Raw genomic sequence first — 111,360 nt, forward strand, 5'->3', positions numbered from 1 at the left:
GAGGTCCTCGCCGATCAAGATCCGTCAGGTCGTGTCGTCACACAACCTCAACCAACGTGCCTGGGCAGTACAGCTAGGACGAACCCACGCCGGACTCGCGCCGCGTCACGACCGTCCGTGGACTCTGGCGGATGCGCTGGGTCGCCACGACGCATCCCAGCACCGCCAGCGCCGCCACGATCGAGGCGGGAGAGACCACCTCGCCGAGCAGCAGCGCCGACCATCCCAGGGTCAGCACCGGCTGGGCGAGTTGGACCTGGCCCACCTGCGCTACACCGCCCCGGGCCAGGCCCGCGTACCAGGCGAAGAAGCCCAGGAACATCGAGACCCCGGTGAGATAGCCGAACGCCGACCAGCCGAGAGCGTCGGCCCGCGGCGGACTGACGGCGGCGGCAACGGCCGTGACCGGAACGGTGATGGGCAGCGAGAGCAGCAACGCCCAGCAGATCGTCCGAGCGCCGCCCAACTCGCGGGCGAGCGCGCCGCCCTCGGCGTAGCCAAGGCCGCAGAGCACGACCGCCGCGAGCAGGAACAGGTCGGGCAGGGTGAGGGCACCGCGTACCGCGCCACTGGCGCCGAGAAAGGCGAGAACCGCCAGCAGCCCGCCGGCGCTCACGATCCAGAACAGCGGCGGTGGGCGTTCGCCGGCCCGCAGCACCGCGAACACGGCCGTCATCGCGGGCAGCGCGGCGATGACGACCGCGCTGTGCGCGGAGGTCTGGGTGAGAAGCGCCATCGAGGTGAACAGGGGAAAGCCGACGACGACTCCGAGAGCGACGATCGGCAGCCGTCGCCACTGACCGTGGGTGGGCCGCGGTGCGCCGGTGAGACGCAGGTACGCCCATGCCAGTAGGCCCGCGCCGACTGCCCGGCCAAAGGCGACGAACCACGGGTCGAGTTGCTGCACGGCCATGCGGGTGACCGGAAGTGACAGGCTGAAGCCGAGCACGCCCAGGGCGCCGAGACCTAGCCCGGAGAGCCGGTCCGCTGTTACCGTGTTTACCGCAGTAGCGCTACTCTTGTCCCTCATGGAGAACGGTAACGCAGCCCAACGCGTTATCCAAGATCTGCGGACCCTCGCGGCCGCCGCAGGCCCCGGCGCCCGGCTGCCCTCGGTACGAGAGCTGACCGCCCGACACCAGGCCTCGCCGGTCACCGTCGCCGAGGCCATCCGACAGTTGGCGGCCGAAGGGCTGATCGAGGCGCGACCCGGCCGAGGCACCTTTGTGGCCACTGCACCGGACGAGCCGGGCGTACCCGACCTGTCCTGGCAGACCGTCGCGCTCGGGCCCCGCCGGTTCGGTCAGGATGAGATGCAGGCGCTGTTGGCGCTGACGCCCGCCGGAACGATCCCGCTGTCCGGTGGCTACCTCGACGCGGACCTACAGCCTGCCGCTGCGCTCGGAGCCGCCCTCACCCGAGCCGCCCGCCAGCCCGCGAGCTGGCAGCGGGGGCCGGTCGAGGGCCGCGCGGACCTGCGCGCGTGGTTCGCCCGCGAGGCCGGGGCGGGGCTGCATGCCGAGGACATGGTGATCTGCCCCGGCGGGCAGGCCGCCCTGTCGTCCGCGATGCGGGCGCTCACCGCGCCCGGCGACGCCCTGCTCGTCGAGTCGCCGACCTACCTGGGTGCGTTGGCCGCCGCCCGCGCGGCCGGGCTGCGGGTGGTACCCGTGCCCGCTGACGCCGACGGGGTACGGCCCGACCAACTGGCCGCCGCGTTCGCCCGCACCGACGCCCGGCTCTTCTACTGCCAGCCCCTGTACGCCAACCCGCACGGCGCGACGCTGGCGGAGCACCGCCGGGCGCAGGTCGCCGCTGTCGTCCGCGACGCCGGGGCGTTCCTGATCGAGGACGACTACGCCCGTGACCTCACCATCGACGATCCGGCTCCGCCACCACTGGCCAGCGATGATCCCGACGGTCACGTCATCTACCTTCGTTCGCTGACCAAGTCGACCGCCCCCGGGCTGCGCGTCGCCGCCATCGGAGCCCGCGGCCCGGCCGGAGCGCGACTGCGCGCTGCCCGGCTGCTCGACGACTTCTTCGTCGCCGGATCACTGCAACAGGCGGCGATCGACTTCCTCACCTCTCCGTCGTGGTCGCGGCATCGCCGGGCACTGCGCACAGCCCTCCGGATACGCCGCGACGCGTTGCTGACAGCCCTACGCCGGCACCTGCCCGGCATTGCCCCCCCATCGATCCCACGTGGCGGCATGCACCTCTGGGTGCGCCTCGCCGCCGGCAGCGACGAGGCGGCACTGGCCGCTGCCGCGGCGGCCGAGGGGGTCGCCGTCTTCCCGGGCCGGCCGTGGTACGCGGCCGACCCCCCGGCCCCGCACCTACGCCTCACCTACGCGGCAGCCGCACCCGAACTCATGGACGAGGCCGTTCGACGCCTCGCCCGCGTCCTCGGTTGAACACCGGTCGCCTGGCTGGTTGACGTCCGGTGCGTGGGTCTCAGGCATTCAGCGTCTCGCGCGGCGGCACACCGAAGCTGGCGTGGTATCGCGCGGTGAACCTGCTGTGGCTGGCGAATCCCCACCGACTGGCGATCGCCGAGACCGTCTCCTGGCGCGGGTCGGCGCGTACCAGGTCGTGGTGTGCCCGGACGAGCCGGACCCGACGCAGGTAGGCCATCGGGGTGGTGCCGAGGTGACGGCGGAAGGCGAGTTGCACCGCCCGGAGGGAGACACCGGCGGCGCCGGCGATGTCGGCCGCGCTGATGTCCCGGTCGGCGTGCTCCTCCAGAAACGTGATCGCCCGTCGCAACGTGGCGGTGGTGGCGTCGTTCCGGTCCGCGGCGGTCGGTTCGGTGAACGCGGTGTTGGGGAAGACCGCCAGCGCCGCCGCGGCCAGCATCCGGGCGGCGTTGCCGATCACCAGCGACTGTGCCCCGTCGGCCGGGCTGTTCAACACGATGTCGCGGACGAAGCTGGTGGTGTTGCGCCACTGCCGGGCAAGGGCAGCGCTGGCGGCACCGAGCTCGGTGAACTCGATCCGACCGGGCCGGCGGGCCGGCGCGGTGGTGGCCACCTGCTCCAGCACCGACAGGTCCAGTACGCAGAGCTCCACCTCGCCGGGATGCCAGTGCACGGTGCATGGCTCCTGCGGCCTGGTGACGAGGAAGACGTCGCCGGGGCCGAACCGGTGGTCCGATCCGGCGCAGGAGCGATCGCCGTGCGCGGTGCGGTTGCGACCGATGGCCAGCCTGCCGAGGGCGCTGACGTCGATCTCAAGGTGCCCGTTCTGGCGCGTGGTCGCGATGGCGAAGGGGCCGGTGTCGACGCGGTGATGGGTGAGCCGATAGGCGTTCCTGCTCTGAATGCGCAGCTTCGGGTCGTATGTGGCGGACAGGAATTCCTGGATGGCCGTTGGATCACGGCTGTCGAACTGGTGGGTCTGCACATGCGATGACGTCATCCGCTGTCTCCGTCCGGTGGAGGTGCCGCCGGGTGCTGGAACGGTTGCCAGCGGCAGGTTCGGGACGTGCCGGGGTGCTCGGCGGTGACCCGGCACATCGTTGGCCGGCGGTGCGGTGAAGAGACGCAATATCCGTCGATGGGAATGTCACCATACGACAATCGCCGACGTGTCGTGCTGTGAATCACGGCGATGTGTCAGCAGCTCGACTTCGTTTTCCGGCTAGCGCGCCACGTGGTTCTGCGTCCGCTGTCCTAGCCATCCGCGCGGCCGACAGCGAAATCTTGTTCATGATTCGTCGGAGGATGACCGAACGGCTCACTGCCGCGAGGCCGACCCACGGAGGGGGAAGCGTTGGACAGTACCGATCCTGACCGCGTCGTTCGGCTGGCCGTCGCCGAGGCGCTGGCCCGGGTGGCGGACGAGGACAGCCTGGGTCTGGGCGAGGGGGACGCGCTGGAGAGGCTCGGGCGTGGGCTCCGGGAGGTCCTGCGGCGCGCACTCGACGACCGGGTGCCGCTGACCACGCCGGAGTTCGTCGACCTCTGCCGGGACCTGCGTCTGCACCGTGACGCCTTCGACCTGCTCGGGCACTACCTGATGACCGCGTTGCTGGCCCAGCACGTCGGACCGGACGCCCTGATCCGCGTCGGCGTGCTCTTCGGCACGGTCGGGCGTTACCTGCCCGGCGCCCGTCCGGTGGCCCACCGCAACGAAGGTCCCGCCGCACGGCGCCGCGACGTGCGCTCGGACAACAGCGTCGTCGGTCGGTACCGGCGCGCCAAGCTGCCGGAGCACCTCCCCAACCCGCCGAGCTGGACCTGCACCGGATGCGGCCGCGAGTGGCCCTGCGCCACCAAGCAGAGCCAACTGCTCGCCGAGTTCGGTGGAGCGCGCGCCTCACTCGCGGTCTATCTCGGCTCCTGCCTCGTCGCCGCCGCTCAGGACCTGCCCACGATGCCGTTGCCCCGGGTCCGGCTCCGCTTCCTGGGCTGGCTGCCGCGTGCCCGGATCTGACCGGGCCGTCGGCGGGAGACCGGTCGGTGCACGCCCTGACCCGGCCCTGCCGGGGCCGGGCCGGACTGGACAGCGCGCGATCACGGGGTGACCCGCTGCTGACCAATTCGGCGCTTCGGCCAGGTCGGGGCAGGGTGTTCATCGCGCGCACCCGCTGCGTACGGCGGCTGTTCACCGCCTTCTCCGAGGCTCCTTGATCGAAAGAGCATTCGCTTGATCGAGGAGAGGCTCTCAGGTGAGAGACAAGCATCCCGAAGAGACCGAGCACGCGCAGCTGTCCCGGCGCAAGCTGGTCAAGTACGCGGGCGTCGGCGCGACGCTGGCCGCGGCCAGCCCACTGGTCGGCGCCGGCGCGGCCTGGGCCGCTGAGGACCGCCGACCGGGTGACGACGACAAGACCGACCGGGGTAATTCCAAGAACCGGGCGTGGCGTGCGGGCGACCACCACATCCACTCCGAGTACAGCGGCGAGTTCGACACCACGAAGTCCCCGATCGTCTTCCACAAGGGCGCGGACGCGGTCTACCCGATCGTCACCAACGCCATCATGGCGAAGAACTTCGGCCTGACCTGGGCGATGTGCACCGACCACGGTGGACCGACCCACTCGAAGGTGAACATCGAGCAGGCGTACCCCGACCTGCTGCGGTCCCGCAAGCTGGTCCCCGAGGTGCTCCAGTTCTGGGGCATGGAGTTCGACGCGCCCTCGCTGGACCACCACACGCTGATGATCCCGCGCCATGAGGACGAGGCGAAGCAGCTCTTCGAGCTGGAGAGCCGATTCGCCAAGTACGACGCGTTCCCCACCGACCCGGCCCGCGACACCGAGGCCAAGATGGTGGAGTTCCTCAAGGTGGCCCGGGGCATGCCGCACAAGCCGCTGGTGATCGCCCACCACGCGTCCCGTTCGGCGCCCGGTCTCGGCGTCTACGGTCAGGACACCCCGCGCGAGTTCCGCAACGGCAACAACGCCGCGCCGGACGTCTACATCGGCTTCGAGGGCGCGCCCGGTCACCAGGCCGGCCCGCTCAACGGCGGCAAGCGGGGCGGCTACGGCAACCACCCCACCTACGGCGGCTTCGACCAGATGACCGCCCGGGTCGGCGGCCTGTGGGACTCACTGCTCGGCGAGGGCCGGCGCTGGTGGATCACCGCGACCTCGGACTCGCACGTGCACTGGACCAGGGGCGGCTCCGACTTCTGGCCCGGCGAGTACAGCAAGACGTACGTGCACGCCCGCCAGGACTACGGCGACATCATGGACGGCCTGCGCAACGGCCGGATCTGGGTCACCACCGGTGACCTGATCCGCAGCCTCGACGTCACCGCCACGTCCCAGGGCAGGACCGCCGAGGTCGGCGAGACGATCACGGTGAGCCGTCGTAGCCGTACCGATGTCGAGATAGAGATCACCTTCCGCCCGCTGGGTGGGGTGAACGCGAACGGCGACCGACCCGAGGTCCGCCGGGTCGACCTGATCGTCGGCCAGATCACCGGCCCGAGCGCCAGCCTGGACGCCGACACCAATCCCACCACCACCGTGGCGGCCCGGTTCGGCCCGCGGGACTGGCGTCGGCGGGGCGACAGCTACGTCATCCGGCACACCCTGCGCAATGTCGAGGCGGACACCTACGCACGGGTGCGCGGCACCAGCACCGACGAGGCCGAGCCGCTCGCCGACGGGCTGGAGAGCCCGTGGGACGACCTGTGGTTCTACTCGAACCCGGTCTTCGTGCACGTGCGCTGACCGATGCGGTAGCGACATCGCGGGCCTGTCCGGCACCGCTCGACGGACGACGTCCGGTGGTGCGGGGCAGGCCCGTCGCGCTGTGGTCGCAGGTCAGTCGGGCCTGCTGCGGCCGGCTCGGGGAGTGGCGGTTCGCCCACCCCGCGCCGCCGCGGCACCGCTGCGACGTGTAGCGGGCGCGGCAGGCTCCGGGTCGGCCTGCACCTGTGTCACCACCTCGCAGAGGTCACGCAGCGGGTCCGCCGCCTGGGCCGAGCAGGCGACCTTCTGGAGCAGTGACCGCAGCGTCGCCGACTCGGCCGGGGTGAGCGCCCCCAGCAGATGCGACTCGACCTGCCGCAGTGCGACCCGCCGCTTTTCCCAGGCGGCACGGCCGGCGTCGGTGACCTCGATGAGCCGGTTGCGCCGGTCGGCCGGGTCCGCGCGCCGGGCGACGAACCCGGGCCGCTCCAGGTCGTCGATCAGGTACGTGAGGACGGTGCGGTCGATGCCGATCTCCTCGGCGATCGCGCCCTGGTTTCGGGCCGGCCCGTTGCTGGCCGCGGTGAGTAGTTGGTAGCCGCGCGGGCCACCGGGGAAGTCGGTGAGCGCGTGCTCGGCCGCCCGGACGTAGCCGCGGAAGACGATGCCGAGCATCCAGCCCAGGTCGTCGTCGAGCGGATCGGGCCGGTCCGGCCGGTGAGAGGCACCCGTCATCCCCCGACAATACCGCAGCGAGGCAGACCTTGTTGGCAGAAGATGTTCTGTCTGGCATAAGGTTATGGTCACGGCGCATCGACCGAGGCGTCGGGGAAATGGGGAGGCTCGCAGATGAGCGACTACGGCCACGACCTGGTCTTCGGCTCCTTCGTCACGCCCAGCGCTGACAATCCGGACCGTACGGTCGGTGTCGCCGTCCTGGCCGAGCAGGTCGGGTTGGACCTGGTCACCTTTCAGGATCACCCGTACCAGCCGGCGTTCCTCGACACCTGGACGCTGCTGAGCTTCGTGGCGGCCCGCACCAGCCGGGTGCACCTGGCGGCGAACGTGACGAACCTGCCGCTGCGCCCGCCGGCGGTGCTCGCCCGCAGTGTGGCCAGCCTGGATCTGCTCAGCGGTGGCCGGGTCGGCCTCGGCCTCGGGGCAGGGGCGTTCTGGGACGCCATCGAGGCGATGGGCGGTCGGCGGCTGACCCCCGGCCAGGGCGTACGGGCACTGGAGGAGGCCATCGAGGTCGTCCGTCAGCTCTGGGACGTCGAGACGCGCGGCGGAGTGCGGGTCGACGGCGAGTTCTATCGGGTGGTGGGTGCCAAGCGCGGTCCGGCTCCGGCCCACGCGGTGCCGATCTGGCTGGGCGCGTACAAACCCCGGATGCTCCAGCTCACCGGTCGTCGGGCCGACGGTTGGCTGCCCTCGCTGGGCTACCTCCAGCCCGGTGATCTGACCAGGGGCAACGCGATCATCGACGACGCCGCGCAGCAGGCTGGCCGGTCCCCGCAGGACGTGCGTCGGTTGCTCAACATCGCCGGGGAGTTCTCTGCCGTCGGGCGCGGCCCGCTGAACGGACCCGCCGAGCAGTGGGCCGAGGAGCTGGCTGAGCTGGCGCTGGAAGAGGGCGTCGGCACCTTCATCCTGGGCAGCGACGACCCCGACGACCTGCGCCGCTTCGCCGGCGAGGTGGCGCCCGCCGTCCGCGAGCTCGTCGCCGCCGAACGTGACCGGGGCGCGGCTCCGGCACGTACGCCGGAACCGGAGCCGGAGCCGGTCGCTGCGCCGCCGGTCCGGGCGAGCCGCGCCACCGCGACCGGTGGTGCGTTCGCCGTGGTGCCGACCCCCGACGACGGCGTACGGCGAAGCGAGCGGCAGGTGTGGGACGAGGCGGCCCGGCCGACCGGGCCCGCGCCCGACCCGGAGCGCACCTACACCCCGCAGGAGCAGGCCACCGGCGCGCACCTCGTGCAGGTCCACGACGGGCTGCGCGCCGAGCTGACCCAAATTCACGACCTGATCGAGCAGGTGGCGGCCGGCGAGATCGACGCCGGTGCGGCCCGGTCCCACATCAACACGATGACCATGCGGCAGAACCGGTGGACCCTCGGCGTCTACTGCGAGTCCTACTGCCGCATCGTCACCACCCACCACACGATCGAGGACCAGTCGCTCTTTCCCCGGTTGCGGGCTCGTGACCCGCGACTCGCCCCGGTGGTCGACCGGCTGGAGCAGGAGCATCACGTCATCCACGACGTGCTGGAGGGTGTCGATCGGGCCCTGGTCGCGTACGTCGGGTCTCCGGATGGGCTCGCCGAGCTGCGGGCCGCGGTGGACCTGCTGACCGACGCCCTCCTGTCGCACCTCAGCTACGAGGAGCGGGAACTGGTCGAGCCGTTGGCGCGTCTGGGTATCGCCTGATCTGCGTGCCGCTGCGGCGGCTCGGGGTTGCCCCGATCTAATCTGAGAGACTACTCTCGAAACATGTCTCTCAAGAATCCGTACGGGGATTTCGAGATCACCGAGCCGCAGGCGCTGCGGGCGCTGGCCCACCCGGTGCGGCTGGCCATCCTCGAACACCTTCAGCGGCACGGCCCGGCGACGGCGACCGGGCTCTCGCCGCACGTCGGCGCCACACCGTCGGTGGTCAGCTGGCACCTGCGGCACCTCGCGACCTTCGGACTGGTCAACGACTGGGACGGCGCCACCAGCAAGCGGGAACGCTGGTGGCAGGCCGTCGCCCGGGGCTTCCGCTTCACCGCGCCCGACAGCGCCGAAGGGCAGTCCGCCAGCCAGCAGTTGCGCGGCGAGATGTTTGCCCGCAACGCCGACGCGCCCCAGCAGTGGCTGCTGCGCGAGGAGCCCCGGCTGGACCCCGAGTGGCGAGCGCTGGCCGGCATGGCCGACACCCGGTTCGTGGCCACGGCCGATGAGCTCCGCCAGCTGGAGGAGTCGATCGAAGAGCTGATCGCCCCGTACGTGCGGCGCAAGGAGGAGTCGGCCCCGGACGGCGCGCGGATCGTCCGGATGCTGCGCTACCTCCTGCCCGAGCCCGGCGACGACGACGCGGCCACGTCATGACCGCCACCGGCGCCGGCTCCCTGAGCGCCACCGGCGCCGTGCCCCCGCCGGCCCTGCACCGCGACCGACGGTTCCGCACCTTCTGGATCAGCGAAACGATCTCCCAGTTCGGTGACCGGATCAGCGAACTGGCTCTGCCGCTGATCGCCGTCACCCTGCTCACCGCGACGCCCATTCAGGTGAGCGTCCTCACCGCGCTGATCTGGCTGCCCAACCTCCTGGGTCTGTTCCTCGGTGCCTGGGTCGACCAGCGCACCCACAAGCGGCGACTCCTGATCATCGCGGACCTGGTCCGCGCCGCGGTGCTGCTCAGCCTGCCGGTGGCCTACCTGTTCGACGCGATCACCCTCACCCAGCTCTACCTGGTGGCACTGCTCACCGGCCTCGGAGCGGTCCTGTTCGCCATGGCGCGTCAGGCGTTCTTCGTCGCGCTGGTGCCGCGATCGGCGTACGTGGACGCGAACAGCAAGCTGAGCATGAGCCGGTCGCTGTCGTTCATCGCCGGCCCGGCCGTCGGCGGCGGGCTCGTCCAGGCCCTCAGCGCGCCGGTCGCGATCCTCGTCGACGGTGTGTCGTTCCTCGGCTCCGCGCTGCTGCTCCGCCGCATCCCGGTGACCGAGACGCCGCCACCGCCGCGTCGAACGTCCACGCTGGGCCTGGTCCGCGAAGGGCTCACGCTGGTGCTGCGGCACCCGGTGCTGCGGGCCGCCCTCGGCTGCACCAGCACTGTCAACTTCTTCACCTTCATCGCCGGCGCGCTGCTGGTGCTCTACGCCAGCCGCGAACTCAACCTGTCGGCCGGCGCGATCGGGATCGCCCTCGGGTTCGGAGCGCTCGGCGGCTTCGCGGGAGCGGCGCTCGCACCACGGGTCTCCCGCGCCATCGGCCTGGGCCGTACCGCCATGATCGGGGCGGTGCTCTTCCCCGCGCCGCTGGCGCTGACCGCGCTGGTCTCCGGACCTACCTGGACGAAGGTGGCCATGCTGGCGGCCATCGAGCTCGTCTCCAGCATCGGCGTGATGCTCATGGACGTGAACCTCAACGCCCTGCTCACCGCCGTGACACCCGACGACGCGCGGGGACGCCGGGCCGGCGCCTACAGCGCCGTCAACTACGGCATCCGACCGCTCGGCGCGCTGGTCGGCGGCACCTTGGGCACCACCATCGGGCTGCGGCCCACCCTGGCCATCGCCGGCCTCGGCGGCGTGCTCGCCGTGCTGTGGTTGTTCGCGTCACCGGTGCGCCACATCCACACCCTCGACGAAACGGCGACCTGACCGACGAGGCGGCGCGGTGTCCTGGGCCGCGGCCCAGGACACCGCCCGTCAGGCGGCCTGCGCCAGCAGGATCCTGGCCATCTCGGTGGGCTGGGAGAACATCGGCCAGTGGCCCGTGTCCATGGTGACCAGTCGCCACTGGTCACTGGTCAGCAGCTTGGCCACCGTGTCGTTGGGCTCGGGCCCGTCGAGCAGGCACTTGACGTACGTCGCCGGCAGCTCACCCAGCGGGCGACCCACCACGGCCGGCTCGGTCAGCGTCGCGCCCGGATGCGGCGTGGAACCCTCGATCAGCCGGGCGACCTGCTCGTCGGTGAGACCCTGACCATCGAAGTCGGCCGCGCCGAGCGGCGCCCAGTCGCCGCCGTTGTCGGCGAGCTGCGCCTCGAACGCCGCCTGGCCCTGCCACCAGCCGGAGGCGAACGACCCACCGTCGACCGGCACCTCGGAGTCCACGAAAACCACCCGGCTCAACCGGTCGCCGATCCGCTCGGCCGCCTGACCCGCGGGAATGCCCGAGTAGCTGTGCCCGACCAGCACCACATCGTGCAGGTCGCCGCTCTCGATCTCGTCGACGATGTCCTGCACGTGGGTCTGCTGCCCGGCCGGGACACCCCGCTTGTCGGCGAGGCCGGAGAGGGTCAGCGGGTGGGTGCCGTGCCCGGCCGCCCGCAGGGGCGGCACCACCTCGTCCCACGCCCACGCCCCTAGCCACGCCCCTGCCACCAACACGAAATCAGCCATGGCCGGGACCCTAGCGGCACCCTGCGACAGCGCCGACACGTCAGGACAGGCGCGTGCCTGGCCGATGACCGCGAACGGTCAGCCGGTGGCCAGGACGGGGGAAACCCGGTGCGGATCGGCGGCTGCCGGACTCAGCACTCAGACGTGGTCCCGGGCGGGCGGCCCGATCTCGACGGGCATCCGGTAGATCTGGGCCGGGTAGTCGACGGCCGCAACACCGCCGTTGAGCCCGGCGGTCAGGTGCAGTTGAGCCGCCGGCATCCAGAGCCGGGCATCGGCGTCGAGCCACATCGCGTCCACCCAGGCCAGTCGGGGGTCGACGACGAGCGTCCGTACGCTGCGGTCGGGTGCGAGGACGAGGACCCGCCGCCGTTCCAGGTCGCTGAGATAGATGGTGCCGGTGGCATCGATGGCCGTGCCACCGGTGCTGGGTGTGTCACACCAGCGTTCGACAGCCCGGGCCAGCTCGTCGGGGGACACCGACGGGTCGTCCAACCACCGGGTGGCGATCCTGGACATTCCGCCGGAGGCCGGCTGGTAGAAGAGCCAGCGACCGTCCGGCGACACCTCCAACTGGTCCAGGTGCAGGCGTACCTCGGTGCCGTCCGGGTCACGCAGCACGCGACCGTCGGCGACCACCGGGCCGCCCGCCGTGCTCGGATGCCCGTCCAGCACCCGTCTCGACCGACCCGAGTCGAGATCGAGCACGATGAGGCCCGCCGCCCCGGCGTCGCTGAGATACGCCACCCGGCCGTTGAAGCGGACGTCGTCGACGTAGCTGCCCGGGTGCACCGCCTCGTCGAGGTGGTAGACCCGCTCCACGCGGTCGTCGTCCGGGTCGACAACGATCAGCCGAGCGCCGCCCGGCACCTGCGCGCCGCCGATCCGCGGCGAACCCGAGTCGACGATCCACAACCGGCCGTCCGGGCCGGCGCGCAACCCGTTGACGTGCACGAACGCCCCGTCCGGCGGCTGGTCGGCACGGTTCCAGGCGACATCGGGGTACGGGACACGACGACCGTCCGGCAGTGCCTCCACCACCTGCACGCCGGGCCGATCCGCCGACGGGTAGCTCAGGAACACCCGCCCCCGCACAGTGGTCACGCCCGTGCACACCCGGTCTTCCTGGAGCACCGGCGTCAAACGGTGATCCTCCTCGGTGGGCAGCGACGACATCGCGCGGTATCCCCGGAGCGTGCCGGCCGAAACCGCCGGTTGAAGGCGCCGCCGTGCTCAGCGCATCTGCGGTGCCGAGGGGCCGACCCGGGCGGCGAGCCGCTTCGGAGCCATGACGCAGTAGCTCTCGGTGAGCAACTCACCCACCTCCTCCCAGTCGGTGTTGTCGTCCAGGACCATGCCCATCACGGTCGGGCTCCAGTCCGGTTTGTAGAAGGGGTGCCCGCTGGCGAGGAGCCCGGCGATCTCGTCGAGTGGCGACCGGAAGGTCAGCAGGCAGGCGGGCTGGTCGAGTGCGGCGGCCCGGGCGTGCACCGGCTGGCGATCGGGGTCGACGGTGAGCACGTGGGCGATGGTCCGCTTGCGAATCCGCCAGCGGGTGCCCACCCAGGCAGGCTCCTCGTAGGTCTCCGGCAGGCCGAGGCAGATCGGCCGCAGCCGGTCGAGGACCTCGGGCGGGACGTCTGCGGGTGCGGTCACGGGCAACGACACTAGCCGTACGGTGTGACAAGTTCCGCTCGTCGGACCCCACCCCGCCCGGTGGTGCGCGCCCTGCCGATCCGCCAGGATGGGCCGGGGCGACAGTGGGCCGTCGCCTTGGCCCGACCAGCCGCCCGTGCCCGCTGAGGAGTGCCGTGCCGTCCACCCTGCTCTCCCGCCGTGACCTCGACTTCCTGCTGCACGAGTGGCTACGGGTGTCCGAGCTCGTCGAGCGCCCCCGCTACGCCGAGCACTCCCGGGAGACCTTCGACGACGCCCTGGATCTCGCCGAGCGGGTGGCCACCGAGCAGTTCGCCCCGCACAACCGCGCCGCCGACCTGGCCGAGCCCACCTTCGACGGGCAGCGGGTGCGGCTGATCCCGCAGATCCGTGCCGCGTTGGACAGCTTCGCCGAGACGGGCCTGCTCACCGCCGGGCTGGACGCCAGTGTCGGCGGCCTGCAACTGCCGCACGCCGTCGCGGCGGCGTGCTTCACCTGGTTCCAGGCCGCCAACGTGGCCACCTCGGCGTACCCGTTCCTCACCCTGGGCAACGCCAACCTGCTGCTGGCCCACGGCAGCCCCGAGCAGGTGGACACCTACGTCCGGCCGATGCTGGACGGCCGATTCTTCGGCACCATGTGCCTGTCCGAGCCGCACGCCGGCAGCTCGCTGGCCGACATCACCACCCGCGCCGAGCCGCAGGCGGACGGCACGTACCGGCTGCACGGCACCAAGATGTGGATCTCCGGTGGTGACCACGAGTTGGCCGAGAACATCGTCCACCTGGTGCTGGCGCGCATCCCGGGCGCGCCGCCCGGGGTCAAGGGCATCTCGCTGTTCATCGTGCCGAAGGTGCTGGTCGGCCCGGACGGGACGCTCGGTGAGCGCAACGACGTGGCCCTGGCCGGGCTCAACCACAAGATGGGGTTCCGGGGCACCACCAACGCCCTGCTCAGCTTCGGCGACGGCGCGCACACCCCGGCCGGCCGCGTCGGCGCGGTGGGCCACCTGGTCGGCGCGCCGCACCAGGGTCTGGCGCAGATGTTCCACATGATGAACGAGGCCCGGATCGGGGTCGGGGCGGGCGCCACCGCGCTGGGTTACACCGGCTATCTCAAGAGCCTGGCGTACGCGAAGGAGAGGCCGCAGGGCCGGCCGGTCGGCGCGAAGGACCCGGCCGCCGCGCAGGTGCCGATCATCGACCACCCTGACGTACGACGGATGCTGCTGGCCCAGAAGAGCTACGTGGAGGGGGCGCTGGCGCTGGTGCTCTACTGCGCCCGGTTGCTCGACGAGCAGAGGACCGCACCGGCCGAGGCCGACCGCGAGCGCGCGCACCTGCTGCTGGACGTGCTCACCCCGATCACCAAGAGTTGGCCGTCGCAGTGGTGCCTTGCGGCCAACGACCTGGCGATCCAGGTGCTCGGGGGCGCCGGCTACACCCGCGACCACGACGTGGAGCAGCACTACCGGGACAACCGGCTCAACCCGATCCACGAGGGCACCCACGGCATCCAGGCACTGGATCTGCTGGGGCGCAAAATGGTCATGCAGGGCGGCGCAGGTCTCACCCTGCTGACCACGACGATCGGTGACACGGTCGAGCGGGCCCGCAAGGTCGGGGGAGAGGCGTCCAAGCTGGCCGAGCGGCTGGCCGCCGCGGTGGACCGGGTCACCGCTGTCACCCGTCGACTGTGGGCTGACGGTGACCCGGTGCTCGCGCTGGCCAACGCCAGCGCCTACCTGGAGGCCGTCGGGCACGTGGTGATCGCGTGGATGTGGCTGGAGCAGGTGCTGGTGCTGCCGCCGGAAGGCGCCGGCGACGCGTTCCACGCCGGCAAGCGGCAGGCCGCTCGCTACTTCTTCACCGTCGAGCTGCCCCGGACCGGCCCGCAGTTCGACCTGCTGGACAGCCGGGACCGGACCACGCTCGACATGCGCCCGGACTGGTTCTGACCCTCAGCGTCGTCGGCCCTGATGCTGCACCGCCTGCCGCCCCTTGACGACGCCCCAGACGATCACGATCACCAGCGCGATCAGACCGATGATGATCAGCCAGCGGACCGCCTCGAGGATCAGGCCGAGCAGGATCAGCACGCCGGCGACCACGCCGACGACCCAGAGCAGTGCACGCATGTCGACCTCCAGTGACCGGCCGTGCCTGGTGCGGCCGGCCCCGGCTTCTCATTCCCCGTCCGGCCGACACCATGCGCGGGCGGCACACCCGACGTCGATCAGGGGCCGGTACGCGCCACGTAGACGGTGTTCGCCGACTCCCCGCCGGTCAGCGGGTTGGCGAACGGCACGACGTGCGCGCGTACGCTCACGAATACCTCGCTGAGCGCGGCGGTGAACTCGGCGTCCGGCGGGTCATCCGACCAGAGCGCGAAGACTCCCTCGGGGCGTAGCAGGGCGGCCAGGCGACGCAACCCGGCAGGCGGGTAGAACGCCGCGTGGCTCGGGTGCAGGACGTTGCGCGGGGAGTGGTCGACGTCGAGCAGGACCGCGTCGAACCGCCGGCCGGGCACCTCGGCGTCGAAGCCGGTGTCACCGGCCACCGCCGCGAAGAAGTCGGCCTGCACGAAGCGGGTCCGAGGGTCCTCGGCGAGCCCCGCCGCGAACGGCAGCAGCCCTCGTTGGTGCCAGTCGATCACGTCCTCGATCGCCTCCACCACGAACAGTGAGCGCACCCGGGGGTCGCCCAGCGCCGCGCAGGCGGTGTAGCCCAGCCCGAGGCCGCCCACCACCACGTCGAGCGAATCACCGGCCACCTCGGCGAGACCGAGCCGGGCCAGCTCGATCTCCGCGACCGGGAAGAGGCTGGACATCAGGTACTCGTCGTCGAGCTTGACCTCGTACACCTCGACCTGGAGTGCCGGGTCCCGGCGTCGGCGCAGGCTGATCGCGCCGATCGGCGTCTCCCGCCAGGCCAGCTCTTCGAAACGCGCGCCCACGGGTGCCCTCTCGCCGCCGGATTCGTCCACGGATGGTACCGGTTGCCCCGCGACGGGCGGCCACGCAGGGTCCACGGGACATTGACGCAGCGCATATCCTGTGCCCGGCCGATCCACCGGAGGGGACTCATGCCGTCGCGGCAGGACCAGCTGCACTCCTACCAGTTCAGCGTCCAGCGTGCGGTCGCCGCCCTGGTCATGCGGGAGACCGACCCCGCGCAGTCGCCGTTTCGGCGGCTGGCCGGCGCCGGCCTGGCCAGCGTCCTGGTCGCGGCGATCGGGCTCGGTGGCTTCGCCCTCTACGGCCTGTTCGCCGGCGGCGGCAAGGGCTGGCGGGACCCGGGTGCGGTGATCGTGGAGAAGGAGTCCGGCGCCCGGTTCGTCTACCGCGAGCAGAAGCTGCACCCGGTGCTCAACTACGCCTCGGCGCTGCTCATCGTCGGTGCGGACCGCTCGAAGACCGTCCTGGTGTCCCGACGCACGATCGACGGAGTGCCGCGCGGGCTGCCGTTGGGCATCGCCGACGCACCCGACTCGCTGCCCGCCCCGGGCCGGCTGGCCGCCACGGCGTGGACGGTCTGCTCGACTGTCCCGGCCGGCACGGGCGTCGAGGCGCCCCGCTCCGCGTTGCTGATCGGCACCGAGCCCGACGGCGGTCGGCCGTTGGGCGACGACGCGCTGCTCCTGCGCCACCCCGACGGCGGGCTGCACCTCGTCTGGCATCAGCGCCGTTACCTCGTCCGTGATCCGAGCCGGGTGCTGGCGGCGCTCGCCACCACCCGAGCCCAGGCGGTCGGGGTCGCGCCGGCGCTGCTCAACTCGCTGCCCGCCGGCACCGACCTCGCCCCACTCGATCTGCCCGCGTTGGGTCGGCCCGCCACCCGGGTGCCGGGTGCCGCGATCGGCACTGTCTACCTGGTGAGCAACTCCGGCGGCGGTCGGCAGTACGCGGTGGCGCTCGACGCCGGCCTGGCCGGCATCACCGAGTTGCAGGCGGGGTTGCTGCTGGCCCGCACCGGGCAGGTCGAGCCGGTGCCGATGACGTTGGGTCGGTTCGCCGCGCTGCCCACGGTGCCTGATCTCGCGCCGACCGGCCCGAACGCCCCGCCATCGACCCCGCCCCGGCTCGCGGCCGGCGACGGCGGGGCGCTCTGCACACGCATCGGTGACGATGGCGGGGTTGGTGAGGTGCGGTGGGGCGTACCGCTGCGGGACCTGACGGCCGTGCCCCGTACGGCGCGGACCGGCGGCGCGGTGCTGGCCGACCACGTCGTGGTGGAGCCGGGCCGCGGCGCGGTGGTCGAGGCCGCCGCGGCGCCCGGCGCGACCGGCGGCGCGGTCTCCGTGGTCACTGACCTGGGCCGACGGTACGCGCTGGCCGACCGGGAGGTGCTCCCGATGCTCGGCTACCGCGACGTGCGGCCGATGCGGTTACCGTCCGGACTGGTCAGCCTGGTACCTGCCGGCGCCACCCTCGACCCGGTCGCCGCCCGCGCCGTCGCCGCCCCGGACTAAACCGTCAGTCGGCTGGGCGGCGTAGGACGGTGACCGCGAACGGGGCGTCGTCGCGCCACGGGCGCAGGTCCCAGGTGGCGAAGCGCTGCTCCACGCGCAGCCCGGCGGCCACCGCGTCGGCGTCGAACGCGGTCAGCGGGTAGCCGCGCTCCGTGCCGAAGCCCACTGTCAGCACACCATCGGGTCGCAGGTGCTGGGCCACCCGGCGCAGCACCTCCGGTTCGGTGCCGACGGCGACGAAGGCGAGCACGTTGCCGGCCAGCACCGCCGCGTCGAACGGCTCGGCCTCACCGAGCGCCGGTAGATCCAGCTCGGCGAGGTCGGCGACGAGCCACGTCGGGCCGGGATAGTCGGCGCGGGCGGCCTCCACCAGCGCGGGGTCGGCGTCCACCCCGACCACCGTGTGGCCCCGCTCGGCCAGCGCGGCACCGACGCGGCCGGTGCCGCTGCCGGCGTCGAGAATGCGGGAGCCGGGAGCGACGAGGGCGTCCACCAGTCGGGCCTCGCCGGCCAGGTCCGCGCCCTCGGCCATGAGCTTGCGGAACCGGTCGATGTACCACTGTGAGTGCTCGGGACCGGTGTCGGTCGCCCAGCGGGTCGGGTTGGCCATGAGGCCACCGTATCCGGGCCGGCGGGGGTCGGGCGGGCGACCCGAACGAGACGATCATCCCTTCTCCGCGCCGCTGGTCAGCCCCTCGGTGAGCAGCCGTTCGCTGGCGAAGAAGAGGATCACGATGGGCAGGGTGAGCACGACCGACCCGGCCATCAGCACCGTCTTGGGGACCTCCACCCCGTCGGCGAGCAGGGACAACCCGAGCGACACCGTCCACCTGTCGGGTTTGTCGACCAGGAACAGCAGGGCGAAGAGAAACTCGTTCCAGGCGATCATGAAGTCGTAGAGCGCGACCGCCATGATCGACGGCATCGCCAGGGGCAGGCTGACACGGCGGATGATGCCGAGCCGGCCGGCGCCGTCGATGGCGGCGGACTCCTCCAGGCTGACCGGAATGGTCTCGAAGTAGTTCTTCAGCATGTAGACCGACACCGGCAACGTCTGCGAGATGTAGACCAGCACCAGGCCGAACAGTGAGCCGCGCAGCCCGGCCCGGGTGAAGACCACGAACAACGGGATCGCGATGACGATCGACGGAAACAGGTAGACCGCCAGGAAGAGGAAGTCCACCTGCCGCCGGCCGAAGAACCGCAGCCGGGCCACCGCGTACGCGCCGGGGATCGCCACCAGGAGAGTGAGCACTGTCGCCGCGACCGCGACCAGCCCGCTGTTGCGGATGAAGGTGAGGAAACCCTGGCCGCCGTCGTCGGTGGCCTTGAGCACCTCGGCGTACGTGGCCACGGTCAGCTCACCGAGGCCGACCACCAGCGCCCCGGGGTCGAGCAGGAGTCGCTCGATGGGTCGCACCGAGAGCACCAGCATGTAGTAGAAGGGGAAGGCCGTGATCACCAGGAACACGGCTATCACCAGGCGGCGCAGCCAACGCAGGCTCACCGTCTCGACCACGTCCCGGTCCATCAACCCACCCTCCGTCCGAAGAAGCGCAGATAGATCAGCACGAACACGATGAGCACAACGGCCAGCACGACCGCCTGCGCGGCCGCGGCTCCGATGTCGGTACGGGCGGTCAGGAACTCGTACACCCGGACGCTGACCACCTCGGTGCCGGCCGCACCGCCGGTGAGCAGGTAGACGTCGTCGAACTTGTTGAACGTCATGATGAAGCGCAGCACGCCCAGCAGGGCGATCACCGGCAGCAGTTGCGGCAGCAGGATGTGCCGGAACCGCTGGGTGGGGGTGGCGCCGTCGACCCGGGCGGCCTCCTCCAACTCGCCGGGCACCGCCTGGAGCCGGGCCAGCAGGAACAGGAACGCGAACGGGAAGTACCGCCACGCCTCGAAGACGATTACGGTGGCCAGCGCGGTCGACTCCTGGGTGAGGAACGGCACCGGGGCGTCCCAGCCGAGCAGGCGTTGGCCCCACGCGTTGACGATGCCGAGCTGCGGGTCGAGCATCACCTGCCAGACGAACGTGACGGCGACCACCGGCGCCACGTACGGCAGCAGCATGGACGCCCGGACCAGGGTGCGACCCCGGAACGGGCGGCGGACGACCAGTGCGGCCACCAGGCCGAGCAGTATCGACCCGACGGTGCCGCCGATGCTGTAGATCAGGGTGACCCACAGCGTCTCGGCGAAGCCGGGGGTGTGCAGCACCCGGTCGATGTTGTCCATGGTGAACTCGCCGAACAGACCGGTCTTGCGCAGCGTGGCCAGCCGGACCCGCTGGAAGGCGAGCACCACTGTCCACACGATCGGGATGCCGATGACCGCGATGGTGACGAGCAGGGTCGGTGCGACCAGCGCGAGCCCGGCCCGGGATTCGCGGCGGCGCAGGGTCAGCGGTCGCCGCCCGGGTGACGCCGGCTGCTCCCTGGTGGGGGAGCGGCCGGGGCCGGGCGCGGTGGTGGTCAATTGACGCCCGCCTTGATGGCGTCCACGTCCTTCGTGGCGCGCTTGGCGGTGCCCGCCGCGTCGGACTTGCCGGAGACGAGGTCGCCCAGTACCTTGGGCACCGGCAGCTCGCCGAGCATGGCGCCGACGAGTTTGCCCTGCCCCTGGCTGAGGCCCCAGCGCCCGAATGTGTCCGGGCTGCGGCGCAGTGTGGCCAGCACCTCGTCGCCGTACACGTCGGTGAGGGGCTTCTTCGCGTCCACGCCGGCCTGGCTGGTGTTCCAGGCGGTCAGGTACGCCTCCGGCTCGGCGGGGGTGCCCTTGCGCACCGGGAAGCGGCCCTCCGGCGACATGCCGAACCAGCGCGGGTAGCCGTCACCGAGCATGTACTCCACGAAGGACTTCGCCGGGTCGGTCACCGCGCCGTCGAGGACCGCCCACGAGCTGATCTCGCCGTACTGGGCTGGTTCGGTGCCGTTCGGGCCCTTGATCGCGGTGACGAACCCGCTGTTCTTCGCGAGGAACGCCGGGTCCGCCTGGCACTGCGGGCAGGTCGGCTTGGCGTCGTTGCGCAGCCCGGCCAGCTCGTCGAGGATGAACGGTGACCAGATCACCATCGCGGCCTTGCCCGCGAAGTAGGTGGCCCGGGTGGTGTCCACGTCCTGCGCGCCCTTCACCGAGCTGGTGCGGATCAGGTCACCGTAGAACCGGAACGCCTCGACGCACTGGGGCGAATCCAGTGTCACCTTTCCCGAGTCGTCGGTGAGCTGGCAGCCGTTGGCCAACGCCAGGTGCTCGAAGGTCTGTTGGGTGAACACGTCACTGGGGGCGGTCGCCGCGGTGATGCCGGCGACGCCGCCGGTGTTCAGTCTCGCCGCGGCGGTGGTGATCCGCTCGTACGTGTCGGGGGCGGGCAGGCCGGCCGCGGCGAACAGGTCCTTGCGGTAGACGAGCAGCTGCCCCCAGCCGTCGCTGGGCACGGAGAGCTGTGTGCCGTCGTCGGAGGTGAGCTCCAGCGCTCGGGGGGAGAACGTCTGCCTGCCCAGCTTGTCGACGACCTCCGCGTTCGCCGAGGCGTGCAGCAGCTCGTTGCCGGCGAGCGTACGGATGCCGGCGAGCGAGACCGACCCGACCACGTCGGGCAGGTCGCCGGCGGCGGCGTTTGCGGCGATCAAGGAGGGGAACTGGTCCTCGTTGACGGTCACGAGATCGACCTGGATCCCGGTCTTGGCGGTGAGGTCGGCGATGATCGCCTTGGTGGCGGTGACCCGGTCGGCTACGTCCTCCAGGCTCCAGACGGTGATCTTCTTGCTGTTGCTGTCGGATGCGTCGTCGCCGCAGGCCAGCAGGGTGGACGCGGTCAGTGCCAGGATCACTGTGGTGGCGAGTATCCGCCTCGGAGGTGCTGACATCGGTGGCACTCCTCTCGAAGGGTACATGAAGGATCCAACACCTTCGATTGATCAATAGCAAGACATATGGCGATTTTTTGCTATCCTGGAGCCCAGTGCTACCGGGATGTGACACATGGGCAACTGGGTGGTCTCTCTCGCCGGGCCTCGACGCATCAGCCTCGAGCCCTGCCCGCCGGATCCGCTCGGCCCCGGCCAGGTCCGAGTCCGCACCTGCTACTCGGGCATCTCCGCCGGCACCGAGCTGACCCTCTACCGGGGCAGCAATCCCCGGCTCAGCAAGGACTGGGACGACGCCGCCCGGATGTTCGTCCCCCGACAGACCCCGGTGCCCTACCCGTTGATCGGCTTCGGCTACGAAGAGGTCGGCGAAGTCGTCGAGGTCGCGCCGGACGTCACCGACCGACACCCGGGGCAGCTCGTCTGGGGCATCTGGGGGCACCGGGCCGAGGCCGTGCTCGCCTCCGACGCGGTCCGCGTGCTCCCCGCCGGGCTGGATCCGCTCGCCGCGGTCTTCGCCCGCCCCGGCGCCATCGCGCTGACCGCCGTGCTCGCCGGTGACCTGCACCTCGGCGACTGGGTGGGCGTCTTCGGCCAGGGCGTCATCGGGCTGCTCGCCACCCGGCTCGCCGTGCTCTCCGGGGCCCGGGTGGTGGCCGTCGACCCGGTACCCGACCGGTTGGAGCACGCCGCCCGGTACGGTGCACAGTCGACTGTGGACGTCAGTGTCACCTCCGCCGCCGCCGTGCTGCGCCAGGCCACCGCCGGCCGGGGGGCCGACGTCTGCCTGGAGTTGTCCGGCGCGTACCCGGCGCTGCACGAGGCGATCCGCTCCACCACCCACGCCGGCCGGGTCGTGGCCGCCGGCTTCTACCAGGGCCAGGCCGACGCGCTCGGCCTCGGCGAGGAGTTCCACCACAACCGCATCCAGTTGGTGGCCGCCCAGGTCTCCGGGCCCACCCCCGCGCCGAGCATGGCCGGCCGGTGGACCGGAGACCGGGTCGCGCAGACCTTCATGGACCTGGTGGCCGACCGCAGCGTCGACCCGCTGCCGCTGGTCAGCCACATCGTCGACGCCAGCGCGGTCGCCGACGCCCTCGCGCTGCTCGACCGCGGCGCCGGTGACGTCCTCCAAGTCGTGCTGAGGTTCTCATGACCACCATCGCGCTGGCCTGTCAGGAACAACTCCTGCCGGGCACCAACCTGATCCAGAAGTACGCCCTCGCGGCCGCCCTCGGCTACCAGGGCATCGAGCTACGCGGCCGCGGCGACCTGGCGTTCGCCCGCCGGTTGCCCGAGCTGCGCCGGGCCCGCGCCGCCGGGGTGGTGATGCCCACCGTCTGCGTCGAGATGGACCACTTCATCGGCGACTTCGACCCCGCCCGGTCCGCCGATGCCGTCCGCAACCTGCGCTCCCAACTCACGGTGATCGCCGAGCTGGGTGGCGTCGGGGTGATGACCCCGGCCGCCTGGGGGATGTTCTCCCGACGACTGCCGCCGTTCGATCCGCCCCGCCGGCCGGACGGCGACCGGCAGGTACTCCTCGACGCCCTCGGCGAGCTGGGCGAACACGCCCGGGCCGAGGGGGTCACCCTTTTCCTGGAACCCCTCAACCGGTACGAGGACCACATGGTCAACCGTCTCGACGAGGCGGTGGCGCTCTGCGCCGCGCTCGGGTTGCCGTCGGTCCGGGTGGTCGCCGACACGTTCCACATGAACATCGAGGAGGACGACGTGCACCGCGCGCTGCGCGCCGCCGCGCCGTACCTCGGGCACGTCCAGGTCAGCGACTCCAACCGGTACCAGCCCGGCGCCGGGCACCTGGACTGGCCGGCGCTGGTGCGCACCCTGCTGGAGCTGGACTACCAGGGCTGGCTGGCGCTGGAGTGCCGGCTCCGCGGTGACCCGGTCCGGGCCCTGCAACAGGCGGCCACGGTGCTGCGACACGCGCTGCCCCGGCGGGCCGCCGCGTGACCGCCGACGCCGGGCCGACAAGCGTCGACGCGACCGCCGGTGTCGGCCTGCCCGCTGACGCCGGGCCGACGCGCGCCGACACTGCCGGCACGGGTGGCCCGGCCGACGCGGCCGGGCTGCGTCGGCTCGCGATCGACACGCTCGACGCGAACTGGGAGCACGACCACACGGTGCCCTCACGCACGCTCTACCCGCACCAGTGGAGCTGGGACTCCGCGTTCATCGCGATCGGGTTGGCCCAGGTCCGTCCCGACCGCGCCTGGCGGGAGCTGGCCAGCCTGTTCGGGGCGCAGTGGGCCGACGGACGGGTGCCACACATCGTGTTCAACCCGGCGCTGCCGGTCGGCGCGTACTTCCCGGGGCCGGAGATGTGGCGATCGGCCGACGTGCCGGGAGCACCGACGGTCGCCACCTCCGGCCTGGTCCAGCCCCCGGTGCACGCGCTCGCCGCGTTGTTGGCGTACCGGCGGACGCCCGACCCCACCGCCCTGGCCGCGCTGCGCGTGCTCTACCCCGCGCTGGTCGCCCAACAGCGCTACCTGGCCGACCGGCGGGACGTGGCCGGTGACGGACTGGTCTGCATCGTGCACCCGTGGGAGTCCGGGTTGGACAACAGCCCGGCGTGGGACGAGCCGATGGCCGCGGTGCCGGCCGAGGCGGCAGTCATGCGGGCGTACCGTCGGCACGACACCACGCACGCCGACGCCGCGCACCGCCCCACAGACCTCGACTACGCGCGTTACCTGGCGATCGTCGCCGCCTACCGCGACCACTGCTACTCCGACCGGGACCTGGCCGGCGGGCACCCGTTCCTGGTGGAGTGCCCGCTGTTCAACGCGGCGTTCGGGGCCGCCGAACACGCCCTCGCCGAGATCGCCGCGCTCGTCGGTGGCGACCCCGGGCCGCACCGGGCCCGCGCGGCCCGCATCACCGAAGCATTGGTACGCCGGCTGCACGACCCGGACACCGGCACGTTCCAGCCCCGTGACCTGCGCACCAACCGTCTGCTGAGCGCCCGTACCGTGCTCGGGCTGACCCCGCTGATCCTGCCCGACCTGCCGACCCGGCATGTCGACGCGCTGGTCGTCGAGGCCCGGTCGGCGCGCTTCGGGGTGGCCCGTCGGATGGACCGGCCGCTGCCCACCCACGACCGCACCGCACCCGACTTCGAGCCGCTGCGGTACTGGCGTGGGCCGAGCTGGCTCAACATCGGCTGGCTGGTCCGGCGTGGGCTGCTCGGTCACGGGCACCCGGAGTTGGCCGCCGGGCTGCGCGGCTCGATGATCGGTCTGGTCGCCAGGGCCGGCTGCCACGAGTACTTCCACCCGGATACCGGTGCCGGGCTGGGCTCACCGGCGTTCAGTTGGAGCGCCGCGCTGCTGCTCGACCTGCTCGCCGACTGAGCGCGGTGCCGGGTGGTAGCGTCCCCGATCCCGGCGGCAGCAAGGAGCATCGTGCGCGAGATCGACAAGGTGGCCTGGATCCTCGTCGAGGACGGTCGGGTGCTGAGCACCCGGTCGGTGGGCAAGGACGTCTGGTACCTGCCGGGCGGAAAGCGCGAGCCGGGCGAAACCGACCTGGAGACCCTGCGTCGGGAGATCGACGAGGAGTTGAGCGTCGAGGTCGACGTGCCAGGTGCCGTGCACCTGGGCACCTTCACCGCTCAGGCGCACGGCCACACGACCGGCATCACAGTGCGGATGACCTGCTATCGGGCGGGCTATCGGGGGCAGTTGCGGCCGGCCAGCGAGATCGCCGAGATGGCCTGGCTCGGGTACGCGGACCGACACCGCACCTCACCGGTCGACCAGATCATCTTCGACCACCTGCTGGCCGAGGGTCTGCTGGCCTAGCGGCAGTTTGTCGCGGCCGGCCAGGGGTAACCGGCCGAGCGTGACCGACGGCGACGGGTTCCCGTACTTCATCGACGCGGTGTCCCAACGGTCCGGCCTGCCTGCCGAGGAGGCCGCCGTTCTCGCCCGCGCCGTGCTCCAGACGTTGGCCGAGCGGGTGACCGACGACGCCCCCGGCGACCTCGTCGGGCACCTTCCGAACGAGGTCGACGGCTACCTGACCGGCCCGGCCCCGGATCCGGCCGGGACGGCCCTTCCGGCCCCGGCCGGGATGGCCCTCCCAGCGCCGGATCCGGCGGGGACCCTCGGCCCGGACGCCGCGGCCGACGGGTTGACCAGCGGGGTGGGCCTGGAGGTCGGCGGTGCCGGCACGACCCCGATGGAGGCCGGCCCGACGGAGTTCCTTCGGCGGGTGGAACAGCGTGCCGGGGTCGACCCGGCCACCGCCAGGGCCGGAACCGGGGCCGTCTTCGCCACGTTGCGCACGGCGATGACGGTAGGGGAGTTCCAAAAGATGGTGGCGCGACTGCCGCGCGACGGCGGTCTCTGACCTGGCCGGCGGGGTCAGCAGGAGTGCCGTGGGGGACGTCGGCCCGCTTGAGGGCCGCCACGCACCAGGCCAGGCGGCCGTCCTGATCCGTCGGGTCGTTATGCCTCGGGAACGTCCTCGGGCTCGGCGACCCAGGCAGAGAAGACCGGCACCCCGTGCCACGGGCCGGTGACGCCGCCGGCCCGGGTGTCGGTGGCGACGGCCACCACCGCGTACGGGTGGCCGAAGCGCAGCTCGGCGGCGCGGGCTACACCCTCCGGCGGCATGCTGGTAATTCCGGCCATGCCGGTCACCGCCGCCGCCTCGAAGCCGTACCTGTCGAACCGGGCCACCGCCGTCTGCCGTGCCTCGAAGTCGTTTATCCGTAGCGCCAGCGCCGCCGCGAGCGTGCTCGCCGCGGCGGGGAAGCCGAGCGCCGGGGCGGTCAGGTCGTGGTCGTTCCGAGCGGACCAGCAGGGGAGGACGGCGTTGTGCCGCTCTTCGCGGCCGTCGCGGGCCCAGGTGTGTACCCGCTCCTCGGTCAGCGTCCAGAGCGGAGTCTCGCCGAGCGGCAGGTCGAACAGCGAGCGTCTGCCCGCCGGTGGCGCGCCGTCGGCCACGCCGGCGCTGAGGCCGTACACGATGGCCAGCACCTCGGCCGGTGGCACCTGCGGCGCGGCGGCCACCGAGAGGACGACCAGCCCCGCGCCGTCGGTCGTCTGGGCCGGTGCGGCGTGCACGATCACGTCACCGGCCCGCGCGGTGGACACGATGGCGCAGCGGTGGCCGCCGCTCGGGCTGCGCAGTGCCCGCCGTAGTTGGCCGGCCCACGGGCTGTTGGCGCCGAGCGCGCGTGCGTCGGCGACGTCGAACGGGGTCGCCCAGGACACCCGGGTGGCCAACGCGCTGGCCAGGATGAACACCACCTCCGACTCGACCGTCAGGGGGAACGTCTCGATCAGGCCGAGGGTGTGCTCGCGCGCCCAGGCGTCCAACCCGGCCTGATCGGGCAGCGCGCCGACCTCGGTCGTGCGGGGCAGCGCGGCACGCCACGCCGTCGATCCGCCGTCGCCCTGCCCCGCTATGTGCCAGAGCGCGGTGGCGGACCCGACCAGCGGGTGCGGCGCGTCCAACAGTGTTCGGGCCACCTCGGCCGCGCTCGGGAGGTCGGTGCCCAGCGCCCGTGCCAGCTCCACGGCGGCTTCGTCCGCTGCGGCCGGATCACTGTCGGCCGTCGTGGCGGTGACCGCGAGCAGCAGCCAGGCGCCGAGCGGGGAGGCGACGTGGTGCCCGTCGCCGACCGTCGCGTGCAGTCGCGCGGCGTACGCGGACAACGGGCCGTGCAGATCGCTCCTCATGCCCACACTCTGCCCGCCGACCCGGCTCACGACCACAGTTCGAACGGCTCGTCGATCTGCGTGCCGGCGAGAAAGGGGGTGATCAGCCGGGGGAGCTGCCCGGGGTAGAAGCGTTCCCGACTGGCCACCACCTCCGGCAACGGCCACCAGCGGAAGCCGAAGTAGTCCTCCCGCTCGTAGTCGAGCCGGTGCGCCTCGTCCACGTCCGGGCCAGGGCCGGCCAGCCGTACGGCGACGACAACCTCGTCCTGGACGTGCCGCAACTGGCGGTGCAGGAAGCTCGCCCGCCGCCGCCAGTTCGGCGTACCAACCTGGTCGGTGATGATCACGATGCCGGTCTCTTCCCGCAGCTCCCGTACCGCGGTGTCGCGATAGGTCTCGCTGGGATCCATGCCACCGCCGGGCAACTCCCACCAGGTGCCCAGCCCAGGGTGGTCCGGGTCGCGGGTGTGGAACAGCAGCACCCGGTCGGAGTCGTCGGTGACGACCACACGCACCGCGCGCCGCTCGAGGATCGGCAGGTCGTCGGGCAACTCGTCCATCGGTCCAGTCTGCCGCAGCGCTCCGGCTCGGGGAGTCCGCAGGAGGGCCGGTAGGCTGCCCGCCGTGGCTGGTCTGTTGAGGAACGTGGCGCAACGCATCTCCCGGGTGGGCGCGGCAATTCCGTCGCCCCGGCGTACCGGGCCGTCTCCGGCGCGGGTGGCCCGGCCCCGCCAGGTGAACGCGTTGCAGCGGCGCGAGCTGAGCTACGCGCCGGAGGTCGACGGCCAGGCCGACCCGGGCGAGATCGTCTGGACGTGGGTGCCGTACGAGGACGATCCCCGCCAGGGCAAGGACCGCCCGGTGCTGGTGGTCGGGCGGCACAGCCGGACGCTGTTCGGGCTGATGCTGTCCAGTCAGAGCGAGCGGGACGGGCAGCGGCACTGGTTCGCGCTCGGGCCGGGTGAGTGGGACCGCGACAATCGGCCGAGCTGGGTCCGGTTGGACCGGGTGCTCACCATGCGCGAGGACAGCATCCGCCGGGAGGGCGCCGTGTTGGACCGGCCCCGGTTCGACCGGGTCGGGCAGGCGCTGCGCGCCGGCTACGGCTGGCGCTGACCGCGCCGGGGGCGGAGCCGCGCGCGTAAGCTGTCCGGGCAGTAGGGCGGCCCGGGGCGGTGACGTCCCTGGCGGTGAGGTCTATTCGCGGCTCGGACCGACGGCCGCGCCCTTCGCGTCCGGCGGCGGGTACGGCTGGTCGGCGAGCAGCCGGGCCAGGTGGGCGCTGTTGAGCGCGAGGGCCTTGGTGGTGCGGCCGGTGGTGTCCGGCTTGGGGCCGGCGTCGCGGTAGTCCACCGTGTGCAGCGCCTCGCCGACCCAGTAGGTCGCGCCGGCGGCGGCGACGGTGAAGCCCACCTCGTTGAGCGCCCCCTGCACCTCGGCGATGCTGTGGTGCGCGCCGTCCTCGTTGCCGACGACCGCGACACCGGCCACCTTGCCGTAGGTGAGCAGCCTTCCCTCGTCGTCGGTCTCGGACAGCTCGGCGTCGAGGCGTTCGAGGACCATCTTGGTGACGCTCGCGGGCTGGCCGAGCCAGATCGGGGTGGCGATGATGAGGATCTGGGCGGCGAGCAGCTTGGCGCGGATGGCGGGCCAACCGTCGCCGTGGCCCTCGTCGGTCGACACCCCGAAGCGCACGTCGTGGTCGACCACCCGGACGATCTCGCCGTCCACGCCCTGACGGGCCAGTTCGGCCAACACCTCCCGGCCCAGTTGCTCGGAGCTGGAGGGGGCAGGCGAGGGCTTGAGGGTGCAGTTGAGTACGAGGGCACGGATGCTCGGCACGAGGGGTTTCCTTCCGTCGGTCGGCTGGGCCACCCCTCCGCGTACCCGAATCATCTCCGCCCACGCCCCTCACCAGGCACACGTGATCAAGAGGTTTGCGTCAGAATCCGGGCCGACAGTGACGCGAACTTCTTGATCACCGCCAGCAGGCGGGGTGGGGTGGGGTGGGTCGGTGGACGTGGTGGGGTGGGTTTGGGGGGAGTTTGGGCTTTGGCTGTCCACCGTGGACGAGGTTTCGCACGGGGCTGATCTGCGGGCTCGGCTCTGGCGGGGTGAGGCGGGCGACGGCGCGCGGTATGCCGTCAAGGTCAGCGGTGGCGGTACGCCGGCCGGCCTGATCGTGACCGCGCACCTGGCCGAGCGGGGCGTGCCAGGTGTCGCGGCGCCGGTCCGCACCTGCGACGGACGCCTGTACGCCGAGCGTGACGGGCACCGCCTGTCCGTGGTCCCGTGGGTGTCCGACCTGCGGGCGCTGGACGGCCCAATGAGCGAGGCGCACTGGCGTGCCTACGGCGAACTGCTGGCCGCCGTGCACGCGGTGCCGGTGACCGACGAGTTGGAACGGCTGCTGCCAGGCGGCGGTGACGCGTACCCCTCGATCGTGGCCGCGACCCGGGACGTGGCCGGACGGCTCCGCGACCAGGCCGACTCCGGTGATCCGCTGGTTGCCGAACTGGCCGCCGTCTGGGCGGCGAACGCCGACCGGGTGTCCACGCTGCTCCGTGGGGTCGAGCGACTCGCCGTCGACCGGTCGGGGCCGGCGGTGGTCTGCCACGGCGACCCGCACCTGGGCAACCTCCTGCTCGGCCCGGACGGGCAGGTCTGGTTGATCGACTGGGACGACGCGGTGCTCGCCCCACCCGAGTGCGACCTCATGTTCGTCCTCGGCGGGGTGCTCGCCTTCGCGCCGATCACTGCCGAGCAGCAGCAGGCGGTGCTCGCCGGCTACGGCAGGACCGACGTCGACCCGCTGCGCCTGGCCTGGTTTCTCGCGGTCCGCGCTCTCGACGACCTCAGCGACTGGACCCGCCAGGCGTGGGACCTCGACGTCGAGCCGGCCGACCGGGACCGGGCCGCGCGGATCGTGCGGGGGCTGGTGTCATCGGTGGGTCTGGTCACCCTCGCCGACGCGGCAGTGCGCGACCTCGACCGGCGGCTCTGAGCGGCGACCACGTCGCCGTCTACGCCGGACAAAAAGTAAGGCAAAGAGCGAATGCGCTCTCTGCCACCTCCAACATATATCGCACCGGGGGCCTTGCGGCAAGACCCGGGTGATGCCGCAGAATCTCCAGCCGACGCCCAAATCTGGGAAAATCGGGGGATTACATGATCGATGTCATCATTGCCGGCGGCGGGCCGACCGGCTTGATGTTGGCCACCGAGTTGCGGCTGCACGGACTGCACGCGCTCGTGCTCGAGAAGGAGACCGAGCCGACCAGCTACGTCCGCGCGCTCGGCCTGCACGCGCGAAGCATCGAGGTGCTGGACCAGCGAGGTCTGCTGGAGCGGTTCCTCGCGCTCGGAACGCAGTACCCGGTCGGGGGCTTCTTCGCCGCGATCCCCAAGCCGTCGCCGGGCGGGCTGGACACCGCACACGCGTACGTCCTCGGCATTCCGCAGACCATCACCGACCGTCTCCTGGGCGAGCACGCCAGCGAGGTCGGCGTCGAGATCCGGCGCGGCAGCGAACTCGTCGGGCTCAGCCAGGACGACGACGGGGTGACCGTGCGGCTGGCCGACGGCACGCAGGTGCGTTCCCGCTACCTCGTCGGCTGCGACGGCGGTCGCAGCACCGTCCGCGGGCTGCTCGGCGTCGGCTTTCCCGGCGAGCCCAGCAGCGTCGAGACGTTGCTGGGGGAGATGGAGGTGGGCGTGCCACCGGAGAAGGTGGCCGACGTGGTGGCCGAGGTCCGCAAGACCCATCTCCGATTCGGTCTCGGGCCCCTCGGAGACGGGGTGTACCGCGTCCTCGTCCCGGCCGAAGGGGTGGTCGAGGACCGCACTGTCCCACCGACCATCGAGGACTTCAAACACCAACTGCGGGTGTACGCGGGCACCGACTTCGGCGTTCACTCACCGCGCTGGCTCTCCCGCTTCGGTGACGCCACCCGGCTGGCCGAGCGTTATCGGGTCGGCCGGGTGCTGTTGGCCGGCGACGCGGCGCACATCCACCCGCCGACCGGTGGGCAGGGGCTCAACCTCGGCATCCAGGACGCGTTCAACCTCGGGTGGAAACTGGCCGCCGAGCTCAACGGCTGGGCGCCGGAGGGGCTGCTGGACAGCTACCACAGCGAACGGCATCCGGTGGCCGCGGACGTGCTGAACAACACCCGGGCGCAGATGGTGCTGCTCTCACCCGAGCCGGGTCCGCGGTCGGTGCGCCAACTGTTGTCGGAGCTGTTGGACTTCGAGGACGTCAACCGGTACCTGATCGAGAAGATCACCGCGATCGGGGTCCGCTACGACCTCGGCGCGGGGCACGAACTGCTCGGGCGTCACATGCGTGACGTACGGCTGGGGCGGGGGCGCCTCTACGAGCTGATGCGCGGCGGCCGGGGCCTGCTGCTCGACCAGACCGGCCAGCTCTCGGTCGCCGGTTGGGCGGAGCGGGTCGACCATGTCGTCGACGTCAGCGATGAGGTGGAGGTGCCCGCCGTGCTGTTACGGCCCGACGGTCACGTGGCGTGGGTGGGCGACGATCAGACCGACCTGCTCAGCCATCTGCCCAGGTGGTTCGGCGCGCCCGTCAGCTGAACGGTCAGCGCTCGCCGAGGAACGCGCTGTCGACCAGTTGGCGGGGCGATCGGGCGCCACCGAGGCTCTTCGCCTGGTACATGGCAGCGTCGGCGCGGCTGAGCGCGTCGGTGAGCTGGGCCGGGCCGGTCACCGGGGCGAGCCCGACGGACGCGGTGACCCGGACGCTGCACCCGCTCAGCCGGATCGGCGCGGCGACGGTCTCGCTGAGCCGGCGGGTCGAGTGCTCGATCCAGCGCCGGTCGACGGTGGGGCTGGAGAGCAACCCGGCGAACTCGTCGCCGCCGAGGCGTGCCACGAGATTGTCCCCGGCGAAGCCGGCCAGCCGTTCGGCGACGCTGATCAGCACCTGGTCGCCGGCGGCGTGCCCGTACCGGTCGTTGATCTGCTTGAAGTCGTCCAGATCGAGCACCACGGCGATCAGCGGCTGGCCGGCGGCGTCGGTGAGCAGTGCGGCTGCCAGACGGTAGAAAGCGCGGCGATTGGGCAGCCCGGTCAGCGGGTCGTGACTGGCGGCGTGCCGTTCGGCGGCCAGTTCTGCCTGGAGGTGACCGATCTCGGCCTCGGCGCGCACCGCCCGTCGGCGTAGTTGCCAGGAGGAGAGCAGCGCGCCCGCCGCGCAGACGCCGGAGGCGATACTCATCGGATCCGGCACGAACCCTCCCATCGCCGCGACCGCCTCCAGCCTTCGGTTGACGCGGTACACCGCGTCGGGCCCAGTTTTGCCTGATCGTTGCCCGTCTGGGGGTAACACAAAGTGAACGGATGGGCACCGATCATGTGCGTTATCATGCTCGCCGTCGGGTGCAGATGCAATAGCAGATGCACGTGCAGAACCGTCCAATGTCGATACCGCACCCCCTCGCCGTCACCGCTCCTCCCACGGCCACCGGCGGGCTCGTAACAGAAAGACGCCCCCATGCAGCAGCCACCCAATGGCGTACCGATCCACCAGTTGCCTCCGCTGAGCTGGCAGAAGAGTCGCCGCAGCAACCCCAGCGGCAACTGCGTCGAACTGGCCGAACTGCCCGAGGGAGCGGGCATCGCGGTCCGCAACTCACGACACCCGGAAGGGCCGGCGCTCATCTACACGGTGGATGAGATCGCCGCCTTCGTTCTCGGTGCGCGGGACGGAGATTTCGACCACCTGATCAACTGACCGTCCGGGGGCGGGTCGTCCCGGCGACGAGCCTGATTCACCGGCGCGGAGGAGTTCACCTCACTGTCGGTCCATGGCATGCTTACACGTCGGCCGGGCCGGGGCGCCCGGCCGTCGTGGGTCGGTGTCCGGAGGTCCGCACGTGACGATGGTTCCCGCCGAGGGTGGCCCGACAACCGGGCCGACCGTGCTGCGCATGCTGCTCGGCGCCCAACTGCGCCGTCTCCGGGAGTCCAGCGGGGTGACCCGGGAGGGCGCCGGCTGGGAGATCCGCTCCTCCGAATCCAAGATCAGTCGGATGGAGCTCGGCCGGGTCGGCTTCAAGGAGCGCGACGTCGCCGACCTGTTGACCCTCTACGGCGTCACCGAGGACCACGAGCGTGACGCGCTGCTCAAGCTCGCGCGGGACGCGAACAGCCCCGGCTGGTGGCACCGCTACGGCGACGTGTTGCCGTCCTGGTTCCAGTCGTACCTCGGCCTGGAGGCCGCCGCCGCGCTGATTCGCAGCTACGAGGTGCAGTTCGTGCCCGGCCTCCTCCAGACCCGGGAGTACGCCCGCGCGGTTGTGCTGCTCGGGCACGGCACTGCCGGTCCGGGCGAGATCGACAGGCGTGTCGCGCTGCGGATGCAGCGTCAGCAGTTGCTCCAGCGGCAGAACCCGCCGCAGCTCTGGGCCGTGGTGGACGAGGCGGCCCTGCGCCGGCCCATCGGCGGCACGGAGGTCATGCGCGGCCAGCTCACCGCGCTCATCGAGGCGACCAAGTCGCCCCACATCCGGTTGCAGGTCATCCCGTTCGCCGCCGGTGGCCACGCCGCCGCCGGGGGTGCCTTCACCATCCTGCGCTTCGGCGACCAGGAGCTTCCGGACATCGTCTACATCGAACAGCTCACCAGCGCCATCTACCTGGACAAGCGCGACGATCTGGATTACTACGCGGTGGCCATGGAGCGGCTCTGCGTCGAGGCCGAGCCGCCCGAGCGTACGGCGGAGATCCTCGGCGGCCTGCTGAACGACCTCTACGCGGCCTGACCCTCGGCCGCGCTCCCACTCTCCGTTCACGTATTGACCGACGCCGACCGGTCGGGCTAGTCTCTGTATCGATACAGACTGGATCGATACAGAGAGGTGCCGGTGAAGCCAACACTGCAAGCCGTGGCCGACGCCGTCGGCGTCTCGCGCAGCACCGTGTCAAACGCCTACAGCCGCCCCGACCAGCTCTCCGCCGCCCTGCGCGAGCGGATCCTGGACGCCGCCCGGCAACTCGGGTACCCCGGCCCCAACCCCACCGCGCGCTCCCTGCGCCGAGGTTTCGTCGGGTCGATCGGGGTGCTGTTCACCTCGCAACTGTCGTACGCCTTCACCGACCCGTTCGCGGTCCGCTTCCTCGCCGGTGTCGGAGCGGCGGCCGAGCGGCACGGCACCAGCATGCTGCTGGTGCCGCTGCCACCGGCGGTGACCGACGCCCGGCAGGCGGTGGAGAACGCCGCCGTCGACGGGTTCTGCGTCTACTGCGTCGCCGACGAAGAGTGGGCCCTCGACGTGATCCGCCAACGCGGGCTGCCGTTCGTCAGCACCGCCGCACGCGACGACGCCGGCGCCGACGAACGGTTCGTCGGCATCGACGAGCGGGCCGCCGCACACAGCGCCGCCGCGCACGTAGCGGGGCTCGGGCACCGTCGGGTGGCGCTGCTCGCCGACTCCGTGCTGCCCGACGCGCCAGCCGGCCCGCTCACAGTGGCCGGGGTCGACCAGGTGCCGCATCCGACCACCCGAGGTCGGCTCAGCGGGTTCGCCGACGCCTTCGCCGAGGTCGGCGTCGGCTGGGCCGAGCTGACACTTGTCAACGTCCCCGGCAACAGCCGCCCGGCGGCAGCCGCAGCCGTCGCCGGGCTGTTCGACCAACCCGCACCGCCTACCGCCGTGCTGGCCGGCTCCGACGTCCTCGCGCTCGGCGTGCTGGACGCCCTGGCCGCACGGCCGGCCCATGATCGTCCCCCCGTCTCGGTGACCGGCTTCGACGACGTCCCCGAGGCCGCCGCTGCCGGCCTCACCACCGTCCGGCAACCGGCCGAGGAAAAGGGCCGCATCGCCGCCGAACTGCTGCTCGACCCGCCCGCGGACGCCGCGGCCGGTCACGTGCTGCTGCCCACCGCACTCGTCGTCCGGCAATCCACCGGACCGGTCCCAAGGAGTTGACCATGGAACTTCCCACCGGATACATCACCGCGCTCGACGCCATGAACCGGCACGTCAACTCGGCCCGACCGGACGCGCCGGTCCAGGTCGAACACCCCCGCCGAGCCCTGCTCGCCCCGACCCGGCAGGCCACCGCCCTCGCCCTGCGCCGGCTCGCCGACCGCATCCAACCGCGACCGCTGCCCGGCACCCCGCGCTGCTCCTGACCCGCACCAATCCCATTCCGGTACGCACGGGACGAACAGTGTGGGTCCGGGCACGCAGAGTGGTCGACTGCGGTGTTGCCAGGCAGACTGGTGAAGTTATGTCGCCGCTCACGCCCACTCTCCGCCTCCACGACCGCTACGTACTGCACGAGCGGATCGGTCTCGGTGGCATGTCCGAGGTGTGGCGAGGCGACGACGAGGTGCTCGGCCGGCCGGTGGCGATCAAGGTGCTCGCCGGGCAGTTCGCCACCGACCCACAACTGCGGGCCACCATCCAACGCGAGGCCCGCGCGGCCGCCCGGCTGACCCACCCACACGTGACCCAGGTGTACGACTACGCCGAGGCGACACTGGCCGGCGGCGTCGTGGTCCCGTACCTGGTGATGGAGCTCGTCGACGGCCACAACCTGGCCGACCGGCTGCGGACCGGGCCGCTGCCCTGGCCGGAGGCGGTCCGGGTGGCCGGGCAGATCGCCGCCGCGCTGGCCGCCGCGCACCGCATCGGCGTCGTGCACCGCGACGTGAAGCCCGGAAACGTCATGCTCACCGACACCGGCGCCAAGGTGCTCGACTTCGGCATCGCCGCGCTCGGCGGCCTCGACAGCCAGTCCGGCGAACCGCTGATGGGCACCCCCGCCTACTTCGCCCCGGAACGGCTGACCGCCGGCCCGCCCGACCCGGCGAGCGACGTGTACGCCCTCGGCGCACTGCTCTACCGCACCCTCACCGGGCGAGCGCCGCTACCCGTGCAGAGCTGGGAGGACGCGCTGGAGGTGCACCGGCGCGGCACCCCGGTGCCGCCGCTGCGAGTGCCCGGCCTTCCCGCCGACATCGCCGAGCTGACCGTGGCCTGCCTGGCCGCCAACCCGGCCGACCGGCCGAGCGCCGCGCATCTGGCCCGCCGCTTCGGCGCCGGTCAGCCGGTCGAGCCGCCCACCGAGCTGCTGCGCATCCGGCCGGCCGCCCACCCGCCCACCCTGATCGACAGATCGGTGGTGGCTCGCCCCGCCCCAGCGAGCGCCGCACCGCCCCGACGCCGGTCGCGTCGGCCCCTCGGCGTGCTCGTCGCGGCCGTGCTCGCCGTGCTGATCGGCGTCGGCGCCCTGATCGCGCAGAATCCGCTCGGCAACCCGGGCACACCCGATCCGACCGAGATCGCCGCCGCGCCGTCGACCTCCTCCCCGGCCCCCGCGCCCACGACACACTCGCCGACGCCGGCCGCACCGTCCTCGCCACCCACCGCCGCCAGCACCGCGCCCTCAACCGTCGGGCAGCAGGTACCGGTCAGCTTCCGCGAGGTGAGCAGCGAGTTCGCCACCGTCCTCGCCACCGCGGTGGCCCGCGGTGACATCGACCGGAAGACCGCCGAAGACCTGCGTGACGACCTGGCCGACCTCAACCGCCGCACCAGGGACCGCGCCGAGCGCGTCGCCGACCTACGGGACCGCATCGCCGAGCTGGTGCGGCGGGACCGCCTACCAGCCCAGACGGGCGAGAAACTGGACGCTCTGCTCGCCCGGACCGGCACCTTCTCCACCAGCCGTACGGACGACTGATACCTCCGTCGATACCGCTGGCATGATGTCCCGATGCGGACACGTCTGATCTTCGTGCGACACGGCGAGTCGGTCCACCAGCTCGAAGGAATCATCGGTGGGCCACGTGGCTGTCGGGGCCTCACCGCCCTCGGCCACGAGCAGGCACACGACCTGGCCAACCGGCTCACCGGCGACATCGCCGCCGACGGGCCGGTGGCGGTCTACTCGTCCGTGCTGCGCAGGGCCGTCGAGACCGCGCAACCGATCGGCGCGGCGTTCGGCGTCCGGCCCGTGGCCGACTGTGGTCTCTGCACCTGGCACACACCCCCGTACGCCGACGGCCTGCCGACCTCCCTCTTCCGTACCGACCATGCGATTGCGGGCGGCGGCGTGTTCCGACCGTTCGAGGAGGGCAACGAGAGCTGGGCCGAACTGGTGGTCCGCGTCAGCCGCGCGATCATGGAGATCGCCCACCGGCACCGGGGCTCCACAGTGGTCCTGGTCGGCCACAGCGAAACCGTCGAGGGCGCCTTTCACGCGCTCGGCGCACAGCCGGTCTTCCGGGCGTTCGACCTGGACGTGCCCCCGGCCTCGATCACCGAATGGACCACCGACCACGACCCCGGCGGCTGGCCGCCGGCCCGCTGGACGCTGCGTCGCTTCGCCGACACCGGGGGGTGGGCCAGAGCGTGATCCAGTACCGCCGGGCCGGACCGAGTTCGGTGTCTCGGACGACGGCGGGCGGACGGGCGGATGGCCGGATGGGGCGACGCTATTCGGCGGCCAGGATCTGCTCGCGCAGGATCTCCGCGTGCCCGCAGTGCTGCGCCATCTCGCGCAGCACGTGCAGGTAGACCCAGCGCAGCGGCAGCGGGCCACGCCGGTTGCCACGAAGCAGGTCGTCAAGGCCCAGGTTGGACGTGGCGCGGCGGGAGGCTTCGCAGGCGTCCCGGTGCGCGCGCTGGACGGCGGCGATCGTGTCGCCGTCGTCCAGGATGAACGATTCGTCCGGCGTGGCCGGGATGCCGATCTCGGAGCGGGGCCGGCAGGTGACGGCCTCGTCGAACCAGACCTTCTCCACGAACGCGGCGTGCTTCACCAGACCCAGCAGCGTCGTCCGGGACGGCACCAACGACCGCCGTGCCTGCTCCTCGGTCAGCCCGTCCAGGTAGCCGTTGAGTGCTCTGCGGTGCTCGTCGATGAACGCCTCGAACTGCCTCTGGGCTGACTGGCCGACGACATCATCGTCGAAGGTCGGAGGAAAGGAGGTCATTCCCGAAGCATTCCAAGGTCGTTGCCGCCGCGCAAACAGCACATTCAGCCGAAGGAGAGAAGAGCGCCGCGCTCGTCGAAGCGGGCGGTGCCCGCCCAGGCGATTTCCCACCGGTTGCCCTCCGGGTCGGCGATGTAGCCGGAGCGCCCACCCCAGGACCGGTCGGTCGGCTGCGCCACCACCGTCGCCCCCGCCGCGACGGCGGCTTCGAACGCTGTATCGACTTCGTCGGGGCTGTCGACGTTGCAGGCCAGGGTGACCCCCGACCAGCCACCGGCCGGCAGGGGCACGCCCGGTGCCGCCTCGGCGGCCAACTCGGGTAGCGGGTAGAGCGCGAACAGCACACCACCCAGCAGGAAGGCCGACCAGCCGTCGTCACTGGCCGGCAGCTCGGGCCACCCCAACGACCGGTAGAACGACCGCAGCGCGGCGACGTCGCGTGCTCCCAGTGTGACCACGGACAGTCGGGAGGGGACGGTACTCATGGGCAGACCGTAACGTGGTCGCCGTCCGCCACCCGCCCGGACCGGAGCACTGTGGCGTACGCGCCGACACACGGCTGGGGACCCATTCCGGGCAGCGGTTCGATCCGGTTGAGTCGGGCGGGAGCCCGCAGCGCCTCGGTCTCGCGGGGCAGCGGGCCGTGCGCGAGCGTGGGCACCGCGCAGCGCGGCGTCGGGGCCAGCACGGCGAGCACCAGGCCCCGGCCGACGCGCAGTTCCCGACCGACCCAGTCGTTCTCGGCGAAGGCGTCCGTGTCCGTGTCGAGCACCAGGTTGGGCCGGTAGCGCTCCACAGTCCCCGCCCCAGGCGGTAGGTGCCCGGCGATCCGATCCAGGGTCGCGGTGGTGACCAGGTGGATCGGAGCGAAGTCGAAGAAGGTCCCGGGCAGAACCGACCCGAGCCGGCTCTCGTCGGCCAGGACCTCTTCGGTGAGGCCGGCGGCGAGCACCGCCTCCGGGTGGGACCGCAGCAGGGTGGCACCGGGCGGTACGGCGTCGACGAGGGTCACCGGGCGGCCCACCGCCGCGCTCAGCGCCGTGTCGATGCCGGGGTCCTCGCTTGACAGGTGTCGACCGTCGGGCAGGGTTATCCGTACCGGATCGGTCACCCCGCCGGTCGCTCGTAGCGTGAGCAGGCCGCGCCAGCGATGGGGTTGCTTGGCGCTGGCCACCCGCCCACTTGTCTGATCCAGCAGGGCCAGCACGCGGTCACCCGCGATACCGGTCGCGCCGATGTCGGCGGCCGAGGTCCGCTCTCCGAGCAGCGACTTCACCGGGTACCGCCGCAGCTGCACGACTCGTCCGGAGATCATTACGTCACCTTAACCGCGCCCGCCGCCCCGGTCGGGGGACGTGAGGTTGACGCTGACCGACTCGCCCGGGTCGGTGCCCGCGCGGGCGTACTCTTCGCCGTCCGGCGTCCAGACGCCCGACCGCCCCGCCGCCTCGGTGTAGCCACCGCCGGTCGACCCGGCGAAGCTCGCCACCGCCACCCAGACCCGGTGCGCGGCGGCGATCCGGTGCGCCCGCTGGTCTGTCACTGCCGCGTCGCGGGCCGACTCCAGGACGCCCGCCGCGTACACGTCGATCCCGAGCGCGGCCGTCCGGTCCGCGTGCGCGGCCACGCCGGTGTCCTTGCAGATCGCCAGCCCCACCCGCCAACCGTCCACATCGAGCACGACCGGGGTGTCGCCGGGCCGGAACCGACGGGCCTCCGCGTCCCCCAGCCACATCTTCCGGTACGCCACCGTCGCACCGCCACCGGTCACGGCCAGCATCGCGATGTGGTCGCCGGTGACCGGCGCACCGACCAGGGCCAGCGCACCCGCCTCGGCGCACGCCTCGACCAGCGGCGCCAACCGCGGGTCGTCGACCGACACGACCGGCGCGTCCAACTCGTACCCGGTCAGCGACAGCTCCGGAAAGACCACCACCCGGGCGCGCGCCGCGCGGACCGCGGCGGCGTGCGCCCGTGCGTTTGCCGCGACATCCAGGGGTACGCACGGCGGCTGGACCACCGCGAGCCGCAGCGGGGTGCGGCTTTCCGCACCCCCACCGGTGTGGTCGACCCGCGCGGTCGGGCGGTCGGCCCCATGGTCGGCTCTCAGGATGACTTCGTAACGTGGGCGCATGATTCGAACGTCCCACGCCGTGTTCGCCACCGGAACCCCCGCCGCCGCAGCGGAGCCACCACAGGACGGGATCGTCGGCTACGTCACTGACCTGGTGGAACGACTCGGCGGACCGGGCGCTGGCCTGGCAGTGGCGTTGGAGAACCTCTTCCCGCCGATCCCCAGTGAGGTGATCCTGCCGCTGGCCGGGTTCGTCGCCGCGCAGGGACGGATGAGTCTGGTCGGTGCGATCTTCTGGACCACGCTGGGTTCGGTGGTGGGCGCGCTCGCGCTCTACCTGATCGGCGCGGCCCTGGGGCGCGACCGGATGCGCAACATCGTTTCCCGGCTTCCACTGGTCAAGCTCAGCGACGTGGACCGGACCGAGGCGTGGTTCCTGCGCCACGGTGTGAAGGCCGTCTTCTTCGGCCGGATGATCCCGATCTTCCGAAGCCTGATCTCCATCCCGGCGGGGGTTGAGCGGATGCCGGTGAGCACGTTCCTGCTCTACACCACGCTGGGCAGCCTGATCTGGAACGCCACGTTCGTGCTCGCCGGTTACCTGCTGGGTGACAACTGGCATCTCGTCGAGGGCTACGCCGGCATGCTCCAGAAGGTGGTGATCGTCGTCTGCGCGGCGGCGGCCGCCTGGTTCGTCGGGTCCCGCGTGCTGAAGGCCCGCCGCGCTGCCCGCAACCCCGAGCCGACAGAGCCCGAGCAGGGCGCACTGAACGGGATGCCCGACCCGGGCGGTCGCGGCACCCTCTACCGAAGCGGATCGTGGGCGTCGGACGAGCGCTAGCCAGCCCTTCTGGTTTCCTTGTTCCTTGCCTTTGCTCTGCACCCCAGACTGCACCGGCGTCGCGTGCTGACGCCCTGCATGAAACGTGCGCCTGCGGCGGGCGCGTCACACGAAGCGGAGCAAGCGGGAGCAGGCTTGCTGCGGAAGGCGGGCGAGGTGGTGGGGGAGCGGCGGACCGGCAGGTGGTTGCTTCGGCTCCGGCTGCCGCTCGGTGTCGCCGTCGGAGTCGCGACGGCCGTCGTCGAATTCGCCTTCCTCGCCGTCGCGTTCGCAGCCTGCAGTGTGTTCGCGGTCGCGCCTGCGGCGGGCCGTCGGGTTACCGGCCTGACCAGCAGGTACGGCGGGCGGCTCGTACGGATGGAACACCGCCGCCTCGCCGGGCTGCTCGCCACGGAGGATCTGCCCGTGCCGCACACCGTGGCGACCCGGCGGCAGCTCGGCTACCTGGCCGCCCGACTGTTGCCCGGCGCGCTCGGTCTGCTGGCGTACGCCGTGCTCGGCGTCGGTGTGGTGCTGGCCGGGATCGTGCTGCGCGCGGCCGTGCGCGGAGACCTGACTGTTCTCGACGCCCTGTCCCAGGTCGCCGTCGGGGCGGTGCTGTTACTGCTCAACGTTCAGGCCGTCGCCAGCATCGCCGCGCTGGACATCTGGCTGGCGCGACGACTGCTCGGCGCGGGAAGTCGGGCCGAGCTGACCCGCCGGGTCCACGAGCTGACCACCAGTCGGGCCGGAGTCATCGCCGCCGTCGACGCCGAACGGCAGCGCATCGAACGCGACCTGCACGACGGCCTTCAACAGCGGCTGGTCGCCCTCGGCATGCTGCTCGGCCGGGCCCGCCGCGCCCGCGACGCCGACCGCACACACGCACTGCTCTCTCAGGCACACGAGGACGTGCAGCGGGCCATCGAAGAGTTGCGCGAGGTGGCGTGGCGGGTCTACCCGTCAGCGTTGGACGACAGCGATCTGGGTGAGGTCCTGGCCATCGTCGCCCGCGGATCCGAGGTGCCGGTGCGAATCCGCTGCGAGCTGCCGCTCCGGCCCGAGCGGCAGGTCGAGACGGTGCTGTACTTCGTGGCCTGCGAGGCGCTCACCAACGCTGCGAAGCACGCCGCCGCTACCCTGGTCACCGTCGAAATCGGAGTACGGGATGGGTGGATCCGGATGCGCGTACACGACGACGGCGTCGGCGGCGCGGAACCGACCGGACGCGGGTTGTCCGGGCTGGCGCGACGGGTCGCCGCGCTGGACGGCCGACTTCTGGTGACCAGCCCAGCCGGCGGTCCGACGACCGTGCTGGCGCAGCTGCCGTGCGCCTAGTCCTCGCCGAAGACTCGACGCTGCTCCGTGAGGGCCTGACGCGGCTGCTTGCCGACGAGGAGCACGAGGTGCTCGCGGCGGTCGGGACCGCCGACCAGCTTGTCGAGGCGGTCGGACGATCCCGTCCCGACGTGGTCGTCACCGACGTCCGGATGCCACCCAACCACACCGATGACGGACTGCGGGCCGCCCTGGAGATCCGTCGCCGGTGGCCCGATACCGGCGTCCTCGTGCTCTCCCAGTACGTGGAGCGGCGTTACGCCGGGAGGCTGCTCGCGGACCGTCCCGAGGGGGTCGGCTACCTGCTCAAGGACCGGGTCGCCCAGGTGGACGACTTCCTCGACGCCCTCGACCGGGTGGCCGCCGGAGGCACCGCCCTCGACCCGGAGGTGGTCCGTCAGGTGGTGGCCGGCTCGGACCGTCCCGACCCGTTCGGTCGGCTCACGCCGCGGGAACGTGACGTGTTGCACGAGATGGCCCAGGGGCACACAAATCTCGCCATTGGCCAGCGGCTGCACGTATCGCAGAGCGCTGTCGAGAAGCATGTCAACGCCATCTTCGACAAGCTCGACCTCGCACACACAACGGGCTACAGCCGACGAATCCTCGCAATCCTGCGCTACCTGGGCTCCTGACCCGCCCAGGCTCCTGGGCAGGACATTGCGGCCGGCCCGGCGTGATCAACTCGGGTTTCCTGATGTCGGGGTGTCCGGGCGTCCGGGATGCCCCGACTTCCGTGAACCCGAGTGGATCACCTTCGAGTGAGGGGCGAATCGACACCGCCGAACGGCGGGGTGTGGGTGGTTTGTCGGTTGATGGGTGGTTCTGGGATGTGGTCGGGCACACGCGTGGGCCGGAATCATGGCCGGACCGGGGTCGTTACATAGTCTGACGTTCGCAGTACCACGGCCCGCCGCCCGGCCTTTGCGGGCGGGTCGCGCAGGGCGGAATGAGAGCCTCCCCCCGGTCGTTGCAGTCCCCACGGACGACCGACGGGCACCGCTTAGACGAGGGTGCCGGCAGGTGGCCGACCCCGGAATGATCCCGGCCCCCCGGTCGTTACACATGGACCCGGCGCCACGAGCCCCCGCTCGCCAGGTCGCCGACCCTGACGCCCGATCAGGCGTCACCCCCCAGACTTTTTCCCCCTTTGTTTGTGCAGCGCCGGACGAGGTGCTCACACCCTCACCGCCGTTCCCCCTTTGACGGTGTGGGTGTTCTACCCCAGAAGGAGCTACTCCCATGAACACGATCATTCGTAAGAGCATGTTGTCTGTTGCTGGTCTCGCGTTCGCCGGTGGTGTGTTCGCCGGTCCGATCGCCGCCCACGCCAACCCGGTCGACGCCAAGCCCGTCGCGGTGGCCGTGCAGTCGGCGCCGAAGCCGCAGGGCGACCAGTCCCACATCGCCCTCAACGACGAGCAGACCGCCAACGTGAAGGCGATCATCGCCGCGACGAAGAAGGCTGGTTTGCCGGAGCGGGCCGCGGTGATCTCGATCGCGACGAGCCTGCAGGAGTCCAAGCTGGAGAACCTCGGCCACCTGGGCGACATGAATGACCACGACTCGCTGGGCCTGTTCCAGCAGCGCCCGTCCAGTGGTTGGGGCACACCCGAGCAGATCACCGATCCCGAGTACTCCACCACCGCGTTCCTCAAGGGTCTGAAGCAGGTCGACGGGTGGCAGGACATGGCGCTGACCGACGCGGCGCAGACGGTGCAGGTGTCGGCCTACCCGGACGCCTACGCCCAGTGGGAGCAGCAGGCCACCGACCTGGTCGGCCAGCACTGGAACAGCTGACCCGCACCACCGCACGGCAACACCACACGTACCGCTGGCCGGCACCCGCAACCCGGGGTGCCGGCCAGCGGCCTTCCTGCTGCCACCGATCGCCGACCGCCACCCCACGGCGGCTGACGCTGACCGCCGTTCCCACACCACCGGCCCCCGGCGAGGGGTACAGCCGCTGGGAGCGCTGGCCGGCACCCGCACGGGGTGCCGGCCAGCGGCGCTTCCGTTTGCGTGTGGCAGGCACATGTCGTTGGTCATTGCTCGTGGGTGCCGCGACGTCGGGCGAGCCCGGAAGTGGATGAGCGTCGGCAGAGCGGGTGCTGTCGGTGGCTGTCAGCAGATCTTGGACAGTTTCCGTTAGGCGAGAACGGAAACTGTCCAAGATCTCGTGGATTCTGGCCGAAGCACGGCGCGAGGGCGCGGGTGGCGATCGGGTGGGTGGGTGAGGCGGGGGTGCGGGAACAACGGCGGTGGCGGGCTGGTTGTGGAGGGTGTCGGTGTGACTCAGTGTCCCCGGGCCTCACCTAATATCGCCCTCGCGGAATACCGTTCGGCTGGAGCCGCGTCGTGCCACTCGCCGAGAGGCGACCTGCACACCGACATCAGCGCCGCCCCCGGCCCACCAGCCGGGGGCGGCGCTGTCTGTGCTCACCTGTCAGATCGTCGCGGCACAATGTCCGGGTGACTGATGCACAGTCGTGGTCCGAGCAGTCGGGCGTACTCGTACTCCCCAGTGGGGCGACGGTGCGCGGTCGCCGCATCGCTGCTGCGACCTCGCCCGCCGACTTCGCCGTGCTGCTGGCACCTGGTCCGGAGCCCGCCTGGCCGTACCGGCGGATCCGTTGGCCTGATTTCTGGGTGCCGCTCGACCGCGCCGAAGCCCTCGACGTCCTACGGGAAGCGCTGCGACGGGCCCACGACGGTGAACGTGTCGAGGTGGCCTGTCGGGGTGGGTTGGGTCGTACCGGGACGGCCCTGGCCGCGCTGGCGATCCTCGACGGTCTGCCGGTCGAGCGGGCGGTGCCGTGGGTGCGGGCCGGTTACCACCCGAAGGCGGTGGAAACCCCTTGGCAGCGGCGCTGGCTGCGCCGCGTCACCTGACGCCGCCGCGAGAGCGCCGCCCGCCGGACCGCCGCCGCTCGTGCCGGGACCCGTCGCCGCTGTGCGCCGGCCGGTGGCGGGGCACCGGCGTCAGCCCTGGCCGATCACCGCCGGGTCGTTGACGTACTCGCGCAGGTGCTTGGCGGTGAGGGTGTCGCCGGTGGCGACCAGCTCGGCCGGTGTGCCGGTGAAGACGATGCGGCCGCCGTCGTGGCCGGCGCCGGGGCCGAGGTCGATGAGCCAGTCGGCGTGTGCCATGACCGCCTGGTGATGCTCGATGACGATCACCGTGTTGCCGGCGTCGACCATCCGGTCGAGCAGGGCCAGCAGTTGGTCCACGTCGGCCAGGTGCAGGCCCGTGGTCGGCTCGTCGAGGACGTACGTGGTGGTCTTCTCGGCCAGGTGGATGGCGAGCTTGAGTCGTTGCCGCTCCCCGCCGGACAGGGTGGTCAGCGGCTGGCCGAGGCTGAGGTAGCCCAGCCCGACGTCGACCAACCGGCCGAGGACGAGGTGCGCCGCCCCGCTGGGGAAGAAGGCGTGCGCCTCGGTGACGGACATGGTCAGCACCTCGTGGATGTTCTTGCCGCGCAGTGTGTACGTGAGCACCGTGTCGGTGAAGCGCCGCCCCTCGCACCGTTCGCAGACGCTCGCGACGCCGGCCATCATCGCCAGGTCGGTGTAGATGAGGCCGATTCCCTTGCAGGTCGGGCAGGCGCCCTCGGAGTTGGCGCTGAACAGCGCGGCCTTGACCCCGTTGGCCTTGGCGAAGGCGGTGCGGATCGGGTCGAGCAGCCCGCTGTAGGTGGCCGGGTTGCTGCGTCGTGAGCCGCGGATCGCGGACTGGTCGACGATGACGACCCCGGACCGACCGCGCAGGGAGCCGTGGATCAGTGAACTCTTGCCGGAGCCGGCCACGCCGGTGACCACGGTGAGGACCCCGAGCGGGATGTCCACGTCCACGTCGTGCAGGTTGTGCAGGTCGGCCTGGCGGATGGCGAGTTGCCCGGTGGGTTGGCGTACGTCGGGACGCACTGTCACCCGGTGGTCCAGGTGTCGGCCGGTGAGCGTGTCGGAGCGGCGCAGGCCGGGGATGTCTCCGGTGAAGCAGATCCGGCCACCGTCGGTGCCGGCGCCCGGGCCGAGGTCGACCACGTGGTCGGCGATGGCGATGGTCTCCGGTTTGTGTTCCACCACCAGCACGGTGTTGCCCTTGTCGCGCAGCCGCAGCAGCAGGTCGTTCATCCGGGCGATGTCGTGTGGGTGCAGGCCGACGGTGGGTTCGTCGAAGACGTAGGTGACGTCGGAGAGGCTGGAGCCGAGGTGCCGGACCATTTTCACCCGTTGCGCCTCGCCGCCGGAGAGGGTCGCCGACTCGCGATCCAGGCTGAGGTAGCCCAGACCGATCTCGACCAGGGAGTCCAGCAGGTCGCGTAGGTTGGCGACGAGTGGCGCGGCCCCCGGGTCGTCGACGGTGCGGACGAACGCTGCCAGGTCGCTGATCTGCATGGCCGAGCAGTCGGCGATGGTGCGCCCGGCGATCCGTGACGACAGGGCGGCCGCGTTGAGTCGGGTGCCGCCGCAGTCGCCGCAGCTGGTGAAGGTGACCGCCCGGTCGACGAAGGCGCGGATGTGCGGTTGCATCGACTCGCGGTCCTTGGCCAGGAGGAGCCGCTTGACCTTGACCGCCAGCCCCTCGTACGTCCAGTTGTTGCTGCCCACCTTGATCTTGGTGGCCGGCTTGTGCAGGAAGTCCTCCCACTGTTGCGGGGTGAAGTCCTGGAGTTTGACGTCCGGGTCGAACAGGCCGGAGCCGACGATGGTCTGCCAGTACCAGGAGTCGACAGCGAAGTTGGGCACTGTGATCGCGCCGTCGTTGAGGGAGCGCTCGACGTCGACCAGCTCGTTGATGTCGAGGTCGGAGACCCGGCCCAGCCCTTCGCAGGTGGGGCACATGCCCTCGGGCAGGTTGAAGCTGAACGCCCCGGCGCCGCCGATGGACGGTTGGCCGAGCCGGCTGAAGAGGATCCGCAGCATCGCGTACGCGTCGGTGGCGGTGCCGACGGTGGAGCGGGAGTTGACCCCCATCCGCTCCTGGTCGACGACGATGGCCGCGCTGAGGTTGCGGAGCGAGTCGACGTCCGGCCGGTTGAGGTTCGGCATGAAGGACTGGAGGAACGCGCTGTAGGTCTCGTTGATCATGCGCTGGGACTCGGCGGCGATGGTGCCGAAGACCAGCGACGACTTGCCCGACCCGGAGACGCCGGTGAAGACGGTCAACCGGCGTTTGGGGATGTCGACCGAGACGTCGGCGAGGTTGTTCTCCCGCGCCCCGCGTACCTCGATCATGTCGTGGCTGTCGGCGGCGGACCATGCTGGCTGCGACATGCGAACCCTTCACGGAATCGTGGCGGGACTTTGCCCCGCCGGGCACTGGCGGGTTCCATTGTCTCATTCATCCGCATGTAGACAGTTCTGGCGAAGTTCGAGCGCAAGCGGCGGCGCTACGTCCGGGAAAGTCTCAAATCACGTCGTAAGCGGTACGGTGGCTCGCGTGGACGTCGCCTCGCAGGATCGGCTGCGCGCCGTGGACCTGGCGGCCACCGTCGGGATCTCGGTGCAGCAGGTGCGCAACTACGTCGAGTTGGGGGTGCTGCCGCCGGTGCGGCGCACCGCCAGCGGCTACCGGATCTTCACGACCGAGCACGCCCGGGCGCTGACCGTGGCGCGGCGGTTGGCCGAGGGGCACGGTTGGAGCCGTACCCGGGAGATCATGGCCGCGGTGCACGCTGGTGACCTGCCGGCGGCCCTGGCGGCGCTCGACGGCGGCCATGCCGAGCTGGACCGGGAACGCGCCGAGATTCGCCGGGTGCTCGGCGCCTTCGAGACCGTGCTGGCCAGCCCACCGGCGACCCGACCCGCACCACGCCACGGCGCCCGCATCGGCGAGGTCGCCGCCCTGGTCGGGGTCCGGACCTCACAGCTGCGGCTGTGGGAGGAACGCGAGCTGCTGCGGCCGGGCCGCACCCCGGGGACCAACTACCGGGTGTACGACGAGGCGGAGCTACGCGCGGCGCAGGTCATCGCGTTGCTGCGGCGGGGCGCGTACCCGTTCGAGATCATCGCCGCGGTGCTCGGCGAGCTACGGACCACCGGCAGCGCCCAGCGGGTCCGCGCCGAGCTGGGCCGCCGCGAGCAGGAGCTGCACACCCGCAGCCTGCGTCGGCTGCGGGGCAGTGCCGCCCTGCACGACTACCTGCGCGCTCGCGGCAACGCGAGTTGACCGGCATCCCGTCCCGCCGGGCGATCCTCCTGACTAGGGTCGGGCACATGAGAGCTGCGCTGCTGGCGGCCACGACGTCCGCCGTCCTGCTCGCTCCCGTGCCGGTCGGTGCGACGGGAGCGTCCGCCGCGCCGACGGTGCGCTGCCCCCGGGTCCCGGTGCCGGCGGCGTCCCGCCCACCCCGGCCGTCGCCCCCGCCCGCCGTGCCCGAGCAACGGATGATCGGCGGCGCGGCGCTGGACACGGCCGGCCTGGTCGTGCCGTCCGGCGCCGCCGCGCCGCCGAGGGTCACCGCCACGTCGTGGCTGGTCGCCGACCTGGACAGCGGCCAGGTGCTCGGCGGCTGCGGCCCCCACGAGTACGGCACACCGGCGAGCGTGCAGAAGCTCCTGCTGGCGGCCACGATGCTGCCCAGGCTCGACCCGAAGCAGATTGTCACCGTCACCGACGCGGACATGAACATCGAACCCGGCTCGTCGGCCGTGGGCCTGGTCGCGGGCGGCCGGTACACCATCGAGACCATCTGGCTCGGGTTGCTGCTCAACTCCGGCAACGAGGCCGCCAACGCCCTCGCGCGACTCGGCAGCGGAACGGACAGCGCCGCCGGCGTACGCGCCATGAACGAGCAGGCCCACCACCTCGGCGCGCTCCAGACGCACGCGGTCACCCCGTCCGGGCTGGACGGCAAGGGGCAGTTCACCAGCGCGTACGACCTGGCGCTGATCGCCCGTGCCTGCTTCGCCGAACCGAACTTCCGTCGGTACGCGCTGACCGAGCAGGCGTCGATTCCGGTTCAGCCGGCGCAACGCACCAAGGGCTTCGAGATCCAGAACGAGAACCAGCTCATCTACCGGTACCCGGGGGCGCTCGGCGGCAAGACCGGCTTCACCGACCTGGCCCGGCACACCTACGTGGGGGCGGCGGAACGCGGCGGGCGGCGGCTGGTGGTGACCCTGCTGGGCGCCGAATCGGCACCGGTGCGCGGCTGGGAGCAGGGCGCGGCCCTCCTGGACTGGGGCTTCACGCTGCCGCGGGACGCCGCCGTGGGTCGACTGGTCGAGCCCGGCGAGCTGACCGCCACCCCGTCGGCGGCGCCGTCCGCGCTGGCGGCACCCGGCGCGCCCCGACCGGCGGCGGCCAGCGGACCCGCGCCTGCCGGCTCGGGGTGGCTCTGGTCGGTGATCGCGGTCAGCGGCGCGACGGTGGTGGCGTTGATGGGCGGCGTGCTGTGGCGGCGTCGCCGTCGGATGCCCTGACGGATCGACATCGGGCGCTGCCGTCCATAGACTCCGGTCTTTCTGGCTCCACCAGTCCAGGAGGATCCCTGTGTCGAGTGAACTCGAACCGCGCCCCGCAGTGGCGGCACCCCGCCGACCGGTGCGCGCCCTGACCCGCCTCGCGGGGGTGACAGTGCTCGCCGGGGCGCTGGTCGTCGGCTCGTCCGCCACGGCGCTCGCCGCCCCGGGCCCGTCGGCCGACCCGGTGCGCGTCTCCGCCGCGCCGACCGTTGCTGCCGACGCCGCCACCCGACCGCCGCGCACCACCCACGGCCCGTGCGCGTACACCGAGACCCCGGACGAACCCGCGGCCCGGCCGGTGCCGCTGCCGCCCGACCCGCGACGCACCCCGGCCCGGGGCAGCGTCCGGGTGACCCTGGCGACCAACCACGGGCCCATCGGGTTGACACTGGACCGGGCCGCGGCGCCGTGCACGGTGCAGAGCTTCCTGCACCTGGTGAACAAGCGGTTCTACGACCGCACCCCGTGCCACCGGCTCACCGCGTACCCGACGCTGAGCGTGCTGCAGTGCGGTGACCCGTCCGGCACCGGTGAGGGCGGCCCGGGCTACCGGTACCGCGACGAGTTGCCGACCGACCTGCCGCCCGCGCCCACCGACCCGACCGGCGAGCGCCGGGTGTACGCCCGTGGCGTGCTGGCCATGGCCAACGCCGGACCGGACACCAACGGCAGCCAGTTCTTCCTGGTCTACGCCAACTCCGCGTTGCGCCCCAACTACACGATCTTCGGCGAGGTCGACGGGGCGGGCCTGGCCACGCTGGACCGGATCGCCGCCGGGGGAGTGGCACCGACCGCCGAGGACCCGGCACCGGTCGACGGCGCGCCCGCACTGCCGGTGACCATCCGCAAGGCCGTCCGCTGGCACCACCACCACTGACAGTGCGGCGCGGTGGGTGACCGTCGGTCGCTCACCGCGCCGACCGTGGGTGGCTCCCGGTCAAGGGCGACCTCGCCGGAATTTTCGGAACCTGACCGGAACCGGTCCAACCGGTTTCCGACGCAGGTCAGGCCGTCACGCCGAGGCGGGCGACCCGGTCAGCGGGGCGGCGGTGCTGTCCCGAACTACCAACTCGGTGGCGAGTTCCACCCGGGGCGAGTCGATGCCCTCGCCCTGAGCCAGGCGCAGCACCGTCCGGGCAGCCAACCGTCCCATCTCGACCAACGGCTGGCGCACGGTGGTCAGCGGCGGTGAGGCCCAGCGGGCTTCCGGCAGGTCGTCGAACCCCACCACGCTCACGTCGTCCGGCACGCGCAGCCCGCGCCGTCGGATGGCCTCGTAGACGCCGAAAGCCATCTGGTCGCTGGAGGCGAAGATGCCGGTCGGCGGGTCGGCGAGGTCGAGCAGCGCGGTCCCGCCAGCGAAACCGGAGGCGTGGTAGAAGTCGCCCGGGTAGATCAGCGCGTCGTCCACCGGCACCCCGGCGGCCTCCAGCCCAGCGCGGTAACCGTCAAGCCGGGCCCGGCTGCACAGCAGGTGCGTCGGCCCGGCCACGAAACCGATGCGCCGGTGCCCGATCGCGAGCAGGTGTTCGGTAGCGGCGAGCCCGCCGGCCCAGTTGGTGGCGCCGATCGTGGGCACGTCCATGGCCGGTACGCCGGCCGGGTCCACGACCACCACCGGCACGTTGAGGCGACGCAGTTGCGCGTGCAGCGGCGGGCTCAGGTGCGAGGTCACGAAGATGACGCCGTCGGTGGCCCGGGTGCGCAGGTTCTGCAACCACTGCCGGGCCGCTGTGGGCTGCCGGTGGATCGCGGAGACCACGGTGCCGACACCCGCGCCGTGCCCGACGTCCTCCACGCCGCGAATGATCTCCACGGCCCAGGGGCTGTCCAGGTCGTTGAAGACCAGGTCGACGAGACCGGCGCGGCGAACGCTGCGGCTGGTGCGACGCCGGTAGCCGTGGTGGCGCAACAACTCCTCGACCCGCTCCCGGGTGTCCGGGGCCACATCGGAGCGTCCGTTGAGCACCCGTGACACGGTCGGCACCGAGACTCCGGCCTCCCGTGCGATCGCGGTGATGGTCACCCTGCGTCCGTCGTCCGCGCCCACCCGCGTCTCCTTCACCGCTCCGGAAGCGACAGCATGCCGTCGCCACCGTGTGTCCCGGAACGGCGTGCACCGTTCCTCGCGCCATCTTGCCTCACCGATAGGGGTTGACGACACGCCCGGTCGGTTCCGGCGCTCGGCGGAGTTACGGAAGTATTCCGGATATATTTCGGCTACCTTTCGCCGCGCTGGCCCGCGGCAGTTCCGTGTCGGCCGGCTTTCCGCCACCGGGAAAGGGCTCTCAGGGCTCAACCACGGTTCGTGCACGGAGCCTGATGAGACCCCGGCTGCGAGAAGCGACGCCGGGCGGCCGGTCCCCGTCGATGGGGCGATCTCAGTGCTGACACACCGGCCGGTTCGTGACCCAGTGCTGGTTGACCAGGTTGACGACTGGCGGCGGGTTGGGGATCCCGCCCTCGGCGGCGATGGGTTTGGCGTTGAAGACTCTCAGGAAGAAGTTGATCACCTTCGCAACCAGGGCCGGGATGGTGTAGCCGATGCCGTACCTCGCGTTGATGGTGAGGTCGGCGCGGTTGCAGCCCTCACGGTTGGCGAGGCCCTGCAGGCCGCCGAAACCGATGCTCGAGCCTCGGGTGATTCCCATCGTGGTGGTGAGCCCGGCGTAGATTCCGGCGCTGAAGACCACCGCGCCGAGGCCGATGAAGAACTTCACGTCGTAGTCGATGAGCAGTGCGTTCGCCCCCACCGAAGTGCCGTCGACGGAGTCGACGAGGTTGCGTTTCACCTGCAGACCGCCGGGCCAGCGTGCGCCGAACCTGCCGTCGGCGTAGCCGAAACCCATGGTGCCGCCGAGCGAGTACTCGCCGGAGGCCCTGATCGTGGTGTGCCCGGCGCTGAAACCGGTGCGGATGCCGATCGACTGCCGAACGGTCGCGGAGAACGGAATGCCCAATATGGTTTCGATAGGCACGCTGAAGTTGACCGGGACGAAGGCGACTGGATGGACGTTCTGGCCGGTTGTGGTGGTGGCGTCGACCTGGATCCGGACCCCGGCCGCACCGTGGATCCGCAACTCGGCCACGGTGACCGTGGACCCGTCGATCACCAGGTGGAACTTGGCCGTGGGCTGCTTCATCACGAAGGCGATGGTGCCGGAGAGGTTGAGCCCACTGTGACGGTAGGAGAAGCGGGCGCCGACCCCGTCTGCGCAGCAGAGACCCTCGACGTCCAGCGCGCCCGTGGTGGCCGGCGCGGCGGCGGTGCTCGACCGGAGGCCGGTACGTGTCAGCGCGTTGCCGGTCACGGCTGGCGCGCGGCCCAGGGTCGCTGTCGCCGCCGGTTCGGATCGCGCTTCGGTGCTCGGTGAGGCCCAGAAGGTGTCGTCGAACTGGTAGGCGGCCGCCTCGGCCAGGGAGACGGGCTGTTCGGACGTGAATTCGCCGTCCTGGATCACGTCGGTGATGTCCACGGGGCCGATGGTGACCGCGAGGTCCCGGTCGTCACGCCGGGCGTCGACCACCCGCCCCACCCCGCGCCCGGTGACGAACATGACCTTGCCTGGTGCCAGCCGGTCGGCGTTGCCGGCGTCGGGGTCGAGTCGCCAGGTCAGGCCCCCGTCGGTGACCGAACGCACCACGCCACTGCCGCCGGACACGATGACGACGTCCGGATGGAGGGTCACGTCCGGGTGTGGGGCGGGCGCGGCCCCGTAGCGCAGATCATCGCCGTCGTCGCCAGGCGTGCTCGGCTTCGCGCCCCGGCATGCTGTCAGGGCGAGCAGGACGGGCAGGACGCTCGCGGCAGCGATGACCGTACGGGTTCGCCGCGTCGTGGGATTCACAACCGGGTCACCACGTCCCGAGCCAGGTTCGCCAGCGCCTGCTGGGAAGCGGCCGGGTCGGCCAGGCTCACCAGCCGGATGGCGACCCAGGTGTCGTCGACGTTGACGAATACCGCGCCGTCCTCGATGTACGCCTCGTCACCGACGCCGGCGACGGCTTTCAGTTCATGGCCGAGGTCGCGGTCGATGTCGAGGATCTTCTTGGCCCCAGCGCCGGCGTAGACCTCGACCTGGGCGACGGGTCCGCTGATCGGGCCGGTGTAGGTGCAGGACTCCGGGGCTGCGACCGGGTCCTCCAGGGGTGTTCCGGCCAGGCGTTCGGCGGCGGCTTTCGGCACCAACGCGCAAGGGTCGGCTGCCCGTGCCGGGGTCGCGGTGACGTCACCGTGGTCACCGGTGCTGGCCGGTGCGTCGACAGAGGGTTGCAGGCGTTCTCCTTCATCGCGACGTCCGTCCGCCGCCGGGTCGGATGCGGCACTGCACCCCGCCGGCACCATTAGCAACAGGCCTAGCGTGAGCATTGGTAGTCGTCGCACAGGTACCTCCTCCTCTGATCGGCAGCAGTCCTCGTCTCCGGTGGCTGAAGCTGCGTGGACACTGCTCATCGGACTGTCTGCGCCGGATCTCAGGCGCGGTCGCGGACCAGGCCGACCAGCCGAACCGCTGTGGACCGGTCGGTGTTGTCGGTGACCCTGGTGACGACCTGGATCTCACAGGCGCGGTCCCGCAGGGAGAACTCGGCGATGCCGCCCGAGGCGAAGCGGATGCCATCGGAGCCTGCTTCGGTCTGTCCGTACGCGGATTCGGTCGGCAGGTTGCCGCCGACGGCGGTGCCGGGGCTGCCGATCTCGATGGTGATCGAGTGGTAGGTGTCCGGGTTCTCCCAGGCGCAGGAGCTGCCACCGTCGCCGGTGCTGCCTGCCTGCGGGCCACTGTCGCCCGTGGCCCCGATCACCTGCGTGACCTCGTCGATGGACAGCAACGCGCAGGCGTCGACCGGCTTCGCCTCGATCCCCGCAGCACCGACCGAGCGGGACGGGTCGGCGCCCGCCGTGGCCGGCTGGTTCGCCCGTGTGGACCCGCAGGCCGTCAGGCCGCTGAGCACAATTGCGGCGACGTACATCGACCACCGACCCCGCCCTCGAACCTGTCCGTCCGTCATGTGCTGGCCTCCTGTCGATTCATTCAGTGCTGGGGGTGGTCGTGGCAGTTCGATGCCGTGCCGAGCGGCGGCGCGACGATAGATGCTGTCTATTCACTAGCCAGTGTCTTGCGAATATGTTGCTAGTATGGCGAAGCCATGGGTGATGTCAAGGACGAAAAGCCGACTCGGCGCTACCGGTCCGCGGTGCGTGAGGAGAGTGCGCGGCGTACCCGGCGGGCGGTGGTCGGCGCGGCCGCCGACTTGTTCGCCGCACGTGGTTACGCCGGCACCTCGCTGGCTGACGTGGCGGTCGCCGCGGGCGTCGCGCGCCCGACGGTGTTCGCCACGTTCGGGTCGAAGGCGGCGCTGCTACGACAGGTCCTCGATGAGGCGCTCGCCGGCGACGACGAGCCGGTACCTGTCGCCCAACGACCCTGGTTCCAACCGGTCTTCGAGGCGGACACGCAGGCCGACGTCCTGCACGCGTACGGCGGCGTGTGCACCCTGATCGGCAGGCGCGCGGCGCGGATCTTCGAGACCGTTCGGCGGGCGGCAGACGAGACGGCTGAGGTCGCCGACGTGTGGGAGACGCTGCTGCGCAACCGTCGCGCGGGCGCTCGGATGGTGGTCGACCGGGTTCGATCGCTCGGTCCGCTGCGCCAAGGCTCCGACGTCGAGCGGGCGATCGACGCTCTGTGGATCTTCAACGACCCGGCGCACTATGACGCGTTGGTGCTGCGCTGCGGCTGGACGGAAGACTCGTTCAGCGACTGGCTGTCCGAACGTATGCAGGACGCGCTGCTGGTCCGTTGACCTGGTCGAGCCGGCTCGTCCGGCGGGCGTGGCCGAACCGGTCGACGGCCGATCCGGCGCGGGGCCCGGCCGGGGCTGATAGACAGGACCGGTGCCTACCCGCGTCGCCGTCGTGCTCGCGTTCGCCGTGCTGCTGGGCGGCTGCTCACGGCCGGAGCCTCGGCCCGTGCCCGCCACGCCGCAGCCGACGTCGGTGAGCCCCACCCCGTCGCCGAGCCCCGCCGAGCGGCTGCCCGGGTTCGTGGTGCTGACCGACGTCGACCCGCGCATCCACGCCGACATCCGGTACGCCACGCCGCACAACTTCGTCGGCCGGCCGATCGCCGGCTACCGGGAGCCGCTGTGCCTGCTCACCCGGCAGGCGGCCGAGGCCCTGCGCCGCGTAGAGGACGCCGCGCTGGCCGGTGGGCACAGCCTCAAGGTGTACGACTGCTACCGCCCGCAACCGGCGGTGGACGACTTCGTCGCCTGGTCGAAGCGCCCCGACGAGCAACAGACCAAGGCCGAGTTCTACCCGGACCTGGCCAAGAACCGGCTCTTCGCCGACGGTTACATCGGCGCGCCCACCGCGCACAGCCGCGGCAGCACCCTGGACCTGACCCTTGTCGACGAGCCCGCCGCCAGCCAACCTCCGTACCGGGTCGGGCAACCACTGGTCGCCTGCACCGCGCCGCGCGGGCAGCGCTTCGCCGACAACAGCATCGACATGGGTACGGGCTTCGACTGTTTCGACCCGCGGGCGCACACTGCCGACCCCCGCATCACCGGGACGGCGCGGGACAACCGTCGGTTGTTGCAGCGGCTGATGACCGACGCCGGGTTCGTCAACTACGACCGTGAGTGGTGGCACTACAGCCTGAGCGACGAGCCGTACCCGGACACGTTCTTCGCCGCCCCGGTCGCCCGCTCCTCGGTCGGCTGACGTCAGGTCCAGTAGAGGATCCGGCAGGCCGGCACGCGGGCGGTGAGTTCGGCGGTGAACCAGTCGCGCAGCTCGGTCATCTGCTCGCGAGGGTAGACGTACTTCACCGCGCCGAACTTGCCGTGCTTGCGGGTGCGGGACTCCTCGTCCATCTCCAGCCGGGTGCGCGGGTACCAGCCGAGCAGCACCTCCTTGCTGCCCGGCGTGAACCGGTGGGTGATCAGCTCGGCGGTCAGGTCCAGGTCGGGCACCCCGTCGACCGCCGCGCGGACCTGGTCGAGCAGTTCGCCGTAACGCTCCCGCCAGTGCGGCAGCGCGATGATCGGCGCGATGGTCAGCCCGACCGGGTAACCGTCGAGGGCGAGCCGGCGCAGCGCGGCCAACCGGTCCGGCACCCGGGCGGTGCCGCCCTCGAACCGTTCGCTCACCGGGGCGCAGTTGACGCTGAAGCGGACCCGGGTCCGACCGGCGTGCGGCAGCCCGACGAAGGTGTCCACGTCGGCGTACTTGGTGGTCCAGCGCAGTTGCACGGGGGCGTCCCAGTCGGCGAAGTGCTGCACCGCGCGCCGCCAACTGCCGGTCAGGTGCTCCAGGGCGAGCGGGTCGGTGTAGCAGGACGCCTCGAAGGTGGTGCCCTCGTCGGCGCGCCGCGCGTTGCGGCTGGTCACCGTGCCGCGCCCGGCGTACGCGGCCAGCCCGGCGAGGATGTCGTCGAGGTCCGCGTACACCCGGGTCACCGGCGGGCCGGACAGGGATCCGGCGAGGTAGCAGTACTGGCAGTGCGCCGGGCAGCCCTCGGCCAGGTCGACCCGCCAGTCGGCGCTGGGCGCGATGGGTTGCAGCACGCGCCGCGAGGGTGGGCTCACCACTATCGCCATCGTCGACTTGGCCCGGGCATAGGTTTCCCGGTCGTTCTGCCCGCGTACCCCGGTGAGCCGGTTGGCGCGCAGGTGTTCCACCTCGATCCCGAGTGCCCGCACCCGTTCGGCGATCCGTTGGCCGTGCGGGTGGTCGAGCGCGGCGGGGGTGGCCACCACCCGGCTCGGGGTCCAGCGGCGCGCCGACCGGGTCGGCGGCGCGAGGCCGGCGAGGTCGCGGGTCGGCACGCGTTCGCCACTGGCGTCGTGCGGCGCGGCGGGCACGTCCACGGCGAGCGGCTGGTCGACGTCGACGCCGTCCGGGCTGGTCACCGGGCCGGGGTACCCGCTGCCGCAGGAATCCCACCCGTTCGGCCGATCGGCGATTGACGCGATCAGGTCAGAGGAATAACCTTTCGTCTATCTGTAAACCTTGTGAACAGATGTACCTCGACGCGGCGGCGCGCGTCCCCACCGAAGGGACGATCAGGTGATCGCAGAACTCTCCTCCCGTACCAGACGAATCCTGTCGTTGTTCGTCGCCCTGGTCGTCGCGCTGACCGCCGGTGTCGCTGTCAGCGCCTCGCGAAGCGCGCAGGCCGCGCCGACGTTCAAGGTCCTGGCCTTCTACAACGGCACCTGGGACGCCGCGCACATCGACTTTGTCAAGGACGCCCGGGCCTGGTTCCCGCAGGCCGCCGCCCAGCACGGTTTCTCCTGGGAGGCCACCAACAACTGGAGCCTGCTGAACACCTCCAACCTGGCCCAGTACAAGGTCGTCATGTTCCTGGACGACGCGCCGCCCACCGCGCAGCGGGCCGCGTTCCAGCAGTACATGCAGAACGGCGGGGCGTGGCTGGGCTTCCACGTCAGCGCGTGGACCGACAACCCGTCGAGCTGGAGCTGGTACTACAACACCTTTCTCGGCACCGGCTCGTTCCAGACGAACACCTGGGGACCCACCCGGGTCACGATGCGCGCCGACAACCGCACCCACGCCGCCACCCGGAACCTCCCGGCAACGTTCCCGTCGTCGATCAGCGAGTGGTACTCCTGGAGCAACGACCTGCGGCAGAACCCCAACATCGACATCCTCGCCTCGGTCGACCCGTCCAGCTTCCCGGTCGGCACGGACCCCAACCAGTCCTGGTACGGCGGCTACTACCCGCTCGTCTGGAGCAACCGGCAGTACAAGATGCTCTACGCCAACTTCGGTCACAACGCGATGAACTACAGCACCAACACCGGGCTGTCGTCCACCTTCGACAGCGCGCAGCAGAACCAGTTGCTGATCGACGGGCTGCACTGGCTGGCCGGTGTCGGCACCGTCCCGCCGACCACGCCCCCGCCGTCCGACGGCATCTCGCCGACCGCCTGGCACACGGTTGTCAACCGGGGCAACGGCAAGTGCGTGGACGCGCGGGCCGCGGCCAGCGCGAACGGCACGGCCATCCAGCAGTACGCGTGCAACAGCAGCACCGCGCAGCAGTACCAGTTCGTGCCGACCAGCGGCGGGTATCTGCGGGTCAACAACCGCAACAACAGCGCCCAGGTGCTCGACGTGACCGACCGGTCGACAGCCGACTCCGCACCCATCCAGCTCTGGTCCTACAGCGGCGGCAACAACCAGCAGTGGCGGGCCGAGCCCGAGGGCGGCGGCTACTACCGCCTGGTCAACCGCTCCAGCGGCAAGTGTCTCGACGTGCCGGGCGCGTCCACGGCGGACAGCGTCCAGCTCATCCAGTACGCCTGCAACGGCACCGCGGCGCAGTCCTTCCGGCTGGTGCCGCAGTCATAGCTCCACCGCCACGTCCGCGCCGGGGTGAACCGCGACTCGCCCCGGCGCGGACCCGGCGGCGCGAGTGAACCGGGCCGCGACGTCCCGGACGACGGCACGCAGCTCCGGTGGGTAGAGCACGTCGAAGTCGACAGCCAGGGTGCCGAGGAAGGCGGCGAGGTTCCCCAGCGACTCGCCGCCGGTGTGCAGCAGGCAGGTGCGCTCGTCGATCGCCTCCAACAGGCCGGGACGGCAACGACTGCTCCAGCTTGGTCAACGCCCGCAAGGTCTCCTCCGGCCGCGGACGGGGTGTGAGAGCGCCGGTTATTCGGTTGCCCGACCCGACGACGGCCTGCTGAACTACCCGAAACCGCCACCAACCTCCAGGGAGCACCAATGCGCGCTGCGTCGATGTCCGACCAGAAGGGATCTGTCGCCTACCTGAAGGACCTGACGCTGCGTGAAAACCCTGAACCTCGGCATCCTGGCTCACGTCGATGCCGGTAAGACCAGCCTGACCGAGCGGCTGTTGCACGACGTCGGTGTGACCGACCAGCTCGGCCGTGTCGACGCGGGCAGCACCCAGACCGACACCCTGGCACTGGAACGGCAACGCGGGATCACCATCCGCTCGGCTGTCGTCTCCTTCGTGCTGGACGACGTGACAGTCAACCTGATCGACACGCCCGGTCACCCGGACTTCATCGCCGAGGTCGAGCGGGTGCTGGGTGTGCTCGACGGCGCGGTGCTGGTGATCTCCGCGGTGGAGGGGGTGCAGCCGCAGACCCGGGTGCTGATGCGAACTCTGCGCCGGCTGCGCATCCCGACGCTGATCTTCATCAACAAGGTCGACCGGGCCGGGGCAGACCCCGACCGGGTCTTCCAGGCGGTCGCGGAGAAGCTCACGCCGAGCGTCGTGGCGATGGGCGCGGTGGCGATGCCGGGGACCCGCAGCGCCCACTGCACGACGTACGGGCCCACCGACCTCGCCTTCAGCGACCGGCTGCTCAACCTACTCACCGGCCAGGACGACGTGCTGCTCGCCGACTGGGTGGCGGACACGTCCGCGCTGCCGTACTCACGGCTACGCGCTGCGTTGGCGACGCGGACCAGCCGCGCGCTGGTGCAGCCCGTGTACGCCGGCTCGGCGATCACAGGTGCCGGGGTGCACGCGCTGATCGCCGGGATCACCGAGCTGTTGCCCACCGTCCAGGGTGACGCCGACGCCCCGGTCTCCGGCACCGTGTTCGCCATCGAACGGGGTCCAGCCGGAGAGAAGATCGCAGTGGTCCGGCTCTTCGCCGGCACGATCCGGGTTCGCGACCGGGTCCGCGTCGGCGCTGTCGACGCTGAACTGGTCACTGCCGTCCGAGTCGTCGCCCAAGGGGCCGACGTGGTGGCGTCGGCGGTCGAAGCCGGTCACATCGCCCGGTTGTGGGGCCTCAGGCGCGCTCGGATCGGCGACCCGGTGGGCGTGCCACCCGAACGTGCCGGCACCGACCGCCACTTCGCGCCACCCACCCTGGAGACCGTGGTGGTGCCGACGCGCCCCGCAGACCGGGTCGCGCTGCACGCCGCGCTGATCCAGCTCGCTGAGCAGGACCCGCTCATCAACCTGCGGCAGGACGACCGTCAGCACGAGATCGCCGTGTCGCTCTACGGCGAGGTGCAGAAGGAGGTCATCCAGGCCACCCTTGCCGACGACTTCGGCCTGGGGGTGACGTTCCGGGAAACCAGCACGGTGCACGTGGAGCGGGTGTGCGGCGTCGCTGGGGCGGTGGAGGTGATCGCGGTGGCGCCCAACCCGTTCCTGGCCACCGTCGGGCTGCGGATCGCGCCGGCGCCGACCGGTGCCGGCGTGACGTTTCGGCTCGGCGTCGAGTTGGGTTCGATGCCACCGGCCTTCTTCACCGCCGTGGAGGAGACCGTCCGCCGAACCCTGCGCCAGGGCCTTCACGGGTGGGAGGTCCCCGACTGCGAGGTGACGTTGACTCACGCCGGTTACTGGGCGCGGCAGAGCCATTCCCACGGCACCTTCGACAAGAGCATGTCCAGCACGGCGGGGGACTTCCGCAATCTCACCCCGTTGGTGCTGATGGCCGCACTCGCTCGTGCCGGCACCCGCGTCCACGAGCCGGTACACCGCTTCCGGCTGGAGGTGCCGGGTGACGTCCTCGGCACGCTGCTGCCCGCGCTCACCCGGCTGGACGCGGTGCCGACCGAGGCCACCGGGCAGGGCGCGTCCTACCTGGTGCAGGGTGAGATCCCGGCCGGTCTGGTGCACGCGCTGGAGCGTCGCCTGCCTGCGCTGACCCGGGGCGAGGGCGTGCTGGAGACCGAGTTCGACTGCTACCGGCCGGTGCGTGGCCCCGCCCCCGTCCGGGCCCGCTGGGACAACAATCCGCTGGATCGCAAGGAGTATCTGCTGGCGGTCGCGCGCCGGGTCGGCGGCCGGTAGCGTCGATATCCATTGCGGACGCGCGGCAGCCCTCCTACTGTCGTCGGTGCACCGTCAACCGAGCAACCCGGAGGGAGTACGCCATGTCGCGACGTGTCCGCACCGACGCCCGCTGGTGTCTGCTCCCCGCCGGCACCCCTTTGCCGCTCACCGCCAACGCCCGTGCCTACCGCCCAGCGCGGCGCAACGAGCCGGGGTGGCGCGACTGACGCCGACGCCGACGCTGACGCGTCCGCCGGCCGCCCATCCCCACCGGGATCGGGCGGCCCTTTCGTATCCGCGCACCACCGCTGGCCGCCAAATATGATCATTAACGGTCGCCGCGCGACAGAAGGAGACCACTATGGGATTCACCCCCCTCGCCGGTACCCGGGCACCGGTCCGGGTCTGGACCGACCCGTACGCCATCGAGCCGCAGGCCGCCAAGCAGCTGCGCAACATCGGCGCGCTGCCCTGGGTGCAGGGTGTCGCCGTCATGCCCGACGTGCACTTCGGCAAGGGCGCCACGGTCGGCTCGGTGATCGCGATGCGGCAGGCCGTCTCGCCGGCCGCGGTCGGCGTCGACATCGGCTGCGGGATGTCCGCGGTGCGTACCTCGCTGACCGCCGCCGACCTGCCGGACGACCTGGCCGGGCTGCGCTCCGCGATCGAGGCCACCATCCCGGTCGGCTTCGCCCAGCGCACGGACTCGGTCGACACCCGTCGGATCCGGGGCCTGGAGCAGGCCGGCTGGGACGACTTCTGGGGTCGGTTCGCCGGCCTGGACCGGCGGGTGGCGCAGCTGGAGACGCGGGCGCAGCGGCAGATCGGCACCCTCGGCGGGGGCAACCACTTCATCGAGGTCTGCCTGGAGCAGGGCGGCGCGGACGAGGGGCGGGTCTGGCTGATGCTGCACTCCGGGTCCCGCAACATCGGCAAGGAGCTGGCCGAGCGGCACATCGGGGTGGCCCGAAGGCTTCCGCACAACGTCGACCTTCCGGACCGGGACCTGGCCGTGTTCCTCGCCGGAACGCCGGAGATGGACGCGTACCGGCGGGATCTCTGGTGGGCGCAGGAGTACGCGCGGCGGAACCGGGCGGTCATGCTGGCCCTGCTCTGCGGTGTGGTGCGTGAGCACTTCCCGCAGGTCGGCTACGACGAGCCCATCAGCTGCCACCACAACTACGTCTCGGAGGAGAGCTACGACGGAGTGGACGTGCTGGTGACCCGCAAGGGCGCCATCCGGGCCGGCCGGGGTGACCTGGGCATCATCCCCGGGTCGATGGGCACCGGGTCGTACATCGTGCGAGGGCGGGGGAACCCGGACGCGTACTGCTCGGCGTCGCACGGGGCGGGGCGTCGGATGTCCCGGGCGCAGGCCAAGCGGACGTTCAGCACGGAGGACCTGGCCGCGCAGACCGCCGGGGTGGAGTGCCGCAAAGACGCCGGGGTGGTCGACGAGATCCCCGGCGCGTACAAGGACATCACCGAGGTGATGGCCCAGCAGGAGGACCTGGTCGAGGTGGTCGCGCACCTCAAGCAGGTGGTCTGCGTGAAGGGCTGACGTGCCGTGCGGGCCGGGGAGACCGGCCCGCACGGCCGCTGGTCAGAAGCCGACGAAGACCCGGCGCAGGTCGTCGAGGGTCACCGGGCCGGTCACCTGCACCCCGTCGGGGGTGTGCTGAGTGCCCAGCCGTCCGGTGGCCAGCCGCAGCCACGCCTCGGCCGGGGCCACCAGCTCCCCGTCGGGGCGCTCCGGCGCGTCGACGATCTCGACCTTCTCGCCCAGCCGCAGCCCGAACGTCCGCTCGGGCGCGTGCAGCCGGACCAGCACCGTGGCCTCCCGGCCGGCCAGCTCCTGGGGCCGGCTGGTCCAGGCCAGCATGCCGCCGATCTGGTCGAGCAGCAGCGCCACCGCCCCCGGCGTCACCGCCGCGAACCTGTTGAACGCCACCTCGGCGTCCCACTGGTGCAGGGCGAACTCGCTGAGCCGGAAGCGGGCCGCGGTGGCCACGTCGACCGGCTCCGGCAGGAAGCCGAGGTCGATCCGCATCGAGGCCCGGGTCTCGGCGTCCAGCGCCTCGTACGCCTCGACCAGCCGTTCGTTGGTGGCGAGGAACCCGGCGGCGTGCTCGGCCGGGGACATCGCGTCCCAGCGCGCCCAGACGCCACGGTTGAAGTCCCCGTCCGGGCCGGGCGCGCCGGAACGGGCAGCGTCCAGCGTCGCCAGGTTGATCTCGGCGCCGCTGCCCAGGTGGCTCAGCACCTGGGAGACCTGCCACTCGCTGGCCCCCGACGGACGCACCAGGTCGTCCTCCTTGAGGTCCCGTACGAGCGCGGCGAGCTCCTCGTGGCCCGCGCGCAGAGCGGTGATGATCTGGTCAGCAGGGGTCGACATGGATCTCCTCAAACGGATTTTTCGACGATGGTCCGGACGCTACCGGACGTGGCCGCCGGCCGGCCCGCCCCGGTGTCGGGCGCGTTCCGGCCGGCGGCCACGTCGGTCAGGCTCAGCCCATGTGCACTGTGTTGCCGGTCGGGATGTCCTCCTTGCGGACCTTCACCAGGACCAGGGTGGCCAGTCCGGCGAGCACGATCAGCGCCGCGCCCCAGGCGAAGGCCACCCGGTAGCCGTGCACCAGCGCCTCGACCTGGTTGACCGGATTCGGCGCCCGGCCGACCAGATAGGCGGCGACCGCGCTGGTGTAGAAGGTGTTCAGCAGCGCGGTGCCGAGCGAGCCACCGATCTGCTGGGTGGCGTTGAGCGTCGCGCTGGCCGCGCCGGCGTCGTGCTCCGGCACCCCGACCAGGGCGAGGCTGGACAGCGGGACGAAGGTGAAGCCCAGCCCCAGGCCCAGGACGACCTGCGCGGGCAGCAGGTGGGTGAGGAAGGAGGTGTCCACGTCGATCTGGGTCAGCACCAGCATGCCCAGGGCGGCGAGCACCGAACCGGCGACCATCAGCGGCTTGGCACCCAACCGGGGCATCAGCTGGCTGGCGCCACCCGCGGCGATCAGCACACCGGCGGTGACCGGCAGGGATGCGAGACCGGCTTCGAGGGGCTTGTACTGCAACACCACCTGGAAGTAGAAGGTCAGGAAGAGGAACGCCCCGAACAGGCCGGCGCCGATCAGCGTCGAGGTGAGGAACGCCCCACCCCGGTTACGGTCCAGCACGATCCGCAGGGGCAGCAGCGGGTGGCTGGAGCGCAGCTCGACCACCACGAAGGCGGCGAGCAGCACCACGCCCGCGGCGATGAAAGCGAGCGTCGCGGTGGCGTCCCAGCCGTCCTCGGCGGCCTTGGTGAAGCCGTAAACCAGGGAGACCAGGCCGGCGGTCACCAGGATCGCACCGGGTACGTCGTAGCGGGTGTTGCCGTGGGCCCGGCTCTCCGGCACCAGTGGCAGCGCGAACGCGATGGCGATGGCGGCGACCGGGATGTTGACCAGCAGGCACCAGCGCCAGTCGGCGTACTCGGTGAGCACACCGCCGAGCAGCAGGCCGACCGCCGACCCGCCGCCGGCGATCGCGCCGTACACCGCGAAGGCCTTGGCCCGCTCGGTGGCCTCGGTGAACAGGACGGTGAGCAGCGCCAGCGCGGCCGGGGCGAGCAGCGCGCCGAAGGCACCCTGCAACGCGCGGGCGGCGAAGAGCATCTCACCGGTGGTGGCCAGTCCGCCCAGGGCGGAGGCGAGCGCGAAACCGGTCATGCCGACCAGGAAGGTGCGCTTGCGCCCCCAGTAGTCCGCGATCCGACCGCCGAGCAGCAGCAGACCACCGAAGGCCAGCGTGTAGGCGGTGATCACCCACTGCCGGTTCGCGTCGGTGATCCCCAGGTCGGCCTGGGCCTGCGGCAGCGCGATGTTCACGATCGTGGCGTCCAGGACGACCATCAGCTGTGAGACCGCGATGACCGCCAGCGCGATCCAGCGCCGCGGGTGCGGTGCGCCAGTCGACGGCCCGGCGTTGGGCGCGCCGGGCGCGGTCGAGGTGGTTCCGGGCATGGTGAAGCCTTCCGTGTTGCGAATATCGGTGAATCAGGCCGGCGAGGGACGGTCGTGCTGATAGCGGAGTACCGGGATCAGCACCTGGTCGACGACCTGGGTGAGGAACGCGTCATCGGCGGGTAGGCCGTGCGCGACGATGCGGGACATGGTGAGCGCGGGCGCCAGATCGTGGAACAGCTCCCGCTCGCCGGCCTCCGGCGGAATCTCCCCGCGCGACGCGGCCCGGACCAGGATGGCGGTGGTTGCCACCCGCCCGGCCGGCAGCACCTGGTGACGCACCAGGCGTTCCAGCTCCGGGTTGGTCCGCATGGCGAAGGTCAACGCTTGCATGAGGTCACAGTCGGCCGTGCAGATCGCGGCCGTGGCCCGCAGCAACTCGATCAGGTCGCCGCGAAGGGAGCCGGTGTCGGGCGGGTTGTGAACACCCACCTGCCGGTCGCGCAGGGCGGCGACGACCAGCTCGGCCTTGCCGTCCCAGCGTCGGTAGATGGTGGCCTTGCTGACGTGGGCGCGGGCGGCGACGGCGTCGATGGTCATCCGGTCGTAGCCGACCTCGCGCAGGGTGTCGATGACGACGGTGAACAGGTCGCTGTCGGTGCAGCGCGGAGCCCGGGCTGCCGGCACCCCGGCGCCCGCGCCCACCTGTTGACCACCCAGCATCTCGACCCCCCGCGAAACGATGTCGTACTGACCATAGTTCGCGGTTGGCTGGTCGTGCAGGGTTTCGTGAGTTGCCTCGCACTCGGCCGACGAAACGGTGACGTTTCACCTGGAGTCAGCCCGGCTGTCAGGATCGGCCCGGGTCGTGGTCAGGAACCCAGCGCCACTTCCACCTTCTTGCGGGTGCCCCAGCCGGTGCGCCAGCAGGTGGCGACGCCGTACCAGCGGATCGCCCGCAGCACGACCAGGGCGAACACCACAGCGACGGGCGTGAGGAGCCAGGTGCCCCACTGGTACGCCGTCGACTGGTCCGATCGTCGCACCGTCATGTAGCGGAGCGCCTGTCCGTACCCCACGATCAGCGGCACAGCCACCAGCCACGGAATCGCCCGCGGATCGGGGTCGATGATCGGCGACAGGACCGCCACCGCCACGAACAGCACCGTCGCGACCACCGTGGCCGCCCAGCGCAGCAGATGCAGCCACCACGCGATCGACCGCAACGACAGGTACCGGACCCGCCACCAGGTCCTGATGAAGCTGCCGCGCATCCAGCGTAGGAACATCCGGCAGAAGTGCCCTGCGTTCTCCGGCATGAGGGAGAACGCGAACGCCGACGGCTGCTGCACGGTGCGTCCCCGGACCATCGCGAAGAGGGTGAGGAGGGAGTCGTCGGAGAAGGGCACCCGCTGGCCGAAGAACGTCTCCGTCAGATACGCACCGAGGTTGTCGCGAACCACCTCCGCGCGGTAGGCGGCGATCGGGCCCGAGTTCACCCACACACACCCGAACACCGACAGCGACGACCGGTCGGTGAGCTGCCCGGTCACCAGCCACAGGTCGGTGAACCGGGTGAGGAAGCTGCTGCGCACATTCGCGGCCATCACCACCCCCGCGACGGACTGCACCGCCGGGTCGGCGAAGGGCTTCAACAACTCCCGGAGGGCGTTCGGGTCCGAGATGGTGTCCGAGTCCACCGTCCAGTAGATGTCGGCTGCCGGTGTCGACCGCACCGCGGCGGCCTGGGCGTGCCGCTTCCCGGCATTGGGTTGGATGTGCCAGGCGGCGATGATCCCGTGTACGGGGGCGACGTCGAGAAACCACCGCTTGACCGGCTGGTAGCCCTCGGTCAGCTTCGACCCGTCGTCCACCACGTAGATGGTGTCTGGTTTGCGCGTTTGGAAGATCATGGATTCGAGGCAGGCCCGCAGCGCGCCCGGATCCTCGTTGTACGCCGGCACGATACCCACCACGTGCAGAGCGTCGAGGTGCCCCTGCATCCGGTCGGTGACCACGGCGGGCTTCTCCAGATAGGAGGTGCCGAGCTGCCAGATCAGCAGCAGAAACATGGTGGCGTACGCGAAGGTGAAGCGGTGACCGCCTCCGTCGATGGCGCCGATCACGGCGAGGACGTGATGGGCGGTCCACGCCGCCGCGGCGGCCAGGACGACCGCCGCGGCGAACAGGACACGACCCCTCGTGACGCTCGCGGTCACTGTCCGACCGACTGCTGACGACGGAACGTCATTCGGATCATGATGAAGCCGACGAGGACGGCGGTCGCTCCGGTGAGGGCGATGGTGAGCGGCAGGGGGAGGGCGTAGCCGCCGATACCGGCCGCGCCGCCGATCGTGACAACGCCCATACCGGTACGGGGAAGGCTGCCACCGGACATGATGTATCTCCGCTCTGTGAGGGATGGTGAGGCTGTCGCGGCGACCGACGCGACTCCGATACGGCCGATCGCCACAGCGCTGAACAGCGAATATGACTCTGCGCAACGACGCGCTCACGTTGGCAAACATGTCTGTGCAGGTCAATCTCGAAGTTCACGGGGGCGGTCGTCCGGTCCGGTCCGACGAACCGTCCCGCTGCCGGCGTGTCGGAGACGTTCTCACCGGCTCCATGGCGTGTGACCTGCGCTTTCGCCGATTGGCCGCGCCAGCCCGGAGAATGCCGACGAGGAGCCGCTCTGTCGGGTAGACGTCAGGCCCGCATGTCGATGTCGACAAATGGATGACGCACCGGGTTAACACCCTCTCGGGCAGGGCGGTCAGTTGCGAGGTGCGAGGACCACCGGCACTGCCATCGTGTGGATCCGCTCGCCGTTCTCGGCCGACACCTCGTACACCTCGACGGTGCCCTTCTGCTCGCGGACCGTGCGCCACCCGACCACGACGCGGTAGCCGCCCCGGCAGCCGCTGCCGCAACTGGCGGCGCCGAAACCGGTGGCCACCTGCCGGCCGGCGGCGTCCAGCACCCGGACGCTCACCGTCGCCTCGAACACGGTGGCGGTGCCGGTGACGACGAGGGGAGCGGAGACGCGCTCACCGGGGATCGGGCCGGTGACCACGATCGGTGGCAGCAGGTCCGCGTAGTCCGCCCGGTCGACCGGGGCCGCGTCGTCGAGGCGGACCTGACGCACGCTGGGGAACTGGGTGAGCGTCCACACCACCTGCGCCTCGCGCAGCCGCTGGGTTGCCGGGTCGCCGACGGACGGCACCCGCAGCGTCGCCATGCCGTCGGCGATGCGGGTGACCTCGACCCCGGCCGGAAGCAGGGTGATCATCCCGGTGGCGGCCTCGGCCGGGGTCGGCCCGGCGGCCAGTTCCGTCAGCGCCAGCCGGGACGTCGCGACAGTGCCCGGCCGGGTGCGCCGGGTCGGCACCAGCAGCCCGGCGCGGACGTACCACAGCTCCACTGTCACCGGGTCCAGCCGGTGCGTGCCGGTGGACGCCGTCGTCGACGGACCCGGCGGCCGGTTCGTGGCTCGTGGTGTCGGTGCCGCGGCCCGGGTCGGGGTGGGTTCCGGCCGGTCCGTGGGTGCGACGCTCGGCGGCGGCGCGGTGGGCGCCAGGCCGAGGTCACCGGAGCGGGACGTGCCGCAGCCGCCGAGCAGGAGCGCCGCGACCAGCGCCGGTGCGCCGAGCCTGACCGCGCCGCGGCCGGTCACCCCACACCACCTGGCGTGCCGGCGGTACGCCCAACCGGACCCGGGTGGGCGGCGCCGTCGTCCGGGTCCGGCAGGTCACCGTGCTGGCCGGCGGGCACGGCGACGGGCAACTCCAGCCGGAACCGGGTGCCCTCGCCCGGTTCGCTGCGCACGCTCAACGCGCCGCCGAGCACGTCGGCGTGCTCCCGGGCGATGGCCAGCCCGAGCCCGCTGCCCGGCGCGGAGCGGGACGGGTCGACCTGGTGGAACCGGTCGAACACGCGGGGCAGGTGCTCGGCCGGGATGCCCGGCCCCTCGTCGGTCACCTCGAAGACGACCAGAGGCCCGGCGCCCACCACGCTGGCCGTGATCTCGCCACCGCCGTGCTCGACCGCGTTGGCGACAAGGTTGGCCAGCACGCGCTCCAGCCGACGCCGGTCGGTGCGGGCCGCCACCGGAGCACCGGTGACCCGCACCCGGGGCGACCAGCCGCGCGCCGCCACGATGTCGTGCAGCAGCGCCAACGCGTCGACCGGCCCGACGGCCAGTTGCTCCTGCCCGGCGTCCAGCCGGGAGATCTCCATCAGATCCTCGACCAACCGGCGCAGTCGGACCACGTCGCCGACCAGCAACCGGGCCGCCGGCCGGGCGTCCTCGGGCAGTTGGTCGAGGTGCTCGCGCAGCAGCGACGCCGCGGCCACCAACGCGGTCACCGGGGTACGCAGCTCGTGCGCGACATCGGCGGTGAAGCGCCGCTCGCGGGCCTGCGCGGCCGACAGCGCCGCGATCTTCGACTCCAGTGCCTCGGCCATCTCGTTGAAGGTCGCCGCCCAGACGCTGAACTCGTCGCGCCCGCGTACCGGCAGGCGGGTGGCGAGCAGCCCTTCGGTCAGTGCTCGGGCGGCCCGGCTGGCCCGGCCCACCGGCTCCAACGTCCGGCGCGCCAACGCGTGACCCACTGCGGCGGCGAGCAACACCACCAGCACCCAACCGGCCACGAGAGCGGTGCGTAGCTGACCCAGGTCGGTGGCGACGTCGTCCTCCACTGTCAGGACGTACAGCTCGGCGGTCGAGCCGGGGATGCGCCCACCGATCACCAGCAGCCGAGGACGCTCCGCTGGCGCGGAGCGCTGATAGCCGAGCCGCCCGTCCGCGACGACGGCCCGCAACCGGGTGCCCAGCACCGGGGCGTACGCGGGGTGCGAGGCGCGAGTCGGGCCGTCGACGAGCAGCACGTGCCGACCACTGGCCTCGAAGCTGGTGAGCAGTTCGGTGCTGCGCTGCTCGGTCAGCGGCAGGAACTGCCCAGCGAGAACGAGCTGGTAGCGGGCGTCGGCGGCGGCCTCGTGCAGCGACGCGTCCAACCAGGACTGCCGCAGCAGCAGCCCGGTCCCGCCGGCGAGCAGCCCGGCCGAGACTCCGGCGACCAGGACGAACGCGATCGTCAGCCGGCGCCGCAGGCGCCCGGGCAACACAGCGCGTCCGGCCATCGCCGCCCCCGTCAACCCGTCGACAGTTTGTAGCCGGCGCCACGTACGGTCCGGATCAGCAGTGGCTGCGCCGGGTCGTCCTCGACCTTCGCGCGTAGCCGCTGCACCGCCACGTCGACCAGTCGGGAGTCGCCGAGGAAGTCGTGGTTCCAGACCAGGTCCAGCAGCAGTTCCCGGGTGAAGACCTGACCGGGCCGGCGGGCCAGCTCCAAAAGGAGGCGGAACTCGGTGGAGGTGAGCGCCACCTCCCGGCCGTGCCGGCGGACCACGAAGCCGCCCGGGTCGATCTCCAGACCGCCGACCTCGATGACGGTCGAGGGGGTCGGCAGGCTGACCCTGCGCAGCACCGAGCGAACCCGGGCCACCAGCTCGGGCAGGTCGAAGGGCTTGCGCAGATAGTCGTCCGCGCCGCACTCCAGCCCGACCACCACGTCGATGGTGTCGGTGCGCGCGGTCAGCATCAGGATCGGCACCTGGCTGGTGCGCCGGATCTCCCGGCAGACCTCCAGACCGTCGAGGCCCGGCAGCATGATGTCGAGCACGATGAGGTCGACCGGGTGGGCGCGGAACGCGGCCAGAGCCTGCCGCCCGTCCACAGCGGTGTCGACCCGGAAACCGGCGCGGCGCAGACCGAGGGCGGTGACCTCCCGGATCGAGAAGTCGTCCTCGACCACCAACACGCGGCCCTCCATCACCCGAGGGTAGACCCGGCGCCACAGTGCGTAGTCCTGGCGGAACGGCCGACATCGGCGGCCGGCTGGCCCCCTCCGAGCGCCGCCGAACCGCTAACGTCAGGTGCTTTCGGCACCCCTGGATCAGCTCACACGAAAGGGCACGACGTGAAACGTCATGGCTGCGTGATCCGACTCCGCCCCGAGCAGCGGGAGACCTACCTGAAGTTGCACGCCGCCGTCTGGCCGAGCGTGGAGAAAACGCTGCGCGAGGCGAACTTCCGCAACTACACCATCTTCCTCCACGACGATCTGCTCTTCGGCTACTACGAGTACGTGGGCGAGGACTACGAGGCCGACCTGCGGCTGATCGAGGCGGACCCGCAGACGCAGGAGTGGTGGAAGGTGACCGACCCGTGTCAGGAGTCGATTGCCGAGCCCGGCTCGGGGGACTGGTGGGCTCCGATGCGCGAGGTCTGGCACCTGGCCGACGAGGCTTAGGTCGACGGTGTCGATCATGGAGTTGTGGTGCCCGTTTTGGAGACTGACGGTCGCCTTTGTCACCCACCACAACTCCATGATCGGCGAGGCGGCGAGGTCGTCTCGAAAAATCGTCGACAAGAATTCTGGGCGTGCTGTCGATTGGGACCGGTTCGGTTCGTAGCCCTGGTGAGAGCCCGGCATCGCAACGGGCCGCACACCCACTGGAGGGCACGATGACCGCCACTGCGAACACGACCCGCGCCACCACGCCGAACGTCGGTGCGCTGATCCGGACCGGTGTCGCCGCCACTGTCGCGGCGAGCGTCGCCACCATGGCCGTCGCCGCCGTCGGACATCTGGCCGGGATCAGCCTCGCGCTGGGCGGCGCCCCGATCCCCGTGACGGGGTTCGGTGTGCTGACCGCTGTCTTCTCGCTGATCGGCGTGCTGATCGCCGGTGTGCTGGCGCGTTTCGCCCGGCACCCCCGGGTCACGTTCGTCCGCACGACCGTGGTGCTGACGGTCCTGTCCCTGGTGCCGGACGTGATCGCCGACGCCGGGATGGCCACCAAGGCGCTGCTGATGCTCACCCACCTGGTCGCGGCCGTGATCGTGATCCCCGCCCTCGCGCGCCGCCTGGCCGCCTGACCTGCACCCGTCCCACCATCGAAGTACCGGAGGATCGTCATGAAGCAGTACCTGCTGTCCGTGCACTTCGTCGAGGGCTCGCCGACGCCGTCCGACGAGGAAACGCAGACCATGTTCAGGGAGACCGGCCGGATCAACGACGACATGCAGGCCGCGGGCGCCTGGGTCTTCGGCGGGGGACTCACCTCGCCGGAGAGCGCCACCGTCGTCCGGGTCGAGAACGGCACCACCGCCATGAGCGACGGACCGTTCGCCGAGACGAAGGAGCACATCGCCGGGTTCTGGGTCATCAGGTGCGCGGACCTGGACGCGGCGCTGGCCTGGGCCGAGAGGTGCGCGGCGGCCTGCGGCCCGGTCGAGGTGCGCCCCTTCGACGACCTGTCGCAGGCCTGACCGGCAGCCGGTCTTCCGACATGGACCTGGCGACAATCTACCGCGCGGAGTACGGCCGCTGCGTCGCCACCCTGGCCCGCCTCCTCGGTGACATCAACCTCGCCGAGGAGGCCGTCCAGGACGCCTTCACCACGGCGCTGCAGAAGTGGCAGACACTGCCGCCGAACCCGGGCGCCTGGATCGTGACCACCGCACGCAACCGTGCCGTCGACCGTCTTCGGCGGGAGTCGACCCGCGAGGCCCGCCACGCTCAGGCCCTGCTGCTGTATCACCAGGATGATCCCTCGGAGGTGGGACCGGTGCGGGACGACCAGCTGCGACTCATCTTCACCTGCTGTCACCCGGCGCTGGCCCCGGAGGCGCGGACGGCGCTCACCCTGCGCCTGCTGGGCGGTCTCGACGTACCGGCGATCGCCCGCGCCTACCTGGTTCAGGAGGCGACCGTCGCCCAGCGCATCGTGCGCGCCAAGAAGAAGATCCGCGACGCCGCCATCCCGTACCGGGTACCGGCCGAACATGAGCTGCCGGACCGGCTGCCGCCCGTCCTCACCGTGCTCTACCTGATGTTCAACGAGGGCTACGCCTCCACCGCCGGCCCGTTGATCAGAACGGACCTGTGCGCCGAGGCGATCCGGCTGGCCCGTGAACTCGCCGCGTTGATGCCCGACGAGCCCGAGGCCCTGGGCCTTCTCGCTCTGCTGCTGCTGACCGAGGCGCGCCGCCCGGCCCGGCTCGGCCCGACCGGCGACCTGGTGCTGCTGGCCGACCAGGACCGGTCACTGTGGAACCGGCAGCTCATCACCGAGGGCCACGACCTGGTCCGCCGATGCCTGCGCCGCAACCGGCCCGGCCCGTACCAGATCCAGGCCGCGATCAGCGCCGTGCACACCGACGGTGCCGCAACCGACTGGCCGCAGGTCCTGGCACTGTACGACCAACTCCTCACGCTCGCGCCAAATCCTGTCGTGGCGCTCAACCGTGCGGTCGCCGTCGCCGAGGTGCACGGGCCGGCGGTGGCCCTCGCCGCGCTGGAGGGCATCGACCTACCGGGCTACCACCGGCTGCCCGCCACCCGAGCCGAACTGCTCGCCCGGCTCGGACACAACGAAGAGGCCCGAGTCGCCTACGACCAGGCCGCGGCTCTGGCCACCAACGCGACCGAGCGGGCCTACCTGGAGACCCGTCGCAACGAACTCACCAGTGAACGGAGAGCATGATGACCGCCACCTACACCGTCGACGTCTTTTCCAGCCTCGACGGCTTCGGCACCACCAGTGGAAACTGGGGCGGCTACTGGGGAAAGCAGGGCCCTGAACTGCTCGCACACCGCCTGTCCGTCTACAGCGTGGATCAGCGCATGGTCTTCGGGGCCAACACGTACCGGGTGTTCGCGCAGATGCTGGCCGCGAGCACCGAGGAGTCCGAGGTCCGCGACGCCTGGGTGACCCGGATGAGGAACCTCCCGGCGACAGTGGTGTCGAACTCGCTGGAAGGCCCCCTCGACTGGCCGGACGGGGCCGTCGTGCGCGGTGACGCGGTCGACGTCGTCGCCCGACTCAAGGAGGAGTCCGCCGTCCCCCTGCGATCGCACGGCAGCCTGTCGTTGAACCGGGCGCTGATGGCCGCCGGACTGGTCGATCTCGTCCAGGTGACGCTCTTTCCAGTGATCACCGGGCAGACCGGTACCGAGCCGATCTTCCAGGGAGCGGCCGACTTCGACCTGGAGTTGATCGAGAGCCGGACCCTCGACGGTCGCACCCAGGAACTCGTCTACCGGCCCACCCTGCACGTGTGAGTCGCGCGTCGCCTGGCCATCCGCCGCGTCCGGCGAATGGCCAGGCGGATCGGCCGGTCCCGGTCACCACTGGTGGGCGACGTCGAGCACCACCCGGCTGTGGGTGCCGGGGCCGGCGAGCACGAGCACCCGGAACGGCAACCGCGCCCGTACGCCGACGGCGAAGGTGCTGTAGCCCTCGAAGCTGCCGCCGAAGACCACGTCGCGCAGCGTCTGGTAGCGCAGCAGATTCGCCACGTGCTCGCCGACCGCGTAGGGCACGGTGCCCAGGTGGTCGTCGTCGTACGCCGGGGCCCGCAGCGAGACCCGCAGCAGCGCCCCGCCAGCGGTGTACGGCGACAGCGCCAGCCCTTCGCCCTCGGTCCACGTCTCGCCGTAGCCGACCGCGTATCCGTCGACCGGGCCGTTGAACTCGAAGACGACCCGGTCGTAGCAGTCGTGCCGGCCGGTGCGTACATCGATCAGCGGGGCGTCGCTCAGCGCGCCGGCCGCCTTCTCCGCGCTGCCCCAGGTGATCCCGCAGTACGCCGCTGTGGTCGTGGTGCCCTCGGCGGCGCTGCTGCCCGCGCTGGCGACCAGCCCGGCGAGGACGACCGTCAACGCGGTCAGTGTGCTCCTGATCCTCATTGTGGTTTCTCCGTTCGGTACCGGGGTCACGTCGCGGCGTCGCTGCCGGTGACCCTCTGCCGCCACCGTCGTCCTGCCCCGGCACAGGAGCTTCGCTGTGACGTAACCGCCGAGTAACGGCAGGTGGTCCCGACCGTCAGCCAGGTCGGCGGACGACTGGTGCTCGGCACCTGGTAGGCACTGATTCGCTGCCGGTATGACGCTTCCGCTATGCCGAACATCGACCGCCGTCACATTAACATCGGCGTACATCGATGACCGGCGGCCGATGGCCGCCGGACGACCGCAGGGGAGTACCCGATGTTCCGAGGACAACTGAGACGCGCGGCGATGGCCATGCTGGTGGCGATCCTGGCGGCGGCCGGGATGCAGCTCGCCACCGGCACGCCGGCCGCCGCCGTCCGGACCGTCTACTACGACGCGAGCCGGACCGGCGAGTTCCGCACCAACTTCGACCAGGCGGCGCAGATCTGGAACAGCCGGGTCAGCAACGTCCGACTCCTGGCCGGCACCCCGGCCAGCATCACCATCTACGTCGACGACGGCTGGCCCCGCGCGCAGCCGACCGGCCTCGGCTCGGGCCGGATCTGGATGGGCCGCACGGCCGTCAACCAGGGCTACGACCGCACCCGCATCGCCACCCACGAAGTCGGCCACATCCTGGGCCTGCCGGACCGGCGCACCGGCCTCTGTTCCGACCTGATGTCCGGCAGCAGCGCACCGGTCTCCTGCCGCAACGCCAACCCCAGCGCCGCCGAGGCGAGCCGGGTGAACTCGCTGTTCGCCGGCACCCTGGCCGCACCGGCCAGCACGACGTACACCTGGAACGACGCCTCGGACATCAGCCCGCTGGTGGTCGGCGGCCGGCCGGCCACGGAGAACTACCCCTTCATGGTGTACGTCTCCGGCTGCACCGGCACGCTGATCAAGGGCAACTGGGCGGTCACCGCCAAGCACTGTTCGACGCCGTCCTCGGTGCGGGTGGGCAGCGTCAACCGTTCCAGCGGCGGGACCGTGGTGCAGGTGACCCGGGCGGTCAACCACCCGAGCGTCGACGTGAAGCTGCTGCAACTGGCCAGCTCGGTCACGTACGCGCCGGCCCCGATCCCGAGCACCTCCGGCGCGGTCGGCACCGCCACCCGGATCATCGGCTGGGGTCAGACCTGCGCCCCGCGGGGCTGCGGTTCGGCCCCGACCGTGGCCAACGAGCTCGACACGTCCATCGTGGCCGACAGCCGGTGCTCCGGCATCAACGGCCCGTACGAGATCTGCACCAACAACACCAACGGCAACTCCGGCGCCTGCTACGGCGACTCCGGTGGCCCGCAGGTGCACCGGGTCAATGGAGTGTGGAACCTGATCGGCGCCACGAGCCGGGCCGGCAACAACAACTCCACCTGCGCCACCGGCCCGTCCATCTACGTCGACCTGCCGTCCATCCGGTCCTGGATCAACACCCAGGTCGGCGGCCTACCCGTCTGACCAGCTCGGACGCTGCGGGCGGAGGCGCTACAGGCGACCTCCGCCCCTCGGCGCGTGTTAAGGGACCGGGCCACCCGCGGCGGCGAGTGCCTTCAGGAATTCCCGGAGACGGCGCGCGCGGCGAAACCGCCCCTCGAAGAGGCCGATCTGCCACGCGGCGGGGCTGTCGACGCTGCTGCGCCAGTGCTCGGCGAGCTTCTGCGTGTCAGCGTTCGCTGTCAGCGCCTCCGCTGCCGCGGGTGGCAGGTCGAGGACGAGGAGCGGGCCCCCGGGGCTGTCGTGCTCCACGCGAACGCCGCTGAGCGCACGGGCCGGCAGCCGCAGGTCCCACCAGGCCGGATCATCCGGGTCGGCGTCGGCCAGTTCATCGGCCCACACTCCGCGCAGTCGGCCGCGGACCTCCCCGTCGGTGACCGACAGCATCGGAAACCCGGCGCCGCCGGCGTACCAGGCGCCAGCGCCGATATTCGCGATCAGCAACAGCAGAGGAACAGCCACCACCACGGCGGGGACAGCGACGAACGGCAGCCACGGCACCAGCGAAGCCAGTGGCGCGGTCACGAGAAGGGCCAGGAGCCCGGCGACCATCAGGCCGAGAACCCCGCCGACAGTCATCGGGCGCATCTGATAACCGGCCTTGATCGGCCGCAGCGTGCCGAGCACCCGCAGCAGCCGTCGACGCATGCGCAGCTCGGGCGCCTCGGTGCTCACGGCTGGCCGAGGCCGGCGCGCAGCTGCTCGAGTTTGTCCTGCTGCGCGTCGACGAGCCGCCGATACTGGGCGACCTGTTCCTGAGCCTGCCGTACTGCGTCGGTGCCGTACACGTCGGCGCTCTGGGTCACCTGCGAGACCGCGTCCGCCAGGCTGGCGCTGGCCGCGTCGGCGGCCCGGCCAGCGGCGGAAAGGATCGCCTCTCGCAGCTCGTAGGTCTGCATCCGTCTGGTGCCCGCCGCCAGGTCGATGTCGACGAGGCGACCGCTCGCGTCGCACGTCGCGCGCACCAGCTCCGCGTCGTCGGTGCCCTCGCCGCTGAGGTTCTGCATGGCGGCGGCGAACCGGGTCGCCTGCTCGGCCATCCCTTCGATCCGGCGTTGCACGTCTGGGTCGATCACGAAGGCTCCTTACAGCGGAGGTCAGGCGAAGTTCTCGCCGACGCGGAACTCGGTCAGGTCCGGTGTGCCCGCCGCACCGTCGTCCGGCAGCGCCAGCAGCTTCAGAAAATCCTTGGCAAGCCCGTTGATGAGTGCCAGGACCAGCCCGCCCAGCGCGGTCACCCCGGCGATCATCGTGGTGGTGGAGCCGGCGACAGCGGCCCCGGCCGCCTGGATGATCGGCTCCAGCGCGGGGGCGAAACCGGGTATGAGTTGGGCACCGCGCATGGTGATCAACCAGGTCAGGAACGGCACCGTCATCGCGCCCAGGGCGAGCCACAGGCCGGTGAGGGCGATGTCCAGAGAGTGCAGGGTCTCGCCGAGGGTGCGGATGTATGCGCCAAGCTCGTCGAGATGGGCCTTGAGCTTGGTCGACATGATGACGAAGCTGTCCTTGCCCTGGCCCTTCCAGGTCGCGGTCGCCGCCGAGCAGATCTTGTCGAAGTTCGCGTTGAGCGCCTTCTGCAGATTGTCGCCGTGACGAATCAGATCGGCACCGGCCTGGGCGATACCGATGGGGTTGGCCACGAACAGGGCCGCGCCGGTCACACCGACGATGAACGTCGGGCACAGCGCGGCGCAGGCCGACAGGCCAGCCATGATCGCGCCGATCTCCGCCAGCGTGATCGAGGCACCAGCGGCGACGAGCAGCGCCGGATCCTGGGCGAGCTGGCCAGCACTGGTCCTGCCGTAGGCATCGCCGAAACTGCTCGTCGGCACCGGCGTGCCACCGAACCCACCCACGTGCAGGTTCTCCGCGCGCTCGTACTGATCCGCGACGACGCCGAGTTTCTCGCCGATCTGCCGACACACGTCCGCAGCACCCCGCACGTCCTTCACGAGGAATTCGACGCGCTGGATGTAGGCCGCCTCCGCCGCCGACAAGGCGATGCCGAAGCCGGGCGCATCGATGGCGGAGTTGCGGGCGAACTCGTCCGCCTCGTTCGCGTAGTCCTCAGCGATCGTGGTGCCAAGGGTTCGCGCACGCTCCCGAATGTCAACCGGGTCCACCGCGAAATCGACCATGCCGCCCCCTCGCTGCCCGCCGCGTTCCTGGCATCGTAGGCGAGGAGGGCGCAGCCGGCTGTCCTCGAACCTGACACGCGTTCGTCGCCCCGGTGTGCGGTGTCACCCACGCGATCCCACTACGCGGTACGGTGCGTGGCATATCGGCATATCGGAGGTGGCGTCATGCCTACCGTCGTCGTCCTCGCGCTGACCCTCGCCCTCGCGCCCGCGCCGTCCCCGTCGGCCACCTCGAATCCGCTCGGTGACATCGTCGGCGGCATCGGCCAGATCGTCGACGACCTGCTCGGCGGCGACACGCCGAGCGCCGCTCCGACGCCGAGCGCCACGCCCACCGCGGCGGCCACGCCGAGTCGGCCGCCGGTCGCCGGTCGGCCCAGCCCGGTGAAAAGCATCGCGATCCCCAGGTCGGCCGGGTCGGCGAGCGGCGTCCCCGCACCCGCCGCCCCGGGTCGCCCCACCGCCGGCGAGGGCACCGGCACCCGTGCGGCCGCCGTGCCCTGGCGCGACGGCGACACCCCCGCACCGACGCCGCCGCCGGCCCTGGCCAACCCCACCCGGAATGCCTGGCCACCCGCGTCGTACCTGCTGGTCGTGGCGGTCCTCGCGGTGCTGGCACTGCTGTTCCTGCGTCGCCGGGCCCCGGCCCCCGCCGCCGCACCCGACCCCGGTCCGGTACCGGACTCGGGGCCCGCGCCGGATCCCGGCCCGGTGCCGGACAACGTCAGTCGACTGCCGACCAGCCTCAACGCCATTTACGAGATGGGTCGGCAGGACGAGCGCCTCGAGCAGGAGCGCCGCCGCCGTACCTGACGGCACGCCGTCCTCATGATGCCGAGTAGGCGCCCTCACGCCGGGGGACCGCGTCGTCGTAGGCCCCGACCGGCCCGCTGTAGCGGCCCTTTCCCTTCGGGTACGGCCAGGCGTTCGCGGTGCAGCCGTGCAGGCCCAGCGTCTGCTGCTGCATCACCGGCGCCGGCCGGCCCCGCCCGGGGCACCGTTCGTGGCCGTGCCCGAGTTTGTGCCCCACCTCGTGGTTGACCATGTACTGCCGGTAGGTCTCCAGTGTCGCGCCGTAACCCGGCACCCCCTTGACCCAGCGCGCCACGTTGAGCACCACCCGGCCACCGTTGCGGCAGGAGGTGTAGGCGTCCGGCACGTCCTGGCAGAGGGTGTCGCGGGTGCCGGGGGTGGCCAGGTAGATGGTGAAGTCGGTCGGATCGCCGGCACCGACCCGGCGCAACCGCCACGCCCCACCGGCCGTCCACCCGCGTGGGTCGTTCAACGTCGCGGTGACCGCCGTGGCGACGTCCGTGGCCGGCAGGCCCCGGATATCGCGCTCCACGGCGACCCGGTAGCGCAGCAAGCTGCCGGCCGTCGCGCGTCCGGGGGCCGTCTCGCCGGGCGCCACCGACCAACGGTTACCGCCGGTGGCGGGGTAGCTGACCGGGATGACGGGGGCGGACCCGGGTCGGACCTCGGCAGCCACGGTCGGCCGCACGACGGATGTCGCCGGTCCACCGGGCGGCGGTCCGGCGGTGACCGGGTCGGTGGCGGGTTGCCCGGCGGCGGGCAGGCCGCACCCGGTGAGCAGCGCCACCACCAGCAGTGACGCCATCGAGGCGGGACCCCAGCGGCGGGTAACCTTCGTCGACATGTCTCTCCCCTCGCGCGTCGCTCGGCGGCGGCGCGGAGGAGAAGACGGGTGACAGTGGCGAAAAGTTGATGTGACCCAGCGCTCAACCTTTTGCCGACCTCGCCCGTCTCTAGCTCTGTGGCACGGGGAGGGTTCGCGGTGGCGCGGGGTGACGCCGATTTCGTCGAGTTCGCGCGGGCGGCTTCCGCGCGACTGGTGCACGCCGCGTTCCTGATGACCGGTGACCACCACCAGGCCGAGGACGCCGCGCAGACCGCGCTGGTGCGCACCTACGCGTCGTGGTCGCGCATCCACGACGACGACGCCTACGGGTACGCCCGCCGCACGCTGGTCAACCATCTGGTCGACGGGTGGCGACGGCCGATGCGGGAGTACCCGACCGACGAGGTGCCGGAGCAACGGCGTGGCGACGTGGCCGGCGACGTGGCAGACGACGTGGCCACCCGACGCTGGTTGATCACCATCCTCGGCGCGCTCAGCCCGCGGGAGCGCGCCATCGTCGTCCTGCGTTACTACTTCGACCTGCCCGAGGCGCAGGTGGCCCGGGAACTCTCCGTATCCGTCGGCACGGTCAAGAGCACCAGCTCGCGAGCCTTGGAGAAGTTGCGCACCGCCGCGCCCCGCACGGCCGACGAGAGGGCGCGCCGATGAGCGAGCTGGAACGGCTCCGCGACGCCATGCGGGCGACCGAGCGCCCCGACGCCGTGCTCGATCTGGCCACCGTGATGCGCGAGGGACGTCGGCTGCGTACCCGTCGACGCGTCGCCGGAGCCGGGGCGGTGACGCTCGCGACCGGCCTGGCCGCCGTGGTCGTCGTGGTGGCTGTCGGCGCGTCCGGGCCGGGCGATCCGGCGCCGACCGAGCGCCCGCAGCCGGTCGCCGTCGCTCCACCGTCGGTCGGTGTCTCGCCGCGGGCGGAGAAGTCGCCGGGCTCCACGCCGCCGCCGACGGTGGGCCGCGACGTGCCGCAGCCGAAGCCGATGGGCCAGATCGTGGACTCCCAGGTGTGGCACGGCACCGACCGGAGGGTCTACTACTTCACGTCGGTGTCCGTGCCCGGCGAACCCAAGGTGTCGATCGGTCTGGCCGCCGGTCGCCAGGCTCCGGACGGCTCGCTGAGCACGGACATCCTGGTCAACGACGTCCGCGGCAGTGACCGCAGCGCCGGGTTCCACCAGATCGGCTACGACGAGGGCGCTGCCGCGCCGGTGCCCACCTTCGGCTACTTCGTCGGCCCCGCCAAGCGGATCATCGGCACTGTCGACGATCGGCAGGTCGACGCCCGAGTGGTGCCATGGAGCGCCGACAAGCAGGTGATGATCTTCTGGTTCGACCCGGCGCAGCTCAGTCCGGGGGAGCGGCTGGACGGCATCGTCGCCCACGACGCCAGCGGCCGCCGACTCTGACGCGCTGCTGCCGCTCAGGCCAGCCGACGCTCGATGGTCACCGTCGTCCCCTCGGCGGTGGAGACCAGCCGCACATCACCGTAGGCGTTCATCAGCAGCGCGCCGCGTCCCCGGTCCATCGCCGGCCGGCGGTCCCGCCAGGTACCGAAGTCCCGAATCGAGATCCGGATCAGACCGCCACCCACCTGGACGCGCACCCGTACCTCTGGACGGCTGGGTCGCTGTGCGTGCTCGACGGCGTTGTTCATGGCCTCGGAGGCGGCGAGCAGGAGATCTTCCAGCACGTCCGGGTCGACGTCCAGCTCGACCAGCGCGCCCCGGACGTCCCGACGCATCGCGGCGGCCGAGGTCGGCGCGGACGGGAACGTCCACCCGACGTCCAGGAGGTCGCCCAGCCCGTCCGGCTCGGCCGGCGCCGGCTCGATGACGACGGCGTCGCGGACGGGGTCGACCGTCGGGCTCGGCGTGGCGGGACCGACCGGGGCGGTTCGGGCCGGGGGAGCTGCGGCAGCGACCGTCGGCGGGTCGCCGACGACGGCCACGGCAGGGGTACGGTCGCGGGCCCGGCGGATGCTGGCCCTGATCCGGGCGATCAACTCGGCCGCGGCGAACGGTTTGACCACGTAGTCGTCGGCACCCAGGCTCAGGCCCTCCACGCTGGCCTCCCCACCCGAACGGGCGGAGAGCACCAGCACCGGCAGCGCCCGGGTCGTCGGGTCGGCGCGTAGTCGGCGCACCAGGTCGAAGCCGTCCAGCACCGGCATCATCACGTCGGTCAGGACCAGGTCGGGCAGATCACGGTGAATCTCGTCGAGGGCCTGCCGGCCGTCGGTGACGGCTCGCACCCGCCAGCCCTGCCCGGTGAGCAGCCGGGTGAGGTACGCCCGCATGTCGGCGTTGTCGTCGGCGAGCAGGATCCGGGCCCCGGCCAGCTCGTCGGTGGCCGCCCCGGACGTGGGATCGGGCTCGGTCGGCGCGTCGTCCGGTTCGGTGAGCCAGCCGATCGCGTCTTCGACCGCGGCGCGGGCCGCGTCACCCCGCCCGTCCACCGCCGGCCCGGTGATCGCGGTGCGGTGCGCCGCCGACCAGGGCAGCGTCACTGTGAACCTGCTGCCGACGCCCACCTGGCTGGTCACGCGTACGTCGCCGCCCTCCAGCCGGGCCAACTCGTGCACCAGGGCCAGGCCGATGCCGGTGCCCTCATGACTGCGCGAGCGGGCGCCCCGTACCCGGTGGAAGCGTTCGAAGAGTTTCGGCAGGTCCCGTTCCGCGATGCCGATGCCGGTGTCCGCGACGGTGAGGCGTACCTCCTCGTCGTCGGTGTCCAGGGTGACCCGGATACGGCCGATGAACGTGTACTTCAGCGCGTTGGAGAGCAGGTTCGTGACGATGCGTTCCCAGTTGACCGGGTCGACCGCGACCGGTCGGGGCAGCGGCGGGCAGCTCACCTCGAGGGTCAGCCCGGCCCGCTCGACGGCGGCCCGGAACACCCCGGCGAGTTCGGCGGTCAGCGCGGCCAGATCCACCATCCGGGCGTCGCTGCGCGCCCGCCCGGCCTCCAGGCTGGAGAAGGTGAGCAGGCTGTTGACCAGCGTCAACAGTCGGGTGGCGTTACGCCAGCCGGTCTCCACCCGCTCCCGCTGCACCGCCGCCAACGGCGCGGTGGCGTCGGTGAGGGCGTCGGTCAGCGGGCCGAGGATGAGGGTCAACGGGGTACGGAACTCGTGGCTGACATTGGCGAAGAAGTCGGTCTTGACCCGGTCCAGTTCCGCCATCGCCTCGACCCGGCGCCGCTCCTCCTCGTACTCGCGGGCGTTTCGCAACGCCACGGAGATCTGCTGGGCGAGCAGTTGGTGGAAGGAGTGGTACGCCTCGTCGAGCCCTCGGCTGGGGCTGACCCCGGCGAGCAGGACGCCGAGCGGCTGATCCTCGTCGGCGGAGGGCAGCGGCAGCGCCAGCGCGGTGCGGACCGGGTCGTTCCACGGGCCGGCGGGCAGCGGCAGCCGGTCGGCGACGTCGGTCACCGGGGTCGCCCTGCCCTCGGCGGCGTCCGGCAGCCCCCAGGCGTACGCGGGCGGACCCGGGTCGGTCAGCTCGACGGCGTCCGGCAGGGCCCGAGCGTGCCGGTGGTCGCCGCCGGTGCAGGCGACCCGGCGCAGCGCCGTGCCGTCGCGCAGGTAGATGGCGGCGAACGGCACGTCCAGGGGGTGACCGTCGATCACGTCGATCAGCCGGGCGGCGGTGGCGTCCACGTCGACGGTGCGCCCGTCGCCGAGCACTGACAGATCACGCAGGAGACGGAGCCGGCGTTCGCCGACCACCTGCTGGGTGACCTCGCTGCACACGGTCAGGACGCCGACGGTGCGGCCGTCGTCGTCGCGGGCCGGGGCGTGCGAGACGCTGAAGTACGCCTCCTCGCGGTAGCCGGCCCGCTCCAGCAGTAGTTGCAGCGCGGGGACCCAGCTGGCCACCCCGGTCGCCATGGCCTCCTCGATCAGCGGGGCGAGCACGGGCCAGCCCTCGGCCAGCGTCACCCGTACGTCGTCGCCGAGCGCGGCGGGGTGCTTGTCGCCGATCAGCGCCGAGTACGCGTCGTTGTAGAGCTGGGAGTAGCTCTCGCCCCAGAGCAGCAGCATGGGGTACCGGGAGGAGAGCACCATCCGGACGGCGGCGCGCAGGCTCTGCGGCCAGCCGCCGACCGGGCCCAGCGGGGTGTCGGCCCAGTCCAGTCGGGCCATCAACCGCCCGGTGTCGCCGCCGCCGAGGAACAGGTCAGTGCTGGGTCGCGTCACGCTCGATCCGACCCCATCGCAAGCCCCCGTTCCGGGCCCAACGACCCCTGCCGCGTTACCTACCCATCCTGACACCTCTACTCACCTGTGCCGACGCCGGTACCCACCGTCGAACCGGCGGCGGTTCGGGACGAATGACCGATGCTCAAGAAATAGAGATCTGTCAGTGTCTCGGGTATCTCTCCAACCCCGAGGAGCCCCCATGAGAGGCAGAACGCTGAGCGCGGGAATCGCGCTTGCCGTGTTCGCCGGAATGACGGTGACGCTGGCTGCCCAGCCGGTAGCCGCGTCGCCCATGACCACGATGACGGAGGCCCGGCCGATCGCCTCGACCGCCGCCGCGTTGGCCGCACCGGACATCTCCGTCACCAACGTCCAGGCGCACCTGACCCAGTTCAACAGCATCGCCACCAGCAACGGTGGCAACCGACGGGCTGGCTCGGCCGGCTACACCGCCTCGCTCAACTACGTCAAGACCAGGCTCCAGTCGGCCGGCTACACCGTCAGCGAGCAGTACTGCTCCAGCTGCACGTACCCCTCGAACAACCTGATCGCCGAGTGGCCCGGCGGCCCGACCGACCAGGTGGTCATGTTCGGCGCGCACCTGGACGGCGTCTCGGCCGGTCCGGGCATCAACGACAACGCCACCGGCTCGTCGACCCTGCTGGAGAACGCACTGGTCCTGGCCGCGCAGAACCCGACGATGACGAAGAAGGTGCGGTTCGCCTGGTGGACCGACGAGGAGCAGGGGCTCAACGGCTCCCGGTTCTACGTCAACTCGCTCAACACCACCCAGCGCGGTTACATCAAGGGTTACTACAACTTCGACATGGTCGGCTCGACAAACGGCGGCTACTTCATCAACCGGGTCACCTCGACCACTGCGGCGCCGCTGAAGGCGTACTGGGACTCGTTGGGCCTGCAACCGGAGGAGAACGTCGAGGGTCAGGGCCGCTCCGACGACTACTACTTCCAGCAGGCCGGCATCCCCACCTCGGGCTACGCCGCCGGGGCCAGCGCCCGCAAGACCAGCTCCCAGGCGGCCAAGTGGGGCGGCACCGCCAACTCCGCGTACGACCCGTGCTACCACCGGTCCTGCGACACCACCGCCAACGTCAGCGCCACGGTGCTGAACCGGGCGGCCGACGGGGTCGCGTACGCGCTGTGGCAGCTCGCCGTGGGCGGCGGCACCCCGTCCTGCACCGGCGGCCAGGTGGTCGGCAACGGTGGCTTCGAGAGCGGCAACACGACGTGGACCGCGTCCTCCGGCGTGATCACCACTGCCAGTGCCCAGCCGGCCCGGACCGGGTCGTACAAGGCGTGGCTCAACGGCAACGGCAGCAGCGGCACCGAGAGCCTGACGCAGTCGGTGACACTGCCGGCCGGGTGCGCCAGCTACACGCTGTCCTTCTGGCTGCACATCGACACGGCCGAGACCACCAGCTCAACGGTGTACGACCGGCTCACCGTGCAACTGGGGTCGACCACGCTGGCGACGTACTCGAATCTGAACAGGGCGTCCGGCTACGTCCAGCGCAGCTTCTCGGTGGCAGGGTTCGCCGGGCAGACGGTGACGCTGCGCTTCACCGGCACCGAGGACTCGTCGTTGCAGACCAGCTTCGTGATCGACGACGTGACGCTGGTGGCGAGCTGATCGCGTACCCCGAAAAAGGGCCGCCGCCGGCAGTGTCCGGCGGCGGCCCGTCACGTCGTGGGTCAGGGGAGCTGTGGGTAGAGCGCGGCGACGCCGCCGGGGAACCCGGCCTGCACCCGCCGGCTGACGTCGTCGGCCACGATCTCGTAGGCGTCGGCCTCGATGCCGTCGACCGCGAGCCGGGCGATCAAGGCCGGGTCAGACTTGGGACCGGTGATGGTCGCGGCCATGTCGGTGTCCAGGTATCCGACGTGCAGGCCGGCGACGCGGACGTCCCGCTCGGCGAGCTGGAGGCGCAGCGCGTTCGTCATCGCCCACTCGGCGGACTTGGCGGCACCGTACGACCCGTGCAGGGGAAAATTCACCCAGGACAGGACGGAGAGCACGTTGAGGATGGTTCCGCCGCCGTTGCCGGCGATGACCGGCGCGAACGCCCGGATCGTCGACAGGGTGCCGATGTAGTGGGTCTCCAACTCCAACCGGACGAGGTCCAGGTCGCCGTCGAGCAGGTCGGTCCGGGTGTCGATGCCCGCGTTGTTGATCAGCAGGTTCACGCCGCCGGCCAGCTCGGCGGCGGCGGCCACCGAGGCGGGGTCGGTGATGTCGAGGCGGACCGGCGTCACGCCGGGCAGGTCGACGCTGTCGGGGTTGCGGGCGCCGGCGTAGACGGTGGCGCCCCGGGTGAGGAGTTCGGCGGCCAGGTGTCGGCCGAGGCCACGGTTGGCGCCGGTGACGAGGGCGGTGCTTCCAGCGATCTTCATGGCCGTCACGCTATCCGGCCTGACTTCTGTTAAGCAAAGTCAGCTATGTCACGGCGGTGGTCGACGGGATCGGGAATACGACCCGGACGCGCCCACACCCCAACCCGTGACGACTCGTATCCTTTCCGCGAACCTCCGTACGAGCCGAGATGGGAGACGGTGTGAGCAACCAGGCCGAAACGTTGGAGTTCCAGGCCGAGGCGCGTCAGCTCCTCCAGTTGGTGGTCCATTCGATCTATTCGAACAAGGACGTCTTCCTGCGGGAACTCATCTCGAACGCGTCCGACGCCCTGGACAAGCTCCGGCTTGCCACTCTCGTCGACAAGGACCTCGTCGCCGACACCGACGACCTGCACGTCGCCCTGGAGATCGACCGCGACGCCCGCACCCTCACCGTGCGCGACAACGGCATCGGGATGACCCGCGACGAGGTCGTCACGCTGATCGGCACGATCGCCAAGTCGGGCACCGCCGAGCTGCTGCGCCAACTGCGCGAGTCCGCCGACGCCCACGCCAAGCAGGACCTCATCGGGCAGTTCGGCGTCGGTTTCTACGCCGCGTTCATGGTCGCCGACCGGGTCACCCTGCTGACCCGCAAGGCCGGCGAGACCGGCGGCACCCGCTGGGAGTCCACCGGCGAGGGCACCTACTCGATCGAGGCGGTCGACGAGGCGCCGCAGGGCACCACTGTGACGCTGCACCTCAAGCCGGCCGACACCGAGGACAACCTGCACGACTACACCGCCGAGTGGACCGTCCGCGAGATCGTCAAGCGCTACTCCGACTTCATCGCCTGGCCGATCCGAATGACAGTCGAGCGCCCCGGCGCCGAGGGTGAGCCCGCCACCAGCGAGGTGCAGACCCTCAACTCGATGAAGGCCCTCTGGGCGCGGCCCCGCGACGAGGTCGACGCCGCCGAGTACAACGAGTTCTACAAGCACGTCAGCCACGACTGGGCCGACCCGCTCGAGGTCGTGCACATGAAGGGCGAGGGCACCTTCGAGTACGAGGCGCTGCTCTTCCTGCCCAGCCACGCCCCACTGGACCTGTTCTCCCCGCAGGGCCGCCGGGGCGTCCAGCTCTACGTCAAGCGCGTCTTCATCATGGACGACTGCGAGGCGCTGGTCCCGACCTACCTTCGCTTCGTCAAGGGCGTGGTCGACGCGCACGACCTGTCGCTGAACATCTCCCGGGAGATCCTCCAGCAGGACCGGCAGATCCAGATCGTCCGCCGCCGGCTGGTCAAGAAGGTCCTCGCCACGGTCAAGGACCTCAAGGCCAACCACGCCGAGCGCTACCGCACCTTCTGGACCGAGTTCGGCGCCGTGGTCAAGGAAGGGCTGATCGACGACACCGACAACCGGGACACCCTGCTGGACATCCTGTCGGTGAACTCCACCAACGACCCGGACGAGCCCACCGACCTGGCCGGCTACGTGTCGCGGATGAAGGACGGCCAGACCGACATCTGGTACGCCACCGGCGAGTCCCGGGCCGCGATCGAGAACTCTCCGCACCTGGAGGCGTTCCGGGCCAAGGGGCACGAGGTGCTGCTCCTCACCGACCAGGTCGACGAGGTGTGGGTCGAGCGGGTCGGCACGTACGACGGTCGCCCACTGCGCTCGATCGCCAAGGGCGAGATCGACCTGGACACCGACGAGGAGAAGCAGCAGGCCGAGGCCGAGCGCGAGCAGCAGCGACAGGAGTTCGCCGGGCTGCTCGACTGGCTGGGGACCACCCTCACCGACAGCGTCCGGGAGGTCCGCCTGTCGTCGCGGCTGACCACCTCACCGGCCTGCGTCGTCGGCGACGCCCACGACCTCACCCCGACCCTGGAGAAGATGTACCGGGCGATGGGGCACGAGATTCCCACCACCAAGCGGATCCTGGAGATCAACCCCGGTCACCCGCTGGTGTCCGGGCTGCGCAAGGCCCACGAGCAGGGCAGCGACACCGCCGCTCTGACCGAGACCGCCGAGCTGCTCTACGGCCTGGCGGTGCTCGCCGAGGGCGGTGAGCTGACCGACCCGGCCCGCTTCACCCGGACGCTCGCCGATCGGCTGGCGCGCACCCTGTAACGGGAATACCCCCGGCCGGCGGCCCGCCCGAGCAGCGGGCCCGCCGGCCGGCCCCGTCACTGGCCGGGAATCACCAGGCCCGACTCGTAGGCGATCATCACCGCCTGAGCGCGATCGCGCAGGTGCAGTTTGGTGAGCAGGTTGCCGACATGCGTCTTCACCGTGTGCTCGCTGAGGTGGTGGTGGGCGGCGATCTCGGCGTTGGACAGACCAGCCGCGATCAGGCGCAGCACGTCCGTCTCCCGGGCGGTCAGGGCGGTCACCGCGGCGGCCCGGGCCGGGTCCGGATGGCCGCGCCGGTGCAGTTCGCCGATCACCCGGGCGGTCACGGCGGGAGCGAGCAGCGCGTCCCCGGCCGCGACCACACGGACCGCGTTCACCAGGTCGGCTCGGGGAGCGTCCTTGAGCAGGAAGCCGCTCGCCCCGGCCCGCAGGGCCGCGTACAGGTAGTCGTCGCTGTCGAACATGGTCAGGGCGAGGACCCGGCTCGGGGTGAGCGCGCAGACCTGGCGGGTCGCGGCGACACCGTCGAGGACGGGCATTCGCATGTCCATCAGGACGACGTCGGGACCGTGTTCGCGGGCGGCCCGCACGGCCGCCGCGCCATCGGCGGCCTCGGCGACCACCTCGATGTCCGGCTCGGCGCCGAGGATGGTGGCGAATCCCGCCCGGAACAGATCCTGGTCATCGGCGAGCACGACCCGCACCATCAGACCACCGCCGGTGCCGGCAGCGGCAGCGTGGCGGTCACCGTGAAGCCGCGACCGTCGGAGGCCGGGCCGGTGCGCAGAGTGCCGCCGCAGGCGTGGGCGCGCTCGCGCATGCCGACGATCCCGTACCCGGGCCGGCTGGTCTCGGACGCCTGGTGGCCGCGGCCGTCATCGGTGACCGACACCGTCAGCGAGTTCGCCGCGTGGTCCAGTCGCACGCGCACCGATCGTGCCCCGGCATGCCGCACCACGTTGGTGAGGGACTCCTGCACGATCCGGTAGGCGGCCACCCCGACGTCCGGGGGCGGTGGCGCGACGGCACCTCCGGACGGCGAGACGGTGAGCACCGCGTCGAGGCCGGCGGCGCGGACCCGCTCGACGAGGACGGAAAGATGGTCCAGACCCGGCTGGTCGAGTGGTTGGTCGGCGGGTTCGTACAGGCTGCCGACCGCGCGGCGGAGCTGAACGACCGCGTCCCTGCCGGTGGCGGCGATCGTGGCGAACGTGGCATCGGCGCGATCCGGTTGGTGGCGGACCAGCAGCGGACCCGCCTCCGCCTGGACGATCATGACACCGACCGCGTGGGTCAGGATGTCGTGCAGGTCGCGGGCGATGCGGGTGCGCTCGCGCAGCACCGCCGCCGTCCGTTCACCGGCGACGCGACGATCACGTTCGGCGAGGACCGCGGCCTGGGTTCGGCGGGCCCGGGTGCTGGTGCCCAACGCGTACGCGAAGAGGTAGGCCACCGACAGGTAACGCAGCACCTCCACGTCCGGGCGGGGGTAGAGCAGCGAGACCAGCAGGCCGGCGGCGGTGAGCGCGACGCCGAGCAGGCGGATCGGCAGGGAGGCGCGCGCCGCGAACGTGTAGAGGCAGACCAGCGGTCCGACCGGCAGCAGTGGGGGAGCGCCGAGCGAGGCCGAGACGGTCGTGGCGACGCCCACGACGAGGGCGACCCAAAGCAACGCCCGGTCCCGCCACAGCACCGGCACCGACGACGCGACCGCGAGCGGAAGCACCCACCAGGCACGTGGCCCGCCGAGCAGGGCGGGCAGCACCGTCGCGGCGACCGCGGCGACGGTGACGGCGAGATTGACGTACCGCTTCACGTCCGCAGTATCGTCCGGCCCGGCGCGCCGACGCCTCCCTCCACGGGACCAGATCGATCCCGGCTCACCGGGCGATCCGTCCCGGCCGCCCGCGCCACACGCTCGACACATGATGACGATCCTCGCCACGCTCCTCAGTGGCCTGCTCTGGTTCGGTGGCACCGGGTTGCACCCTGTCCCCGCGCTGACCTGGCTCGCCCCGCTTCCGCTGATCCTCGCCTCGACGCGGGTACGCCCGCGGACCGCGCTCTGCGCGACCGCCCTCGCCTGGTCGATCGGTCAGGGCGGTGTGCTCGGCTATTACCTCGGCACCCTGCGACTACCGGTCCCCGTGGTCGCCGGTGTGGTCCTGCTCGGCGTCGGTTTGGCGACCGGAACGGTCCTGCTCGCCCGCGCACTGCTGCTGCGCGGACGAACGGTCCTCGCCGTCCTCGCGGTGCCGTCGCTCTGGGTGCTGGGGGAGTACGCCGCGTCCCGCTTGCTGCCGCACGGCGCCTGGTGGAGCCTCGCCTACACCCAGGCCGACGTCCGTCCGGTCATCCAGCTGACCGCGCTCACCGGAGTCTGGGGCGTCACCTACCTGCTGCTCGCCGTCCCGATCGCCCTCGCCGCCCTGCGCGCCAGCACACGCCCCGCCCTGACCTGCCTGCTCGTCCTCCTGCTCGGCGCCGGCGGGTGGTCGGCCTGGTCGCTGAGCCGTTCCCCCGACCCGACCGAGCGGGTGACCGTCGGCCTGGTGGCCCTGCGGCAACCCGAGGACGGGCTCCCGATCGACGAGCCGCCCGGCCGTGACCTGCTCACCCGTTACGCCGCGCGGGTCGAAGGTCTGGTGGCCCGTGGGGCACGGATCGTCGTGCTGCCGGAGAAGGTGTTCGCCGTGTCGGACACGACGATGCCAGTGCTCGTGGCCGCGCTCCGCCAAGCCGACGCTCAGGTCGTCGTCGGCGCGGTGCGGCAACGGGCCGGCAGGGCGAGCAACGTCGCGCTGGTACTCGAACCCGGTGGGACCGTCGCGACGTACGAGAAGCAGCATCTCATCCCGGGCCTGGAAGACTGGCTGACGCCGGGTGACGGCGAGGTGCTCGTCGAGGGGCGGTTCGGCGTGGCGATCTGCAAGGACCTCGACTATCCCGGCCTGGTCCGGCGGTATCGGGCGCAGGGCGCCTCGGTGCTGCTCGTTCCCGCCCTGGACTTCACCTCCGATGGCTGGCTGCACGGTCGGATGGCGCTGGTCCGGGGCGTGGAGAACGGCCTCGTCGTGGTGCGGGCCGCGGCGTTCGGCCGTCCGACGGTCACCGACCCCGGCGGCAGGATGCTGGGTGAGACCACCGCCGGCGACGCTGAGCTGTTGGTCAGCGCCGCGCCGACGGCAGGGTGGCGCACCGTCTATTCGCGTACGGGAGACTGGTTTCCGTTCCTGTCAGTGATCCTGCTGGTCGTCGCTGTCGTGGGGAGCCGCCGGCCGGTCACGGCCGGTCGGCGTCCGTGAGCCGACGACGGATGCGCTCCGCGTCCGGGTGCCCGAGGTCGTCGAGGAGGCGCAACGCCGCCGACCGCCTCCGCCGGTCGCCCCGCGCGGTGCTGCGCGTACCCGAGAGTGTCCCAGGTCGGGGCCCGAAGCATCGCGACCATCGATCTACGAATTCCTGCTCGAACGTCAATTGCGAACGCTCGGCCGGATCACCGGCCGAGCGTTCCCGCGTGTGCGGTTCGGTACGCAGGTCGGGGTCATGCCGCCGAAGCGGACGCCTTCGACCCCCGGTGCGATGCCACCGGGCCGGCGTTCCAGCCCCACCGGGGAGCCGGTACCGCCGCCTCGCGACGCCCATCCGTGTCGGCGTCGTCGCTGTCGGTTCCGTCAATGGTCCCCTCGACCGAGGCGGAGGCGCCGCGCGCCAGTCGCAGCGAGTGCTCGGCCCCGGTGCGGGCCGCGCACGGCCAGGCCTGCCCGGCGCACTGGAGGTTGCGGCACTGGTCCTCGTCGTCCGGCTCGTGTGCGCTCAACACATCGATCGCCAACTGCCACAGCAGCGGGTCGGTCACGTCGTGCGGGCGCTCGGCGGTGCGACTCGGTCGGTTGCTGGTGTCGTCGGACATGGTGGCCCCCCTCGTCAGGCTGTACCCCTCAAGGGTCACCCGTCAGCCGCTGGCTAAACCGCCGACCTGCTGTGATGTGTCTCTGATCGCAGCTCGGCCGTGGACGCCGCACGCTTATCGGTCAGTCCGGCAGAAGCGGCATCTCCACGCCCGGCTCCCGACCGAGCAACACCGCACGCGTGAGCGCCGCTGATCCGAATCGGTCGCGAACCGCGTCGACCGCAACGTCCAGATCGGACCCGGGGTCCGGCTGGAACGGCAGTTCAGGCTGGATCGGGTTGTCGTCGAGGTTGCCCACGGAGACACCGATCAGCGTGATGCCACGGCGATCGATCTCGGGCAGCGCCGCGCGCAGTAGCGCCCGCGCGGCGGCGAGTAGCGGCGTCGTGTCCGCCGTCGCCTTACGCACCGTGTGCGACCGGGTCGCCCGGGTGTAGTCGCCGAAGCGCAGCCGCAACACCACGGTGCGGCCGGACCGCCCGGCCGCCCGCATCCGCCGGCTGACCCGGTCGACCAGGCCGGCGAGGATGGCGTCCAGCTCGGTGGAGGCGTGCGGGGCACGACTGAGCGCGTGCTGCGCGCCCATCGAACCGCGCCGCCGCCCCACCTGCACCGCCCGGGGGTCGCGATTGTGCGCCAACGCGTGCAGATGCCGGCCGGCGCCCGCACCGAGCAGCGACACCAGCGCGGCCTCCCCGAGGCGGGCCACCTCCCCGACGGTACGGATCCGGCGTTCGCGCAGCTTGGCGGCCGTGACCGGGCCGACGCCCCAGAGCCGTTCCACCGGCAGCGGGTGCAGAAACGCCAGCTCGGCGTCCGGTGCGACCACCAGCAGGCCGTCCGGTTTCGCCACGCCGCTGGCCACCTTGGCCAGGAACTTCGTGCGGGCCACGCCCACGGTGATCGGCAGGTGGACCCGGTCGCGGACCTCCCGGCGTAGTCGTTCGGCGATCTCGGCCGGTGGCCCGACCAGCCGCCGCAGACCCCCCACGTCGAGAAACGCCTCGTCGATGGAGAGCCCTTCGACCAGCGGTGTGGTCTCCCGGAAGATCTCGAAGACCGCGCGGCTCGCCGCCGTGTACGCCGACATCCGCGGCGGCACGACGATCGCGTCCGGACAGAGCCGACGCGCCTGCTGGCCGCCCATCGCGCTGCGGACGCCCCGCGCCTTCGCCTCGTAGCTGGCCGCGAGCACCACGCCACCACCGACGATCACCGGTCGCCCGCGCAGGCGCGGGTCGTCGCGCTGCTCGACCGACGCGTAGAACGCGTCCAGGTCGGCGTGCAGGATGCTGGCGCCGGGCGACACGTACACATGTTCGCATGACGCCGGCCTGGTGCGGCGGTGAGCTGGGCAGACGCCCCGTCAGTCGAGGCAGAACTCATTGCCCTCCGGGTCGGCCATGATGAGATGACCGGCGCCCAACGGGGGAGTGGGCTCGTGCCGATCGAGTCGCTTGGCGCCATGCGAGACGAGCCGTTCGGCCTCGGCCTCCAGGGCCGCCATCCGCTCGTCACCCTCCAGCCCGGGGGCCGCGCGGACGTCGAGGTGGACGCGGTTCTTCACCTGCTTGTGCTCCGGCACCCGCTGAAAGAACAGCCGTGGTCGCGAGCCCTCGGGGTCGACCACCGCTGACGCGTCGTTGCGGTTCTCCGGCGGCACACCCATCGCCTCCAGCGCCTGATCCCAGGACTCGAAGTCTCCGGGTGGGGCTTGTACCTGGTAGCCGAGCGTCTCGGCCCAGAAGGTGGCCAACCTCGCCGGGTCGGCGCAGTCGAACGTGATCTGGACGTCGCGGATCACGGCGGATCCCTGCTTCCTGGTCTGGTCGGTCATGATCCCAGCCTCTCGCGGATAGCGGACAGGGCTGTTCCGCTATCCGTGCAACGATCGACGCGTGACCGTCGAGGCGACGACCGAGCGGGTGCTGCGCCTGCTGGCGCTGCTGCAACGACGACTGTCCTGGACGGCTCCCGAACTGGCCGCGGAGCTGGGGGTCACCGGCCGTTGCGTGCGCCGCGACGTGCAGCGTCTGCGGGCGCTCGGCTACCCGGTGCACGCGGTGTCGGGCGTCGGCGGCGGCTACCGACTCGGCGCCGGCACCCGGCTGCCGCCGCTGCTCCTCGACGACGAGGAGGCAATCGCCACGGCGGTGTCCCTGCGGCTCGCCGCCGGGGGCACTGTCGCCGGAGCGAGCGAGGCCGCGTTGCGGGCACTCGCGAAGCTCGATCAGGTGATGCCATCGCGGCTCCGCGCCGAGGTCCGGGCGGTGCACGGTGCCACCGACACCCTCATCGGCCCGGTCGCCGAGATCGACGCGGAACTGCTGGTGACACTCGCCTGCGCCTGTCGGGACGGGGTACGCGTCCGATTCCACTATCCCGGCCGGGGCGCTGGTGAGCAGGAGCGGTCGGTCGAGCCGATCCGGATGGTCACGACCGGCCGCCGCTGGTATCTGATGGCCTGGGACGTCGACCGCGCCGACTGGCGGACGTTCCGGCTGGATCGGATCCGGACAGCGGTCGCGACGACCTGGCGTTTCCCGGCGCGCGAACACCCGGATCCGGTCGCCTTCGTGCAGCGCGCCGTGACCGGGGCACCGTACCGATACCTCGCCCGGGTGCGGGTGCACGCCCAACCGGAGCGGTTGCGGGAGGTGATCCCACCACAGGTGGGGCGGGTCGAGGACGACAGCGACGGATGGTCGGTGCTGGTCGTCGGCGGCGACAGCCTGGACTGGCTCGCCGCGCACCTCGCCCGCCTGGATCACGAGATGGAGGTGCTGGAGCCTCCCGAGCTGCGCGAGGCCGCAGGCCGGCTCGCCCGTCGCCTCGCCGTGCTGGCGGGTGCGACGTCGGAGCCCGACGCGCGGTGCCGCAGCGTGTAGTGGCGCAGCGACACCGGGCCGCCGTCGGGAGCGGTCCATGGAGCCGTGCTGGTGCCGACACACCGCCATCCCGCGCGCTCGTACAGAGCGGCGGCCGCAGCGCCGTCGGCGGCCAACTCCAGCACCAGGTCCGTCCCGCGTTTGCCCGCCCACTGGCGGGCCCGGTCCAGCAGCGCGCTGCCCAGCGCCAACCCCCGGGCTCTCGGCACCACGAAGAGACGAGCCACCTCAGCCGTCGGCCGGGCGGGCGGCCCGTCCACCTGACCGGGGATCCGATGCACAGCGACGTGTCCGACAACGGCCGCGGCGGCGTCGACGGCGACCCAGGCCCGCGCCGGGTGCGGCTCGCGCAGCCAGCGGTGCGGGTCGACGGGCCAGTTCAGCGGGTACGCGTCGACCCGGTGGACCTCGGCGAGCGCCGCGACGCAACCGTCCAGGTCGGTGGCGCGCCGCCGACGGATGGCGGGCCGGTTCACAGGTCGTCGAACGGGCCGGCGTAGCGGAACTCGCCCCGGATGGACTCGCGCCACGCGTGCATCGGCCGAGCCATGAAGTACTGCGGCCCCCACGGCTGCGGTGGGGTGACGCCCAGCTCGACGGCCGGCCGGAACCCGAAGCGCGGGTAGTAGTCGGGATGCCCGAGCAGGACCACCAGCGGTTCGTCCCGCGCGTCCGCCGCGCCAAGGACCGCGTGCATCAGCGCGCTGCCAACACCGCGTCGCTGCCAGTCGGGCAACACGCCCAGCGGCCCCAGGCCCAACGCCACCGGCGCGCCGCCCACCCGGCCGCGGGTGGCCACCACGTGCCCGACCACCTGGCCGTCCGAATCGGTCGCCACCAGGGAGTACGCGGGCAGCCAGCCCTCGTCGGCGCGCAGCGCGTCGACGAGGGTCGCCTCGACCGGTACGCCGTCACCGCCATCGGCCTTGGCGAAGGCCGCGGAGTGCACCGCGCGAATCGCGTCGACGTCGGCGGGTGTCTCGCGTCTGATCAGCACCGCGCCACCATAGACGCGGTGAGTTGCCGGCTCCACGCGTTTATCGCCGGCACCGATCTGCCGGCGGTCGTCGTGGCTGGCGGTCGTGGTGGGTGGCGAGCGGCTCGCGGACATAGCGGGGAAGCGGTTGATGTCTGTGAGTCATCATGATGTCGCCCAGTCATCAAGCTCATCGCGATCCGCGATCCGCGATCCGCGATCCGCGATCCGCGATCCGCGATCCGCGATCCGCGATCCGCGATCCGCGATCCCGGGCCCGGTACTTCTCTGCTCCGCGCCTGCGGCCCTCGCCGGCGGGTCGGGCGTGATCTCAACCGACGGCAGTGGCGGAGGGCGGGGCGCTGCCGCCCTGGCGTGCCTCCGGGACCATCAGGCGGATGATCTCCGCCTGGTCGGCGGGCGAGGGCAGTCCCCATTCCGGTCGGTAGCCGTACACCTGGTGCAGTGGGGTTGAGGCGGTGCGGCCGTCCAGGATCTCCACGGCGTCGGTGCCGATCAGGCCGGGGTGTTCGACGCCGCAGGCCTCGGCGACCTTGGTCAGGTCCCGGCGTAGCGTCCGCAGGTAGTTGGCCGCCCGGACCGACTTCAACGCCGGGTCCAGCCCACGGGCGAGCCACGCGTTCTGGGTGGCGACGCCGGTGGGGCAGGTGTCGGTGTGGCACTTCTGCGCCTGGATGCAGCCGACCGCCAGCATCGCCTCCCTGCCGACGTTGACCATGTCGCAGCCGAGCGCGAACGCGACGATGGCGTTGTCCGGCAGGCCGAGCTTGCCGCCGCCGACGAAGACCACCTGCTCGTGCAGACCGTACTCGGCGAAGATCTTGTAGACCCGGGAGAAGCCCTGCTGGAACGGGAGCGACACCGAGTCGGTGAAGATCAGTGGTGCGGCCCCGGTGCCTCCCTCGCCGCCGTCGATCGTCACGAAGTCCACACCCCGGCCGGTGTCCCGCATGAGGGTGGCCAGCTCCTCCCAGAAGCTCAGGTCACCGACCGCCGACTTGATGCCGACCGGCAGGCCCGTCTCGGCGGCCAGCAACTCCACCCAGTCGAGCAGGCTGTCGCAGTCGGAGAAATCGGCGTGCCGGGACGGGCTGACGCAGTCCTGACCGGCCGGGATGCCCCGGGTGGCGGCGATCTCGGCGGACACCTTCGCCCCGGGCAGCAGCCCACCGAGGCTCGGCTTGGCGCCCTGGCTCAGCTTGATCTCCAGCGCCCGCACCGGTGCGCCGGCGACCAGGTCCTTGAGCCGGTCGAGGCTGAACCGGCCGTGCTCGTCCCGGCAGCCGAAGTACGCGGTGCCGAGTTGGAAGACCAGCTCACCACCGTTGCGATGGTACGGCGACAGACCGCCCTCGCCGGTGTTCTGCAGGCAGCCGGCGAGGGCCGCTCCCTTGTTGAGCGCGGTGATGGCGTTGCCGGAGAGCGAGCCGAAGCTCATTCCGGAGATGTTGACGACCGACTCCGGTCGGAACGCCCGGGCCCGTCCCCGTGCCGCGCCGAGCACCTTCGCGCAGGGCACCCGTACGTCGTGCCCGGCGGTCGGTGCCGACGGCGGCACGGCACGACCGAACGTGCGGTGCTTGATGATCGGGTACCCGGCGCTGTATTCGATGTCGTTGTCGGTGCCGAAACCGAAGTAGTTGTTCTCCTGCTTGGCCGACGCGTACACCCAGCGGCGCTGGTCGCGGGTGAAGGGCCGTTCCTCGTTGTTGCCGGCCACGATGTACTGCCGAAGCTCCGGCCCGATCGTCTCCAACAGGTAGCGGGCCCGGCCGAGGACCGGGAAGTTGCGCAGCAGCGCGTGGTCGCGCTGGATCAGATCCCGCGCGGCGAGTGCCGCGACGGCGGCGGCGGCGGCGGGTACGGCTCGACGGGCCCAGGTCATGCCGCAACTCTTTCCGCCGGGGCGGCGGATCAAACCGGTGAGCGTGCTGGTGGCGGTGCGGGTGCGCCCCCGCACCACCACCACGGGCTCAGCGGTGCCGGAACGACTCGCGGACCGACCCGCCGACGACAGTGCACCACGTGCTCGTACTGAGCTTGCCGTTGCGGGGCAGCCCGTGCAGCGCCTGCAGGTCCTGCACCGCAGTGCGGGTGGCGTGGTCGTACGCCCCGGTGACGGTGACCGCGTACCCCTTGGTGGCGAGGATTTCCTGCACGGCGGTGACCGGCGCTCCGGCGGCGTGCTGGTCCAACTCCGGCGCGAGCGTCTCCCAGGTCGGCGTGGTGAGGGTGGCGTCCACGTCGACCGCGATGCCGTTGCGGGCCTGCCAGTCCTGCACCGCCGCCACTGTCGCGGCGTCGAACGTGCCGCTGACGATCACCGGGTAGCCGCGGTAGGCGAGCAGGTGCTGCACCACCCGCACCGAGGGGGAGTTGACGAAACGCCACAGGTCCGGCCAGCGGCGCGCCGGCACGTCACCGAGTTTGGTGCCCAGCGCGGCGTGCACCCGCCGCCGCAACTCGGGGAACTGTCGGTAGAAGGCGGCGCCCGGGCACTCGGTGGTGCGGAAGTCCCAGTGGCCGAAGATGTCGTACGCGTGCAGCCCGTACTGCCGGCAGATCGCGACGCAGAGCTTGACCAGCGAGTCGGTCAACGCGTCCGGTGGCGTCTCGGTGACGTAGGTGCCCTCGTTCTCGATGCCGATGGCCCGGCCGTTCTCACCCGGACAGTGCGCCGAGATCATCTGCCGGTCGCCGGCTTCGAGGCGCTCCAGGCTGCCCCGGCGGCCCTCCAGTACGTACCCGCCACGGCTCACCGTGAAGTGCTGGCCGGTATCCGACCAGCCGTTGCCGTCCATGTGCAGGTCCTGGCAGTCGTGGGCCAGCTTGACCGCCTGCTCACGGGAGTAGTCGGTGACGTTCGGGAACGCCATGTGGTGCACGATGATCTTGTTGGTGGCGATGGCGCTCACCGACAGCGGGTCCTTCGGCGGGCGGGCGGCCCACTCGTCACAGCTGATGATCCAGTCCAGGTCGGTGCCCGGCGCGGCCTGCGCCGCGCCCGGGAAGGCGAGTTCGCTCCCGACGACGGCGACCGTGGCGGCGCCGAGACCGGCCCGCAGCAGCGTCCGGCGATCCACTTCGGAATGGTCGACGTGCATTGCATCTCCTCCTGCGGCCGACGGCGGGGGGATGAAAAGTAGCTCCAGTGGCCGCACGCACTCCGGAGAATATTGCCAAAACTCGCCCGCGCGCTAGAGGGCCGACAGGGCCTGATGATCACTTGTGTTTCCGCGTGTCGGGTCGGGGGTAGGTCGGGGCGGACCGTTCCGGCTGCCCCATTTAAGGAATGACCAGATGAGTGACAACGTCAGCGACGCGGTGGGCGACGCTCTCCGCTCGGTGATGCTCTTCCTGCCCAAGGCCGTCGCCTTCCTGGCGATCCTGGTGGCCGGATGGCTGATCGCCAAGGCCGTACTGAAGATCGTGGAGAAGGTCCTCGAACGGGTGGGCTTCGACCGCGCCGTCGAACGCGGCGGCATCCGCCGCGCGTTGAGCCGCTCCCGGTACGACGCCAGTGACATCGTCGCGAAGCTCGTCTACTACGCGGTGCTGCTGTTCACCCTTCAGCTCGCCTTCGGCATCTGGGGCCCGAACCCGATCTCCGACCTTCTCGGCGCGGTGATCGCGTGGCTGCCTCGCGCCTTCGTCGCGATCGTCATCGTCGTGGTCGCCGCCGCCATCGCCAACGCGGTCAAGGACATCATCAGCGGCGCGCTCGGCGGCCTGTCGTACGGCCGGGTGCTGGCCACCATCGCCTCGGTGTTCATCCTCGGCCTCGGCGTCATCGCGGCGCTGAACCAGATCGGCGTGGCCACCGCGGTCACCACTCCCGTGCTGATCGCCGTGCTGGCCACCATCGGCGGCATCCTCGTCGTCGGTGTCGGCGGCGGTCTGATCCGTCCGATGCAGAGCCGTTGGGAGTCGTGGCTGACCCGCGCCGAGCGGGAGTCGCAGCTGATCGCCGAGCACGCCCAGGCGTACCGGGCCAGTCGCCGCGACGCCGAGGCCGCGCTGGCCCGCCGGTCGGCCACCACCAGCGACGCGGAGGCCACCCAGGTGGTGACCCGGCCCACCGACGCCGACGCCACCCAGGTGGTGACCCGGCCCACCGACCCGGAGGCCACCCAGGTCGTCCACTTCCCGGTCAGCTCCGACACCACCCAGGCGGTCAACCGCAGCGCCGTCGACGACCCGACGCCGACGCCGGCCCGGCCCTCAGCGACCGACCACACGACCCAGGTGGTCAGCGGCTCGGCCGATTCGGACGTGACGCAGGCGGTGGGCACCGGCGTCGACTCCGACACCACCCAGGTGGTCACGGGCGGCACCGATCGCGCGGTGCCCGGCCAGCGCACCAGCGACGACAGCGAGAGCACCACCGTCATTCCGCCGCTCGACCGGCGCTGACACCAGCGGTACGGCGGCGGGGGGGACCGATTCGGTCCCGCCCCGCCTCTCGTTGTCCGCCACGCCACGCCCCCTCCCGCCCCGTCCCGCCCACCCGGCCCGGTTCGCGCTGCTCGGCGCGCCGAAAGCGCTGGCCGACGCCGCGCCGGTTGTCTAGCATCGCGGGCATGACCTGGCGACATTGATCCAGCAGCGTCTGCCGATCCCGTGGGCCACCACGGTCACCGCACGTCCGGTGTCCGTCTCCACTCCCACGGGAAGGCCCCATGACCCTCATCGCTTCGCGCGTGCCCGAGCCGGCGGTCCGTCGGCTGACGGCGACCCTCTACGGGTACGCGTTCCTCAGTGACCTGGTCCTGCTCTACCCCCTGTACGTGGTGTTCTTCGCCGACACCGGGCTGTCGGTGGGGCAGATCGCGTCGCTCTTCGTCATCTGGTCCGCCGCCGGAATCCTGTTCGAGGTGCCCTCCGGCGCCTGGGCCGACGTGCTGTCCCGCCGACTGTTGCTGTGCCTCGCCCCGCTGGTGGCCGCCGCCGGTTTCGCGCTCTGGGTGCTGCTGCCGTCGTACCCTGCCTTCGCTGTCGGCTTCCTGCTCTGGGGCGCTGGCGGCGCACTGGTCTCCGGTGCGCTGGAGGCGTTGGTCTGGACCGAGTTGGACCGGCTCGGCGCTGTCGACCGGTACGCCCGGGTGCTCGGGCGGGCGCGGACGGCGGGCGTGCTGGGCGTGGTGGTCTCCGGAGTGCTCGCCGGTCCGGTGCTCGCCGTCGGCGGGTATCCGGTGGTCGGCGCGGCCAGCGTGCTCGCCTGCCTGCTCGCCGCGATCGTCGCCACCCGCTTCCCGGAACACCGCGCGCCCGCCGCCGTCGGCGTTCCGGTCGCCGAGCCGGCGGCGGCCGTCCGGCCGGTGGGTGCCGCACCACCCCGGCAGGACGAACCCGTGAGCCCGGACGACGATGGTGACCTGGGGTGGTGGGACACGCTGCGGGCCGGGGTCTCGCAGGTCCGCACCCGTCCGCCGGTACGGGCCGCCGTGCTGCTGGTGGCCGTGGTCGCCGCCGACTGGGGCGCCCTGGACGAGTACACCCCGCTGCTCGCCCTGGACACCGGCGTCGGGGCGCAGACCGTACCCCTGCTGCTTCTGCTGCTCTGGGCCGGAGTCACAGTCGGTGGGCTGCTCGCCCCGGCGGGGGAGCGGCTGGGCAGCCGAGGTTACGCCGCGCTGGTGGGGCTGGTCGGCGTCGCGCTCGCCGCAGGCGCCCTGTTGCGGCACCCGGCGGGGTTCGTGCTGCTCGCGGTGGCGTTCGGCGCCGCGCAGTTGGCCACAGTGCTGGCCGACGCGCGGCTCCAGGCCCGGATCGTCGGCAGCAGCCGGGCCACCGTCACCTCCCTGGCCGGGATGGCCACGGACGTGCTGATCATCGTGACGTACGCCGCCTACGGCCTGCTCGCCACGGCGGCCGGCAACGCGGTGGCGTTCGCGCTGACCGCCGGGGCGTACCTCGTGGTGGCGCTGGTGCTGCTGACCCGCCGCCGGCATTGGACGACAGTGCCCACCGCGGTGGCTGCGGCGGTGCCGGGCGGCCCGGACTGACCGGGGCCCGGCGGCGGCCTCCGCGGGCCGCCGCCGGGCCGCACGCTCAGCCGGCCATGTGCAGGAACGACCACTGGTGCCCGTCGAGGTCCCGGAAGCCGCGCATGTACATCGGCCCGTTGGCCATCCCCGGCCCCAGCGACTCCCCACCGGCGACCACCACCTTGTCGACCAGTTCGTCGACCTGCCCCCGGCTCGACGCCGACAGCCCGACGATCACCTCGCGGCTGGTCGCCGTGTCCGTGGCGGCGACACCCGTGTACGCCTCGAAACCCGAGCGGAGGTGCAGCACCAGCCGGGTGGTGTCGGAGATGGTGAGCACGGTGCTGTCGCCGTCCGGCTGGGCCTGGTCGCTGGTGAAGCCGATCGCCCGGTAGAACTCGGTCGCGGTGGTCAGGTCGCGCACCGGCAGGTTGATGAATGTCATGGTCATCGGTGGTCTCCGTCCGTCTCGAGCAACACCTTCAGCTCCGCGGCCTGCTCGGCTCCGGTCAGCTTCTCGTGCAGGACGTTGACCCGGGCCTTCGACTCGCCGACGGCGTCGATGCCGACGACGATCCTGGTGGGGCCCCGGCCCAGTCGGCCCGGAAGCTGCGCGGTGGCGGTGCGGACGCGCACCCGTCAGGGTTGGTCACCGTCGAGGTAGACCCACCGGCCGTCCTCGCGGACGAACCGGCTGTGTTCGGTCAACGTGCCGGGCCGGCCCGCGTCCCGGTAGTGGGCGTGGAAGGTCACAGTGCCGGCGGTGTCGAGCAGGCCGCCCCGCTCGGTCTCCACGATCTCCAGTCGGGTCCACCGCTGCCCCGGGTCAAGCTCCAGGGAGGCGGGCCGGGTCGAGGAGTGCCAGCTGCGCAGCAGGTAACCCGAGTCGCCGAGGGCGAAGGCGCTGAACCGGGAGCGCATCAACGCCTCGGCCGTTGCCGGGGCGTCGCCGCCGTGCGCCGGCGCGCAGCAGTCCGTGTACGCCCGGCCGGAACCGCACGGGCACGCCCGTCCCGTTGTCGCGTTCGCCCGCCGACGTCCCGCACCCTTACCCACGTCGCCATCCTGCCGCACCCGCTCCGGGGCCTGCGTCAGAGCCCTGGCTGGCCGCCGTCTGGACCCTGCCTCGGCTCGACCGACGACTCGCACCCAGGGCCTAGTCCAGCGGCACCGGCAGCGGCACCGGGCGCTTGGCCACCCGGTGGTCGCCCGACGACTGGCCCCGCAGGTGCCGGGCCAGCCAGGGCAGCAGGTGCCGGCGGGTCCAGGCCAGCTCGGCGCCGAACACCTCGCCGCGGCGCCGCCGGGGTGCCGGTGGCAACGGCTGCGTCCAGGAGTCGTCGAACCCGGGCAGACCCGCCGTGTACGCCAGTGCGGCGGCGATGCGCTCGTGCCCGGCGCTGTTGGCGTGCAGCCGGTCGTCGCTCCACAGCCGGGGATCGGAGGAGACCGGGTGGGCGCCCAGGTCGAGGAGGGTGGCGCCGGTCTGTGCGGTGGCGGCCCGCAGCGCCTCGTTGAGCGCCAGCATGCGACCACGCAGCGGCCGGGCCAACGGCATCACGGGCGCCGGATCCGGCATCGTGAAGGTGAGCACCGTGGCCCCCTGGTCGACCAGTGCCTGCTGCATCGCCGCGACATCCCCGGCGACCTGATCCGCGTCGAAGGAGGGGCGCAGCACGTCGTTCATGCCGGCGACCACGGTGGCCAGGTCGGGGGCCAGGTCGAGGGCGGGCTGGAGCTGCTCGGCGCGGATCAACGCGGTGGTCCGGCCCCGGATGGCCAGGTTCGCGTATTCCAGACCGCCCTGGGCGCGGGCCACCGCCAGGGCGAACCGGTCGGCCCAGCCCCGGTAGCCACCGACGCCGTCCGGGTCGTCGAGCCCTTCGGTGGTGCTGTCGCCGATCGCCACGTACCGCTGCCACATCACCCGCGCGAGGTTAGCCCTCGGTCAGCTCGGGCGGACCACCGACCTCACAGCCAGCCGGAGCGGCGGAACAGTCGGTACAGGAACAGGGCCGCCGCCGCCATCAGGGCGACCGCCCCGGCGTAGCCGTAGCGCCAGGCCAGCTCGGGCATGTGGTCGAAGTTCATGCCGTAGATGCCGGCGATGCCGGTCTGGGTGGCCGCGATGGCCGCCCAGGCGGCGATCTTGCGCATGTCGTTGTTCTGCTCGACGGCGAGCTGCGCCAGCCGCGACTGGACGATCGAGGTGAGCAGGTCGTCGTACGCGGCCACCCGGTCCACCGCCCGGCTCAGCCGGCCGTCGACGTCGACGAACCAGCGGTGCAGGGCGCGCGGCGGGCCGTCGGGTTCGAGCAGCGTACGCATCGGCCCCTGCAACGGCAGTACCGCGCGCTTGAACTCCACCACCTCCCGTTTGAGCTGGTAGATGTGCTGGATGTCGGCGGTGCGGTCGCGGGCGAACACCGCCTCCTCGACCCGCTCCAGGTCCCGTTCCACGTGGCCGGCCACCTCCAGGTAGGAGTCGACCATGCGGGCGCAGACCGCGTACGCCACCGCCCACGGGCCGGCGGCCAGCAGCGCGGGGCGGCGCTCGATGTCGGCGCGAACGCTGCGCAGCGCCCCGGCGGCACCGTGCCGCACCGTGATGGCGAAGCGGTCACCGAGCAGCACCATGACGTCCCCGGTGTCGATCACCTCGGAGGTCTCGGTCAGCTCGTCGTGCTCCACGTACCCGGCGGTGCGCAGGACCAGCAGCGTGACCGGCCCGTGGCGCTGCACGGTGGGCCGGTGCCCGTCAGCGAGCGCCTGTTCGACTGTCAGTTCGTCGAGGCCGAAGGTCTGGCCGACTGCGGCGAGCACCGCCGGGCCGGGATCGTGCAGTCCCAGCCACACGAAGGCGTCGCGGCCGTGCCGCGCCCGGGCGTACGCGTCGGCGTAGTGCGGTTGACCGGGTTCCCGGCGGCCCTTGAGGTAGACGGCGCAGTCGACCACGGCGTCCGGGTTGGAGCGGCGGAGGTTGGGGGAGTCGCCCTCGACCCGTCCGAGCAGTCGACGGGCCAGGGCGCGTACGCCTCGACCGGTCCGATTCCGTACCGGTCGCTGATCCACCGCGTGCCTCCCCGTCGCCGGCGTACCGTCCCGATCAGGGGATGGTGCCACCGCATTCTGCCGACGAGGGTCCGGCTCCCGACAGCGGGGAGGCGGCGTGGGCGGCTCGGGCAGGCGGTCCGGTTCCGGCGGTGCGGGTAGCGCCAATTCCGGCGGTGCGGGTGGCCCGGTTCAGGCGGTGCGGGTGGCGAAGACGACGACGTTGTCGACGTAGTTGCCGGTCGCCGCGTCGAACCGGCCGCCGCAGGTGATCAGGCGCAGCCCGGCGGCGTCCGCCGGGCCATAGACCAGGGCGGTGGGGAAGTGCTCCTTCGGGTACGCCCGGACGTCGTCCACTGTGAACGTGACGACCCGTGCGTCGGCGCGGGTGACCTGTACCTGCTGCCCGGCGCGGAGCCGACCGAGATCGAAGAAGACCGCCGGGCCGGACGGTGCGTCGACGTGTCCCACCAGGACGGCGTTGCCGGTCTCACCGGGGCTGACCCCGTGCCGGTACCAGCCGGCGAGGGTGGGCCGATCCAGTGGCGGCACCTCCAGCACCCCGGCGGCGTCGGCGCCGACGGGGACGACGTCGGCGCGTACGTCGATGGCGGGGATCTGCACCCGGACCGGCGCGGCGGGTGGCAACGGAGCCAGGTCCGGTGCGGGGTGGGTGCGGGTCGGCGCGTCGGCCGACGGTCGTGGTGGCCGCGCCGGGTCGGCGGTGAGGCCGACGGTGATCAGCCCGAGCCCCGTCACGCCGAGCAGGGCCACCACTGCCGGTAGGGTCCGCCGCCACCACACGTGTGCACCTCCGTACCGGATTGTCGGGGTGCCCGCGCCGGTGTCACCGGCGCGGGCACCCGTCTCAGGGATGGAACGGTCGCCGATCAGGCGACAGTGGACACCGGACGGCGCCGGCGGATCAGGATCACCGCGCCGGCGAGGGCGGTGCCGAGCAGCGTGCCGCCGGCGGCGAGAGCGCCGGTGTCACGGTTGTCGCCGCCGGAGCCGGCCGGCGCGCCGCCGATCGGGGTGACGGCGAAGGTGGCGGTACCGGCCGAGCTGCCGTCGCCGCAGGTCGCCGCCACCGTGTACGTGCCCAGGGTGAATCCGGCGGTGAAGAGTTCGGCGCTCAGCCCGCCGCCGGCGGCGGCCGTGGTGGATCGGACGTTCTGGTCGCGGTTGGGGCCGGTGACCCGGAAGAGGGCGTCACCCGACTTCGGGTTGCAGGTCGTCGCGGTGAGCACGACGGTCCCACCGACCGGGGTGGTGGCCGGTGACACAGTGGTGTCGGCCAGTGCGGCGCCTGGCAGCAGGAGCGTGCCGAGGCCCACGCCGAGCGCCGCCGAGCAGAGTGCTGTTGAGACCTTCATACGCGTCTTCCCTCACTTTTCGTCCGCTGACTGCGTGGGACGTCGTTCGGGTGGCCAACTCCGTGACTAGCACCGGTGTGCCCAACACTAGGTGGGTTGGGTCCTCGATCAGGTGAAAATGAGAAATCCTCGTTGCCGTCACGTGTCCACCCGAAGGCGGGGTGAGCTGCCGAAAGGCCCGGACGGCCCGACCGGCACCGGTGCTCCGATCGATGTCCATCCGGTCGGGCTGTCGTCGCTGGGCCGATGGCGAGGTATTGCCGGAGACGGCGGAATTGCACCGCCGGACGGTGCGCCCTCGGGTCAGCCGGCCGGGCTCGGGTCGGGCATCGGCTCGCCGGTCTCCAGCAGGGTCTTGAGGCTGGCCAGCAGCTCCGGCCAGCCGCCGCTGCCGTCGAGTTGGCCACTGATCGCCCGGTGCATCTCGCTGTCGGGGGAGAAGTCGTCGTGGATGACGGTCAGCCGGACGGTCGAACCGCTGTGCGGCTCGATCTCGAAGGTCACCTTCGACCGGCGCTCACCGAGCCGGGCGGTCAGTTCCTCGGCGGACCAGCCGAAGTGCTCGGCGTGCTCGGCCTGGAAGCCGTGCCAGGTGTAGGAGAGACGACGGTACGGCTCGGCGACGAGCACCCGCTGGCCGAGGTCGCGCGGCTCGCCGTCCGGTGCGTCCTGCCACAGCACGGGTGACCCGACCTGCCAGTCCGAGACCAGCGCGACTCCACCCCAGTAGCGACGGGTGAACGCCGGTTCGGTGAGCGCGGACCACAGTCGCTGGGCGGTGGTGGTCACGTAGGTGGTGTAGACGAAGGTCGGGCTCTCCATGGCTTGTCGCTCCAATGCGGTGGTCAGGTCGGCCAGCGTGGCGGCGCGTTCGCGGTCGTAGCGGCTGAGCCACCGGTCGGCGATGGCGTTGATCGGGGCGGCGTTGAGGTAGTGCAGCTTCTCCCGGCCGCGCCGCATGGTCGTGACGAGATTGGCCGCCTCCAGCACCGACAGGTGCTTGCTGACGGCCTGTCGGGTGCCGGCCAGCCCGTCGCACAGCTCCCGCAGGGTCTGGCCGTTGCGCTCGTTGAGCCGGTCCAGCAGTCGACGCCTGCTGGGGTCGGCCAGCGCCCGGAACGCGTCGTCCATCGACCCTCCCCACAACAGGCAACCATTCGGTTGCCTGTCAAGTTAGGCAACTACCGGGTTGCCTGTCAACCTGGCCGCGGGCGGGCTTCTGCCGGAGGGATAAATCCCCGTGCCGCCCGGAGAGACGCTGGTAGGTTCGCTCGCCGTGACACGGAATGTGGGAGCTGGCCTGGGACCGGTGTTCGCCAAACTCTGGGCGGCGAGCACCCTCTCGGCCCTGGGCAGCGGCCTGGCCACCGTCGCAGCGCCGCTCTTCGTCGCGTCGCGCACCGACGACCCGCTCGTGGTCGCCGGAGCGTCCGCCGTGGCGTGGCTGCCGTGGCTGCTCTTCGCCCTGCCCGGCGGGGTGCTGGTGGACCGGATGGACCGGCGCCGCCTGATGATCGTCATCGACCTGGTCCGGGTGGTCGCGCTCGCCGTTCTGGCCACGGCCATCCTCAGCGGCAAGGGCGGGGTGGTGCTGCTGTTCGCGGTGCTGTTCCTGGTCAACACCGGTGAGATCGTGTTCCGCGCGGCGAGCCAGGCCATGGTTCCGGTAGTGGTGCCGCGGCACCGCCTGGAGCGCGCCAACGGATGGCTCAGCGGCGGCGCCACTCTCATGCACAGCATGCTCGCCGGCCCGCTCGGCGGCTTCCTGTTCGCGATCTCGGCGGGCAGCCCGTTCCTGGTCAACGCCGTCACGTACGCCCTCAGCGCCGTACTGGTGGCGCTCATCGGCGGGGACTTCCGGGCCGCCGTCGGCGACACGCACGCACGCCGTACCCGCTCGATGGGCGGCGAGATCGTCGAAGGTCTGCGCTGGCTGGCCAACCAGCGGCTGCTGCGCACGATGGCCCTGCTGATCGGTCTGCTCAACGTGACCCTCACCGCCGCGCTCGCGGTGCTGGTGTTGCTCGCCGGCGAGCGGCTGGGCCTCGGATCCGTCGGCTACGGACTGCTCTTCACCTGCATGGCCACCGGCGGGGTGCTCGGCGCCCTCCTCGGCGACCGGATCATCGCCCGGATCAGCGCCACCTGGACGATCCGGATCGGCCTGCTCGTCGAGGCGGGGCTGCACCTGGCGTTGGCCGCGTCCCGCAGCACCATCGTGGTCGGGTTCGCGCTGTTCGCCTTCGGCGTGCACGGCGGGCTGTGGAACATCGTGTCGAACTCCCTGCGCCAACGCCTCACCCCGGCGAACCTTCAGGGTCGGGTGGCCAGCACGAACCTCTTCGTGGCGGCGGGTGGCAACTGCGTGGGCGCACTGCTGGGCGGGCTGCTGGCCAGCCGATTCGGCATCACAGCGCCGTACTGGGTCGGGTTGGTGGTGGCGATCGGCGTCTCCGCCGCCACCTGGCGGGTGTTCAACCGCGCCGCGGTCGCGCGCGCCTATGCCGACCCGCCCCCGGTCGAGTCGCCCGCGCCGGTGGCCTGAGTGCCGTGGCGGCCCATCGGGTGGTGGCGCGCGTCGGTGTGGCAGCGTGGTGCGGGTGACCGACTCCGCGCCGCTCGACGTCGACCTCGCGCTGCTCGGTGGCGGCGGCGCCGCCTCGTTGCTGCTCGCCGCACTGGACCGCCACGGCGTCCGGGATCTGCGGGTCGCCATCGTCGACCCGGTGCGCCGACGCGGTCAGGACCGCACCTGGGCGTTCTGGGGTCACCCCGACGGCGACCTGGACCCGTTGCTCAGCGCGAGCTGGCAGCAGGTCGAGGTGGCGACGGCGGCGCGACGCCGCGTCCTGGACCTCACCCCGCTGCGGTACGCCATGCTCCGCTCCGGCCCGGTCTACGACCGGGCTGCCGACGCCGAGCGTCGCCTCGACGCCATTCGGATCGTCGCGCCCGCCGAGACAGTGCATGACGACGGCAACCGGGTGCTGGTGGGCACCGGCGACGGGCGCGGCGTACGGGCCGGCTGGGTCCTCGACTCCCGCCCTCGCCCGCCGGCACGAGCGGGGCGAACCACCTGGTTGCAGCACTTCCGGGGGTGGTGGCTGGAGGCTGACCGGCCGGTGTTCGACCCGACCCGTGCGGTGCTGATGGACTTCCGTACGCCGCAGCCGCCCCGGGGCGTCTCCTTCGGGTATGTGCTGCCGGTGAGCGACCGCTACGCCCTGGTCGAGTACACCGAGTTCTCGCCGGACCTGCTCACCGACGCCGGGTACGACGCGGCGCTGGCGGGCTACCGGGATCTGCTCGGACTGGACCCGACCGGGCTGCGGGTGCGCGAGGTGGAGAACGGGGTGATCCCGATGACCGACGCGCCGTTCCCCGCCCGACCCACCCCCCGCGTGGTCCGGCTCGGCACGGCCGGTGGAGCGACCCGCCCCTCCACCGGCTTCACCTTCTCCGCCATGTACCGCCAGGCCGACCAGGTGGTCCGCGCCCTCGCCGCGGGCGGCGCGCCGGTGCCCGAGCCGGCGTACCCGCGCCGGCACCGCTGGATGGACGCGGTGGCGCTGCGCGCGCTGGACCGGGGCGGGGTGGGCGGTCCTGACTTCTTCGATCGGCTCTTCGACCGCAACCCGGCCGAGCGGGTGCTGCGCTTCCTCGACGGCGGCACCACTCCGGCCGAGGAGGTCGCCATCATGAATTCGACCCGGCTCTTGCCGATGATCGCCGCGACCGCCGGCGACGCCGCGGACCGGGTCCGCGACCGGCTGCGCCCCGCCCGCCCGGCGCCGGCCATCCCACCCGCGGTGGTGGGTCCGACGCCGACGGCTCGGCGCGCCGGCCCCCCGAGCGGGGAGGACGACGTCCGCTCCCGGTAGGTTGCCGGGCATGGTGGACGCGGCGGCCGGCAGGGGCGTGCAGATCTGGACCGACGGGGCGTGCAGTGGCAACCCCGGTCCGGGTGGTTGGGGTGCGCTGCTGCGCTACGGCGATCACGAGCGGGAGCT

The 111,360-nt window shown here is 71.7% G+C and carries 112 protein-coding genes and 1 pseudogene (1 of these 113 only partly in view); 54 read left to right on the forward strand and 59 right to left on the reverse strand.

What is annotated here, in order from left to right:
- Positions 1–73: 73 nt before the first annotated feature.
- On the reverse strand, positions 74–1,030 hold the full coding sequence (locus ACLQ3F_RS28740) for a DMT family transporter (protein WP_425852613.1): 957 nt from the start codon (positions 1,028–1,030) through the stop codon (positions 74–76).
- Here ACLQ3F_RS28740 and ACLQ3F_RS28745 point away from each other — a divergent pair.
- The gene (locus tag ACLQ3F_RS28745; RefSeq protein ID WP_425852614.1) at positions 1,029–2,417 is read left to right on the forward strand and encodes a PLP-dependent aminotransferase family protein; all 1,389 of its coding nucleotides are present in this window, start codon (positions 1,029–1,031) and stop codon (positions 2,415–2,417) included. The two genes, ACLQ3F_RS28740 and ACLQ3F_RS28745, sit on opposite strands and share 2 nt — an antisense overlap.
- 40 nt (positions 2,418–2,457) lie before the next feature.
- On the opposite strand, the gene ACLQ3F_RS28750 is transcribed toward ACLQ3F_RS28745, so the two are convergent.
- On the reverse strand, positions 2,458–3,420 hold the full coding sequence (locus ACLQ3F_RS28750; protein WP_425852616.1) for a helix-turn-helix transcriptional regulator: 963 nt from the start codon (positions 3,418–3,420) through the stop codon (positions 2,458–2,460).
- A gap of 354 nt (positions 3,421–3,774) precedes the next feature.
- On the opposite strand from ACLQ3F_RS28750, the gene ACLQ3F_RS28755 reads away from it, so the two are divergent.
- Together ACLQ3F_RS28755 and ACLQ3F_RS28760 are read left to right on the forward strand one after the other, a co-directional pair.
- On the forward strand, positions 3,775–4,437 hold the full coding sequence (locus tag ACLQ3F_RS28755) for a hypothetical protein (RefSeq protein ID WP_425852618.1): 663 nt from the start codon (positions 3,775–3,777) through the stop codon (positions 4,435–4,437).
- 235 nt (positions 4,438–4,672) lie between these two features.
- Complete coding sequence (locus tag ACLQ3F_RS28760; protein WP_355010023.1) at positions 4,673–6,184, forward strand: phosphoesterase; 1,512 nt, start codon at positions 4,673–4,675, stop codon at positions 6,182–6,184.
- Between the two features lie 93 nt (positions 6,185–6,277).
- Here the strand turns inward: ACLQ3F_RS28760 and ACLQ3F_RS28765 are convergent, their stop codons facing one another.
- Complete coding sequence (locus ACLQ3F_RS28765) at positions 6,278–6,880, reverse strand: MarR family winged helix-turn-helix transcriptional regulator (RefSeq protein WP_357201359.1); 603 nt, start codon at positions 6,878–6,880, stop codon at positions 6,278–6,280.
- A 114-nt stretch (positions 6,881–6,994) separates the two neighbouring features.
- Here ACLQ3F_RS28765 and ACLQ3F_RS28770 point away from each other — a divergent pair, with 114 nt between their 5' ends.
- The 3 genes from ACLQ3F_RS28770 (at position 6,995) to ACLQ3F_RS28780 (ending at position 10,509) form a co-directional block, all read left to right on the forward strand.
- Entirely contained in the window at positions 6,995–8,572 is a 1,578-nt protein-coding gene (locus tag ACLQ3F_RS28770; protein WP_425852619.1) for an LLM class flavin-dependent oxidoreductase, read from the forward strand.
- Between the two features lie 63 nt (positions 8,573–8,635).
- Positions 8,636–9,232 carry an ArsR/SmtB family transcription factor gene (locus tag ACLQ3F_RS28775; RefSeq protein ID WP_393224398.1) on the forward strand — a complete coding sequence of 199 codons (597 nt, stop codon included), beginning with the start codon at positions 8,636–8,638 and terminating at the stop codon, positions 9,230–9,232.
- Positions 9,229–10,509, forward strand: coding sequence for an MFS transporter (locus tag ACLQ3F_RS28780; protein ID WP_425852622.1), 1,281 nt, complete (start codon positions 9,229–9,231; stop codon positions 10,507–10,509). The genes ACLQ3F_RS28775 and ACLQ3F_RS28780 overlap by 4 nt, the downstream gene beginning before the upstream one ends.
- A 48-nt stretch (positions 10,510–10,557) precedes the next feature.
- Here ACLQ3F_RS28780 and ACLQ3F_RS28785 read toward each other — a convergent pair whose 3' ends face one another.
- From ACLQ3F_RS28785 to ACLQ3F_RS28795, 3 genes are all read right to left on the reverse strand, one after another.
- Positions 10,558–11,253, reverse strand: a complete 696-nt coding sequence (locus ACLQ3F_RS28785) for an alpha/beta fold hydrolase (RefSeq protein WP_425852623.1) — start codon at positions 11,251–11,253, stop codon at positions 10,558–10,560.
- A 138-nt stretch (positions 11,254–11,391) separates the two neighbouring features.
- Positions 11,392–12,429, reverse strand: coding sequence for an SMP-30/gluconolactonase/LRE family protein (locus ACLQ3F_RS28790; protein ID WP_425852624.1), 1,038 nt, complete (start codon positions 12,427–12,429; stop codon positions 11,392–11,394).
- 57 nt (positions 12,430–12,486) lie between these two features.
- A complete protein-coding gene (locus ACLQ3F_RS28795) occupies positions 12,487–12,909 on the reverse strand; it encodes an MmcQ/YjbR family DNA-binding protein (RefSeq protein ID WP_425852626.1) in 423 nt (140 codons plus the stop codon).
- 155 nt (positions 12,910–13,064) lie between these two features.
- Between ACLQ3F_RS28795 and ACLQ3F_RS28800 the strand changes: the two genes are divergently transcribed.
- Positions 13,065–14,867 carry an acyl-CoA dehydrogenase gene (locus ACLQ3F_RS28800; RefSeq protein ID WP_425852627.1) on the forward strand — a complete coding sequence of 601 codons (1,803 nt, stop codon included), beginning with the start codon at positions 13,065–13,067 and terminating at the stop codon, positions 14,865–14,867.
- Positions 14,868–14,870: 3 nt separating this feature from the next.
- Here the strand turns inward: ACLQ3F_RS28800 and ACLQ3F_RS28805 are convergent, their stop codons facing one another.
- Positions 14,871–15,047, reverse strand: coding sequence for a hypothetical protein (locus tag ACLQ3F_RS28805; protein ID WP_355010015.1), 177 nt, complete (start codon positions 15,045–15,047; stop codon positions 14,871–14,873).
- Between the two features lie 98 nt (positions 15,048–15,145).
- Positions 15,146–15,865 (reverse strand): spermidine synthase, encoded by a 720-nt coding sequence (locus tag ACLQ3F_RS28810; RefSeq protein ID WP_357204575.1) that lies wholly within the window; start codon positions 15,863–15,865, stop codon positions 15,146–15,148.
- Positions 15,866–15,994: 129 nt separating this feature from the next.
- On the opposite strand from ACLQ3F_RS28810, the gene eccB reads away from it, so the two are divergent.
- Positions 15,995–17,380, forward strand: coding sequence for a type VII secretion protein EccB (gene eccB / locus ACLQ3F_RS28815; protein ID WP_425852629.1), 1,386 nt, complete (start codon positions 15,995–15,997; stop codon positions 17,378–17,380).
- A 4-nt stretch (positions 17,381–17,384) separates the two neighbouring features.
- Here the strand turns inward: eccB and ACLQ3F_RS28820 are convergent, their stop codons facing one another.
- The 4 genes from ACLQ3F_RS28820 to ACLQ3F_RS28835 are packed head-to-tail and all read right to left on the reverse strand — an operon-like array spanning position 17,385 to position 21,258.
- Positions 17,385–17,990: a class I SAM-dependent methyltransferase gene (locus ACLQ3F_RS28820; RefSeq protein ID WP_425852631.1), complete on the reverse strand. Its 606-nt coding sequence runs from the start codon at positions 17,988–17,990 to the stop codon at positions 17,385–17,387.
- Positions 17,991–18,044: 54 nt separating this feature from the next.
- Positions 18,045–18,911, reverse strand: coding sequence for a carbohydrate ABC transporter permease (locus ACLQ3F_RS28825; RefSeq protein WP_366609453.1), 867 nt, complete (start codon positions 18,909–18,911; stop codon positions 18,045–18,047).
- Positions 18,911–19,867: a carbohydrate ABC transporter permease gene (locus tag ACLQ3F_RS28830; protein ID WP_425852633.1), complete on the reverse strand. Its 957-nt coding sequence runs from the start codon at positions 19,865–19,867 to the stop codon at positions 18,911–18,913. Before ACLQ3F_RS28830 ends, ACLQ3F_RS28825 begins: the two co-directional genes overlap by 1 nt.
- Positions 19,864–21,258: an ABC transporter substrate-binding protein gene (locus ACLQ3F_RS28835; protein ID WP_425852634.1), complete on the reverse strand. Its 1,395-nt coding sequence runs from the start codon at positions 21,256–21,258 to the stop codon at positions 19,864–19,866. Before ACLQ3F_RS28835 ends, ACLQ3F_RS28830 begins: the two co-directional genes overlap by 4 nt.
- A 115-nt stretch (positions 21,259–21,373) precedes the next feature.
- Between ACLQ3F_RS28835 and ACLQ3F_RS28840 the strand changes: the two genes are divergently transcribed.
- From ACLQ3F_RS28840 to ACLQ3F_RS28860, 5 genes are read left to right on the forward strand one after another with little or no spacing between them, the layout of a single operon-like run.
- Positions 21,374–22,414 (forward strand): zinc-dependent alcohol dehydrogenase, encoded by a 1,041-nt coding sequence (locus ACLQ3F_RS28840; RefSeq protein WP_425852635.1) that lies wholly within the window; start codon positions 21,374–21,376, stop codon positions 22,412–22,414.
- Complete coding sequence (locus ACLQ3F_RS28845; protein WP_425852636.1) at positions 22,411–23,232, forward strand: TIM barrel protein; 822 nt, start codon at positions 22,411–22,413, stop codon at positions 23,230–23,232. The genes ACLQ3F_RS28840 and ACLQ3F_RS28845 overlap by 4 nt, the downstream gene beginning before the upstream one ends.
- A gap of 47 nt (positions 23,233–23,279) precedes the next feature.
- Positions 23,280–24,635 carry an MGH1-like glycoside hydrolase domain-containing protein gene (locus tag ACLQ3F_RS28850; RefSeq protein ID WP_425852796.1) on the forward strand — a complete coding sequence of 452 codons (1,356 nt, stop codon included), beginning with the start codon at positions 23,280–23,282 and terminating at the stop codon, positions 24,633–24,635.
- 51 nt (positions 24,636–24,686) lie between these two features.
- Positions 24,687–25,085: an NUDIX hydrolase gene (locus tag ACLQ3F_RS28855; protein ID WP_350860946.1), complete on the forward strand. Its 399-nt coding sequence runs from the start codon at positions 24,687–24,689 to the stop codon at positions 25,083–25,085.
- A 40-nt stretch (positions 25,086–25,125) separates the two neighbouring features.
- Positions 25,126–25,635, forward strand: coding sequence for a DUF2267 domain-containing protein (locus ACLQ3F_RS28860; RefSeq protein ID WP_425852637.1), 510 nt, complete (start codon positions 25,126–25,128; stop codon positions 25,633–25,635).
- Positions 25,636–25,733: 98 nt separating this feature from the next.
- Here ACLQ3F_RS28860 and ACLQ3F_RS28865 read toward each other — a convergent pair whose 3' ends face one another.
- Both ACLQ3F_RS28865 and ACLQ3F_RS28870 read right to left on the reverse strand, forming a co-directional pair.
- The gene (locus ACLQ3F_RS28865) at positions 25,734–26,972 is read right to left on the reverse strand and encodes a hypothetical protein (RefSeq protein ID WP_425852639.1); all 1,239 of its coding nucleotides are present in this window, start codon (positions 26,970–26,972) and stop codon (positions 25,734–25,736) included.
- Positions 26,973–26,998: 26 nt separating this feature from the next.
- Positions 26,999–27,514, reverse strand: a complete 516-nt coding sequence (locus ACLQ3F_RS28870; RefSeq protein ID WP_425852640.1) for an NUDIX hydrolase — start codon at positions 27,512–27,514, stop codon at positions 26,999–27,001.
- 64 nt (positions 27,515–27,578) lie between these two features.
- On the opposite strand from ACLQ3F_RS28870, the gene ACLQ3F_RS28875 reads away from it, so the two are divergent.
- Positions 27,579–28,070 (forward strand): type II toxin-antitoxin system PemK/MazF family toxin, encoded by a 492-nt coding sequence (locus ACLQ3F_RS28875; RefSeq protein ID WP_396799586.1) that lies wholly within the window; start codon positions 27,579–27,581, stop codon positions 28,068–28,070.
- Between the two features lie 81 nt (positions 28,071–28,151).
- Here the strand turns inward: ACLQ3F_RS28875 and ACLQ3F_RS28880 are convergent, their stop codons facing one another.
- Positions 28,152–28,796, reverse strand: coding sequence for a flavodoxin family protein (locus ACLQ3F_RS28880; RefSeq protein WP_355010001.1), 645 nt, complete (start codon positions 28,794–28,796; stop codon positions 28,152–28,154).
- 223 nt (positions 28,797–29,019) lie between these two features.
- Between ACLQ3F_RS28880 and ACLQ3F_RS28885 the strand changes: the two genes are divergently transcribed.
- Positions 29,020–29,958: a phosphotransferase enzyme family protein gene (locus ACLQ3F_RS28885; protein WP_425852642.1), complete on the forward strand. Its 939-nt coding sequence runs from the start codon at positions 29,020–29,022 to the stop codon at positions 29,956–29,958.
- A gap of 164 nt (positions 29,959–30,122) precedes the next feature.
- The gene (gene rox, locus ACLQ3F_RS28890; RefSeq protein WP_425852644.1) at positions 30,123–31,550 is read left to right on the forward strand and encodes a rifampin monooxygenase; all 1,428 of its coding nucleotides are present in this window, start codon (positions 30,123–30,125) and stop codon (positions 31,548–31,550) included.
- Positions 31,551–31,554: 4 nt separating this feature from the next.
- Here rox and ACLQ3F_RS28895 read toward each other — a convergent pair whose 3' ends face one another.
- Positions 31,555–32,205 carry a GGDEF domain-containing protein gene (locus ACLQ3F_RS28895; RefSeq protein WP_357207372.1) on the reverse strand — a complete coding sequence of 217 codons (651 nt, stop codon included), beginning with the start codon at positions 32,203–32,205 and terminating at the stop codon, positions 31,555–31,557.
- A 264-nt stretch (positions 32,206–32,469) separates the two neighbouring features.
- Between ACLQ3F_RS28895 and ACLQ3F_RS28900 the strand changes: the two genes are divergently transcribed.
- The 6 genes from ACLQ3F_RS28900 to ACLQ3F_RS28925 all read left to right on the forward strand — a co-directional run bounded on the left by ACLQ3F_RS28900 (position 32,470) and on the right by ACLQ3F_RS28925 (position 37,343).
- A complete protein-coding gene (locus ACLQ3F_RS28900) occupies positions 32,470–32,709 on the forward strand; it encodes a DUF397 domain-containing protein (protein ID WP_091406718.1) in 240 nt (79 codons plus the stop codon).
- Between the two features lie 142 nt (positions 32,710–32,851).
- Complete coding sequence (locus tag ACLQ3F_RS28905) at positions 32,852–33,739, forward strand: helix-turn-helix domain-containing protein (RefSeq protein WP_425852645.1); 888 nt, start codon at positions 32,852–32,854, stop codon at positions 33,737–33,739.
- A gap of 123 nt (positions 33,740–33,862) precedes the next feature.
- Positions 33,863–34,906, forward strand: a complete 1,044-nt coding sequence (locus ACLQ3F_RS28910; protein ID WP_425852646.1) for a substrate-binding domain-containing protein — start codon at positions 33,863–33,865, stop codon at positions 34,904–34,906.
- A gap of 2 nt (positions 34,907–34,908) precedes the next feature.
- Complete coding sequence (locus ACLQ3F_RS28915; RefSeq protein WP_170158647.1) at positions 34,909–35,112, forward strand: hypothetical protein; 204 nt, start codon at positions 34,909–34,911, stop codon at positions 35,110–35,112.
- A 98-nt stretch (positions 35,113–35,210) separates the two neighbouring features.
- Entirely contained in the window at positions 35,211–36,668 is a 1,458-nt protein-coding gene (locus ACLQ3F_RS28920) for a serine/threonine-protein kinase (protein WP_425852649.1), read from the forward strand.
- 33 nt (positions 36,669–36,701) lie between these two features.
- Complete coding sequence (locus ACLQ3F_RS28925; RefSeq protein ID WP_355009995.1) at positions 36,702–37,343, forward strand: histidine phosphatase family protein; 642 nt, start codon at positions 36,702–36,704, stop codon at positions 37,341–37,343.
- Positions 37,344–37,422: 79 nt separating this feature from the next.
- On the opposite strand, the gene ACLQ3F_RS28930 is transcribed toward ACLQ3F_RS28925, so the two are convergent.
- The 4 genes from ACLQ3F_RS28930 to ACLQ3F_RS28945 are packed head-to-tail and all read right to left on the reverse strand — an operon-like array spanning position 37,423 to position 40,057.
- Positions 37,423–37,923 (reverse strand): DinB family protein, encoded by a 501-nt coding sequence (locus ACLQ3F_RS28930; RefSeq protein WP_425852650.1) that lies wholly within the window; start codon positions 37,921–37,923, stop codon positions 37,423–37,425.
- A 44-nt stretch (positions 37,924–37,967) separates the two neighbouring features.
- Positions 37,968–38,408 (reverse strand): VOC family protein, encoded by a 441-nt coding sequence (locus tag ACLQ3F_RS28935; RefSeq protein WP_425852652.1) that lies wholly within the window; start codon positions 38,406–38,408, stop codon positions 37,968–37,970.
- Positions 38,405–39,238 carry an MOSC domain-containing protein gene (locus tag ACLQ3F_RS28940; RefSeq protein WP_425852654.1) on the reverse strand — a complete coding sequence of 278 codons (834 nt, stop codon included), beginning with the start codon at positions 39,236–39,238 and terminating at the stop codon, positions 38,405–38,407. The genes ACLQ3F_RS28935 and ACLQ3F_RS28940 overlap by 4 nt, the downstream gene beginning before the upstream one ends.
- A 9-nt stretch (positions 39,239–39,247) precedes the next feature.
- Positions 39,248–40,057 (reverse strand): carbon-nitrogen hydrolase family protein, encoded by an 810-nt coding sequence (locus ACLQ3F_RS28945; protein WP_425852657.1) that lies wholly within the window; start codon positions 40,055–40,057, stop codon positions 39,248–39,250.
- Here ACLQ3F_RS28945 and ACLQ3F_RS28950 point away from each other — a divergent pair.
- The 5 genes from ACLQ3F_RS28950 (at position 40,056) to ACLQ3F_RS28970 (ending at position 45,047) form a co-directional block, all read left to right on the forward strand.
- Positions 40,056–40,838, forward strand: a complete 783-nt coding sequence (locus ACLQ3F_RS28950) for a DedA family protein (RefSeq protein ID WP_425852659.1) — start codon at positions 40,056–40,058, stop codon at positions 40,836–40,838. The two genes, ACLQ3F_RS28945 and ACLQ3F_RS28950, sit on opposite strands and share 2 nt — an antisense overlap.
- Before the next feature lie 135 nt (positions 40,839–40,973).
- Positions 40,974–42,155 (forward strand): sensor histidine kinase, encoded by a 1,182-nt coding sequence (locus tag ACLQ3F_RS28955; RefSeq protein WP_425852660.1) that lies wholly within the window; start codon positions 40,974–40,976, stop codon positions 42,153–42,155.
- Positions 42,146–42,790 (forward strand): response regulator, encoded by a 645-nt coding sequence (locus tag ACLQ3F_RS28960; RefSeq protein ID WP_425852662.1) that lies wholly within the window; start codon positions 42,146–42,148, stop codon positions 42,788–42,790. Before ACLQ3F_RS28955 ends, ACLQ3F_RS28960 begins: the two co-directional genes overlap by 10 nt.
- 607 nt (positions 42,791–43,397) lie before the next feature.
- A complete protein-coding gene (locus tag ACLQ3F_RS28965) occupies positions 43,398–43,955 on the forward strand; it encodes a hypothetical protein (RefSeq protein ID WP_425852663.1) in 558 nt (185 codons plus the stop codon).
- A gap of 672 nt (positions 43,956–44,627) precedes the next feature.
- On the forward strand, positions 44,628–45,047 hold the full coding sequence (locus ACLQ3F_RS28970; RefSeq protein ID WP_355009134.1) for a protein-tyrosine phosphatase family protein: 420 nt from the start codon (positions 44,628–44,630) through the stop codon (positions 45,045–45,047).
- A gap of 90 nt (positions 45,048–45,137) precedes the next feature.
- Here the strand turns inward: ACLQ3F_RS28970 and ACLQ3F_RS28975 are convergent, their stop codons facing one another.
- Positions 45,138–47,432, reverse strand: coding sequence for an ATP-binding cassette domain-containing protein (locus tag ACLQ3F_RS28975; protein ID WP_425852665.1), 2,295 nt, complete (start codon positions 47,430–47,432; stop codon positions 45,138–45,140).
- Positions 47,433–47,598: 166 nt separating this feature from the next.
- On the opposite strand from ACLQ3F_RS28975, the gene ACLQ3F_RS28980 reads away from it, so the two are divergent.
- The 3 genes from ACLQ3F_RS28980 to ACLQ3F_RS28990 all read left to right on the forward strand — a co-directional run bounded on the left by ACLQ3F_RS28980 (position 47,599) and on the right by ACLQ3F_RS28990 (position 50,502).
- Positions 47,599–48,327 (forward strand): MerR family transcriptional regulator, encoded by a 729-nt coding sequence (locus tag ACLQ3F_RS28980; RefSeq protein ID WP_425852667.1) that lies wholly within the window; start codon positions 47,599–47,601, stop codon positions 48,325–48,327.
- A gap of 47 nt (positions 48,328–48,374) precedes the next feature.
- Positions 48,375–49,583, forward strand: a complete 1,209-nt coding sequence (locus tag ACLQ3F_RS28985; RefSeq protein ID WP_425852669.1) for a D-alanyl-D-alanine carboxypeptidase family protein — start codon at positions 48,375–48,377, stop codon at positions 49,581–49,583.
- Positions 49,584–49,653: 70 nt separating this feature from the next.
- The gene (locus ACLQ3F_RS28990; RefSeq protein WP_425852671.1) at positions 49,654–50,502 is read left to right on the forward strand and encodes a peptidylprolyl isomerase; all 849 of its coding nucleotides are present in this window, start codon (positions 49,654–49,656) and stop codon (positions 50,500–50,502) included.
- A gap of 135 nt (positions 50,503–50,637) precedes the next feature.
- Here ACLQ3F_RS28990 and ACLQ3F_RS28995 read toward each other — a convergent pair whose 3' ends face one another.
- The 4 genes from ACLQ3F_RS28995 to ACLQ3F_RS29010 all read right to left on the reverse strand — a co-directional run bounded on the left by ACLQ3F_RS28995 (position 50,638) and on the right by ACLQ3F_RS29010 (position 54,635).
- Complete coding sequence (locus ACLQ3F_RS28995; RefSeq protein ID WP_350864793.1) at positions 50,638–51,675, reverse strand: LacI family DNA-binding transcriptional regulator; 1,038 nt, start codon at positions 51,673–51,675, stop codon at positions 50,638–50,640.
- Between the two features lie 331 nt (positions 51,676–52,006).
- Entirely contained in the window at positions 52,007–53,473 is a 1,467-nt protein-coding gene (locus ACLQ3F_RS29000) for a hypothetical protein (protein ID WP_425852672.1), read from the reverse strand.
- Entirely contained in the window at positions 53,470–53,814 is a 345-nt protein-coding gene (locus ACLQ3F_RS29005) for a hypothetical protein (protein ID WP_425852673.1), read from the reverse strand. The genes ACLQ3F_RS29000 and ACLQ3F_RS29005 overlap by 4 nt, the downstream gene beginning before the upstream one ends.
- 284 nt (positions 53,815–54,098) lie before the next feature.
- A complete protein-coding gene (locus ACLQ3F_RS29010) occupies positions 54,099–54,635 on the reverse strand; it encodes a hypothetical protein (RefSeq protein WP_425852675.1) in 537 nt (178 codons plus the stop codon).
- Between the two features lie 186 nt (positions 54,636–54,821).
- Here ACLQ3F_RS29010 and ACLQ3F_RS29015 point away from each other — a divergent pair, with 186 nt between their 5' ends.
- Positions 54,822–55,430: a TetR/AcrR family transcriptional regulator gene (locus ACLQ3F_RS29015; protein ID WP_425852678.1), complete on the forward strand. Its 609-nt coding sequence runs from the start codon at positions 54,822–54,824 to the stop codon at positions 55,428–55,430.
- Positions 55,431–55,521: 91 nt separating this feature from the next.
- Positions 55,522–56,352: a M15 family metallopeptidase gene (locus tag ACLQ3F_RS29020; RefSeq protein ID WP_425852679.1), complete on the forward strand. Its 831-nt coding sequence runs from the start codon at positions 55,522–55,524 to the stop codon at positions 56,350–56,352.
- Between the two features lie 2 nt (positions 56,353–56,354).
- On the opposite strand, the gene ACLQ3F_RS29025 is transcribed toward ACLQ3F_RS29020, so the two are convergent.
- A complete protein-coding gene (locus ACLQ3F_RS29025) occupies positions 56,355–57,542 on the reverse strand; it encodes a spore photoproduct lyase family protein (RefSeq protein ID WP_425852680.1) in 1,188 nt (395 codons plus the stop codon).
- Positions 57,543–57,699: 157 nt separating this feature from the next.
- On the opposite strand from ACLQ3F_RS29025, the gene ACLQ3F_RS29030 reads away from it, so the two are divergent.
- Positions 57,700–59,007 carry an RICIN domain-containing protein gene (locus ACLQ3F_RS29030; RefSeq protein ID WP_425852681.1) on the forward strand — a complete coding sequence of 436 codons (1,308 nt, stop codon included), beginning with the start codon at positions 57,700–57,702 and terminating at the stop codon, positions 59,005–59,007.
- Here ACLQ3F_RS29030 and ACLQ3F_RS29035 read toward each other — a convergent pair.
- Positions 59,002–59,226, reverse strand: coding sequence for a hypothetical protein (locus tag ACLQ3F_RS29035; protein ID WP_425852683.1), 225 nt, complete (start codon positions 59,224–59,226; stop codon positions 59,002–59,004). The two genes, ACLQ3F_RS29030 and ACLQ3F_RS29035, sit on opposite strands and share 6 nt — an antisense overlap.
- Positions 59,227–59,446: 220 nt before the next feature.
- Here ACLQ3F_RS29035 and ACLQ3F_RS29040 point away from each other — a divergent pair, with 220 nt between their 5' ends.
- The 3 genes from ACLQ3F_RS29040 (at position 59,447) to ACLQ3F_RS29050 (ending at position 62,987) form a co-directional block, all read left to right on the forward strand.
- Positions 59,447–61,444, forward strand: a complete 1,998-nt coding sequence (locus ACLQ3F_RS29040; RefSeq protein WP_425852684.1) for a GTP-binding protein — start codon at positions 59,447–59,449, stop codon at positions 61,442–61,444.
- An 83-nt stretch (positions 61,445–61,527) separates the two neighbouring features.
- The gene (locus ACLQ3F_RS29045) at positions 61,528–61,653 is read left to right on the forward strand and encodes a hypothetical protein (protein ID WP_357204657.1); all 126 of its coding nucleotides are present in this window, start codon (positions 61,528–61,530) and stop codon (positions 61,651–61,653) included.
- Between the two features lie 134 nt (positions 61,654–61,787).
- Positions 61,788–62,987, forward strand: coding sequence for an RtcB family protein (locus ACLQ3F_RS29050; RefSeq protein ID WP_355009123.1), 1,200 nt, complete (start codon positions 61,788–61,790; stop codon positions 62,985–62,987).
- Positions 62,988–63,029: 42 nt separating this feature from the next.
- Here the strand turns inward: ACLQ3F_RS29050 and ACLQ3F_RS29055 are convergent, their stop codons facing one another.
- The 8 genes from ACLQ3F_RS29055 to ACLQ3F_RS29090 all read right to left on the reverse strand — a co-directional run bounded on the left by ACLQ3F_RS29055 (position 63,030) and on the right by ACLQ3F_RS29090 (position 71,204).
- Positions 63,030–63,821 carry a maleylpyruvate isomerase family mycothiol-dependent enzyme gene (locus ACLQ3F_RS29055; protein WP_425852686.1) on the reverse strand — a complete coding sequence of 264 codons (792 nt, stop codon included), beginning with the start codon at positions 63,819–63,821 and terminating at the stop codon, positions 63,030–63,032.
- A gap of 112 nt (positions 63,822–63,933) precedes the next feature.
- On the reverse strand, positions 63,934–65,427 hold the full coding sequence (locus ACLQ3F_RS29060) for an MFS transporter (protein ID WP_357264196.1): 1,494 nt from the start codon (positions 65,425–65,427) through the stop codon (positions 63,934–63,936).
- Between the two features lie 33 nt (positions 65,428–65,460).
- Positions 65,461–66,090, reverse strand: a complete 630-nt coding sequence (locus ACLQ3F_RS29065) for a TetR/AcrR family transcriptional regulator (RefSeq protein ID WP_425852688.1) — start codon at positions 66,088–66,090, stop codon at positions 65,461–65,463.
- 149 nt (positions 66,091–66,239) lie between these two features.
- Entirely contained in the window at positions 66,240–67,586 is a 1,347-nt protein-coding gene (locus ACLQ3F_RS29070; protein WP_425852690.1) for a glycosyltransferase, read from the reverse strand.
- Positions 67,583–67,765, reverse strand: a complete 183-nt coding sequence (locus ACLQ3F_RS29075; protein ID WP_355009118.1) for a hypothetical protein — start codon at positions 67,763–67,765, stop codon at positions 67,583–67,585. Before ACLQ3F_RS29075 ends, ACLQ3F_RS29070 begins: the two co-directional genes overlap by 4 nt.
- A 378-nt stretch (positions 67,766–68,143) precedes the next feature.
- Positions 68,144–69,043, reverse strand: coding sequence for a Gmad2 immunoglobulin-like domain-containing protein (locus ACLQ3F_RS29080; protein WP_425852692.1), 900 nt, complete (start codon positions 69,041–69,043; stop codon positions 68,144–68,146).
- A complete protein-coding gene (locus tag ACLQ3F_RS29085) occupies positions 69,040–70,512 on the reverse strand; it encodes a sensor histidine kinase (RefSeq protein WP_425852694.1) in 1,473 nt (490 codons plus the stop codon). The genes ACLQ3F_RS29080 and ACLQ3F_RS29085 overlap by 4 nt, the downstream gene beginning before the upstream one ends.
- Before the next feature lie 11 nt (positions 70,513–70,523).
- Positions 70,524–71,204 (reverse strand): response regulator transcription factor, encoded by a 681-nt coding sequence (locus ACLQ3F_RS29090; protein WP_355009115.1) that lies wholly within the window; start codon positions 71,202–71,204, stop codon positions 70,524–70,526.
- A gap of 165 nt (positions 71,205–71,369) precedes the next feature.
- Between ACLQ3F_RS29090 and ACLQ3F_RS29095 the strand changes: the two genes are divergently transcribed.
- The 5 genes from ACLQ3F_RS29095 to ACLQ3F_RS29115 all read left to right on the forward strand — a co-directional run bounded on the left by ACLQ3F_RS29095 (position 71,370) and on the right by ACLQ3F_RS29115 (position 74,501).
- Positions 71,370–71,684 carry an L-rhamnose mutarotase gene (locus tag ACLQ3F_RS29095; protein ID WP_425852696.1) on the forward strand — a complete coding sequence of 105 codons (315 nt, stop codon included), beginning with the start codon at positions 71,370–71,372 and terminating at the stop codon, positions 71,682–71,684.
- A gap of 215 nt (positions 71,685–71,899) precedes the next feature.
- Positions 71,900–72,313, forward strand: a complete 414-nt coding sequence (locus ACLQ3F_RS29100; RefSeq protein ID WP_425852697.1) for a DUF6069 family protein — start codon at positions 71,900–71,902, stop codon at positions 72,311–72,313.
- Between the two features lie 39 nt (positions 72,314–72,352).
- A complete protein-coding gene (locus ACLQ3F_RS29105) occupies positions 72,353–72,706 on the forward strand; it encodes a YciI family protein (RefSeq protein ID WP_425852699.1) in 354 nt (117 codons plus the stop codon).
- A 20-nt stretch (positions 72,707–72,726) separates the two neighbouring features.
- On the forward strand, positions 72,727–73,923 hold the full coding sequence (locus tag ACLQ3F_RS29110) for an RNA polymerase sigma factor (RefSeq protein WP_425852701.1): 1,197 nt from the start codon (positions 72,727–72,729) through the stop codon (positions 73,921–73,923).
- Positions 73,923–74,501: a dihydrofolate reductase family protein gene (locus tag ACLQ3F_RS29115; protein ID WP_396796820.1), complete on the forward strand. Its 579-nt coding sequence runs from the start codon at positions 73,923–73,925 to the stop codon at positions 74,499–74,501. The genes ACLQ3F_RS29110 and ACLQ3F_RS29115 overlap by 1 nt, the downstream gene beginning before the upstream one ends.
- A 63-nt stretch (positions 74,502–74,564) precedes the next feature.
- On the opposite strand, the gene ACLQ3F_RS29120 is transcribed toward ACLQ3F_RS29115, so the two are convergent.
- Positions 74,565–75,128 carry an AMIN-like domain-containing (lipo)protein gene (locus tag ACLQ3F_RS29120; protein WP_425852703.1) on the reverse strand — a complete coding sequence of 188 codons (564 nt, stop codon included), beginning with the start codon at positions 75,126–75,128 and terminating at the stop codon, positions 74,565–74,567.
- A gap of 366 nt (positions 75,129–75,494) precedes the next feature.
- Here ACLQ3F_RS29120 and ACLQ3F_RS29125 point away from each other — a divergent pair, with 366 nt between their 5' ends.
- Positions 75,495–76,610 carry a snapalysin family zinc-dependent metalloprotease gene (locus ACLQ3F_RS29125; RefSeq protein WP_425852798.1) on the forward strand — a complete coding sequence of 372 codons (1,116 nt, stop codon included), beginning with the start codon at positions 75,495–75,497 and terminating at the stop codon, positions 76,608–76,610.
- Positions 76,611–76,667: 57 nt separating this feature from the next.
- On the opposite strand, the gene ACLQ3F_RS29130 is transcribed toward ACLQ3F_RS29125, so the two are convergent.
- From ACLQ3F_RS29130 to ACLQ3F_RS29140, 3 genes are read right to left on the reverse strand one after another with little or no spacing between them, the layout of a single operon-like run.
- On the reverse strand, positions 76,668–77,321 hold the full coding sequence (locus ACLQ3F_RS29130) for a hypothetical protein (protein WP_425852704.1): 654 nt from the start codon (positions 77,319–77,321) through the stop codon (positions 76,668–76,670).
- On the reverse strand, positions 77,318–77,722 hold the full coding sequence (locus ACLQ3F_RS29135; RefSeq protein WP_425852706.1) for a YbaB/EbfC family nucleoid-associated protein: 405 nt from the start codon (positions 77,720–77,722) through the stop codon (positions 77,318–77,320). The genes ACLQ3F_RS29130 and ACLQ3F_RS29135 overlap by 4 nt, the downstream gene beginning before the upstream one ends.
- A 21-nt stretch (positions 77,723–77,743) precedes the next feature.
- Entirely contained in the window at positions 77,744–78,787 is a 1,044-nt protein-coding gene (locus ACLQ3F_RS29140; protein WP_425852708.1) for a hypothetical protein, read from the reverse strand.
- A gap of 165 nt (positions 78,788–78,952) precedes the next feature.
- On the opposite strand from ACLQ3F_RS29140, the gene ACLQ3F_RS29145 reads away from it, so the two are divergent.
- Complete coding sequence (locus ACLQ3F_RS29145; RefSeq protein WP_425852710.1) at positions 78,953–79,600, forward strand: hypothetical protein; 648 nt, start codon at positions 78,953–78,955, stop codon at positions 79,598–79,600.
- Between the two features lie 13 nt (positions 79,601–79,613).
- Here the strand turns inward: ACLQ3F_RS29145 and ACLQ3F_RS29150 are convergent, their stop codons facing one another.
- Positions 79,614–80,444 (reverse strand): DUF3152 domain-containing protein, encoded by an 831-nt coding sequence (locus ACLQ3F_RS29150; RefSeq protein ID WP_357203990.1) that lies wholly within the window; start codon positions 80,442–80,444, stop codon positions 79,614–79,616.
- A 138-nt stretch (positions 80,445–80,582) separates the two neighbouring features.
- Here ACLQ3F_RS29150 and ACLQ3F_RS29155 point away from each other — a divergent pair, with 138 nt between their 5' ends.
- Together ACLQ3F_RS29155 and ACLQ3F_RS29160 are read left to right on the forward strand one after the other, a co-directional pair.
- Entirely contained in the window at positions 80,583–81,095 is a 513-nt protein-coding gene (locus ACLQ3F_RS29155) for a SigE family RNA polymerase sigma factor (protein ID WP_425852712.1), read from the forward strand.
- Positions 81,092–81,850 carry a hypothetical protein gene (locus ACLQ3F_RS29160; protein ID WP_425852713.1) on the forward strand — a complete coding sequence of 253 codons (759 nt, stop codon included), beginning with the start codon at positions 81,092–81,094 and terminating at the stop codon, positions 81,848–81,850. Before ACLQ3F_RS29155 ends, ACLQ3F_RS29160 begins: the two co-directional genes overlap by 4 nt.
- A gap of 14 nt (positions 81,851–81,864) precedes the next feature.
- On the opposite strand, the gene ACLQ3F_RS29165 is transcribed toward ACLQ3F_RS29160, so the two are convergent.
- The gene (locus tag ACLQ3F_RS29165; protein ID WP_425852714.1) at positions 81,865–84,642 is read right to left on the reverse strand and encodes an ATP-binding protein; all 2,778 of its coding nucleotides are present in this window, start codon (positions 84,640–84,642) and stop codon (positions 81,865–81,867) included.
- A gap of 202 nt (positions 84,643–84,844) precedes the next feature.
- On the opposite strand from ACLQ3F_RS29165, the gene ACLQ3F_RS29170 reads away from it, so the two are divergent.
- The gene (locus tag ACLQ3F_RS29170) at positions 84,845–86,296 is read left to right on the forward strand and encodes a M28 family peptidase (RefSeq protein WP_425852716.1); all 1,452 of its coding nucleotides are present in this window, start codon (positions 84,845–84,847) and stop codon (positions 86,294–86,296) included.
- A 62-nt stretch (positions 86,297–86,358) separates the two neighbouring features.
- On the opposite strand, the gene ACLQ3F_RS29175 is transcribed toward ACLQ3F_RS29170, so the two are convergent.
- Positions 86,359–87,057 (reverse strand): SDR family oxidoreductase, encoded by a 699-nt coding sequence (locus tag ACLQ3F_RS29175; RefSeq protein ID WP_425852718.1) that lies wholly within the window; start codon positions 87,055–87,057, stop codon positions 86,359–86,361.
- Positions 87,058–87,206: 149 nt separating this feature from the next.
- Between ACLQ3F_RS29175 and htpG the strand changes: the two genes are divergently transcribed.
- Positions 87,207–89,135 carry a molecular chaperone HtpG gene (gene htpG / locus ACLQ3F_RS29180; protein ID WP_396796606.1) on the forward strand — a complete coding sequence of 643 codons (1,929 nt, stop codon included), beginning with the start codon at positions 87,207–87,209 and terminating at the stop codon, positions 89,133–89,135.
- 56 nt (positions 89,136–89,191) lie between these two features.
- Here htpG and ACLQ3F_RS29185 read toward each other — a convergent pair whose 3' ends face one another.
- Both ACLQ3F_RS29185 and ACLQ3F_RS29190 read right to left on the reverse strand, forming a co-directional pair.
- Positions 89,192–89,845 carry a response regulator gene (locus ACLQ3F_RS29185; RefSeq protein WP_425852720.1) on the reverse strand — a complete coding sequence of 218 codons (654 nt, stop codon included), beginning with the start codon at positions 89,843–89,845 and terminating at the stop codon, positions 89,192–89,194.
- Positions 89,845–90,954 carry a sensor histidine kinase gene (locus ACLQ3F_RS29190; protein ID WP_425852722.1) on the reverse strand — a complete coding sequence of 370 codons (1,110 nt, stop codon included), beginning with the start codon at positions 90,952–90,954 and terminating at the stop codon, positions 89,845–89,847. Before ACLQ3F_RS29190 ends, ACLQ3F_RS29185 begins: the two co-directional genes overlap by 1 nt.
- 109 nt (positions 90,955–91,063) lie before the next feature.
- On the opposite strand from ACLQ3F_RS29190, the gene ACLQ3F_RS29195 reads away from it, so the two are divergent.
- Positions 91,064–92,443, forward strand: a complete 1,380-nt coding sequence (locus ACLQ3F_RS29195; protein WP_425852724.1) for a nitrilase-related carbon-nitrogen hydrolase — start codon at positions 91,064–91,066, stop codon at positions 92,441–92,443.
- A gap of 239 nt (positions 92,444–92,682) precedes the next feature.
- On the opposite strand, the gene ACLQ3F_RS29200 is transcribed toward ACLQ3F_RS29195, so the two are convergent.
- The 3 genes from ACLQ3F_RS29200 to ACLQ3F_RS29210 all read right to left on the reverse strand — a co-directional run bounded on the left by ACLQ3F_RS29200 (position 92,683) and on the right by ACLQ3F_RS29210 (position 94,888).
- Positions 92,683–93,051, reverse strand: coding sequence for a hypothetical protein (locus ACLQ3F_RS29200; RefSeq protein WP_425852726.1), 369 nt, complete (start codon positions 93,049–93,051; stop codon positions 92,683–92,685).
- Positions 93,052–93,172: 121 nt separating this feature from the next.
- On the reverse strand, positions 93,173–94,360 hold the full coding sequence (gene dinB, locus ACLQ3F_RS29205) for a DNA polymerase IV (protein ID WP_425852727.1): 1,188 nt from the start codon (positions 94,358–94,360) through the stop codon (positions 93,173–93,175).
- Positions 94,361–94,417: 57 nt separating this feature from the next.
- The gene (locus ACLQ3F_RS29210) at positions 94,418–94,888 is read right to left on the reverse strand and encodes a VOC family protein (RefSeq protein ID WP_355009088.1); all 471 of its coding nucleotides are present in this window, start codon (positions 94,886–94,888) and stop codon (positions 94,418–94,420) included.
- 61 nt (positions 94,889–94,949) lie between these two features.
- On the opposite strand from ACLQ3F_RS29210, the gene ACLQ3F_RS29215 reads away from it, so the two are divergent.
- A complete protein-coding gene (locus ACLQ3F_RS29215; RefSeq protein WP_425852730.1) occupies positions 94,950–95,939 on the forward strand; it encodes a helix-turn-helix transcriptional regulator in 990 nt (329 codons plus the stop codon).
- Between the two features lie 74 nt (positions 95,940–96,013).
- On the opposite strand, the pseudogene ACLQ3F_RS29220 reads toward ACLQ3F_RS29215, so the two are convergent.
- From ACLQ3F_RS29220 to ACLQ3F_RS29235, 4 genes and pseudogenes are all read right to left on the reverse strand, one after another.
- Positions 96,014–96,508, reverse strand: a pseudogene (locus ACLQ3F_RS29220) (GNAT family N-acetyltransferase); the annotation flags it as partial.
- Complete coding sequence (locus tag ACLQ3F_RS29225) at positions 96,412–96,936, reverse strand: GNAT family N-acetyltransferase (RefSeq protein ID WP_357203739.1); 525 nt, start codon at positions 96,934–96,936, stop codon at positions 96,412–96,414. The pseudogene ACLQ3F_RS29220 and the gene ACLQ3F_RS29225, both read right to left, overlap by 97 nt.
- A 310-nt stretch (positions 96,937–97,246) precedes the next feature.
- Positions 97,247–98,821 (reverse strand): FMN-binding glutamate synthase family protein, encoded by a 1,575-nt coding sequence (locus ACLQ3F_RS29230; RefSeq protein WP_425852732.1) that lies wholly within the window; start codon positions 98,819–98,821, stop codon positions 97,247–97,249.
- An 88-nt stretch (positions 98,822–98,909) separates the two neighbouring features.
- Positions 98,910–100,040 carry a peptidoglycan recognition protein family protein gene (locus tag ACLQ3F_RS29235; protein ID WP_357203735.1) on the reverse strand — a complete coding sequence of 377 codons (1,131 nt, stop codon included), beginning with the start codon at positions 100,038–100,040 and terminating at the stop codon, positions 98,910–98,912.
- A gap of 196 nt (positions 100,041–100,236) precedes the next feature.
- Between ACLQ3F_RS29235 and ACLQ3F_RS29240 the strand changes: the two genes are divergently transcribed.
- Positions 100,237–101,349 (forward strand): mechanosensitive ion channel family protein, encoded by a 1,113-nt coding sequence (locus ACLQ3F_RS29240; protein ID WP_425852734.1) that lies wholly within the window; start codon positions 100,237–100,239, stop codon positions 101,347–101,349.
- Between the two features lie 266 nt (positions 101,350–101,615).
- On the forward strand, positions 101,616–102,941 hold the full coding sequence (locus ACLQ3F_RS29245; protein WP_425852735.1) for an MFS transporter: 1,326 nt from the start codon (positions 101,616–101,618) through the stop codon (positions 102,939–102,941).
- A gap of 46 nt (positions 102,942–102,987) precedes the next feature.
- Here ACLQ3F_RS29245 and ACLQ3F_RS29250 read toward each other — a convergent pair whose 3' ends face one another.
- From ACLQ3F_RS29250 to ACLQ3F_RS29285, 8 genes are all read right to left on the reverse strand, one after another.
- Positions 102,988–103,374, reverse strand: a complete 387-nt coding sequence (locus ACLQ3F_RS29250; RefSeq protein WP_425852737.1) for a VOC family protein — start codon at positions 103,372–103,374, stop codon at positions 102,988–102,990.
- Entirely contained in the window at positions 103,371–103,559 is a 189-nt protein-coding gene (locus ACLQ3F_RS29255) for a hypothetical protein (RefSeq protein WP_425852738.1), read from the reverse strand. Before ACLQ3F_RS29255 ends, ACLQ3F_RS29250 begins: the two co-directional genes overlap by 4 nt.
- A gap of 3 nt (positions 103,560–103,562) precedes the next feature.
- Entirely contained in the window at positions 103,563–103,979 is a 417-nt protein-coding gene (locus ACLQ3F_RS29260; protein WP_357234092.1) for a YchJ family protein, read from the reverse strand.
- A gap of 100 nt (positions 103,980–104,079) precedes the next feature.
- On the reverse strand, positions 104,080–104,847 hold the full coding sequence (locus tag ACLQ3F_RS29265; protein WP_425852799.1) for an SGNH/GDSL hydrolase family protein: 768 nt from the start codon (positions 104,845–104,847) through the stop codon (positions 104,080–104,082).
- Between the two features lie 47 nt (positions 104,848–104,894).
- Positions 104,895–105,995, reverse strand: a complete 1,101-nt coding sequence (locus tag ACLQ3F_RS29270; protein ID WP_425852740.1) for a magnesium and cobalt transport protein CorA — start codon at positions 105,993–105,995, stop codon at positions 104,895–104,897.
- A 171-nt stretch (positions 105,996–106,166) separates the two neighbouring features.
- Positions 106,167–106,778: a class F sortase gene (locus ACLQ3F_RS29275; RefSeq protein WP_425852741.1), complete on the reverse strand. Its 612-nt coding sequence runs from the start codon at positions 106,776–106,778 to the stop codon at positions 106,167–106,169.
- A gap of 86 nt (positions 106,779–106,864) precedes the next feature.
- Positions 106,865–107,350, reverse strand: coding sequence for a hypothetical protein (locus ACLQ3F_RS29280; RefSeq protein ID WP_091406610.1), 486 nt, complete (start codon positions 107,348–107,350; stop codon positions 106,865–106,867).
- A gap of 303 nt (positions 107,351–107,653) precedes the next feature.
- Positions 107,654–108,481, reverse strand: a complete 828-nt coding sequence (locus ACLQ3F_RS29285; protein ID WP_425852743.1) for an ArsR/SmtB family transcription factor — start codon at positions 108,479–108,481, stop codon at positions 107,654–107,656.
- Between the two features lie 145 nt (positions 108,482–108,626).
- On the opposite strand from ACLQ3F_RS29285, the gene ACLQ3F_RS29290 reads away from it, so the two are divergent.
- The 3 genes in view from ACLQ3F_RS29290 to rnhA are tightly spaced (at most 55 nt apart) and all read left to right on the forward strand, a layout consistent with a single transcriptional unit that may run on beyond the window.
- Complete coding sequence (locus ACLQ3F_RS29290) at positions 108,627–109,895, forward strand: MFS transporter (protein ID WP_425852745.1); 1,269 nt, start codon at positions 108,627–108,629, stop codon at positions 109,893–109,895.
- 55 nt (positions 109,896–109,950) lie between these two features.
- Complete coding sequence (locus ACLQ3F_RS29295) at positions 109,951–111,231, forward strand: lycopene cyclase family protein (protein ID WP_425852747.1); 1,281 nt, start codon at positions 109,951–109,953, stop codon at positions 111,229–111,231.
- Positions 111,232–111,241: 10 nt separating this feature from the next.
- A protein-coding gene (gene rnhA / locus ACLQ3F_RS29300) for a ribonuclease HI (protein ID WP_425852749.1) crosses the window boundary here: on the forward strand, positions 111,242–111,360 show its 5' end (the start). Its footprint extends 355 nt past the window's final position; the window shows 119 of its 474 coding nt (coding positions 1–119); the start codon lies at positions 111,242–111,244; its stop codon lies off the right edge, out of view.

It is taken from the genome of Micromonospora sp. DT15 (assembly GCF_049841475.1).
Classification (GTDB): Bacteria; Actinomycetota; Actinomycetes; order Mycobacteriales; family Micromonosporaceae; genus Micromonospora.

Bases quoted from the DNA above. Each gene is read 5' to 3' on its own strand.
- rox (WP_425852644.1), top strand. From the start codon at position 30,123: ATGATCGATGTCATCATTGCCGGCGGCGGGCCGACCGGCTTGATGTTG.
- ACLQ3F_RS28930 (WP_425852650.1), bottom strand. From the start codon at position 37,923: ATGACCTCCTTTCCTCCGACCTTCGACGATGATGTCGTCGGCCAGTCA.
- ACLQ3F_RS28965 (WP_425852663.1), top strand. From the start codon at position 43,398: ATGAACACGATCATTCGTAAGAGCATGTTGTCTGTTGCTGGTCTCGCG.
- ACLQ3F_RS29210 (WP_355009088.1), bottom strand. From the start codon at position 94,888: ATGACCGACCAGACCAGGAAGCAGGGATCCGCCGTGATCCGCGACGTC.
- ACLQ3F_RS28985 (WP_425852669.1), top strand. From the start codon at position 48,375: ATGAGAGCTGCGCTGCTGGCGGCCACGACGTCCGCCGTCCTGCTCGCT.
- ACLQ3F_RS29195 (WP_425852724.1), top strand. From the start codon at position 91,064: ATGATGACGATCCTCGCCACGCTCCTCAGTGGCCTGCTCTGGTTCGGT.
- ACLQ3F_RS29090 (WP_355009115.1), bottom strand. From the start codon at position 71,204: ATGGAGGGCCGCGTGTTGGTGGTCGAGGACGACTTCTCGATCCGGGAG.
- ACLQ3F_RS29170 (WP_425852716.1), top strand. From the start codon at position 84,845: ATGAGAGGCAGAACGCTGAGCGCGGGAATCGCGCTTGCCGTGTTCGCC.
- ACLQ3F_RS29105 (WP_425852699.1), top strand. From the start codon at position 72,353: ATGAAGCAGTACCTGCTGTCCGTGCACTTCGTCGAGGGCTCGCCGACG.
- ACLQ3F_RS28770 (WP_425852619.1), top strand. From the start codon at position 6,995: ATGAGCGACTACGGCCACGACCTGGTCTTCGGCTCCTTCGTCACGCCC.
- ACLQ3F_RS29010 (WP_425852675.1), bottom strand. From the start codon at position 54,635: ATGACGGACGGACAGGTTCGAGGGCGGGGTCGGTGGTCGATGTACGTC.
- ACLQ3F_RS29250 (WP_425852737.1), bottom strand. From the start codon at position 103,374: ATGACCATGACATTCATCAACCTGCCGGTGCGCGACCTGACCACCGCG.
- ACLQ3F_RS28975 (WP_425852665.1), bottom strand. From the start codon at position 47,432: ATGTCGCAGCCAGCATGGTCCGCCGCCGACAGCCACGACATGATCGAG.
- ACLQ3F_RS29060 (WP_357264196.1), bottom strand. From the start codon at position 65,427: ATGCCCGGAACCACCTCGACCGCGCCCGGCGCGCCCAACGCCGGGCCG.
- ACLQ3F_RS29145 (WP_425852710.1), top strand. From the start codon at position 78,953: ATGCCTACCGTCGTCGTCCTCGCGCTGACCCTCGCCCTCGCGCCCGCG.
- ACLQ3F_RS29110 (WP_425852701.1), top strand. From the start codon at position 72,727: ATGGACCTGGCGACAATCTACCGCGCGGAGTACGGCCGCTGCGTCGCC.
- ACLQ3F_RS28765 (WP_357201359.1), bottom strand. From the start codon at position 6,880: ATGACGGGTGCCTCTCACCGGCCGGACCGGCCCGATCCGCTCGACGAC.
- ACLQ3F_RS29065 (WP_425852688.1), bottom strand. From the start codon at position 66,090: ATGCTGGGTGGTCAACAGGTGGGCGCGGGCGCCGGGGTGCCGGCAGCC.
- ACLQ3F_RS28935 (WP_425852652.1), bottom strand. From the start codon at position 38,408: ATGAGTACCGTCCCCTCCCGACTGTCCGTGGTCACACTGGGAGCACGC.
- ACLQ3F_RS28925 (WP_355009995.1), top strand. From the start codon at position 36,702: ATGCGGACACGTCTGATCTTCGTGCGACACGGCGAGTCGGTCCACCAG.
- ACLQ3F_RS28945 (WP_425852657.1), bottom strand. From the start codon at position 40,057: ATGCGCCCACGTTACGAAGTCATCCTGAGAGCCGACCATGGGGCCGAC.
- ACLQ3F_RS29115 (WP_396796820.1), top strand. From the start codon at position 73,923: ATGACCGCCACCTACACCGTCGACGTCTTTTCCAGCCTCGACGGCTTC.
- ACLQ3F_RS28780 (WP_425852622.1), top strand. From the start codon at position 9,229: ATGACCGCCACCGGCGCCGGCTCCCTGAGCGCCACCGGCGCCGTGCCC.
- ACLQ3F_RS28820 (WP_425852631.1), bottom strand. From the start codon at position 17,990: ATGGCCAACCCGACCCGCTGGGCGACCGACACCGGTCCCGAGCACTCA.
- ACLQ3F_RS28950 (WP_425852659.1), top strand. From the start codon at position 40,056: ATGATTCGAACGTCCCACGCCGTGTTCGCCACCGGAACCCCCGCCGCC.
- ACLQ3F_RS29185 (WP_425852720.1), bottom strand. From the start codon at position 89,845: ATGGTGCGGGTCGTGCTCGCCGATGACCAGGATCTGTTCCGGGCGGGA.
- ACLQ3F_RS29100 (WP_425852697.1), top strand. From the start codon at position 71,900: ATGACCGCCACTGCGAACACGACCCGCGCCACCACGCCGAACGTCGGT.
- ACLQ3F_RS28835 (WP_425852634.1), bottom strand. From the start codon at position 21,258: ATGTCAGCACCTCCGAGGCGGATACTCGCCACCACAGTGATCCTGGCA.
- ACLQ3F_RS28940 (WP_425852654.1), bottom strand. From the start codon at position 39,238: ATGATCTCCGGACGAGTCGTGCAGCTGCGGCGGTACCCGGTGAAGTCG.
- ACLQ3F_RS28750 (WP_425852616.1), bottom strand. From the start codon at position 3,420: ATGACGTCATCGCATGTGCAGACCCACCAGTTCGACAGCCGTGATCCA.
- eccB (WP_425852629.1), top strand. From the start codon at position 15,995: ATGCCGTCGCGGCAGGACCAGCTGCACTCCTACCAGTTCAGCGTCCAG.
- ACLQ3F_RS29240 (WP_425852734.1), top strand. From the start codon at position 100,237: ATGAGTGACAACGTCAGCGACGCGGTGGGCGACGCTCTCCGCTCGGTG.
- ACLQ3F_RS28740 (WP_425852613.1), bottom strand. From the start codon at position 1,030: ATGAGGGACAAGAGTAGCGCTACTGCGGTAAACACGGTAACAGCGGAC.
- ACLQ3F_RS28865 (WP_425852639.1), bottom strand. From the start codon at position 26,972: ATGAGGAGCGATCTGCACGGCCCGTTGTCCGCGTACGCCGCGCGACTG.
- ACLQ3F_RS29125 (WP_425852798.1), top strand. From the start codon at position 75,495: ATGCAGCTCGCCACCGGCACGCCGGCCGCCGCCGTCCGGACCGTCTAC.
- ACLQ3F_RS28745 (WP_425852614.1), top strand. From the start codon at position 1,029: ATGGAGAACGGTAACGCAGCCCAACGCGTTATCCAAGATCTGCGGACC.
- ACLQ3F_RS29160 (WP_425852713.1), top strand. From the start codon at position 81,092: ATGAGCGAGCTGGAACGGCTCCGCGACGCCATGCGGGCGACCGAGCGC.
- ACLQ3F_RS29285 (WP_425852743.1), bottom strand. From the start codon at position 108,481: ATGGACGACGCGTTCCGGGCGCTGGCCGACCCCAGCAGGCGTCGACTG.
- ACLQ3F_RS29045 (WP_357204657.1), top strand. From the start codon at position 61,528: ATGTCGCGACGTGTCCGCACCGACGCCCGCTGGTGTCTGCTCCCCGCC.
- ACLQ3F_RS29245 (WP_425852735.1), top strand. From the start codon at position 101,616: ATGACCCTCATCGCTTCGCGCGTGCCCGAGCCGGCGGTCCGTCGGCTG.
- ACLQ3F_RS28825 (WP_366609453.1), bottom strand. From the start codon at position 18,911: ATGGACCGGGACGTGGTCGAGACGGTGAGCCTGCGTTGGCTGCGCCGC.
- htpG (WP_396796606.1), top strand. From the start codon at position 87,207: ATGGGAGACGGTGTGAGCAACCAGGCCGAAACGTTGGAGTTCCAGGCC.
- ACLQ3F_RS29175 (WP_425852718.1), bottom strand. From the start codon at position 87,057: ATGAAGATCGCTGGAAGCACCGCCCTCGTCACCGGCGCCAACCGTGGC.
- ACLQ3F_RS28845 (WP_425852636.1), top strand. From the start codon at position 22,411: ATGACCACCATCGCGCTGGCCTGTCAGGAACAACTCCTGCCGGGCACC.
- ACLQ3F_RS29085 (WP_425852694.1), bottom strand. From the start codon at position 70,512: ATGGCCGGACGCGCTGTGTTGCCCGGGCGCCTGCGGCGCCGGCTGACG.
- ACLQ3F_RS28920 (WP_425852649.1), top strand. From the start codon at position 35,211: ATGTCGCCGCTCACGCCCACTCTCCGCCTCCACGACCGCTACGTACTG.
- ACLQ3F_RS29050 (WP_355009123.1), top strand. From the start codon at position 61,788: ATGGGATTCACCCCCCTCGCCGGTACCCGGGCACCGGTCCGGGTCTGG.
- ACLQ3F_RS28840 (WP_425852635.1), top strand. From the start codon at position 21,374: ATGGGCAACTGGGTGGTCTCTCTCGCCGGGCCTCGACGCATCAGCCTC.
- ACLQ3F_RS29230 (WP_425852732.1), bottom strand. From the start codon at position 98,821: ATGACCTGGGCCCGTCGAGCCGTACCCGCCGCCGCCGCCGCCGTCGCG.
- ACLQ3F_RS28775 (WP_393224398.1), top strand. From the start codon at position 8,636: ATGTCTCTCAAGAATCCGTACGGGGATTTCGAGATCACCGAGCCGCAG.
- ACLQ3F_RS29075 (WP_355009118.1), bottom strand. From the start codon at position 67,765: ATGTCCGGTGGCAGCCTTCCCCGTACCGGTATGGGCGTTGTCACGATC.
- ACLQ3F_RS29235 (WP_357203735.1), bottom strand. From the start codon at position 100,040: ATGCACGTCGACCATTCCGAAGTGGATCGCCGGACGCTGCTGCGGGCC.
- ACLQ3F_RS29140 (WP_425852708.1), bottom strand. From the start codon at position 78,787: ATGGTCGATTTCGCGGTGGACCCGGTTGACATTCGGGAGCGTGCGCGA.
- ACLQ3F_RS29200 (WP_425852726.1), bottom strand. From the start codon at position 93,051: ATGTCCGACGACACCAGCAACCGACCGAGTCGCACCGCCGAGCGCCCG.
- ACLQ3F_RS28790 (WP_425852624.1), bottom strand. From the start codon at position 12,429: ATGTCGTCGCTGCCCACCGAGGAGGATCACCGTTTGACGCCGGTGCTC.
- ACLQ3F_RS28870 (WP_425852640.1), bottom strand. From the start codon at position 27,514: ATGGACGAGTTGCCCGACGACCTGCCGATCCTCGAGCGGCGCGCGGTG.
- ACLQ3F_RS29055 (WP_425852686.1), bottom strand. From the start codon at position 63,821: ATGTCGACCCCTGCTGACCAGATCATCACCGCTCTGCGCGCGGGCCAC.
- ACLQ3F_RS28915 (WP_170158647.1), top strand. From the start codon at position 34,909: ATGGAACTTCCCACCGGATACATCACCGCGCTCGACGCCATGAACCGG.
- ACLQ3F_RS29265 (WP_425852799.1), bottom strand. From the start codon at position 104,847: ATGTGGCAGCGGTACGTGGCGATCGGCGACAGCACCACCGAAGGGCTC.
- ACLQ3F_RS28805 (WP_355010015.1), bottom strand. From the start codon at position 15,047: ATGCGTGCACTGCTCTGGGTCGTCGGCGTGGTCGCCGGCGTGCTGATC.
- ACLQ3F_RS29280 (WP_091406610.1), bottom strand. From the start codon at position 107,350: ATGAAGGTCTCAACAGCACTCTGCTCGGCGGCGCTCGGCGTGGGCCTC.
- ACLQ3F_RS29120 (WP_425852703.1), bottom strand. From the start codon at position 75,128: ATGAGGATCAGGAGCACACTGACCGCGTTGACGGTCGTCCTCGCCGGG.
- ACLQ3F_RS28900 (WP_091406718.1), top strand. From the start codon at position 32,470: ATGCAGCAGCCACCCAATGGCGTACCGATCCACCAGTTGCCTCCGCTG.
- ACLQ3F_RS29150 (WP_357203990.1), bottom strand. From the start codon at position 80,444: ATGTCGACGAAGGTTACCCGCCGCTGGGGTCCCGCCTCGATGGCGTCA.
- ACLQ3F_RS28785 (WP_425852623.1), bottom strand. From the start codon at position 11,253: ATGGCTGATTTCGTGTTGGTGGCAGGGGCGTGGCTAGGGGCGTGGGCG.